Genomic DNA, 111,527 nt, shown 5'->3' on the forward strand with positions numbered 1-111,527 from the left:
TCCGGAAAACAAATCGTCTGTGCAGCGATGCGCAAGCTGCTGCACATCGCCTATGGGGTACTTAAATCGGGCCAGCGTTTCGACCCTCAACTGGCCCTTGCTCGGTAATGGGGAAGACGGTATCTACGCTACCTCAGGCCTGCAGCGCCTTGTCCAGCGCACGCTCGATCTGCGCCTGAACACTGGCGCCCATGGCCGACATCAGCAGGCCGAGGTTGAGCAACACGCGCACACGGTCTTCCTCGACCTCGATGCGGCCGTCCGCGCCGCTGCGGCGCACTTCCAGTACGTCACCTTGCCACTCGCAGCGCACGCCGAAATCGCGCTCCAGCTTCGCCGCCAGCTGCTCGGCCTTCACACGAGCGGCGTCCCGGCCAAGGCTGTGGTTGCGCTCGACGATGATGCGGGCCATGGCGACTCCGGACTGCTACTAAAAAGGCGCGCACTATAACAGCTGCCCAGCTGCCAGCCTGCCTCCGGTCAGCCATAGGCTGCGCTGACTTGCCGCTCGCGGCTTGGCGCTCGACGATGCTTTTAGGTTTAGAATGCGAGCACATTCTTCCGGTGACAGTGACATGACCGATCCCCGCAAAGAGCGTGATGCAGAAGCCACCACCCACTTCGGCTACAAGAACGTACCGGAGAGCGAAAAAGCGCAAAAGGTGGCCGAGGTATTCCATTCTGTAGCCGCCAAATACGACCTGATGAACGACCTGATGTCCGGTGGCGTGCATCGCCTCTGGAAGCGCTTCACCATCGAGCTGTCCGGTGTCCGCCACGGCAATCGCGTGCTGGATATCGCCGGCGGCACCGGCGACCTGGCACGCCAGTTCTCGCGCATCGTCGGCCCGACTGGCGAAGTGGTGCTTGCCGATATCAACGCCTCGATGCTCAAGGTCGGCCGTGACCGTCTGCTGGACAAGGGCGTGGCCGACAACGTCAAGTTCGTCCAGGCCGATGCCGAGAAGCTGCCGTTCCCGGACAACCATTTCGATGTGGTCACCATCGCCTTCGGCCTGCGCAACGTGACGCACAAGGAAGACGCCATCGCCTCCATGCTGCGCGTGCTGAAGCCCGGCGGTCGCCTGCTGGTTCTGGAGTTTTCCAAACCGACCAACCAGCTGTTTTCCAAAGCCTACGACGCCTACTCGTTCAGCCTTCTGCCGATGATGGGCAAGCTGATTACCAACGACTCCGAGAGCTATCGCTACCTGGCCGAGTCGATCCGCATGCATCCGGATCAGGAAACCCTTAAAGCCATGATGGCCGACGCCGGATTCGAGCGCGTCACTTACCACAACATGACCGGCGGCATCGTCGCTCTGCACCGCGGCATCAAGCCCTGATGTTGCGCGCTGCCCTGCTGGCCGGCGCCGAGCGCGGCCTCAATGGCGTGTTGCGTCTGGACCCGACCGCCTTGCCGCGGCTGGCCAAGCTCAGCGGTCAGATCATAGAAATCGACTGCACGGCACCGGCGTGGAAGGTCTTCGTCCTGGCCGATGCCGATGGGCTGCGGTTGGCAACGCAATGGGGCAGCGAACCGGATTGCCGCCTGCGCGCTTCCGCCACGGATCTGCTGCGCCTGGCGACAAGCCGCAACAAGACAGCGATCCTGCATGGTCCGGATGTCGAAATTGACGGCGACAGCGGTGTGCTGATGAGCCTCGCCGAAGTGCTGCAGGATCTCGAGCTGGACTGGGAGTACGAGGTGTCGCGCTGGCTGGGTCCGGTCGGTGCGCATCTGCTCGGCTCCAGCGTTCGGCGTCAATCCGAATGGTTGCGACAAAGCGCTGACAGCCTGCAGCAGAACTTGGCTGAATACCTCGGCGAAGAATCACGCGCGCTGGTCGGCACAGCCGAAGCTGAAACGCGCTTCGCTGAACTCGACCGCCTCAAGCTCGACCTCGACCGCCTCGACGCCCGCATCGAGCGGCTCACCCACTTCCAGAAACCAGACCGATCCGAATGAAGCTGTTCGCCGCGGCTCGCCGCCTGTTTCGCATCCTGCTGGTGGTGATCCGCTACCGCCTGGACGACATCATTCTTGACCTGCCGATGCCGTGGTGGCTGCGCGCGACCAGTTACCTGCTGCCATGGCGCTGGCTGCCACGCCGGCGCACCGAGCTCTCTCGAGGCGCTCGCCTGCGCCTGGCACTGGAGGGTCTGGGGCCAATCTTCATCAAGTTCGGCCAGATTCTTTCGACCCGACGCGATCTCCTGCCGCTCGACATCGCCGAAGAGCTGGCCATGCTTCAGGATCGGGTACCGCCATTCGACTCGGCAGTCGCCACAGCGCTCATCGAGCGGGAGCTGGGCGCTCCGGTGGGCGAGGTGTTCGCCCGGTTCGACAGCAAGCCATTGGCGTCCGCCTCCGTCGCCCAAGTGCATGCGGCCAAACTGCGCAGCGGCGAAGAGGTGGTGGTAAAAGTGGTGCGGCCGAACCTTCGCCCAATCATCAGCCAGGACATTGCCTGGCTGTTCCTGCTCGCGAAAACCGCCGAGCGTGCATCGAACGAGGCGCGCCGCCTGCACCTGGTTGAAGTGGTCGACGACTACGCCAAGACCATCTACGACGAACTCGATCTGTTGCGCGAGGCGGCCAACGCCAGCCAGCTCAAGCGCAACTTCCAGGGTTCGCCGCTGCTCTACGTCCCTCAGGTTTATTGGGATTACTGCCGCCCGCAGGTTCTGGTAATGGAGCGTATCTACGGCGTGCCGGTGACCGACATGAAGCGCCTGGCCGAGCAGCGCACCGACATGAAACAGCTGGCCGAGCGCGGCGTGGAGATCTTCTTCACCCAGGTCTTCCGCGACAGCTTCTTCCATGCCGACATGCACCCCGGCAACATCTTCGTCAGCACGCATCAGCCATGGAACCCGCAGTACATCGCGGTGGACTTCGGCATCGTCGGCAGCCTTACTCCAGAAGATCAGGACTACCTGGCGCGCAACCTGATGGCGTTCTTCCGGCGCGACTACCGCAAGGTGGCGCAGCTACACATCGATTCGGGCTGGGTCCCGGCGGAGACCAAGGTCAACGAATTCGAGGCGGCGATCCGTACGGTCTGCGAGCCGATCTTCGAAAAACCCTTGAAGGACATTTCGTTCGGCCAGTTGCTGGTGCGCCTGTTCCAGGTCGCCCGCCGCTTCAACATGGAGGTCCAGCCGCAGCTGGTGCTGCTACAGAAGACGCTGCTGAACATCGAAGGCCTGGGTCGCGAGCTCTATCCGGAACTGGATCTGTGGGCCACGGGCCAGCCATACCTTGAGCGCTGGATGCGCGAACGGATGAGCCCCAAGCAGTTGCTGAAGAACGCCCAGGCGCAGATCGAACAGCTGCCGCACCTGGCCGGCATGACCCGCGAACTGCTCGAGCGCATGTCGGGGCCCCATGCGAATAACCTGCCGCCGCCCTGGCGCGAGCACCATCACCACTGGCCACTGCGTCTGGTTGGCGCGGCACTGCTAGCCGGAGGCGCCACGCTGGCTGCAGCCGCTGAAAGCCTTTCCGCGCTGGCGACTTGGCCTGCCTGGTTGATGCTGGCGGCCGGCATCTACATCGTGGTGCGCCGATAGCCAGCGGTCGGGCAGGCTGGCACACTGCGCGTACAGAGGGGAGAATCCGATGAACTGGCTGGACCAAATCAACTGGAACGAAGACGGGCTGGTACCGGCGATTGCCCAGGACCATCAGACCGGTCGCATCCTGATGATGGCCTGGATGAACCGCGAAGCGCTGGAGCTGACGGCCGTGGAGAACCGCGCCATCTATTGGTCACGTTCGCGTGGCAAGCTGTGGCGCAAGGGCGAGGAATCCGGTCATGTGCAGAAGCTTCACGAGCTGCGTCTGGACTGCGACGCCGATGTCATCGTGCTGATGGTCGAGCAGGTCGGCGGCATCGCCTGTCATACCGGACGCGAGAGCTGCTTCTACCGCGTCTTCGAGAATGGCGATTGGAAAACCGTCGAACCGGTCCTTAAAGACCCGCAGGCGATATACGCGGAGCTCACACATGAGTGATACCTTTTCCCGTCTGGCTGAGGTGCTGGAAGCCCGCAAAGGCGCCGCGGCAGACAGCTCCTATGTGGCCAGCCTCTACCATAAGGGACTCAACAAGATTCTCGAAAAGGTCGGCGAAGAGTCGGTGGAAACCATACTGGCGGCAAAGGATGCTGCAGCCAGCGGTGACGCCAGCGACCTGATCTACGAAACCGCCGACCTCTGGTTTCACAGCCTGGTGATGCTGGCTGCGCTGGATCAGCACCCACAGGCGGTTCTCGACGAACTCGACCGGCGGTTCGGTCTCTCTGGGCACGCGGAAAAAGCCGCTCGCCCGCAATCCTGAAAACAACTTTCGGAGTACTGCAGCATGGGTTTTGGTGGAATCAGCGTCTGGCAACTCCTGATCGTTTTGCTCATCGTGGTCATGCTTTTTGGCACCAAGCGCCTCAAGGGCATGGGCTCGGATCTGGGCGATGCGATCAAGGGGTTCCGCAAGTCCATGGGCACCGATGAGGAAAAACCCGGTGTTGATGAGAAACAAAACCACACCATCGATGCCGAGGCCCGCAAGGTCGAAGAACCGACGAAGAAGAACTGAGGCGCCATGTTCGATATCGGTTTCACCGAACTGCTGCTGATCGGCCTGGTTGCGCTATTCGTACTTGGCCCGGAGCGGCTTCCCGGTGCCGTGCGTACCGCTGGCCTGTGGATCGGCCGGGCCAAGCGCAGCTTTGCCAACATCAAGTCGGAGGTCGAGCGCGAGATTGGCGCCGACGAGATTCGTCGCCAGCTGCATAACGAACGCATCCTCGACCTCGAGCGCGAAATGAAGCATAGCATCATGCCCAGTTCGCCCAGCACCAACAGCACGCCGTCCCCGCAATCAGCCACACCGCCACCGGATGCCAGCCATCTCGAAGACGCAGCGCCCGCTGAAGCCAAACCCGCCGATACGGCGCCCGTACCTCGCCCGGACAAATCGCCTGAGCCATGAGCAATACTTCCACTGATGACCAGGAAATGCCGCTGGTTGCCCACCTGACAGAATTGCGCAAGCGCCTGCTGCGCTGTGTGGTGGCCATCCTGTTGCTGTTTGGCGGGTTGTTCTACTTCTCGCAGCAGATTTATGCGTTGGTGGCCGCGCCTCTGCGCGCCTACCTGCCGGAAGGCGCAACGATGATCGCCACTGGCGTGGCCTCGCCGTTCCTGACGCCGTTCAAGCTGACCATGATGGTCGCTCTGTTCCTGTCGATGCCGGTCATCCTGCATCAGATCTGGAGCTTCATTGCCCCCGGTCTGTACAAGCATGAAAAACGCGTAGCGGTGCCCTTGCTGATCTCCAGCATCTTTCTGTTCTACGGCGGTATGGCCTTCGCCTACTTCGTGGTGTTCCCCATCATGTTTGGCTTCTTTGCCAGCGTGACACCTGAAGGTGTGGCGATGATGACCGACATTGGTCAGTACTTGGATTTCGTCCTGACGTTGTTCTTCGCCTTTGGTGTGGCCTTCGAGATTCCGGTGGCGACCTTTCTGCTGATCTGGGTAGGAATCGTCGATGTCGCGACCTTGCGCAAGAGCCGTCCCTACGTTGTGGTCGGCTGCTTTGTCGTCGGCATGGTGTTGACGCCACCTGACGTGTTCTCACAGGCATTGCTCGCCGTGCCCATGTGGATACTGTTCGAGGCCGGTCTGATCTGCGGCAGCATGGTGAAGAAGCGCGAAGAGGAATTTCGCGGCGACGCCGATAGCAGCGAGCCTCACCCCGGCGACCAGCCGCCCGCTTCACGTCCGTGAACCTGTTGCTGCTAGAGGCTGCCGACTTCGTCGCCGCCGATCGGGTAATCCTGCGTGACCGGCGCCTGAAGCACCTCCAGGAAGTTCACCGCGCGGAGGCGGGCGAATCCCTGCGGGTCGGGCTGTTAGGCGGGCAGATGGGCCGGGGGCACCTGCTACGTCTGGATGCCCAGGAAGCGGAACTTGAGGTCCAGCTGCAGCAGGCACCACCCGCCAAGTTGCCCGTAACGCTGCTGTTGGCCTTGCCTCGACCAAAGATGCTGCGCCGAGTGCTACAGACAGTCGCCAGCATGGGCGTGCCCCGGCTTGTACTGCTCAATAGCTATCGCGTGGAAAAGAGCTTTTGGCAGACCCCGTTTCTTGAGCCCCAGGCCATCCGCGAACAGCTGCTGCTGGGTTTGGAGCAAGCCCGCGATACCCTGTTGCCTGAGGTCATCATCGAGAAGCGCTTCAAACCTTTCGTCGAGGACCGTCTGCCACAGCTGGTCGCCGGCACTCGGGGCCTGGTCGGTCACCCAGGTGAATACCCTCCCTGCCCGCGCGCGCTGAGCGAACCGGTGACACTCGCCATCGGTCCCGAAGGCGGCTGGATACCCTATGAAATTGAGAAGCTGACCGAAGCAGGGCTTCAGCCCGTGCAGCTTGGCGATCGCATTCTTCGCGTTGAGACCGCTGTCAGCGCCTTGCTGGCGCGCCTGTTCTGAAGATTCGCTAGCCGAGATGCGAAGCAGTACCGATGAACGTAGCGCACGCAAGCGGTGCACACAGGTCAGAACCTGTGAACCCCTCAATCATAGTTGTAGCCATGCGACCTTTGACCATAGATCTTCACCGCTTGGAGTACGCGCTGGAAAACCGTGATGCCAGTGAGCATTACCTGGACTTGGAGTCCGGCCAGATTCAGGCGGTTTTCCCGGGAGAAACCGTCCCGGGGGCCGACGAAAAATATGATGTGCAGGAGGATCGCTACCTGCATATCGAGCCACTCGGGCTGCCCCAGTCTATTGCGATGCGTGAGGCGTTCCTGTTCACCCAGCATGACCCCAACGCCCACACCGTCCTCGCTCATGCTCTGCAAGGGCGCAAGCCGCTGCGAACCTTCGATTTCAAGCTGGAAGACTTCCCGGATGTTCGCCAGGCCTGGCTGGACTACCAGACCGTCCAGCTACGCGAGTACGCAATAACCTGGTTGCACGATAACGGCCTCGAACCCTCAAGCCGCTGACCGCACCTGACCCTGGCGTCGTAACCTCAGGCCTCAAGCAGGAAGGTCACCGGCCCGTCGTTCTGCAGATACACCTGCATATCGGCACCGAAGCGGCCGCAGGCGACTTTCGCGTGCTGCAGGCGCGCCTGAACGACAAGATAATCGTAGAGTTCTTCGCCAAGTGCCGGAGGGGCGGCGGTTGAGAAGCTCGGCCTCAGACCACTGCCTGTGTCTGCCGCCAAGGTGAATTGAGACACCAGCAACAAACCACCACTGACGTCTGACAGCGAGCGGTTCATCTTGCCGTTTTCATCGCTGAAGACCCGGTATCGCAGGAGTTTGTGCAAGAGCTTATCGGCATGCGCCCGATCATCTTCTCGCTCTACACCGACCAACACCAGCAGCCCCTGGTCAATCGAGCCGACCACCTCGTCCGCCACCTCGACCCGCGCCTGTCGCACGCGCTGGATCAATGCCTTCATCAGGCTTCCTCAGGAGGAAGGTCGAGCAGTCGTTGCGCTATATCGGCAGCAGTACGGACCAGCGCATCGCAGATGCCGGACTCGGAAGCCGAGTGCCCCGCTTCACGGATGATCTGCAGCTCGCTGTTGGTCCACGCCTCGTGGAGCGCCCAGGCGTTGTCCAGCGGGCAGATGACGTCGTAGCGGCCATGAACAATGATGCCTGGCAGGTGCGCGATCTTGTGCATGTCGCGCAAGAGCTGATCGGGCTCCAGAAAGGCCTGGTTCACGAAGTAATGACATTCGATACGTGCCATTGCGAGCGCGCGATGGGTATCGGAGAAGCGGTCGACAACCTGGGTGTTTGGCCGCAAGGTGGCGGTACGCCCCTCCCAGCATGACCAGGCTTTGGCCGCATGCATCTGGGCGATCTGGTCGGTCCCAGTCAGGCGCTTGTGGTACGCCTGCATCAGGTCACCGCGCTCCTCCGGTGGAATCGGCGCAATGAAATCCTGCCAATAGTCCGGGAACAGTCGGCTGGCACCATCCTGATAAAACCACTCGAAGTCCTTCGGCCGGCAGAGAAAGATGCCCCGAAGGATCAGCGCATGCACGTGTTCTGGAAAAGCCTGGGCGTAAGCAAGTGAAAGGGTTGAGCCCCAGGAGCCGCCGAACAGCACCCACTTATCAACACCCAGGAATTCGCGGATGCGCTCCATGTCGGCGATCAGGTGCGCCGTGGTGTTATTTTCCAGGCTGGCGTGGGGGGTCGAGCGACCGCAACCACGCTGATCGAAGGTAATGATGCGGTAAAGGTTGGGGTCGAAGAAACGACGACTCAACGCATCACAACCACCGCCTGGCCCACCGTGGACGAAGACCACAGGCAGGCCCTCCGGCGACCCACTCTCGTCGACGTAAAGCACATGCGGCGCTTCGACCGCCAGCTCATGTCGGGCGTAGGGTTTGATCTCCGGATACAAGGTTTGCATGGCACACTCCATGATCGGTGCGCGGGTCGCGAACCCGCCTGACGTTTCCGGCATCATAACGAGGTTCGAGAGGTTAGGCATGCCCGTATGGAAATTAGCTGCCGCGTTCGTGGCAGTAATGATAATGCTGGTCGGATGTGGTCGCGATGATCCAGAAGCTGCGCTGCTGGCGGCGGTTGAATCGCTGCAGGAAAGCATCGAAAACAAGGACACCTCAGAACTGATGGACCTCATCCACGACGAGTTCAGCGCCGACCGAGAGTTGGACCGGGACTGGGCACGACGCACGGCTGCCTTGATGTTCTTGCGTCACCGCAACGTGGCCGTCATCGCGCTTAATAGCCGAAGTTGGCTAGATCCAACCTACCCGGACAAAGGCTACAGCGAGGCACAGGTCGCACTGACCGGCGCTGAGGGCTGGCTACCGCAGCGCCTCGGGCACTACGACGTGCGCCTCGAGTGGTGGCTTACGGACGGACAATGGCAGCTAGCGCGGTTGAATTGGGAATAGTAGGACCGCAGACTCGGGCGCGCAGTGAAGCCAACACATGCGCGACAATCTCAGCCCGCCTCGCCGCGCCAGATCAGCTCGCGGGTGTCATAGCCCCGCTTACGCGCTTCGTTGAGCAGCTTGTCGCGCGTAGCCGCGTCGATTTCTTTGTCTCGCGACAGTAGCCAGAGGTTGTCTCGGTCCGGGCTGCCGACCAGTGCGACGCTGTAGTCGTCGGCCAGATATAGGATCCAATAGTGACCCTTGGTCAGGCCTGGAAAAATATTGCTGAACCAATTGTCGAAGCGAACCCAGAGCTTATCTGTCTGGCCTTGCTGCTGCGGCACGGCCTCACCGCGCGCATCTTGCTGCTCACCGTCTTCGGTTTCGCAACGATTGGTCACCGCCACACTGCCGTCGTCCTGCAGGCGGTAATTCGCCTGCGAACGCACACAATTGCGCTGAAAGAACATCGGCAGGCGCGCCTGCTCGTACCAAGTGCCTTGATAGCGTTCCAGATTGACCTTGCCAGCGGTTTCCGGCCCGTCCGCACTGCTACCGGCACCGGCGCATCCGGTGATCAGCAGTGCAGAAAAAAGCGCAACGCCCAGACGCATAGGGACTCCTTATTTCAGGCCTTGGCCCGAAAACATCATGACTTTGTCACCAGCGAACTGGATGCTGATAAAACGGTTTTTCTGCCCCCAGGTACAGCTCGACATGCCTAGCGCGCCAGCACACTCGCCCGGTTTGCCTAGCAATTTTTCGACCTCGGCACGGGACATTCCCGCCTGCAGTTTGGCGAAGTTTTCCTGGGTGACCGGGCTGCACGCAGCCAATAGCACAACAGCAACGATCAGCGATAAATAACGCAACGACATGGCAGATTCCTTTATTCCGAGTCAGCGGCGGGCCTTGCTTGGCCTTGCCTTGCGGTAACAGATAGAAAACAAGCCGCCCAGGAAGGTTCCTCGGCAAAGCTAGAAGCGGGAGCCAGGCTCAGTGAGAAAAGCCCGTTCAGCCTCGCTAGAGCTGCGCCCAAGAATCGCATTGCGATGGGGGAAACGGCCGAAACGCGCAATGACTTGCCGGTGGCGCTCAGCGAAGTCGAGAAAGCCGGCAAAAAGGTTTTGCTCATCGGCATCGGCTATGCCCAGAAGCTGCTCGAACTGCTGCACGGCCTGATCCTGCACGCTGAGGTTTTCAGCGTGTTCTAGCACCAGATAGATGAATACTCGCTGGAGCGGCGCCAGCAGAACATCGCTCCATGAGCCATGCCCTCCCGCACGAGCTGCAGCGCTCGTTCGTCCCCGGCATAGGCCCTCGGTGTGCCGCGATAGATCATGCGTGGGAGTTGATCAAGCAGAAGGACGAGCGCGAGCCAGCCATGCGGCGACTCGGCCCACTCGCTCAACTCGCCAGCGAGCGCGCGCTCAGTCAGATCACCGAAACGCTCGCGGGCTTCGGCATCCTGTTCGGGCTTGTAACCGAACCAGAGGCTGTTTTTTGCGTCAGCTATATCACGAGCGGTGGCGCCCTCACCGAACCACCAGTCCAGCAGGTCCTGCGAGGGCAAGCTCACCTGTCAAGCCTTGTGGTAGGCAGTGACACGCTCGACTTCTTCCCTCGAACCCAGGAACACCGGCACACGCTGGTGCAGCGACTCGGGCTGGACGTCGAGGATACGCTGAGTGCCGGTGGTTGCTGCGCCACCGGCCTGTTCGATGATGAAGGACATCGGGTTGGCTTCATACATCAGGCGCAGCTTGCCAGCCTTGCCCGGCTCGCGAGAGTCCTTCGGATACATGAACATGCCGCCGCGGGTCAGGATGCGATGCACGTCGGCCACCATCGAGGCGATCCAGCGCATGTTGTAGTTTTTGTTCAACGGGCCTTCGTTGCCGGCCAACAATTCACCCACGTAGCGCTGAACCGGTGCTTCCCAGTGGCGCTGGTTGGACATATTGATAGCGAATTCAGCGGTGCTTTCCGGAACGCGTATGTTCTCGTGGGTCAGCACGAAGCTGCCCAGTTCGCGGTCGAGGGTAAAGCCCATGACGCCGTTGCCCAACGTCAGCATCAGCATGGTTTGCGGCCCGTAGATCGCATAACCCGCAGCGACCTGCTTGGTGCCCGGCTGCAGGAATGCTTCCTCACCGAGCGCATCGTTCTGCGTGAAGCATTCACCGGGGCAGCGCAGTACGGAGAAGATGGTGCCGACCGACACGTTGACGTCGATATTGCTGGAGCCGTCCAGCGGATCGAAGACCAGCAGGTAGGCGCCCTTCGGGTACTTGCCAGGAATCTGGTAAGCATTGTCCATCTCTTCGGACGCCATGCCGGCCAGGTGGCCGCCCCATTCGTTAGCTTCGAGCAGGATCTCGTTAGAGAGGACGTCGAGTTTCTTTTGGACTTCGCCCTGGATGTTCTCGGTTTCGGTCGCGCCGAGAACACCGCCCAACGCGCCCTTGGAAACGGCGTAGCTGATCTCCTTGCACGCTCGAGCCACTACTTCGATAAGGAAGCGCAGATCTGCAGGGGTGTTGTTGCTGCGGGTCTGCTCAATCAAGTAGCGACTCAGGGTTACGCGTGACATGGAATGGCTCCGGAGGATGGATAAGCCCGCGCAGTTTAGCAGGCCGGGGGGAAACTAACCCTCCCTCAGACCGTCCGACAGGCCCCAGAGTTCAGCGAAGCGGCAAAGTGCCTGCAGGCACCCTTTCACCAATCTGGAGTCACTCCCCCTTACACGGAGGCGGCATCGGTCCAAGCAGCCATGCCGACAAGCCGCCCCACATCGCCCGTCATAGCACCTTCCAGATCTCCTGAGCGTACTCACGGATAGTACGGTCCGACGAGAACCAGCCAGTACGCGCCGTATTGAGCACTGCCGAGCGCCACCAGCTGTCGGCGTCGCGCCAGCGCGCTTCAACCTCCAGCTGCGCCGCCCAGTAGGCTTCGAAGTCGGCACACACCATGAAGGTGTCGTGCCATTTCAAGCCGTCAATCAAGGCGGTATAACGACCCGGGTCTTCAGCCGAGAAGGCGCCGTTGCGGATCGCCATCAGGACTTCGTTAAGCCGCGGCGAACCGATAATGGTGGCTTCGGCGTTGTACTCGTTGGCCTGTTTGCGCGCCTCGACCTCCTGCGCGGTCATGCCAAAGATGAACATGTGGTCGGCACCAATCTGCTCGCACATCTCGACGTTGGCGCCATCCAGCGTACCGATGGTGAGTGCGCCGTTGAGGGCGAACTTCATGTTACTGGTCCCCGACGCCTCGAGTCCGGCGGTGGAGATCTGCTCGGACAGATCCGCGGCGGGGATGATGCGCTCGGCCAGACTGACGTTGTAGTTCGGCAGGAACACGACCTTCAGCAGACCACGCACGGTCGGATCATCGTTGATGGTCCGTGCGATATCGTTGGTCAATTTGATGATCAGCTTGGCTGTGTGATAACTGGCCGCCGCCTTGCCGGCGAAGATCTTCACGCGCGGCACCCAATGGCCGCCCGGATCGGAGCGAATCGCCTGATACAACGCGACGGTATGCAGCAGGTTCAGCAGCTGACGCTTGTACTCGTGGATGCGTTTGACGTGCACATCGAACAGCGCATTTGGGTCAACGGTGATCCCCAGCCGCTCCTGAATCATGCGCGCCAGCAGCTTCTTGTTGCCCAGGCGCTGGGCGGCGAAGCGGGCGCGGAAATCCGGTTGGTCGGCGTAGGGCTCCAGCTGGCGCAGCAATGTCTCCGGCGAGTCGAGCAGTTCCTCGCCGATATGATCGACCAGCAGACGGGTCAGCTGTGGGTTGGCCTGATACAGCCAGCGGCGGAAGGTGATGCCGTTGGTCTTGTTGCTGATCCGCTTGGGGTACAGCGAATGCAGATCGGTGAACACCGTTTCGCGCATCAAGCCGGTGTGCAGCGCTGATACACCATTGACGCAATGCGAACCGAGAAACGCCAGGTTGCCCATGCGCACGCGACGGCCGTGGCCTTCTTCGATCAGCGAGACCGAGCGCAGGAGGTTGACGTCATGGATGCCGCGCTCACGCAAGGCATCGAGATGCTGGGCGTTGATCAGATAGATGATCTGCATGTGCCGCGGCAGCAGGCGCTCCATCAGCCCGACGGGCCAGGTTTCTAGTGCCTCGGGCAGCAGCGTGTGATTGGTGTAGGACAAGGTGCCGACCGTCAGCTCCCAGGCCTTGCGCCACGGGATGTCGTGCACATCCACCAGCAGGCGCATCAACTCGGCAACGGCAATGGCCGGGTGCGTGTCGTTGAGCTGAATCGAAGCGAATTCGGGCAGGTTCATCAGTGTGCCGCGCTGGTCCAGATGCCGGCGCAACAGGTCCTGCAAGGATGCCGCAACGAAGAAATACTCCTGCCGCAGGCGCAACTCCTGCCCTGCTTCGGTGCTGTCGGCGGGGTACAGCACACGGGAAATACTCTCGGCGCGTGCTTCCTCGGCGACCGCACCGATGTGATCGCCAGCGTTGAAGCGCTCCAGATGGAAGTCCGCCTCCGCCCGCGCACGCCAGAGGCGCAGCGTGTTGACGCTAGCACCGCGCCACCCCACCACGGGCGTGTCATAGGCAATCGCGCGAACCCCTTCGGCCCAATGCCAGAAATGCTTGGGTTGATCGCTGCTGCCATCGGAGGGCATCGCCGCCACGCTGCCGCCAAAGCCGATCAGGTAGCTGACTTCCGGGCGCTCGAATTCCCATGGATTGCCGAAGTTCAGCCAGGTTTCGGTCTGCTCGTGTTGCCAGCCGTCGACGATGGCCTGGCGGAACAGGCCATGGTCGTAGCGGATGCCGTACCCATGCGCGGCCACACCAAGGGTCGCCATGCTTTCCATGAAGCAAGCCGCAAGCCGACCCAGCCCACCATTGCCCAGTGCAGCATCAGGTTCCAATGTACGGATGCGCTCGAAGTCGATGTCTACGCCGGCCAGCGCCTCGCGCGCCACATCGAGCAGGCCCAGATTGCTGAGGCTGTCAGTGAGCAGGCGGCCGATGAGAAATTCCAGCGAGAGGTAATAGACCCGCTTCTTCCCTTCACGGTAACCCTGCCGAGTACGGTCCATCCACTGGTCGATCATGCGGTCACGCGTGGCCAGCGCCACCGCCTCGAACCAGTCATGGTCGGAGGCATGCTCGGGGTCCTTGCCAATTGAATAGGTCAGCTTGCTGATCACGTTTTCCCGAAAAGCGGCGACCTCGTCAGCGTTGGGAGCAGTCGTTTCTTGCGTCATGGACAGACCTCATGCAGCGGGTGAAGGGATATGAAGGATTCATGGCAGCGCCAAGCCACCTCGGAAAAACCGCACTACAGACAGGTTTGCAGGTTTCTGCAGCATCCGGGCGACCGTCTGTCCGGCGTTCGACTCGTCGGTTTCACTGGAAATTCCACCCCGTGTCGCTATGATCGCGCGCCGCCATTACCGATACCCTCGCCGTGAAGACACGTTTGATCGCCTCTGCCGACCCCGAACGCCTGGAAACCTGGGCGCGCTACAGCAACGGCCTGTGCCGAGATTGCCACGCCACTTGTTGCACCTTGCCGGTCGAAGTACGAATTGACGACCTGATCCGTCTCGAGGTGGTCGATGCCTTCGAGCGTGATGAGCCGCTAAAGAGTGTTGCCAAACGCCTGAGCAAGGAAGGCCTCATCGAACACTTCAATCAGAAGCACGGCATTTTCACCCTCACGCGACTGGCCAACGGCGACTGTCTCTACCTCGATCGCAAGACTCGCTTGTGCACGGTCTATGCCAAGCGCCCGGACACTTGCCGCAACCACCCGCATGTCGGTCCACGGCCCGGCTACTGTGCCTATCAGCAGAAAACCGCAGCGCGCTGATGGCAGCTTGCGGGTCATCCGGAACGGCACCTCGTGGTCGCCAAAAAGCGTTGCGGAAACTGGCAATATCGTGACTCAGCAGTCATGCTTGACGTCTGCCTGTATCCGCACACGTTAGGAATCCACCCGGCATGAGCCGCGATAGCCGCTACCTGGAAGCCATTCTGCACCACGACATCCCACTGACCCGGGCGATGGGCCTGCGCGTCGAGCATTGGGAAAACCATGAGCTGCGTGTGAAGGTGCCGCTGCAAGCGAACATCAACCACAAAAGCAGCATGTTCGGCGGCAGTCTTTACTGCGTATCGGTGCTGGCTGGCTGGGGCTGGCTGCACCTGCGCCTGCGCGAGGCCGGGATCGACGATGGTCATATCGTCATCCAGGAAGGTCAGATCGACTATCCGCTGCCAGTGGTGGATGACGCCACTGCTATCTGCTCGGCGCCGGACGAGGGCGCTTGGGAGCGATTCGAGACGATTTACCGTCGCCGTGGCCGCTCACGCCTGACCCTGCACAGCCGCATTCTCGCTGCGGATGGCCGCGACGCAGTGCGCTTCACCGGTCAGTTCGTGCTGCATAAGTAACCGCACAGCCGCTCCATCTGCACTGCCGGGGTGCGCGCAGCTTGTTGAGCGCGCGGACGCCCCGGCGTCGCTGAATCCTCAGGCGCCACCGCAACCGCTTCAATGGACGCGTGATTACCGCTGGCTGCGCTGCGATCTGTTGATTTACCCCGCCTCGCCTGCGCTCACCCTCCAAGGGCTGGCATGCAAGCCCGCAACAGACTACGCTCCAACCGCCAACAATAAAAAAAACAGCGTCAAGGAGCCGATGCCATGGGCCTGCCCCGTATAGCCATCCTATTGCTCAGTATTCTGCTCGCCATCAGCGGTGAGGCGCATGCCGAGTTACCTAAGAACTATCAGATCATCCTGCAGACCGACAACTTCCCACCCTTCAACATGGGGCCCAGCCACAAGAACTTCGCCCGTGGTGATGAGATTCAAGGCATCGCCACCGACACCGTTCGGGAAATCTTCAAACGCGCCGGCATCGGCTATAGCCTGACGCTGCGCTCTCCATGGGACCGCATCTACACACAGACATTCACGGACAGCGGTCATGGGCTGTTTTCCGTCGCCCGTACGCCGCAGAACGAAGGGCAGTTCAAGTGGGTAGGCCCCTTGGCCCGCTATGAAAGCGTACTGCTCGCGGCCGCAGACAAGCGCATCGACCTGAGCACCCTGACGCAGGCCAAGGGGTTGCAAATCGGCGCACAGAAAAGCAGCGGTGTCAGCCAGTATCTGGAGAGCCAGGGCTTACGGCCGACCGACAGTCTCAGCGAAGAGGAAAACCTGCGCAAACTGCTCAGTGGCCGCCTCGATCTATGGGCCACGGCCGATCCAGTCTGGCGTTATCACGCCAAGGAGCAGGGAGCAGAAGGCCTCACGCCGGTGCTGAGTTTTCGCGCTGAAGACCTGTACCTGGCGCTGCATAAGGACACGCCCGACGAAGCCGTCGAGCGTTTGCAGGGCGCGCTCAATGAGGTGATCGGTGAGGGGTATGCCGGCTGCAGCAAGACCCCTGACCTCTGCTACCTGATACGTGACCGCAAGGTGCCGTGACCGCAACGGGTCACGACAAGCTCACACGTAGCGCGACTTGGGCGTAGCCATGGGCAACGGGCCGTCGCCGATCAGACGGAACTCGCCCTTGGACGCATCGTAGGCGCGAATTTCGCTGGTGCCAATGTTGTAGACCCAACCGTGAATGAACAGCTGCCCACTGGCCAACCGCGCCGCGACCGAAGGGTGTGTGCGCAGGTGATCAAGCTGCGCAAGGACGTTTTCCTCGGTCAGCACGCCCAGTGTGTTGTGGTCGGCGCAGCCGCAATTTTCTTCGACAACGGTGCGGGCCACTTCAGCGTGACGCAGCCAGCTGCGTACGGTCGGCATGCCGTCGAGGCTCGAAGGGTTCAGCACCGCTTTCATCGCGCCGCAATCGGAATGCCCACAGACAATGATGTGATGCACACCGAGCGCCATCACCGCGAACTCGATGGCGGTCGACACGCCGCCGTTCATGATTCCGTAGGGCGGCACGATATTGCCGACATTGCGGGTCACGAACAGGTCGCCCGGCGAGCTCTGGGTGATCAACTCGGGCAGGATGCGCGAGTCTGCACAGGTAATGAACATCGCCCGCGGCGTCTGCTCGTGGGCAAGCTTGTTGAACAGCTCGCGCTGCTCCGGATAGATGTCTTCGCGGAACTGAATAACCCCTGCGATCAGGTTGTCGAGCGCCTCCTGCGCTGTTTCGGTCGTCTTCTCATCGAGACTCATAACACGATCTCTCTTATGGTTTGGTTAGGTACGACGTTGCACGTTCAAGGCCGGACACTGCACAGATGTGACAGACCGTAACGAACGCCGGAGCATGGCCCGGCGTGATGAATTAGAAGATAGACCAGCCAATGCTCTGCGAGAGCTTCTCCAGTGCCGCCATGCCAATCAGCGAATTACCTGCCTGGTTCAGCTCCGGCGACCAGACGCAGACCGTGAAGCGCCCCGGCACGACCGCAACGATGCCACCGCCTACGCCGCTCTTGCCGGGCAACCCGACGCGGTAAGCGAAGTTGCCAGCCTCGTCATAAAGGCCGCTGGTGGCCATGATCGCATTGACCTGTTTCGCTTGGCGCCGCGTCAGCACCGGCTCGCCGCCCGCCAGGCACGCGCCGTCGCGGGCCAGAAAGCCAAACGCGCGGGCCAGGTCGACGCAGCTCATGCGCAGCGCGCAATGGTGGAAGTAGCTGCGCAACACCGCCTCGACATCATTATGGAAATTGCCAAATGCCTGCATCAGGTACGCCATCGCAGCGTTACGCGCACGGTGCTGGTACTCCGAATCAGCCACTACCGAGTCGGAGACAATCAGTGGGTTGCCCGACAGATGCCGAACAAAATCACGCATGGACAGGGCCGGCACGGCGAAGCGCGACTGGTTGATGTCGCAGATCACCAGCGCCCCGGCATTGATAAAAGGGTTACGTGGCTTGCCGCGTTCGAACTCCAGCTGCACCAGCGAATTGAACGGTTGCCCTGACGGCTCGTGCCCCAGCCGCTCCCACAACGACTCACCACCATGCTGAATCGCCTGCACCAGGCTGAAGACCTTCGAAATACTCTGGATCGAAAACGGCGTTTTCGCATCGCCAGCGTGATAGAGCTCACCGTCGGCGCTGTACACCGCGATCCCCAGCTGATCAGCCGGCACGTGTGCCAGCGCTGGAATATAGTCAGCCACCTTGCCTTGACCAAGCAGCGGTCGAACTTCGTCGAGGATTTCTCGCAATAGGCTTTGCATGCGGGTCTCATCTGGATAAAACGCGAAAGTGCCTGCCAGGCCAACTACAGCGGAGCTGCTGGGTCGGGTTGAGCTCGCAGTCACCCATCGGCTAACAGACGCCAGCCGAACCGTGGTCATCACAGCTAACGCCAGGCATGGCGTAATTTTTCCAGCGCCTGGGCTATCTCATGTTCATCGACCCCGGCAAAGCCCAACACCAGGCCGGCAAGCGGGCCCTGCCCCGGCTCGGCCAGGCAATATTCGCTCAGGGCACTGAGTTCGACGCCAACCGCAGCCGCCTTGTTCAAGAGCTCTCGTTCTCGCGCCAGGCTCGCCAAGGGAACACAGACGTGCAGGCCAGCTTCAATCTGAGGCAGCGCTACCCCTGCTTCGACCGTGGGCCAGTCACGCATCAAGACATCACGCCGCGAACGTGCAGCACGGCGCATTCGTCGGATATGGCGCTGGAAGTGCCCTGCAGCAATAAATTCGGCAAGCACCGCCTGGGTACCAATCTCCGAATGGCGCATACCCAGGGTTCGCAGCTGCGTCAGCGGCTCGACCAGCGCGGGCGGTACTACGAGGTAGCCGAGCCTCAACGCCGGAAACAATACCTTGGAAAAGGTACCGACATAGAGCACACGACCCTGCCGATCCAGCGACGCCAAAGTCGCCAATGGCGTACCGCTGTAGCGGTACTCGCCGTCGTAGTCGTCCTCGATGATCCAGGCCTGCGTGCGCTCTGCCCACTCAAGCAGCTCCAGGCGCCGGGCCAACGAGAGGGTCACGCCGCTGGGGTACTGGTGCGAAGGTGTGACATAGGCCAATCGGCAATCATGCAACGCCGCGAGCTGTCGCGTATCCAGGCCATCTCTATCGACAGCAACACCACGCAGCCGCGCCCCAGCGACCGCAAAGGTCTGGGCAGCCGCGCGATAGCACGGGTTCTCCAGCGCCACGCTGTCGCCTGGCTGCAATAACAATTGAGTGCAAAGGCTGATGGCCTGCTGCGCACCACTGGTGACCACGATCTGCTCGGGTGTGCAGCGCAGGCCACGACCGTTACGCAGATAGGCCGCGATCATCTCTCGCAAACGACGATCACCTGCAGCCTCGCCGTAACCGAGCTGCTCCAGCGGCGGGGCGCGCCAGAACTGCGCCTGCAAACGAGACCAGACATCGAAGGGAAACAAGTCGAGCGCCGGCAGGCCCAGGCGAAACGCGCGGGGCGGCCCCTCGCGTGGCGCACCGGGACCGTAGGCTTGTAGCCGAGCCTGCAAGGCGTGGGGAATCTGAACCTCTAGCGCGGACGGCATCGCTGCAGGCATCCCGCCGCCCAGTTCAGCTACATAAGTACCGTCGCCTGTACGGCCTTCGATGTAACCCTCGGCGTAAAGCTGGTCGTAGGCACGCACCACGGTATTACGCGACACGCCGAGCGTTTCGGCCAGCTCACGACTGGCCGGCAGTCGCATCCGGCAGGCCATGCGGCCGTCGAGGATGCGCTCACGTAGGGCCTGGTACAGCTGGCGGGCCAACCCCTGGTGTGGGTCGAGCTTGAATCCAGCGGGATCGAGGGGCAACGACGGCTTGGTGGTCACTTTGATGGCCTGAACAGCAGCGATGTAACAGCCTAAATTGGCCCCTTCAAAAAGGCTATAAATGGATCTTACACAGGACCATTTCGCGGCATAGCATCGCGGTATTCATCCAGAGAATCTCGCCATGTATAGCCCTGCCACCTTCCGTATCGATGACCTAGCCGAGCTGCATGGATTTATCGAAGAGTCGCCACTGGCTGTTGTAGTGACTGCTGGCGAACAGGGGCTGCTTGCCAGTCACTTGCCGCTGTTGCTGGAGCAGCACCGTGGGAACCGTGGCACGCTGCATGGTCATTTCGCCAGAGCCAACCCGCAATGGCGCGAGCTGGCTAATGGCGCCGAGGTGCTGGTCGTGTTCACAGGCCCCTCTGCATACGTCAGCCCTGGCTATTACCCGAGCAAGGCGCGCGACCCTAAAGTCGTACCAACCTGGAACTACACGGCCGTGCATGTCCGCGGTCGCGCCGAGGTCTTCGACGACCCGGCGCGCCTGATCGAGCTGGTCCGCGCCCAGAGCGAGCATCACGAACGCAACCAGCCAAAACCCTGGTCGCTGGACGACGCACCCGCCGACTATCTGAGCGGCATGCTTCGAGCAGTTGTCGGCTTTTCCCTGCCGATCGAACGCATCGAAGGCAAATGGAAGCTGAGCCAGAACCAGACCGCGGAAAACCGCAGCGGCGTGAGGGATGCTCTGGCATCCAACCCGGCCGTCAGCGACCACGAAGTGGCGCGCCTGATGAACACCCTGTCCTGAAACTTATCGTCGGATTTGCACCAATGCCGAATCTGGAACTGCGCCCCGTCACCCAGGCCGACTACAGCGCCTGGCTGTCACTCTGGCAGAGCTACCAACGCTTCTATGAAACCGAAATCGCAGCGCAGATCAGCCAGGTCACCTGGCAACGCTTTCTAGATCCTGACGAGCCCATGCACGCCGCCCTGGCGTGGCGCGGCGCGCAGGCCGTTGGGCTCGTGCATTTTATCTATCACCGCTCATGCTGGACGACGGCTGATTATTGCTACCTGCAGGACCTGTTCGTCGATGATGCACTTCGTCGTACAGGCGTCGGTCGCGCACTGATCGAACACGTCTATACCGCGGCGCATGTAGCTGGCGCCTCGCGGGTGCACTGGCTGACCCAGGAACACAACGCGACGGCCATGCAGCTTTACGAGCGGGTCGCTGAGCGGTCGGGCTTCGTTCAGTACCGCCGCATGCTCTAGCCGACATTGCCAGACGTCTTCCTGGCACAGGCGTCAGACATCATTACGATCGGTAATCGGACGACGGCTATTCGCCCCCTTGCGATGGGCTCAGGTATATTGCCGCCCGCTTCACGGGGCACGGCCTGTGCCTCGGGCATCACGACAAGGAAAGAAAAAGAATGAAACTCAAACGTGCAGCGGGCCTGCTGGCGCTCTCGATCGCAGTGAGCGGCTGCTCTACCGCGACGTACTTCAAGCTGCCCGAGAACAGCAAAGTCTCGGTCTATGAGCGGCCGCAGCAATATTCGCAAGGGCTGGTCAAGACACGCCCGTTCTTCTGGACAGCAGCCGGCGGTATCCCCTACAAGCTGAGCAGCGACGACGGCGAACTGTTGCAGCAGGGTAAGTTGCGTGCGCGCTTCCGTGTCGCGTCTATCTTCTGGCCGCCGGGCGGCATCATCTATTGGCCGATGGGCTTCGGTCAGCGCTGCTATGACCTGACCGGCGCCGCGCCGCTCAGCTGCACTCAGGGCGACCTGAAGGATCTTCGAAGCCAGCGCCGTCTCGACCGCTAGGCTTCGGCGACGCATCGCCCCGGCACACACCGGGGAGGTGCTCGATCCAGCCGTCGACCCGCGAACACGCGCATCAAATCGTCTAAAACTTTTCCGGCCGCAGCACTTCGACCTCAGCCAGGTAGCAGACCATGGCGAAGTTATCGTAGTAGCGAACCTGCAGGTGCTCAGCGATGCGCTCGGCGAGTTCGCGGTTGCAGATGATCTCCAACCGGATATTGCTCTCGGTGTCCCACTCGGCACTGCGCACGCCGCGACTGCCGCGGCCGCGCGCTTCGGACAGGGTCCAGCCCGGTGCGCCGAGGTGGTCGAGATCGGCCACCAGTTTCTTTTCCAGTGCTGCTTCGCAGATCACGGTAAGCAGCGTTCGGGTCGCAGTCGTCATGTCAAAGTCCCCAGGCGATCAAGGTTTCGGCCAGCGCGAGATACAGCGGAATACCAATCAGGATGTTGAACGGAAAGGTAATCCCCAACGACGCCGTCAACGACAGCGAGGGATTGGCTTCCGGCAATGCCAGGCGCATGGCGGCCGGCACGGCGATATAGGAAGCACTGGCAGCCAGCGTAGCGAGCATCGCAGTGCCGCCGAGCGACAGGCCCATCAGCCGAGCCAGCAATGCACCGATCACCGCGCCAATCAGCGGCATGCCAAGACCAAACACCGCCAGACGCAGGCCATAGCGCTTCAATGAACCCATCTGGCCGGAGGCGATAAGCCCCATCTCCAACAGAAAAAGCGCCAGCACCGGCTTGAACATGCTGGTGTAGAACGGTTCAAGCGGCTTGATGCCTTCCTTGCCCGCGATGGCGCCAATGATCAAACCGCCCAGCAGCAGCATGATGCTCTTGCCCAGGAAGATCTCGCGCCCCAGCTCCTTCCAATGGGTATCGCGGCTGATGCCCTTGGCGAGGATGATGCCGATGAGAATCGCCGGGATTTCAAGAATAGCCACGAACAGCGGCATGTAGCTCTCGAAGGCAATCTTGTTGGCCAGCAGAAAGGCGACCACCACGGCAAAGGTACCGGCACTGACCGAACCGTAGTGCGCCGCGACGCTGGCCGAGTCGACGCGAGAAAAGCCCAGCAGGCGCAGCAACGGAAACGCCAGCAGCGGCAGCATACAGCCAAGCAGCAGGACCAACGCCGACTGGCCCAGCAGTGCCGCACTGGCCTGCTCGGCCAGCTCGACGCCGCCGTGCAGACCGATGGCCAGCAGCAGCAGGATGGACAGCGTTTCGTACAACGCCGGTGGCAGTTTCAACTCACTCTTCACCAACCCGGCAAACAGGCCGAACAGGAAGAACAGCACTACTGGGTCGAGCCCCATCGATACCTCCCGGATGCGTTAAACAGGCAAAAAAAGGGAGCCTTTCGGCTCCCTGGCGACAATTGCTTAGGCCTCGATCTCGATCAAAAGATCGCCGGGCGTCACCCGATCACCCTTAGCCACATGCACCGCTTTCACCTTACCTGCAATCGGAGCCTGAATCTCGGTTTCCATCTTCATCGCTTCGCTGATCAGCACGGCCTGGCCGGCCTTGACCGTGTCGCCTTCCTTGACCAGCACATCCACGACATTGCCCGGCATGCTGGTGCTGACGTCGCCTGGACCATTGGCCTGCTTGCGCTGACCACCGCTGCCGCTACCGACAAAGTTGTTCAACGGCTCGAAGACCACCTCTTCCGGCATGCCGTCGATGGAGAGGAAGAAATGTCGCTTGCCCTCGCCTTTGACGCCTACGCCGGTGATGTCGACGCGGTAGGTCTCGCCGTGGACGTCGATGACGAATTCGGTGGGCACGCCTTCGCCGCTGGCCGCGGTCGCCGTGCTGCCGTCGGGAATTGGTAGCAGTACCTCCGGTTGCAGGGTGCCGGCCTCGCGCTCCTCGAGGAACTTGCGCCCGATGTCGGGGAACATGGCGTAGGTCAGCACGTCCTCTTCGCTATGAGCCAGCGCACCGATTTCCTGGCGCAGCTTGTCCAGTTCCGGCTTGATCAGGTCGGCCGGACGCACCTCGATGATTTCTTCGCCGCCGATGGCCTGGCGCTGCAGTTTGGTGTCGATGGCGCCCGGCGCTTTGCCGTAGCGGCCCTGCAGGTAGAGTTTCACCTCGTTAGTGATGGTCTTGTAGCGCTCGCCCGCCAGTACGTTGAAGAACGCCTGGGTACCGACGATCTGCGAGGTCGGGGTAACCAGCGGCGGATAGCCCAGATCCTTGCGCACGCGAGGGATTTCGGCGAGCACTTCGTTCATGCGGTTGAGAGCACCCTGTTCCTTGAGCTGGTTGGCTAGGTTGGAAATCATCCCGCCCGGAACCTGATTGACCTGCACGCGGGTATCGACACCGGTGAATTCGCTCTCAAACTGGTGGTATTTCTTGCGCACCGCATGGAAGTACAGGCCGATCTCCTGGATCAGTTCCAAGTCGAGACCAGTGTCATAGGGCGTGCCGCGCAGGGCGGCAACCATGGACTCGGTGCCTGGGTGGCTGGTGCCCCAAGCCATGGAAGAAATCGCCGTGTCGATGTGATCGGCGCCGTTCTCGATGGCCTTGAGCTGACACATGCTGGCCACACCAGCGGTGTCATGGGAGTGGATGAACACCGGCAGGTCGATTTCGGCTTTCAGCGCGCGCACCAGATCGCCGGTGGCAAACGGGGTGAGCAGACCCGCCATGTCCTTGATCGCGATGGAGTCGACGCCCATGTCGCGCATCGCCCGGCCTTGCTCGACGAACAGCTCGACGGTGTGAACGGGGCTCGTGGTGTAGGCGATGGTGCCCTGGGCATGCTTGCCGGTCTTCTTCACCGCCCGGATGGCGGTTTCGAGGTTACGCACATCATTCATTGCATCGAAGATACGAAACACGTCGATGCCGTTGTCTGCGGCCTTGGCACAGAAGGCCTCGACCACATCGTCGGCGTAGTGCCGGTAGCCGAGCAGATTCTGCCCGCGCAGCAGCATCTGCAGGCGCGTGTTGGGCAGCGCCGCCTTGAGCTGGCGCAAGCGCTCCCAAGGGTCTTCCTTGAGGAAGCGCACGCAGGCGTCGAACGTCGCGCCGCCCCAGACTTCCAGCGACCAGTAACCGACGCGGTCGAGCTTGTCGCAGATCGGCAACATGTCTTCGGTGCGCATGCGGGTGGCGATCAGCGACTGGTGGGCGTCACGCAGGATGGTGTCGGTAACGGTGATTTTTTTCTGAGCAGTCATGGGTTCGTTCCTCACAGGCCTGCGTGGGCGGCGATGGCGGCGGCGATGGCCAGGGCCAGTTCGCCCGGCTTGCGTTTGATCGAGTAGTTCAGCAGTTCCGGATGGTTATCGACGAAGCTGGTATTGAACTGCCCGCTGCGGAAATCCGGATTTTCGAGAATCTTCTGGTAGTAGCTGGCGGTGGTTTTCACGCCCTGCACGCGCATGTCGTCCAGCGCGCGAGAGCCACGCGCCAGCGCCTCTTCCCAGGTCAGCGCCCAGACGATCAGCTTCAGGCACATGGAGTCATAGTAGGGCGGAATGGTGTAACCGGTGTAGATCGCCGTATCGGTGCGCACGCCCGGCCCGCCGGGGGCGTAGTAACGCGTGATCTTGCCGAAGCACGGCAGGAAATTGTTGCGCGGCTCCTCGGCGTTGATCCGAAACTGCAGGGCGAAGCCGCGATACTGGATGTCTTCCTGCTTCACCGAGAGCGGCAGGCCGGAGGCGATGCGGATCTGCTCACGGACAATGTCAATGCCGGTGATTTCCTCGGTGATGGTGTGTTCCACCTGCACCCGGGTATTCATTTCCATGAAGTACACCTCGCCATCGGCGAGCAGGAACTCCACGGTACCGGCGTTCTCATAACCCACCGCTTTGGCCGCGCGCACCGCCAGGTCGCCGATGTAGGCGCGCTGTTCCGGGGTGAGCTGTGGGCTCGGGGCGATCTCGATGAGCTTCTGGTTGCGGCGCTGAATCGAGCAATCGCGCTCGAACAGGTGCACGGTGTTGCCGAACGAGTCGGCAAGAATCTGCGCCTCGATGTGCTTGGGCTCGACGATGCACTTTTCGAGGAACACATCGGCGGAACCGAAGGCCTTGGTCGCCTCGGAGATCACCCGTGGATAGGCCTGGGCCAACTCGTCCCGCGAGTTGCAGCGGCGAATGCCGCGGCCGCCACCACCGGAGGTTGCCTTGAGCATTACGGGATAGCCGATACCATCAGCCGCTGCCAGCGCCTCCTCCACATTCGCGACGTTGCCTTCGGTGCCCGGCGTGACCGGCACACCGGCCTTGATCATGCTGCGCCGCGCCTCGGTCTTGTCGCCCATGCGGCGAATCACTTCGGCGCTCGGGCCGACAAAGCGGATACCACGCTCGGCGCAGATTTCCGCCAGTTCGGCGTTCTCGGACAGAAACCCATAGCCGGGATGCAGGGCATCACAGCCCGTTTCTACCGCCAGGTTCACCAGCTTGCGCGGGTTGAGGTAACCGGCAAGTGGGTCGTCGCCAATGAAATGAGCCTCGTCAGCGCGTTTGACATGCAGGGCATGGCGGTCGGGCTCGGCGAACACCGCCACCGAGCGCACGCCCATTTCGGCACAGGCCCGCACGATGCGGACGGCAATTTCACCGCGGTTAGCGATCAGCAGCTTCTTGATCACGCTGTCATTCCCTCGGTCGATGAGCAGAAGGCCGCCGGGTGGGGCCACGTCACGCCTGCACATCGTGCAGGCCTATAAACCCTACGCCTGCCGGTACGATTACTGAAAATGAATAATAGTTTGACCTTGGATAAGTAATTACTTATACGTCCAGCCAGGGCTGGGATAGGAAGGCTTGAACGGCTCTTTCATTCAAGACAGATGCAGCAGACCACAGACAAGAGCGGCGGCAGCGATGCGAAAAAGCATGATGCGGATAACCTTGCGCCAGCTGCAGGTGTTCCGGGCGGTATGTGAAAGTCGCTCTTACAGCCGAGCAGCAGAAGAGATGGCGCTGACCCAGCCAGCGGTGAGCTTGCAGATTCGCCAACTCGAGGAGCTGATCGGTCAGCCCCTGTTCGAGTATCTGGGCAAAAAACTCTATCTGACGGCAGCAGCCGAAGCGCTCCAGCGCGCCAGCACCGACATCTTTGGACGCCTGGACAGCCTGGACATGCAGCTGTCCGACATGCAGGGCTCGCTACAGGGCCAGCTGAATCTCGCGGTCGAGTCGAGCGCGAAATACGTCACGCCGCACCTGTTTGCCGCCTTCAAACGAAAGCATCCGGAGGTCAGCCTGGAGCTGGTCGTGGTCAACCACGCGCAGGCGGTCAAACGCCTGTCGATCAGCCGTGACGACCTGCTGATCATGTCGCAGGTGCCGACCGACATGGACCTTGAATTTCTGCCGTTCCTGAACAACCCGATCGTGGCGGTCGCACCGACCGACCATCCGTTGAGCCAGGCAGACACGCTGAGTTTGCAGGACCTGACCGCCTATCCGCTGCTGATCCGAGAGCCCGGCTCAGGCACCCGCAAGGCGGGCGAAGATTACCTGCGTCAAAAGCGTGCGCATTTTGCTCAGGCCATTCAGGTGGCGTCGCTGGATGCCCTGCGCGAGGCCGTGGTGGCAGGGCTTGGCGTAGCGCTGATGCCGCGCCATGCGGTTCATCTGGAACTGGCTCATGGCCTGCTGCGAGAGCTGCCGGTTCAGGAGCTCCCGCTGTACCGCAGCTGGTGCGTGGTGCATCCGCGGGGCAAGCGGCTGAGCCCGGTGGCTCAGGCGTTCTTCTCGTTTATCCGTGAAGAACGCGCCCAGATCAGTGCCCTAGCTGCGCGCTTTGATGGCGCACAGGCAAACCCTCAAGCAGCGGGCTGACCATCAATAGATCGGGGAACTCCATCAGCTGCGCGTGCAGCTGGCGCTGCTCGTCGTAGCTTTCGATGGCGCGGCGGAAATGCATGCGGCGCTCGTCCTGTAGTTTGCGGCGGGCACGGGCATCGAGGTTGACGTAGGCTTCACGGTGCTGGGACATGCGCGGTCTCCGGAACGGGTGTCGGGAGAACCCAGCATCTGAGGCCTGGGTGACGCTATGAGGTCAAACAGATGACGGAGCGATGAACACCGCTCGAACGGTCGACGGCACCGTCAGTCCTCGTGGTGCTTTGTCGACTTGGGCGACAGACGAAGGCTGCGCAAGCTGCGCTTGACGCTCTTGAGGTGGTTGACCAGGCTCGGTCCTCGCGCCATGGCGACGCCCATGGCCAGCACATCGATCACCACCAGATGGGCGATCCGCGAGGTCAGCGGGGTGTAGATCTCAGTGTCTTCCTGAACGTCGATGGCCAGGTTGATCGTGGCCAGCTCGGCCAGCGGGGTCTGGCTCGGGCACAGGGTGATCAGCGTGGCGCCGGACTCGCGCACCACGTTGGCGGTAATCAGCAGATCCTTGGAGCGCCCCGACTGGGAGATACAGATCGCCACGTCGGTGGGTTTCAGCGTCACCGCCGACATCGCCTGCATGTGCGGATCGGAATAAGCCGCCGCGCTGAGCAGCAGGCGGAAGAACTTGTGCTGGGCATCGGTGGCCACTGCGCCGGACGCGCCAAAGCCGTAGAACTCCACTCGTTCAGCCTTCGCCATCGCCGCAACGGCGCGCTCCAGCGCATCGGAGTCAAGCTTCTCGCGCACTTCCATCAAGGTATGCAGAGTGGTGTCGAAAATCTTCAGCGCAAAATCGGTGACCGAATCGTTCTCACTGATGGCGAACTGGCCAAAGCTGGCGCCGGCAGCGAGACTCTGCGCCAGCTTCAACTTGAGATCCTGAAAGCCCAGGCAACCGATGGCGCGGCAGAACCTCACGATGGTGGGCTCGCTGACCCCGACCGTATGGGCCAGATCGGCCATTGAGCTGTGCATCACGGCAGCCGGATCGAGGAGCACATGGTCGGCCACCTTGAGCTCCGACTTGCGTAACGAACTTCTCGATTGGGCAATGTGTTGCAGCAGGTTCACGTGGGGGACTCGCTATGATCAAAACTCGGCAAGAATGGTCGAACGCTGCGGGTGTGCTCGCATCCGTCCAGCCGGCTGGGTTGTAGTGGGCTTGTAGTTATACTACAAGCTTCGCAGTATCGCCCACCTATCGAGTCTGTCCACCTTCTAGGAGTGACGCTGTGTCCATTTCCTGCGACATGCTGGTATTTGGCGGTACCGGCGACCTGGCGCTACACAAACTCATCCCTGCGCTGTATTACCTGCATCGCGAGCATCGGCTGCATGCTGATGTCCGCATCCTGGCGATCGCCCGTCAGGACATCGACCGCAATGCCTACCTGGCGCTGGCCGAGCGTCACCTCCGAGCGCAAATTGCGCGCACGGACTTCGAGGCTGAGATATGGAAAGCGTTCAGCCAACGCCTCGACTACTTCCCCATGGACGCCACTCAACGGGGTGAATACATCCGCCTCGCGCACCACCTTGGAGAAGCCGAAGGTCGCGTACGGGTGCATTACCTGGCGACCGCGCCCAACCTGTTCGAGCCGATTGCCTCGAACCTCGAAAGCGCGGGGCTTGCCGGAGAAGACGCGCGCATCGTCCTGGAGAAGCCCATCGGCCATTCCCTCGAATCAGCCCTTGAGATCAACGAGGCCATCGGCAACGTCTTCCCGGAGTCGAGGATCTATCGGATCGATCACTACCTGGGCAAGGAAACCGTGCAGAACCTAATGGCGCTGCGCTTTGCCAATGCGCTGTTCGAGCCGATCTGGCGCAGCGGCCACATCGATCATGTGCAGATCACCGTCGCCGAGACCCTTGGCGTGGAGGAGCGCGGTAGCTACTACGACCATGCCGGCGCCATGCGCGACATGCTGCAGAATCACCTGCTGCAGCTGCTCTGCCTGGTGGCGATGGAAGCCCCGGTGCGCTTCGACGCCAAGTCGATACGCGGCGAGAAGGTGAAAATTCTCGAAGCGCTCAAGCCCATCACAGGCAATGACGTGCAAGACAAGACCGTACGGGGCCAATACGCAGGTGGGCGCATCGGCGGTCATGACGTCCAGGCCTACTATTTCGAGAAAGACGTCGATAACGACAGCGACACCGAAACCTTCGTCGCTGTGAAAGCGGAGATCGACAACTGGCGCTGGGCAGGCGTGCCTTTCTACCTTCGCACCGGCAAACGCATGGCGAAGAAGCGCTCGGAGATCATCATCACTTTCAAACAGGTGCCCCACATGCTCTTCACCAAGGGCGAGGTCAACCGCCTGGTGATTCGCCTGCAGCCCGAGGAGAGCATCAGCCTGCAGCTGATGGCCAAGGCACCGGGCAAAGGGATGCAGCTGGAGCCCGTGGAGCTCGATCTGAACCTGGCGCACGCATTCAGTAGCACGCGTCGCTGGGAGGCCTACGAGCGGCTGTTGTTGGACGTGATCGAAGGCGACTCGACCCTGTTCATGCGCCGTGATGAGGTGGAAGCGGCCTGGAACTGGGTCGACCCGATCCTTTGCGGCTGGCAGAGCCATTACCGCAAACCCAGACCTTATCCGGCCGGAACCGACGGTCCTGAGCAAGCACACCTACTGATCGAGCATCAAGGACGCCAATGGTGGCGCTGAGCCAGCCGAACGACTCAGCGGTCACAGCACCGGCACGAGTTGCAGCACCCGAGCTAGAGCTGTTCTGCGCGAGTAGCTGCAACTAACGCATAGGCGTCTCACAACTACCGTATGAACTTCGCAGTCTCGGCATATTGTTGAGCTGAAAGAAAAAATTAACCAAATGCGATGAAGTCGCCATCTCCGCGAAGCGGATCGCCGATATCCAGCCCCGATATCGGCGATTGAACTTGCCACGACAGCCTCGATAATTCAGCCCTTGATCCAGGCGGAACTTCGGCGAGTTCCAACCTCGTTACCCCGCCCGTTATCCACATCGCACCCGGCCTCGCATAAACCCGCGCAAAGCCCCGTTTCATGGGAGCTAAGCCCTGTTTACTGCAGGCCTAGAGGCGCTCTTGCGACGCAACTGATTCAAGTAGGGCAACTACCCCAGCGGAGACGTTTGATTTGACGCTGATATTCGCCGATATATCCGCGCCCAGCCGGCGGGGAACATGGCGACCGGCGAGCAAGTTCAACTTTCGCGATAAACGGTGAACTTCGGAGATATCAGCGGCGAATCAATGCCCATGATCGGCGACTTGGGTTGAGATTAATTTTTCGATGTGTTTATTCTAGAAAAGGATTTCAATCAGCAACCCCAAAGGTCTTGTTTTGAGTATTCCTACCGTAACGCTCCGTCGCCCAACCGACGGCGACGGTTATCCCCTTCATGAGCTGGTAGCACGCTGCCAACCTCTGGACACCAATTCGGCGTATTGCAACCTTCTGCAATGCTCCGATTTCGCCGACACCTCCATTGCCGCCACAAACGCGGATGGCCAATTGGTAGGTTTCATTTCCGGTTACTGCCCCCCTGCTCGCCCAGACACCTTGTTCGTCTGGCAAGTCGCCGTCGACGCTTCAATGCGCGGCCAGGGTCTGGCGCTGCGCATGCTGATGGCATTGATCGCACGGGTCGCCAGAGAGCAGGGCGTCGCTAACTTGGAAACCACCATCTCGCCGGACAACGGGGCATCCCAGGCGCTGTTCAAAAAGGCCTTCGCCAAACTTGGCGTCGACTACAGCACCCGCACCCTGTTCTCCCGCGCCGAACATTTTGCCGGCAAGCACGAAGACGAAGTGCTCTACCGCGCCGGCCCGTTCGCCGCACCCAATTCAGAAGAAGAATTAGAGGAAAACGCATGAAAACTTTCGAACTGCACGAATCTGGCGTTCGCAGCTACTGCCGCTCCTTTCCAGTGGTCTTCAAGCAGGCCCGTGGCGCTGAACTCACTACTCGCGAAGGCAAGACGTACATCGACTTCCTCGCCGGTGCCGGCACGCTGAACTACGGCCACAACCATCCGGTACTCAAGCAGGCGCTGCTTGATTACATCGAGGCCGACGGCATCACACACGGCCTGGACATGTACTCCGAAGCGAAGGAGACCTTTCTCTCCACCTTCGATCGTCTGATCCTCAAGCCGCGCAACATGGACTACGTCATGCAGTTCACCGGCCCGACCGGCACCAACGCGGTAGAAGCCGCGCTGAAGCTGGCGCGCAAGGTGACCGGCCGCAACAACATCATCAGCTTCACCAACGGCTTCCATGGCTGCAGCATCGGCGCGCTCGCTGCGACCGGCAACAAGCATCACCGTGGCGCCGCCGGCGTTCCGCTGACCGACGTCAGCCGTATGCCCTACGCCAACTACTTCGGCGACAAGGTCAACACCATCGCGATGATGGACAAGTTGCTGACCGACCCATCCAGCGGTGTCGACAAGCCGGCTGCGGTGATCGTTGAAGTGGTCCAGGGCGAAGGCGGTCTGAACGCCGCCTCGGCCGAGTGGGTGCGCAAGCTTGAAAAGCTGTGCCGCAAGCACGAGATGCTGCTGATCATTGACGACATTCAGGCTGGCTGTGGCCGGACTGGCACCTTCTTCAGCTTTGAAGAGATGGGCATCAAGCCGGACATGATCACCCTGTCCAAGTCGCTGTCAGGCTATGGCCTGCCGTTCGCCATGGTGCTGCTGCGCAAGGAGCTGGACCAGTGGAAGCCGGGCGAGCACAACGGCACCTTCCGCGGTAACAATCACGCGTTCGTCACCGCTGCTGCTGCCATCGAGCACTTCTGGAAAGACGACGAGTTCGCCAACAGCGTCAAGGCGAAGGGTAAGCGCATCGCCGACGGCATGAACAAGATCGTCCGCCGCTACGGCCCTGACTCTTTGTTCGTCAAAGGCCGCGGCATGATGATCGGCATCAGCTGCCCGGACGGCGATACCGCCGCCGCCATCTGCCGTCACGCCTTCGAAAACGGCCTGGTCGTTGAAACCAGCGGCGCTCACAGCGAAGTGGTCAAGTGTCTCTGCCCGCTGATCATCAGCGAAGAACAGATCGACAAGGCCATGAGCATTCTGGACAAGGCGTTCGCCGCCGTGATGTCCGATCAAGCCGCCACTCAGGCCTCTTAAGGAGAATCAGATGATCGTACGTACCCTGGCCGAATGCGAGCAGTCCAACCGCAAGATCAAGACCGACACTTGGGACAGCACCCGGATGCTGCTCAAGGACGACAAGATGGGCTTCTCGTTTCACATCACCACCATCTACGCCAACACCGAAACGCACATCCACTACCAGAACCATCTGGAATCGGTGTATTGCATGAGCGGCAACGGTGAGATCGAAACCATCGCCGACGGCAAGATCTACAAGATCGAGGCCGGCACGCTGTACATCCTCGATAAGCACGACGAGCACCTGCTCCGTGGCGGCAGCGAGGACATGAAGATGGCCTGCGTGTTCAACCCGCCGCTCAACGGCAAAGAAGTGCATGACGAAAGCGGTGTGTATCCGCTTGAAGCCGAAACCGTAGTCTGATGCGACTCCGCAGGGCGGCTGCACCCCGCCCTGCGACACCCGATTCAAGGAGAGTTTAAAGTGAACCCCGTGCAAGCCGACCTGTACCCTTCGCGCCAGCACGACGAACCCAGCTGGCAAAAGCGTCTGGATCCGGTCGTTTACCGCAATGACCTGGCTAACGCCCCAATTCCCCCGGACCAGATCGAACGCTTCGAGCGTGACGGTTATCTGGTCATCCCCAATCTGTTCAGCGCCGAGGAAGTCGCGGTATTCCGCGAAGAACTCGACCGCATGCGCCAGGATCCGGCCGTTGCCGAATCCGGCAAGACCATCAAAGAACCCGACAGCGGCGCGATTCGCTCGGTATTTGCCATCCACGCCGATAACCCGCTGTTCGCCCGTGTCGCCTGTGACGAGCGCATTGCTGCTATCGCCAGTTTCATACTCGGCGGTGACATCTATGTGCACCAGTCGCGGATGAACTTCAAACCCGGCTTTACCGGCAAGGAGTTCTACTGGCATTCGGATTTCGAAACCTGGCATGTCGAAGACGGCCTGCCGCGCATGCGCACCCTGAGTTGCTCGATCCTGCTGACCGACAACGAAGCTCACAATGGTCCGTTGATGCTGGTGCCGGGATCGCACAAGCACTACATCCGCTGCGTCGGCGCGACGCCGGACAACCATTACGAGAAGTCGCTGCGCAAGCAGGAGTTCGGCGTACCCGACCATGACAGCTTGACCCGCTTGGCGGACCGTTACGGCATTGACACGGCCACCGGCCCGGCAGGGAGCGTGGTGTTTTTCGACTGCAACACCATGCACGGCTCCAACAGCAACATCACCCCCAGCGCGCGCAGCAATCTGTTCTATGTCTACAACCATGTAGATAATGCCGCGCAGGCCCCGTTCTGCGGCCTCTCGCCACGCCCGGCCTTTGTCGGTGAGCGCGAGAATTTCGAGCCTCTGCAGATCAAGCCACAACAGTATCTCTGACGTATCCATCAGGCCCGCATACCGGGCCTGATCTTTGTTGGCGGCCGAGAGGCGGCCCAGGGATGAAAATTCACCCCCAAGACGGGACGATGAATCGATGCATACCGTAGAAAAGATCGGCGGCACATCCATGAGCCGCTTCGAAGAACTGCTCAACAACATCTTTATTGGCCATCGCACAGGCGACGAGCTCTATCAGCGCGTCTTCGTCGTATCGGCCTACAGCGGCATGACCAATCTGCTGCTGGAACACAAGAAGACCGGAGAACCGGGCGTCTACCAGCGCTTCGCCGATGCCCGCAGTGAGGGCGCCTGGCTTGATGCACTGGAAACCGTGCGCACACGCATGCTCGACAAGAATGCCGAGCTGTTTAGCGCGTTCGAGCTGCGCGCTGCCAACCAGTTCATCAACTCGCGCATCGACGATGCCCGCGAGTGCATGAGCAGCCTGCAACGTCTCTGCGCCTATGGCCACTTCCAGCTCGACGAGCACCTGATGAAGGTGCGCGAGATGCTCGCCTCGCTCGGCGAGGCGCACTCAGCGTTCAACTCGGTGCTGGCGCTCAAGCATCGCGGCATCAACGCGAAGATGGTCGACCTCACCGGCTGGCACCGCGACGCACCGCTGCCCTTCGATGAAATGGTGCGCCACAGTTTCGAAGAGGTGGACCTGTCCCGAGAACTGGTCGTTGCCACCGGCTACACGCATTGCAGCGAAGGCCTGATGAACACCTTCGACCGCGGCTACAGCGAGATCACCTTCGCGCAGATTGCTGCTGCCACCGGCGCCCGCGAGGCGATCATCCACAAGGAATTCCACCTCTCCTCCGCCGACCCGAACCTGGTCGGCGCGGACAAGGTGGTCACTATCGGCCGCACCAACTACGATGTGGCCGACCAGCTGTCGAACCTGGGCATGGAGGCGATCCATCCGCGTGCAGCGAAGACCCTGCGACGCGCCGGCATCGAGCTGCGCATCAAGAATGCCTTCGAACCCGAGCACGCCGGCACCCTCATCAGCCAGGACTACAAGAGCGAGCGGCCCTGCGTCGAAATCATCGCCGGGCGCAAGGACGTCTTCGGCATCGAGGTGTTCGATCAGGACATGCTCGGTGATGTCGGCTACGACATCGAGATCAGCAAGCTACTCAAGCAGCTGCGCCTCTATGTGGTGAACAAGGACTCCGACGCCAACAGCATCACCTACTACGCCTCGGGCTCGCGCAAGCTGATCAACCGCGCCGCACGGTTGATCGAGGAAAAGTACCCGGCGGCGGAAGTGACCGTGCACAACGTCGCCATCGTCTCGGCGATCGGTTCTGACCTCAAGGTCAAAGGGATCCTCGCCAAGACCGTGGCGGCACTGGCCGGCGCCGGCATCAGCATCCAGGCGGTGCATCAGTCGATCCGCCAGGTCGAGATGCAGTGTGTGGTCAATGAGGAAGACTACGACGACGCTGTCGCAGCCTTGCACCGCGCGCTGATCGAGCCGGAAAACCACGGAGACGTGATCGCCGCGGCGTAACCCCTCCGTAACACCGACCGCCGGATCTGGCTCGCGCTAGCTCCGGCGGTTTGCCGTCTGCCATTCGCTGGCCGATTCGGACAGCTTGCGGCGCCGATACCAGCCGGCGAAGAACACCAGCGCCAGGATCAGCTCGGCCAGGTCGCCGCCGTAGTACATCAGCTGCGCCGCCGCTTCGATCTCGGCCAGTTCAAGACCCGCGTCTCGGGGAAATCCATAGGCATACATCAACTTGCCGAGCACCGCGTGAGCGGCGATAGCGGCGAACAGTACGAGCAACCGCAAACGCATCCCCGGCCGATGGGGCGCCGGATCCGGGCCGGCAATGGACCAGCTGAACAGATAGCCGGCAAGCACGAAGTGCAGGTGCAGCCAGATGTGCAGCGAGGGCTCACTGAAGCTCAGCTGAAACAGCGGCGTAAGGTAGAGCAGGTACAGCGCACCGATATCCAGAAACAATGCAGTGACAGGGTGGCTCAGGCAACGCACCGGCACGGTCGCCGCGAAATCGATGATGCGCCGTGCGGTGATTACCGGCACGCTGCGCAGCAACAGGGTGCCCGGCGCCCCTAGCATCAGGGCGATGGGGGCGAACATGCCGAGCAACAGGTGCTGCGCCATGTGCCCACGCAGATCCGAGTGCCCCCACTCGACCATCGGCGGCGAGAAGGCCACCACTAACAACCCGCAGCCCAGGCGGAAACTGACCAACCGCCAGCAATGCCAGACCTTGCGACGCCTGCGCTGTGCACGGACGCCCAGCACATAGGCAAACCATAGCCCTTGCGTCACCAGCACCAGCATGAAGGTCCCGGCCAGGGTCAGCAGATGAGCGTCATGACTCACAGGCTGCTCACCCCGCGCTGCTGCACGCTGGCGCCGGCTCTACGCCAGATAAAGAACCCAACCGCCAGCAGCAATACGCCGAAGCCGTTCCAGGCCAGGTCGTATGGCCGGATTGTCGACGTAGCGCACCTGGTGCAAACGCAGCACCTTGTGATCGACAACGCCGTCGAACAGCTGGAAGCCTCCGGCTCCGAACAACAGCCCCGCCCAGGCGTGCCAGCGCGACACCGTTTGATGACGACTCAGCCGAACGAACAGGTAAAACCCGGCCGCCAGCATCAGCAGCTCAGCCGAGTGCAACAGGCCATCGGACAGGAGCGAGATCGCAGGCGTTGAACGGTCGAAAAAATGGTGCCAGGCGAGGATCTGGTGAAAAACGATCTCATCGATCGCCGCCATCAGACCAATCCCGAGAAAGCTCGTCGCGGTCAGGCTGCCTCTGGCATCGACAGTGTTAGCGCTCAAGATGGCCTCCGGTGGTAACGGGTTGGCCTGCATCGGAACTCGGTGCGCTCGACTCAAGCCCTGTTTAAAAGTGACTGGGGCCCGCCGCAGGAGTTCGCCATCGACTTGACCTGACGGGGCGAAAAGCGCGGGCCAACTCAGTAGAATCCGCACACTTTTTGTCGGTATACAGAGCCACCGCACCATGACTCACCCTCGCACCGAACTGCTGTCGCCCGCCGGCACCCTGAAATCCATGCGCTACGCCTTTGCCTACGGCGCCGACGCGGTCTATGCCGGGCAGCCGCGCTACAGCCTGCGCGTGCGCAACAACGAGTTCGATCACGCCAACCTGCGTCTGGGCATTGATGAAGCGCACGCCCAGGGCAAGCAGTTCTACGTGGTGGTCAACATCGCGCCACACAACGCCAAGCTGCGCACCTTCATCAAGGACCTGGAGCCGGTGGTGGCGATGGGCCCGGATGCGCTGATCATGTCCGATCCCGGCCTGATCATGCTGGTTCGCCAGCATTTCCCCGGGATGACCATTCACCTTTCGGTCCAGGCCAACGCGGTGAACTGGGCCAGCGTCGAGTTCTGGCGCCAGCAGGGGCTGACCCGCGCGATCCTTTCCCGCGAGTTGTCGTTGGAGGAAATCGGCGAGATCCGTGAAAAGGTGCCGGGCATGGAACTGGAGGTCTTCGTCCACGGTGCGCTGTGCATGGCCTACTCAGGACGCTGTCTGCTCTCGGGCTACATCAACAAGCGCGACCCCAATCAGGGCTCCTGCACCAACGCCTGCCGCTGGGAGTACAAGGCTCACGAAGGCAAGGAAGACGAGCTGGGCAACATCGTCCAGCAGTACCAGCCGATTCCGCTCCAGCAGCTTGATCAGGGTCGGAACCAGCCCACACTCGGCGCGGGTGCGCCCACCGATCAGGTATTTCTGCTGGAAGACAGCAGCCGTCCCGGCGAGATGATGGAAGCCTTCGAGGACGAGCACGGCACCTACATCATGAACTCCAAGGACCTGCGTGCCGTGCAGCACGTCGAGCGGCTGGTGCAGATGGGCGTGCATTCATTGAAGATTGAAGGTCGGACCAAATCGCACTACTACGTGGCGCGCACCGCACAGGTCTACCGTAAGGCCATCGACGACGCCGTCGCTGGCAGACCCTTTGACAAGTCGCTGATGGACACCCTGGAGTCCCTGGCCCACCGCGGCTATACCGAGGGCTTCCTTCGTCGTCACGTGCATGACGAGTACCAGAACTACGAGCGCGGCTTCTCGCTGTCGGACCGCCAGCAGTTCGTCGGCGAACTGACCGGCGAGCGGCGCAACGGGCTGGCTGAGGTGATCGTCAAGAACCGCTTCGCCGTTGGCGACCGCCTGGAACTGATGACACCTCAGGGCAACCTGAACTTCCGTCTGGACGCGCTGGAGAACAAGCGCGGCGAACGTGCTGAAGTGGCACCCGGCGACGGGCACGTGCTTTACCTGCCAGTCCCGGAAACGGTGGATCTGCGGTATGCACTGGTGATGCGGGAGCTGGACGGCGGCACCACCCGCGGCTAGCTCAGGACCCGCTCCGCCGCCGCCGCGTGGCGGGTTCTGCCGCGACAGCCGTAGGGTGGGTTTCAACCCACCAGCAGTTGGCCTGGCGCAGAGCAAGTGGTGGGCTGAAGCCCACCCGACGGTCCGCAAAAGCCCAGCCCGCACCATCAAACCAAAAGTTTGACGAACTCCTCAGGCGGCACTGGCCGGCTGATCAGGTAACCCTGCATCTCGTCACAGCCGTGAGCCTTGAGGAAATCCGCCTGTGCCTGGGTTTCGACACCCTCGGCGACAACCTTCAGTTCCAGGCTGTGGACCATGGCGATGATGCCTCGAACGATGGCCGAATCCTCGCCGACCTGATCCAGTTCGGAAATGAAAGACCGGTCTATCTTCACGTAATCCACAGGGAAGCGCTTGAGGTAACTCAGCGAGGAATAGCCGGTACCGAAGTCGTCGATGGCCAGCTTCACGCCCAGCGCGCGCAACTGGCGGCTGATGTTGATGGCATTGTCGATGTCATCGAGCAGCTGGCTTTCGGTCAGTTCCAGCTCGAGCCGGTCGGCTGGCAGCCCGGTCTCCTCCAGCACCTGGCGCACCAAGCTGACGAAATTACCCTGGCGTAACTGCTTGACCGACAGGTTCACCGAAACCCGAATCGCGGCCAGTCCGTCGAGCTGCCATTGACGCGCCTGCCGGCAGGCCTCGCGCAGCACGAACTCGCCGAGCGGGATGATCAGCCCGGTTTCCTCGGCCAATGGAATGAAAAAGCCCGGCGCAATCAGGCCTTTCTGCGGATGCCGCCAGCGCACCAACGCTTCGGCCGCATCCAGGCTGTCTTCCTTCACGCTCAACCGAGGTTGATAGAAGACTTCCAGCTGGCCTTCCTCGACGGCGCGACGCAGCTGGTTTTCCAGCTTGAGATTTTCCAGGCTCGACACCTGCAAGCGCTCGGTGAAGAACTGCAAGGTGTTGCCGCCCAGATGTTTGGCATGCTGCATGGCCATGTTTGCCTGCAACAGCAGCGAGGTCGCCTCCCGTGAGTTGTCAGGCATGAGGCTGACACCAATGGACGCACTGATGACCAGCTCCTGATCGTCGATCTGAATGGGTTTGCTGATGCGCGACAGCAGACGGCTACCGCTGTGCGCCAGGCTGGCCAGGCTGCCGTACCCTTCGAGCACCACCACGAACTCATCACCGGACAAACGGGCAATGGTGTCGGCGTCTGACAGGGTGTGGGACAGACGGCGCGAGACCTCACGCAACAGCTGATCGGCCGCCTCGTGCCCCAGGCTTTCATTCAGCGTCTTGAAACGATCCAGATCGATATAGAGCACCGCCAGCCCACGGTTACTGCAGCGACTACGCTCACAGGCGCTGTGCAGACGTTCCTTGAGCAAGCTGCGATTGGCCAGCCCGGTCAGCTCGTCGAAGTGGGTCAAATAACGCAGACGCTCCTCGACCTGGCGCCTGACGCTGAGGTCGGAAACAAATGCGACCACGTTGCAAACGTTGCCTTGCCGGTCGTGCACCACGCGCATCTGCGCCCATTGCGGGTAGACCTCGCCATTCTTGCGGGTTTCGATCAGCTCGCCTTGCCAGCTGCCGTGCTGCGCCAGGCTTTCGCGAATCGCCGCATATTGCTGGCGACTGTCCTCGGAGCTGGCCAGCAGGGCGACGCTTCTGCCGATCAGTTCGGCTCGGCTGAAACCGGACAGGTCGCAGCAAGCCTGATTAACCGCCAGCAGATTGAACTCGGGGTCCATGATCGCCATGCCCTCACCCGCCGCCTCGAACACCGTCGCGGCCAACCGCAATTGCTCGGCCTGACGATGGCTCTCGCTGATGTCTCGCCGGGTTCCGATCATGCGCAAGGCACGGCCACTGGCATCGCGCTCGGTGACGCGACCACGGTCTTCGATCCATACGAAGCTACCGTCGCTCAGCATCGCCCGGTATTGCACGGCATAGCTGTCGGTCTTGCCCTTCAAGTGATCGATCATGTCCTGCCGGACACGCGGGCCATCTTCCGGATGCACCTCAGGACGCTGCTGGTCGACCAGCAGCAGTCGGTCACTCAGGCCTACACCAAAAACCACGTCCATTCTCGAATGGAGGACCTCGCCATTGGCCATGTCCCAATCCCACATGCCTAGCTCGCTGGCTTCCAGCGCAAGGCTCAGGCGTGCCTCGCTTTCATGCAGCGCAGCAGTGCGCTCGATCACGCGCCGCTCCAGCCCATCGAAAGCCTCCCGTAGCCGGCCCTCGACATGACGGCGTTGCTCGATTTCCCGGCCCAGTTCGCCGTTCAGCTCGATGGCTTGCCCGCGCATGTTTTCCAGCCGCCGGATCAGCAACTGATTGTGCAGACGCTGGGCCAGGCTGGCCGTAACCACTCGGTTCATTTGCCAGGCGATCATACTCAGCGTGAGCAACACGATCGCCGCCAGCACACCCCATCCCTGCAGTTGGGGCTCACCGCTGCCCAGAAGCACAACCGCTGCGGGAAGCAGCCCTGGGATGGCAAACGCACCGAACGCCCGGAGCGACACGCCGCAGGCCACGCACCCGGCAAAGAACACCGAGGCAAGCGAGCCGAGCAGTATCGTCTGCTGTAAAAAAGGCCCGTCGAGCGCCAGCTCGATGATGGCGTAGTCCAGCGTCATCGCACTGGCGACACTGGCTAGTAGAAAGGTTCGATACCAGCGAGGGTGCTGCTGCTGCTCTGCGCTGGCTTTGGCAAAGCGGCGCGTCTGCTGCAGCCGCAGCAGGGCGAGCGCAAAAGTCACACCCGACCAGATCGCCGTTTGCAGCTTCGGCCCTTCCGCCCAGAGCACGACGGGAAACACCAGGCTGGTGATGATCATCAGAAGCAGCGCGAGTCGTGAGCCCTCATAGAGCAGCCGCGTGCGCTCGGCCCGCTGGTCGCTCTCTGCAAGATTGAAAGCGGCGTGGTCCTCCATGGCCATTGACGCCGACGGATTAGCTTGTGCGGAATCGATCATCGGGCTGTTCTTGTAATGGATGTCTGGAGCATTAAGCGTGCCTTGAGGTACGCCCCGATAATGGCACGATGCTAGCGCCCGGTCATCGTCTGTCCGACCAAAGACCATATTGACGATACGCAGGTATGGATCAGCTGGATATTTACAGGCTCTGTGATCCAGGGCCGGCCCGGCCCATGGCGCTGTCTCGGCTGCAACAGACAAGCCCGCACTCTGCCGTTGACCCGCTAGCACCCCATCCGTTGCACGAGCGGGTCAGTCGGATTTCCGGCTAGAATGGCGCCCATGCATGACGATCTCTCTCTTCTCCTGAACTCCCTCAACGATGCCCAGCGCCAGGCCGTAGCCGCGCCGCTGGGTCGTCAATTGGTCCTCGCCGGTGCCGGCTCGGGCAAGACCCGCGTGCTGGTGCACCGTATCGCCTGGCTGCACCAGATCGAGCGCGCATCTTTGCACTCGATTCTTTCAGTAACCTTTACCAACAAGGCCGCCGCCGAGATGCGCCAGCGCATCGAACAGCTGATGAAGGTCAACCCGCAAGGCATGTGGGTCGGGACCTTCCACGGCCTGGCCCACCGCCTGCTGCGCGCGCACTGGCAGGAAGCGAAGCTGGCGCAGAATTTCCAGATCCTAGACTCCGACGATCAGCAACGGCTGGTCAAGCGGGTGATCCGCGAACTCGGCCTCGATGAGCAGCGCTGGCCGGCGCGCCAGGCGCAATGGTGGATCAACGGGCAGAAGGACGAAGGCCTGCGGCCCAAAAACATCCAGCCCAGCGGCGACCTATTCCTCGCGACCATGCTGAGCATCTACCAGGCCTATGAAGAAGCCTGCGCCCGCGCCGGTGTCATCGATTTTTCCGAGCTGCTGTTGCGCGCGCTGGACCTGTGGCGCGATAACCCAGGCCTGCTGGATCACTACCAGCGCCGCTTCCGGCATATTCTGGTGGACGAGTTCCAGGACACCAACGCCGTGCAGTACGCCTGGCTGCGCCTGCTGGCCAAAGGCGGCGACAGTTTGATGGTGGTGGGCGACGACGACCAGTCGATCTACGGCTGGCGCGGCGCTCGGGTGGAGAACCTCCACCAGTTCAGCGAAGACTTCCAGGACGCTGTAACAATCCGCCTCGAGCAGAACTACCGCTCCACCGCCTGCATCCTCAAGGCGGCCAACGCCCTGATCGCCAACAACCAGGGCCGTCTCGGCAAGGAACTGTGGACCGACGGCTGCGAGGGCGAGCCGATCAGCCTCTACGCCGCCTTTAATGAACACGACGAAGCGCGCTACGTCGTCGAGAGCATCGAGAAAGCAATCCGCGAAGGCATGAGCCGCAGCGAGATCGCCATCCTCTATCGCTCCAACGCCCAGTCACGGGTCCTCGAAGAAGCCCTGCTGCGCGAACGCATTCCCTACCGGATCTACGGTGGCCAGCGCTTCTTCGAACGTGCCGAGATCAAGAACGCCATGGCCTACCTGCGCCTGATCCAGGCGCGGGACAACGACGCGGCACTGGAACGGGTAATCAACGTGCCGGCACGCGGAATCGGCGAGAAAACCGTCGAAGCCCTGCGCCAGCTGGCGCGCCAGCAGGAAACTTCGATGTGGGCCGCGCTGCACCAAGCAGTCGGCACCAAGGTGGTGTCGGGCCGTGCAGCGAGTGCACTGAACGGCTTTGTCGAGTTGATCGACGGTCTCGCCCTGAAAGTCGAGGGCATGCAGCTGCACAACATGGCGCAGCTGGTCATCGAGCAGTCCGGACTGCTGGCCTACCATCGTGACGAAAAAGGCGAGAAGGCTCAGGCACGGGTGGAGAACCTCGAAGAACTGGTCTCCGCTGCGCGTGCTTTCGACAATTACAGCGAAGATCAGGAAGACGAGCAGACCCCGCTTGCCGCCTTCCTTGATCACGCCTCGCTGGAGGCCGGCGAGCAGCAGGCAGGCGATCACGAAGACAGCGTGCAGCTGATGACCTTGCACAGCGCCAAGGGCCTGGAGTTTCCGATGGTGTTCCTGGTCGGCATGGAAGAAGGCCTGTTCCCGCACAAGATGAGCCTGGAAGAACCCGGCCGCCTCGAGGAAGAACGCCGCCTGGCCTATGTCGGCATCACCCGCGCCATGCAGCAGCTGATCGTCACCTATGCCGAAACCCGTCGGCTGTATGGCAGCGAGACCTACAACAAGATCTCGCGCTTCATTCGCGAACTGCCGCCCGCGCTGATCAGCGAAGTGCGCTTGAGCAATACCGTCAGCCGCAGCTTCAATACCCGTGGCATGAGTGGCGGCTCGCTGTTCGATGGCGCCAATGTTCCAGACACCCCGTTCAACCTTGGTCAGCGCGTGCGTCATTCGCTGTTCGGCGAGGGCACCATCCTCAACTTCGAAGGCTCCGGAGCGCAGGCCCGGGTGCAGGTGAATTTCGAAGACGAAGGAAGCAAGTGGTTGATGCTCAGTTATGCCAAACTGGAACCGCTATGACGTTTACGTCAACCTGTACCGATACTAATAAAATTCGCCAAAGGAAATAGCCATTCATGAAACGCCGTCACTTGTTTGGTGTTGCCGCTGCCCTGCTTGCCTCCCTCAGCCTTGCAGGCTGCAACGACGAAAAGAAAGTCGAACCCACCGCCGAGCCCAAGGCTGCCGCCAGCGAAGCGCCCGAGACTTATAACTGGAAGATGGTCACCGCCTGGCCGAAGAACTACCCGGGTCTGGGTACTGCCGCCCAGCGTCTGGCCGATCGGGTCGAAGCCATGAGTGATGGCCGCCTGACCATCAAGGTCTACGCCGCCGGTGAGCTGGTCCCCGCCCTGGAAGTGTTCGACGCCGTTTCCCGTGGCACCGCCGAACTCGGCCATGGCGCGGCCTACTACTGGAAAGGCAAGGTGCCGACCGCGCAGTTCTTCACCTCGGTGCCGTTCGGTCTGTCGACCAGCGAGATGAACGCCTGGCTGACCCGCGGCGGCGGCCAGGAATTCTGGGACGAAGCCTATGCGCCCTACGGTGTGAAGCCGATGGTAGTCGGCAACACCGGCATGCAGATGGGCGGCTGGTTCAACAAGGAAATCAATTCACTGCAGGACTTGCAGGGCCTGAAGATCCGGACCCCCGGCCTGGGCGGCGAAGTGCTGACCCGTCTCGGCGCAACCACGGTCAACATGCCCGGCGGCGAAGTGTTTACCGCCCTGCAGACCGGGGCCATCGACGCCACCGACTGGGTCAGCCCGTACAATGACCTGGCCTTTGGTCTGCACAAGGCCGCCAAGTACTACTACTACCCCGGCTGGCAGGAGCCTCAGGCCGTGCTCGAGCTGCTGGTCAACCAGAAGGCCCTCGACAGCCTGCCGGACGACCTGCGCGCCATCCTCACCGAGGCCGCCGGCGCCGCCAGCCGCGATATGATCGACGACTACGTCTACAACAACGCCATGGCACTCGATCAGCTCAAGCAACAAGGCGCGCAACTCAAGCGCTTCCCTGACGAAGTATTGAGCGCCATGCGTGAGCAGTCTGATGTCGTTCTAGGCGAACTGGCCGCACAAAGCGAGCTGAACGGCCGTATCTGGGCGTCGATGAAGGCGTTCCAGGCGCAGGTCAAGCCGATGCAAGAGATCTCCGAGAAAGAACTGTACAACTGGCGCTGAGCCAGATGAGCCGCTGTGCTTGCCTAACCCGGTAAGCGCAGCGGAGCAAAAGCCCGAAACACTCTGCAACTGGCGCGCCCGCACTGGGGCGTGCACCATCCGCTTCGTATCTTCGTCCAATCCAGGAATACCAAATGCAACGTGTGCTCAGCATTTTCATGGCGCTGTGTATCGGCCTGACCCTCAGCCTCGACGTTCATGCCAAGCGCTTCGGCGGTGGTAAGAGCTTCGGCTCGGCGCCCAGCCATCAAACGCGCCAGGCGCCGCAACAGACCCAGGCCGCGCCAAACCAGGCAGGTCGTCAGACACCTGCCGCCGCCAGTGGCGCCTCGCGCTGGTTGGGCCCGCTGGCCGGCCTCGCCGCCGGTGGCCTACTGGCATCCATGTTCATGGGTGACGGCTTCGAAGGCATCCAGTTCATGGACATCCTGATCTTCGGCGGCATCGCCTTCCTGCTGTTCCGCTTCCTTGCCGCGCGCCGTCGCCAGCAGCAACCGGCCATGGCCGGACACGGGAATGCACCAATGCAGCGCGAAATGCCTGCACAGCAGTCGATCTTCGGCGGCAGCAGCGCCGCTCGTCCGGCTGCTGCTCCAGTGATCAACGCCCCAGCCTGGTTCAACGAGCAGAACTTCGTGACGGCCGCGCGCGAACACTTCCTCTCGCTGCAGCAGCATTGGGACGCCAACGAGATGGACAAGATCAGCGAGTTCGTCACGCCGCAACTGTTCGAGTTCCTCAAGCGTGAGCGCGCCGAGATCGGCGATGCGTACCAGTCCACCTACGTCGACGACCTGCAGATTCAGCTTGATGGCGTAGACGACCAGGCCGACAAGACCGTTGCGACGCTGACCTTCGTCGGCGTGTCGAAGAACTCACGCTTCGACCAGGGCGAACCGTTCAGCGAAAGCTGGCGCATGGAGCGCGCCCAAGGCGAGAACCAGCCTTGGCTGGTGGCCGGTATTCGCCAGAACGCCTGAGCCGCTACCTGAGACGACTCCGCTCTGTTCGGAGTCGCTCGCAAAAGCCTCGCCGCATGGCGAGGCTTTTTTGTTTCTACACCCCCGTTGTTTCCCGAGCGCAACGAACGGGCCGCGCCGTAGCGTTGAACGGGGTCGACCGCCCTGCTCGAGTGCACGAATAGCCGAATAACCCAGCCCTAAGGCAGCAACTTGCACGCCCATCCGCACCTCCGCGAACGCCCCTATCCTGCGCCCATCGTGGCAAACATCGGCTGAACCCTGCTCGCACATGGGCGTCTATGCTGTTCGGATAACAGTAATAGTCCAGAGGTCCTGCGTGTCAGGCAGCATCGAAACAAGGAATGGAGCCGCCGCTGCGCTCGTTCAGGGCGACCTGCCCACTGCACGCCAATCCACGATGACCAGCGTTCGCCTGCCTTCTATCGACAAGCTGCTGCGCGCGCCGGCCTGCACCCCGCTCCAGCAGCGTTATGGCCGCAGCGTGCTGCTCGACACACTGCGCGACCTGCTCGACGAGCTGCGAGAGCCGGCTCGCCACGGTCAGCTGGCCGCGCTGGAGCTGTCCGAAGCGGTGCTAGCCGGCCGCGCCGGTGAACGCCTCGCCAACCAACACCGCAGCCACGTGCGCCGCGTGTTCAATCTGACTGGCACGGTGCTGCACACTAATCTGGGTCGCGCCCTGTTGCCGGATGAGGCCATCGAGGCGATCACCCTGGCGGCGCGCTATCCACTGAATCTGGAGTTCGACCTGGCCACCGGCAAGCGCGGCGACCGCGATGACCTCATCGAAGGGCTGATTCGCGAGCTGACCGGCGCCGAGGCCGTCACGGTGGTCAACAACAATGCAGCGGCCGTGCTGCTGGCATTGAACAGCCTTGGCGCCCGCAAGGAAGGCATTATTTCCCGTGGTGAGCTGATCGAGATCGGCGGTGCTTTCCGCATCCCCGACATCATGGCCCGCGCCGGTGTGAAGCTGCATGAGGTGGGCACCACTAACCGCACCCACGCCAAGGATTATGAAGCCGCGATCAATCCGCGCAGCGGCCTGTTGATGCGCGTACACACCAGCAATTACAGCGTGCAGGGTTTCACTGCCAGCGTCGGCACTGCCGAGCTGGCGCAGATTGCCCATGCGCACGGCTTGCCGTTGCTCGAAGACCTCGGCAGCGGCAGCCTGGTCGACCTCTCGCGCTGGGGCCTGCCCAAGGAACCCACCGTGCAGGAGGCCCTACGCGACGGCGCCGACATCGTCACTTTCAGCGGCGACAAGCTGCTCGGCGGCCCGCAATCAGGGCTGATCGTCGGCAACCGCGAGCTGATCCAGAAGATCAAGAAGAACCCGCTCAAGCGCGCCCTGCGTGTCGACAAGCTGACCCTCGCCGCGCTGGAAGCGGTACTCAACCTCTATCGCGACCCGGATCGCCTGGCCGAACGACTCACCAGCCTGCGCCTGCTCAGCCGGCCGCAAGCGGATATCCGCATCCAGGCCAAACGCCTGGCACCCGCGCTGGCCAGCGCTCTGGGCGAGCCCTGGCAGGTCACTGTCGAGGAGGCGCTGGGCATGATTGGAAGTGGCGCACAACCGGTGGCGCGCCTGCCCAGCGCAGCCTTGTGCATTCGCCCGCAGCAGCCCCGGCGCCTGCGCGGCCGCAGCCTGCGCTTGCTGGAAGAGGCGCTGCGCGAATTGCCTATCCCGATCCTGGGCCGGGTCGCTGACGACGCACTCTGGCTCGACCTGCGTCAGCTGGACGATGAGCCGGCGTTGCTCGCCCAGCTTTCGCACCTGCAGCAGGCGCTGGTGCCATGATCATCGGCACCGCGGGGCACATCGACCACGGCAAAACCGCCCTGCTCCAGGCATTGACCGGACAGGCAGGCGACCGTCGGCAGGAAGAACGCTTGCGCGGCATCACCATTGATCTCGGCTACCTCTACGCCTCGCTGGGTGAGCCCGACCTGACCGGCTTCATCGACGTCCCCGGTCATGAACGCTTCGTGCACAACATGCTCGCCGGCGCCTGCGGTATCGACTGTGTGCTGCTGGTCGTCGCCGCAGACGACGGCGTGATGCCGCAGACCCGCGAGCACCTGGCGATCGTCGAGCTGCTGGGGATTCGCCGGGCCCTGGTGGCGCTCACGAAAATCGACCGGGTTGAGCCATCCCGTATCGCCGAAGTCCAGCGGCAGGTAGAAGCCCTGCTGGAAGCTGGGCCGCTGTCCGGTGCGCCAATTTTTCCCGTGTCCAGCGTGTCCGGCGAAGGCATCGACGCGCTTCGCGCCCGCTTGCTCGAACATGCGACCGAAGTGCAGGCGCGCCGCGAAGACGGACATTTCCGCCTGTCCATTGACCGGGCATTCAGCGTGACCGGCGCAGGCGTGGTCGTAACCGGTACCGCCATCGCTGGTCGAACCCACGTGGGGGACGAACTGAGCCTGGGGCCGTCCGGCCGCAAGGTTCGCGTCCGCGGGCTGCATGCGCAGAACCAGACAGCCCAGGCGGCTCAAGCGGGCCAGCGCGTCGCCCTCAACCTCAGCGGCGAGCGGCTTTCAGTGGCCGATATCAGTCGCGGCGATTGGCTGGTAACGCCCGAGCTGCAGGATGGCACCCAGCGCATCGATATCGAATTCACGCTCTTAGCCAGCGAAGCCCGCGAATTGCGCCACTGGACGCCGGTGCACATCCACCTCGGCGCCCAGGATGTCACCGGCCGCATCGCCCTGCTCGAAGGCGAATGCCTAGCGCCCGGTGGCCACGTGCACGCGCAGCTGCTGCTCAATGCGCCAGCCCATGCGGTGCATGGCGACCGCGTGGTCCTGCGCGACCAGTCCGCCCAGCGCACCCTCGGCGGCGGCCGCGTACTCGACCCTTTTGCGCCGCCCCGCAACCGTCATCGTCAGGCACGCCTGGCGGTGCTACGCGCGCTCGCCGGGGACACGCTGGAAGATGTGTTGCCAGGGCTGCTGCCCAGCGCCCTCAACGGCCTCGATCCGGCCTTGCTGGAACGGCAGTTCAACCGACCCCGGAAAACCTGGCGGCTTCCAGACGAGGCGCTGGAGATCACCACGCGGCTCGGCCCGAGGCTGTTCGAACGCGGCACCTGGGACTACCTCGGCAAGAGCCTGGTGGCCGCCCTGCAGCGCTTTCATGACAGCCAGCCGGACGAGCTCGGCCCGGATCGCGACCGCCTGCGCCGGTACGCTCTGCCGTTACTGGAGCGTCCTATATTCATTGCCTTATTGGAACAGGCCCTGGCCGAGGGCAAGGTTGAAGCCAGTGGCCCCTGGCTGCACCTGCCTGGCCACCGGGTACGCCTGACCGACGAGGAAGAGGCACTGAAAGCCCGACTCTGGCCGCTGCTTGCCGCCAGCTGCTTCAACCCGCCCTGGGTGCGCGACATCGCCCGTGAGCTGGACGTCGAGGAAGAGCAGGTCCGCCAGCTGTTGCGCAAGCTGGCTCGTCTTGGCGCGCTGCAACAGGTAGTGAAAGACCTCTTCTATCCCGAGCAGACCATCCGCCTGCTGGCCAGCCAGGTTCTGGAGATGGAACGCCAGAGCGGCGTCATCCGCGCCGCAGCCTTCCGCGACCAGATCCAGCTCGGCCGCAAACGCAGCATCCAACTGCTCGAACATTTCGACCGAATCGGCTTCACCCGCCGCTACGGCAACGAACGCAAGGTGCGACGAGACAGCGCCTTGGCCTCAGAGGATGAGGTCAGTTAGGCTGTCGCACGTTTTGTGACCAACAGGTCAACGTCATCTTGGAAGGCAATCGCACCCGGTGGTGCGGCCGGGCTTCAAACCCGGTTGGGGGCGGCAGCCGTCCCTGGGTGGGTTCGACTCCCACTGCCTTCCGCCATTCCTGTCTTCCGTGTTCGTATCAGTGGCGCATCGACTCGGCCGGCTACGAGATAACGCTGACGCTGAACCAGCAACGCCACATAATTTGTCGAACTTCAAAAATCTGACCGGCGGCCGACGATAGGTGAGATTGCTCTGGAAGCAGCGGTTGGCCTTTCTGGCTAACCGTTGCTGTCTTTCAAAAGTTCGTCAAAGGTGCAGATCTCGCCGCACTTATCAGGCGCATAGCCGGCCAGCTTGTCGATGTCTGCCAGAAACTCGTCCGATTTCATGGCCTGTAGCAACTGGCGCACGTTGTGCTGGCGTAGCTGCGTTTCGTGGCAGACCAGCAGGTAGTGTTCGGTCGCCAGGCTGATGAACTCCAGCCCGAACTGCGCGGCTGCCGCCTCGACACCGAAGCCGACATCGGCCATGCCCGCTGCGACGTAAGCGGCCACGGCGGTGTGGGTGAATTCTTCCTGGGCACCATTGGCGATCTGGGCTTTATCGATCTGGTGCTCTTCGAGCAGCAGGTTGAACAGGACACGGGTGCCGGAATGCTCGTCGCGATTGATGAAGCGAATCTCAGGACGGGTCAGATCAGCCAGTCCATGCACGTGCTTGCGCGTAGAGGCGCGCAAGATCAAGCCCTGCCGCCGCGTCACGAAGCGAATGACGCGAAGGTCCTGGCCGGCGAGTAGTGCTTGATAAACGGCTAAGACTCGCTTGGCCAGAGGAGGGAACGTGGGGAGATGGAAGCTGGCAAGGTCGCAGTCGCCCCGGTTCAGGGCACTGAGCGCTTCCTGCGGATTGCAATAGCGCAGGTTCAGCTCTCCAGGCAGATCAGCCAGGAGGGCGACCGCGTACCCATGACTCGCATGCAGCCGCAGCACCGGATGCGCACCCTCAAGCAACTGCTGAAGCTGGTGGTTCAACTCGGAGGCCATGCTGTCGAGCTGAGGCTCCAGCCGCGCGCGCAGGCGTTGTTCCGACCACAGTAACTGTTCTCCCAGCGGCGATAACCGCGTGCCGTGCCCCTTGCGCATCAACACCATGGGCATGCCGAAAAATTGCTCGCCACGGGTAAGCAGATTCCAGGCATGACGGTACGAGATATCCGCCTTTTGAGCCGCCTGGGTCAGCTTGCCGGTGTCATGGATACCTTCGAGCAAGGCAAAGATGATCGGATCCAGCAATTCGCCGTTGCCATTTCTGAACAACCAGGTGGGCGTGATATGCAGCCTTGAGTTAAGCATTTTCGTTCATATTTTTCGGGTCAAATGGGTATGTTAGTTTGCTGTTCACCTGATTAAAGCTTAACCCAATTAAGAATAATTATTCATATCTGATCGAACACAAGCTGTCGGTTGCCTGACACTGACCGGCACGTTCGACTACCTGATGAGGCAACCAGGTCATGTCCACTACCATCTCGTCAGCTACCGGTGCCTGGACGCCGGCCCTGATCCAGCAAGTGATCGACGACCATAAGTCGATGCCCGGCGCCATGCTTCCTACTCTTCATGCCATCCAGGATCGCTTCGGCCACATTCCGGACAGCGCGGTTCCGCTTATTGCCGACTCCCTGAGCTGCACGCGGGCCGACGTACACGGCATCATCAGCTTCTATCATCACTTTCGTACCCAGCCTGCAGGGCGCAACGTGATCCAGATTTGCCGCGCAGAGGCCTGCCAGGCCGTGGGCAGCCGTCAGCTGGAAGCGCATGTCAAAGCCTCGTTGAAGGTGGATTATCACCAGACCACCCAGGATCGCGAAATTACGCTGGAGCCCGTGTACTGCCTGGGCAACTGCGCCTGCGGTCCCGCCGTGCAGATCAACAACGACGTCTATGGGCGCGTAACGCCAGAGCGTTTCGATGAACTGGCCGATGAGCTGAAGACTGTTGCGGTGGAGGTGAAGTGGTGACTATTACCGTTTATGTACCTTGTGATACCACGGCTCGTTCGCTGGGTGCCGACAAGGTTGCTCAGCGTATCGAGCGCGCCGCTGCAGCCCGTTCGCAAGAGCTGCGCATTGTGCGTAACGGCTCACGCGGCCTGTTCTGGCTGGAGCCACTGGTTGAAATCGATACGCCAGATGGTCGGGTCGCCTACGGGCCGGTAACCCCCGAGGCGGTAGAAAGCCTCGTCGAGGCCGGTTTGTTTGAAGGCCGGCAGGACCATGCCCTGGCGCTCGGGCTTACCGAGGAGATCGAGTACCTCAAGCGTCAGCAGCGGCTGACCTTTTCGCGCATCGGTATCACGGACCCGCTATCGATCGACGATTACACGGCACTGCGTGGATTCAATGGCCTCAAGGCAGCGCTCTCCCGTGACGGCCAATCCATCGTCGACGAAGTTAAAACGTCCGGCCTGCGTGGCCGTGGCGGCGCCGCCTTCCCGACCGGCATCAAGTGGCAGACCGTGCTCAACGAGCCCGAGGGTCAGAAGTACATCGTCTGCAACGCAGACGAAGGGGACTCGGGGACCTTCGCCGACCGCCTGGTGATGGAATGCGACCCTTACATGCTGATCGAAGGCATGGCCATCGCCGGTCTCGCGGTCGGCGCCGACCGCGGTTACATTTACCTGCGTTCGGAATATCCGCTGGCCAAGGCGACTCTTGACGAGGCCATACGCCGTGCAGTCAAAGCCGGCTACCTGGGCGATGATCTGCTGGGCTCCGGCAAGGGGTTCAACCTGGAAGTCCGCCTCGGCGCGGGCGCCTACATTTGCGGCGAAGAAACCTCGCTGCTCGAAAGCCTTGAAGGTCGCCGCGGCCTGGTGCGCGCCAAGCCACCGCTGCCGGCCATCGTCGGGCTGTTCGGTCGCCCGACAGTGGTCAACAACGTACTGTCTTTCGCCGCTGTGCCGTACATCATGGATCAGGGCGGCCAGGCCTACGCCGACTACGGCATGGGTCGCTCGCGTGGCACGCTGGCCGTGCAGCTAGCGGGCAACGTGAAGCGCGGTGGGCTGATCGAACTGGCATTCGGTATCAGCTTGAAAACGCTGATGGAAGATTTCGGCGGCGGCACGCGCAGTGGCCGTCCGCTCAAAGCCGTTCAGGTGGGCGGCCCTCTCGGCGCCTACCTGCCGGAAAGCCAATGGGACAACCCGCTCGACTACGAAGCCTTTGCCGCATTCGGTGGAGTGGTCGGGCATGGCGGCGTCGTGATGTTCGATGACACCGTCGACATGGGCGAGCAGGCCCGTTTCGCCATGGAGTTCTGCACTGTCGAATCCTGTGGTAAATGCACGCCGTGCCGGATCGGCGCCGTTCGCGGCGTTGAAGTCATCGACCGGATCCGTGCTGGTGAAAATGCCGAGATGAACCTCGAACTGCTGTCGGATCTGTGCGAGACCATGGTCGATGGTTCGCTCTGCGCCATGGGCGGCATGACGCCGTTCCCGGTGCAGAGCGTGATGAAGCATTTCCCTGATGATCTGACACCTCGACACGCCCTGGTGGCGGGAGGCATAGCATGCTGAACCATTTCGATCCCAAGCAATATCTGAAAGGCCAGGTCAACAGCTTCGACCCGGCCCTGTTCGACCGTGACCTGGGCACTCCGGCACGGACGTCCGAGACGACCATTAGCCTGGTAATCGACGGCATTCAGATCAGCGTGCCGGAAGGCACCTCGGTCATGCGCGCTGCCGCCCTGGCAGGCATCACGGTGCCCAAGCTGTGCGCGACCGACAACCTTGAAGCCTTCGGCTCCTGCCGGATCTGTGCGGTAGAAATCGAAGGGCGCCGCGGCTATCCCGCTTCGTGCACCACGCCGGTCAGCGAAGGCATGTCGGTCACCACGCAGAACAGCAAGCTAGCCAAGCTGCGTCGCAACATCATGGAGCTGTACATCTCCGACCACCCGCTGGACTGTCTGACCTGCCCAGCCAACGGTGATTGCGAGCTGCAGGACATGGCAGGCGCCGTCGGCCTGCGGGAAGTGCGCTACGGGTTCGAGGGTGCCAACCATCTGCATGCCGAGATCGACAACTCCAACCCCTATTTCAGCTTCGATCCGAGCAAGTGCATCGTCTGCTCGCGTTGTGTGCGTGCCTGCGCTGAAGTTCAGGGCACGTTTGCCCTGACCATCGACGGCAGGGGCTTCGACTCGACCGTATCGGCCAGCCAGAATCAGCCGTTCATGGAGTCGGAGTGCGTATCCTGCGGGGCGTGCGTGCAGGCGTGCCCGACCGCGACCCTGATGGAAAAGAGCGTCATCGAAGAAGGCGTGCCCGAGCACAGCGTAGTCACCACTTGTGCCTACTGTGGCGTGGGCTGCTCGTTCGAAGCGCAGATGAAAGGCGACAAGCTGATCCGCATGGTGCCTTACAAGGGTGGCGACGCGAACCACGGCCATTCCTGCGTCAAGGGGCGCTTCGCCTTTGGTTACGCGACCCACAAGGACCGCATCCGCGAGCCGATGATTCGTGATTCGATCGATCAGCCGTGGCGTGCCGTTTCCTGGGACGAGGCGCTGACTTTCGCTGCGCGGCGTCTGCGTGAAACCCAGGCGACCTACGGCCGGGACAGCGTCGGCGGCATCACCTCCTCGCGTTGCACCAACGAAGAAACCTATCTGGTTCAGAAGCTGATTCGCGCCGCCTTCGGCAACAACAACACCGACACCTGCGCCCGCGTCTGCCACTCGCCGACAGGCTATGGCCTCAAAGCTACCCTGGGCGAGTCCGCCGGTACCCAGACATTCGACTCGGTGATGAAGTCCGACGTCATTCTGGTGATTGGCGCGAACCCAACGGACGCGCACCCGGTCTTTGCCTCACAAATGAAGCGCCGCCTACGCCAGGGCGCCACCCTGATCGTCGCCGATCCACGGCGTATCGACCTGCTCAAAACGCCGCACGCGGAAAAGGGTCTGCACCTGTCGCTCAAGCCGGGCACCAACGTCGCGCTGGTCAACGCACTGGCACATGTAGTCGTCACCGAAGGGCTAGAAGACAAGGCATTCATCGAAAACCGTTGTGAAACCAACGCCTACCAGAAATGGCGCGACTTCATCAGTGAGGCCCGCCATGCGCCGGAAGTCTCCGAAGCGGAAACCGGCGTGCCGGCCGGACTGGTCCGCCAGGCAGCCCGCACCTACGCGATGGCCGGCAATGGAGCCATTTACTATGGCCTGGGCGTGACCGAGCACAGCCAAGGCTCCACCACCGTCATGAGCATCGCCAACCTGGCGATGGCGACCGGCAACATCGGCCGTGAAGGCGTGGGTGTGAACCCCTTGCGCGGTCAGAACAACGTGCAGGGTTCCTGCGACATGGGCTCTTTCCCTCATGAGCTGCCGGGCTACCAGCACGTTGCCGATCCGGAAGTGCGCCAACGCTTCGAGAGCGCCTGGAACACCACGCTCGATGACGAGCCGGGCCTGCGTATTCCCAACATGTTCGATGCCGCCGTGGCAGGTACCTTCAAGGCGCTCTATGTGCAGGGCGAGGACATCGCTCAGTCGGACCCGAACACCCAGCACGTCGAGGCGGCGCTGTCGGCGCTGGATTGCCTGATCGTTCAGGACATTTTCCTCAACGAGACCGCCAAGTACGCCCACGTGCTGCTGCCCGGTGCGACCTTCCTCGAGAAGAACGGGACCTTCACCAACGCGGAACGACGCATCAACCGGGTACGTCGCGTCATGCCGCCGGTTGCCGGCATGGAGGACTGGGAAGTCACCCAGGCGCTTTCCAATGCGTTGGGATACCCCATGAACTACAGCCATCCGTCCGAGATCATGGACGAGATCGCGCAGCTGGCACCGACCTTTACCGGCGTCAACTACAGCAAACTCGAAGTGCTGGGCAGCATCCAGTGGCCGTGCAACGACGACTACCCGATGGGCACGCCGACCATGCATGGTGTGGACTTCCCGATCGGCAAGGGCAACTTCGCCATTACCGAGTACGTGGCCACCGAAGAGCGCGTCAACCGTCGTTACCCGCTGTTGCTCACCACCGGACGCATCCTGAGTCAGTACAACGTTGGCGCTCAGACCCGTCGGACCGCCAACAGCGCCTGGCACGATGAAGATGTGCTGGAAATCCACCCGAACGACGCCGAGGACCGCGGCCTGAAAGATGGCGACTGGCTGGGTATTCGCAGCCGGGTCGGGCATACGGTGCTGCGTTGCCTGGTCAGCGATCGCATGGCTCCGGGCGTGGTGTACACCACCTTCCACCACCCAGGCAGCGGCGCGAACGTCATCACCACCGATAACTCGGACTGGGCGACCAACTGCCCCGAGTACAAGGTGACGGCCGTTCAGGTCGAGAAGGTAACGCAGCCCTCAGACTGGCAGCAGCGCTTCCAGGACTTCGATCAGAAGCAGCTGCGTTACCTGGAAAATGCCGAGACTGCGGAAGTGGCACTCAAATGAGTGCCCGCTTCATGGGCGATGGCACCGGACAGGAGGATGCCTCGAATGAATGAAATGGATACGCTGATCAAGATGTTGAATCAGATCACCGTGAATAACCGGCATCATCAGGACGATGCGGCGGCGGCCGAACAGATCGCGCTGCACCTGAAGAAATTCTGGGCGCGTCGGATGAAGGAACAGATCATCGACTACGCCGAGAACGACGGCAGCGCCTTGGAGCCGATTGCTCTCCTGGCCGTGCTGCGACTCAAACGGATGTCGGACGAGGTCCGAGACTGGGCTGAGACGTCCGATGCGGGATAGCAGGTTGTAGATCAGTTTTTTTGGCCACCTACAGGTGGCCTTTTTTTGTATGGACGTCCAGCGTCAAGCATGTGGAAGAGTAGAGGCAACGCGGAGCAAGGCGCCTGAGCGTCTGTTCGTGCCGGAACGACAGATCCAACACCCATCACCTGAAGCCCATACCTGGGCTGCAACCCGGCACATGTGGGCTGTGGGCGAGCGCCCGCTTCAGCGCGTCAGCATTGCAATGGCTGTCAGGAGAAAGCGGCCTGCTCCGGCCCCTTAAACGCCAACTGCTTTGGCCAGTCTCGGTGGTTGAACACCTGACCCTCTGCGCGTATCCGAGCAAGCTCACGCAGGTCGAGGGTCGCAAACACCCAGTTCGCCTCATCATCCGCGCCTTCGACCAGGATGCCGTTATCCGGAAAACCATAATCCACCGGCGTATAAACGCTAGCGCGGCCCGTATTGATATCAACCGCTTCGGACCAGAGCGCAAGGCCGGTGGTAGGCGACTGGACCACATAACACTGGTTTTCCAGCGCCCGCGCCTGGCAACCGATACGCACCCGATGAAAACCGGCCTGCGTATCGGTGCAACTTGGAACCAGCAGCAGCTCGGCACCGGCCGTAATCTGCTGACGGGCAATCATCGGGAATTCCGAGTCATAGCAGATCAGGATGCCGATACGGCCGAGTTCGGTATCAATGACGCCAATGCGTTCACCAGCACGAATGCACCATTGCTCGTTCTCGAAACGAGTCATGATGAGCTTGTCCTGATGACCCAGGATCCCTTCTGGCCCGAACAGCGTCGCCCGGTTCACGACATGGCCGGCCTGCAATTCTGTTGGAAAGGAACTGGCCAAGATCAGGACATCGTGGCGACGGGCCAGCGCCTGATGCAGGTCGCGCCACTTCGGCAGCAAGGTCTGCATCGCCTGGAGCTGCTGCTGCAAATCGCTGTACACCGCTTGGCCGAAGAGCGAAGCCAGTTCCATACTGCCGTATTCGGGAAATACCAGCAGCTTGGCGTCTTGCTCTACGGCACTGGCGACCCAGCGTTCTAGCTTGGCCGCGAAGTCATCCCAATGAGAAAAAAAGCCGATGTCGTATTGGGCTGTCGCCAGGGTAAACGCACTCATGGCAAGGGCTTCATCCAGAAGGTCATGGGTTTGAGCGACTCGTGTGAATCGCCAAGGTCTTTCCAGCTGAACTGCGTGGCCAGCTCCGGGTGCCTTTCGTACCCACGGTGCTGCCAGAACTCATCCAGTGGCTGATAACCGGCAGGCCGAGCTGGGTGCGTAACAGGCCGCTCCACCGCACAGAAGCATGAATGCTTCATGCCGCCAGTCTCGCGCGCATGGTCTTCACGGTGTTCGAAGAACGCCACACCGGCACCCTGCCCTCGGTAGTCGGGCAGCAATACGGATTCGCCACAATAGAAGATCGTCTCAACGGCATAATCCGCCTCGCGGAAGGGCTGCTGGACCTCCTCCGTTTCATGAATCAGCGGCAGCCCCGAAGAAGCGCCCACCACCCGGTCGCCATCGAACGCCAGCACGATCACGCTGTGCGGCGCCTCGACATAGGTTTGCAGATAGCGCGCCTCGTATGCCGGATCGCCGTCGTACAGGTACGGAAAGTCTCGGAATACACGCATGCGCAACCGGGCCAGTTCAGGAATGTACCGATGAAGCGTGGCGCCGGATAAGCGCTGGAAGGTCAGCCGGGCCATCACGCGGACACTTGAGCAACCCAGTCTTCAAGGTTGTAGTAGTTGGTCACTCGCGCCACCTGCCCATCCCGAATGGCGAAGAATGCCCCCGCCGGGAGCCGGTAAGTCTGGCCGTTCGCTTCCGGTAACCCTTCATCGGTCGCCAGGTATTCGCCCAGTACGGTGAACTCGACGGCCGCCCGGTCACCCGCTTCGTTGGTGGTGATCGAAAGGTCCACAATCTTCTCCCGGTAGTTGCGGTTCATGCGCTGCATGAACTGTTCAAAGGCCGGCTTACCCACTTCTCGCCCGCTCTGATTGATGTCATGGATCACGTCATCGGTGAGAAGCGACAGGAAGGTGACCATGTCACCCGCATTGAAGGCGTCGTAGTAGCGTTGCAACAGCTGAGCGGTGGCCTGGTGCATCGAAAAATCTCCTGAAGGGGCTGAAATTTCGATAGTAGACAGTCTCGCCAAGCTGACGAAAGCGCGACACAAGGTGACTGGCAGAATCAAGCATGAGGCGGTCGTACCTGGAGATATCGACGGTCGTGACCAGCCTTGCCGTCCGATTCGGCGCTGTGGATCGGTAGCGCGTCGAGTCAAGGCTGATGCCGTCTTAGCCACTCTCCCGCAACCTGGCCCATGGTTTTGGATGTTCCATCTTTCACCCAGGCCATGAAGTCCTGATCAAATCTGAAGCCGGGCCCGCACGCCTCGATCATGAATCTTCGTACGTTCTGCGTGTTTCGATAGGTGTCGGTTACCGGTGTTTCATCAGTTATCCGGTCCTTATGCCAATCAAATTTCATCGCGGTCACCTTCGTATGCCAGACGGGTGCGAGGAGGTGAGCGGCAAGAGCGACGCAGAGCTTTCGCTCCAGGCACAACCCCAAGGGGTATGCCTGCAAAGATCCCGCGTCGCGATTCTGATGGATAGCCTTTCTCCCATGGTTACATAGCAAAAAACAATCTAACGGACGGCTGCAGGTCTCGCTCCTTCGTCTACCTTATTCGGAATGCTTGGAAGAGGAGGATGCGCATGTTGACCACATTGCTGCCAGCCCTTCGAGACTTGGAATTGCCTTTGCGCCTCAGGCTATGGGACGGCAAGGAAATCGACATGGGGCCCGCGCCCAGTGTGACGCTGGAGATTCGCGACCCAGGGCTGATACCTCGCCTGGCTCATCCCAGCCTGGCGCTGTTAGGCGGCGCTTATGTCGAGGGAAAGCTCGATCTGCACGGGCCGCTTGAAGAGGTGATCCGTATCGGTGACGAGATCAGTCGGGCATTGGGAGACGCACATCCGCAGCTGCCGGTGCGTGAAGCCCATGACAAGGCCACTGACGCCGAAGCGATTTCCTATCACTACGACCTGTCCAACGCCTTCTATCAGCTCTGGCTCGACCGCGACATGGTCTACTCCTGCGGCTATTTCGAGACGGGCTGCGAAGACCTCGATCAGGCGCAGCAGGTCAAGCTCCGGCACCTGTGTCGCAAGTTGCGCCTGCAGCCCGGCGATCGGCTGCTGGATGTAGGCTGTGGCTGGGGTGGTCTGGCGCGGTTTGCGGCCCGCGAATACGGAGCGCAGGTGTTTGGCATTACGCTCAGCGCCGAACAGCTAAGGCTCGGGCGCGAGCGCGTGGCGGCCGAGGGGCTGGAGGGCCGCGTCCAGCTTGAGCTGTTGGATTACCGCGATCTGCCCACGGACGGACAGTTCGACAAGGTGGTCAGCGTCGGCATGTTCGAACATGTCGGCCACGCCAACCTGCCGTTGTATTGCCGCCAGCTGGCCGCGGTGGTGCGCCCGGGCGGTCTGGTCCTCAACCATGGCATCACTTCGCGGCATACCGATGGCCGGCCGGTCGCCCATGGCGCGGGCGAATTCATCGACCGCTACGTCTTTCCTCACGGCGAGTTGCCGCATCTGGTAGAGATAGGTGCCTGCATCAGCGAATCGGGGCTGGAGATCGTCGATGTGGAAAGCCTGCGTCTGCACTATGCGCGCACCCTGCAGCTGTGGAGCGAGCGCCTGGAGTCGCGGCTGGAGGAAGCGCAGCAGCTGATCCCCGAGCGGGCGTTGCGCATCTGGCGGGTGTACCTGGCGGGCTGTGCCTATGGCTTCCGCCGCAACTGGATCAACCTGCACCAGATTCTCGCCAGCAAGCCGCTACCCGACGGTTCCCACGAGCTGCCCTGGACACGCGCGGATCTCTATCAGTAGCACGGCAGCCTGGCACCGATGCGCCAGGCTGACACCGACTCAGCGCAACAGCAGGAGCGGCGTGGTGGTCGAGCGAATCATGCTGGTGGTGGTGCTGCCAACGAGGAACTGACGAATCCGTGAGTGCCCGTAAGCGCCCATCACCAGCAGGCCAATACCGTGCTCGGCCTGGTAGGCATGCAGGGTGGGTTCGACTTCGCCGCCCCGGATCGCGATCTGTACCTCGAAGCCTGCCGCCGACAGGGCATCGCGGGCCGCATAGAGCAGCGCGCGGTTGTCACCGGTGTCCTCGCCGACCATCACCAGATGGATCGGTATGCCTTTGAACAGCGGACTGGAGGCCAGCATTTCCACACCTTTGCGGGAAGTGGCGCTGCCATCAAACGCGAGCATGACGCTTGTCGGCACGGTGAAGCTGGCCGGGGTGACCAGGATCGGCCGGTGCAGGGTGCGAATCACGCTTTCCAACTGGCTGCCAATCAGCTGCAGGTCGGTGCCGCTGTCCTCGCCCTGCTTGCCGATCACCAGCAGCCGGGTGTCGGATTCCAACTCGCGCAGGCTTTCCACCAGATCGCCGTGCCGTTGCCGCACCTCCGGCTGCACCACCCCGGCAGTCAGGACGCGCTGCTTCGCTGAGTCGAGCATCATCCGGCCTTCTTCGAGCGCCAGCTTGCTGCGCTTTTCGTCCAGTGCGGCGAGTTCTTCGAGCAGGTATTCGCGGCTACCCAGGCCGATGATGCCGCTGAGGTTGCCGGCTGCCGGGTACTGCTGCTGGTCGAGGACATGCAACAGAGTCAGCGGTGCATCCAGCTGCAGACTGGCCCAGGCGGCGCAATCGCAAACGGCCGCAGCCTGAGGGGAACCGTCGATGCAGGCCAATACGTTGTTCATTGTTGTGCTCCTGGTCAGTGGCTCATCAGATCGTCGATGGCTTCGGGTTTGTCGTGCACACCGAAACGGTCGACGATGGTTGCGCTGGCTTGGTTCAACCCCAGCACTTCGACCTCGGTGCCTTCACGGCGAAGCTTGACGACGACCTTGTCGAGCGCCGCAACGGCAGTGATGTCCCAGAAATGCGCATGGGTCAGGTCGATGATGACGCTCGAGAGCGCTTCCTTGAAGTCGAAAGCGGACGTGAATTTGTCGGACGAGCTGAAGAACACCTGGCCGACCACACGGTAGGTGCGGCGGTTGCCTTCGGCGTCCAGCTCCGAACCGATATGCAGGTAATGGCCGACCTTGTTGGCAAAGAACAGCGCCGCCAGCAGCACACCGGCCAGCACGCCGAACGCCAGGTTGTGGGTAAAGACCACCACCACTACGGTGACCACCATGACGATGTTGGTCGACAGCGGATAGCGCTTGAGGTTACGCAGCGAATCCCAGCTGAAGGTGCCGATGGAAACCATGATCATCACCGCGACCAGCGCTGCCATGGGGATCTGGCCGACCCAGTCACTGAGAAACACCACCATCAGCAAGAGCACGACACCGGCAATCAGCGTCGACAACCGCGTGCGGCCGCCGGATTTCACGTTGATCACCGATTGGCCGATCATCGCGCAACCCGCCATGCCGCCGAACATGCCGGACACGATGTTGGCGACACCCTGGCCCTTGCACTCGCGGTTCTTGTCGCTGCCGGTATCGGTCAGGTCATCGACGATGGTCGCCGTCATCAGCGACTCCAGCAGACCGACCACAGCCAGGGCCGCGGAGTAAGGAAAGATGATCGCCAGCGTCTCGAAATTCAGCGGCACTTGCGGCCAGAGGAAGATCGGCAGGGTGTCAGGCAGCTCGCCCATGTCGGCGACAGTGCGGATATCCAGCCCCAGGTACATGGCGACGGCGGTCAGAGACAGGATGCAGACCAGCGGCGACGGGATGACCCGGCCAATCTTCGGCACATAGGGGAACAGATAGATGATGCCCAGGCCCGCCGCGGTCATCGCATAGACGTGCCAGGTGACACCTGTCAGTTCCGGAAGCTGGGCCATGAAGATCAGGATCGCCAGGGCGTTGACGAAGCCGGTGACCACCGAGCGCGAAACGAAGCGCATCAGCGAACCGAGGCGCAGGTAGCCGGCGCCGATCTGCAACAGACCGCAGAGCAGCGTCGCCGCCAGCAGGTATTGCAGGCCGTGCTCGCGCACCAGCGTCACCATCAGCAGCGCCATGGCACCGGTGGCGGCGGAAATCATCCCCGGTCGGCCACCTACGAAGGCGATCACCACGGCAATGCAGAAGGAGGCGTAGAGGCCGACGCGCGGGTCGACCCCGGCGATGATCGAGAAGGCAATCGCCTCTGGAATCAGCGCCAGGGCAACGACGAGGCCGGCGAGCACGTCGCCGCGGATGTTGCAGAACCAGTTTTGTTTGAGCGAATGAAGCATGGTGAATTCCGGAGCAAAGGCATCACCGGCAGACCGTAGGCGGCACGCGGTTGATACAAGGCTAGTTTCTGGATTTGAACAGGGTGCAATTGCGTGCATGAAATGCGACGCGCAGGCTACCGACCGCCTGCATGACGAGGTGGTCGCGCTGGGTGACGACAGGCGCTAAGGCGGAGTGGGCAGCCGGATCATGCGAAGAGACAGACTCGATTTAGGGCTCAGATCGCTCGAAGCCGCTTGAAACAGGCCGCGGATGATAGCGCAGCAAGCCCCCTGGCGCGACCCAAAGGGGCAGCCCAGGCGCCGCCGGCTGTCATGCCAGAGGCGGCCGAGACGCCGGTTTGTGCTCGCCCAGACAGGCGTCAGGCCTACCGCCAGAAGTCGTCCAGATTGTTGAAGCCCCATTGCGCCGGATCTTCGCGCCCGACGATGCGGTCATTCGAGCCCCGGCGCGAAAGGTCCAGGTCCAGCTGCTGGATCGGCGTCTTGGCTTTGGCTGAAAAGAACACCCGCACCAGCGGTTCGGTGAGCTTTTCCGGGTGCTGATCGATCACCACGCCGAGCCGGCCAGACTCCAGGCGCACCAGGGAACCGAGCGGATAGATACCCACCGAGCGCACAAAGGCATGAAAAATTTGGGTATCGAAATGGCCGGTCCACTGCGCCATGCGGGCCAGCGATTCGGCCGGGTTCCAGGCTTTCTTGTAGGGGCGGTTGGAGGTGATGGCGTCATACACATCGCACACCGCGCCCATTCGCGCGAACAGGCTGATGTTCTCGCCGGCCAGCCGGAACGGGTAGCCGCTGCCATCGAACTTCTCGTGATGATGCAGGCAGACGTCCAGCGCCGAGACCGGCAGCGACCCAGCCGCGAGCAGCAGCGCATGCCCCCGCTCGGGATGGCTGCGCATGACGGCGAACTCGGCATCGGTCAGTGCGCCTGGCTTGTTGAGCACCTCTATCGGCATGACCATCTTGCCGACATCGTGCAGCAGCCCGGCCAGCCCGGCCTCGCTCACGGCGTCCTCGTCGAGGCCCAGCTGCCGGGCCAGGGACACCATCAAGGCGCAAACGGCGACCGAGTGCAGGTAGGTGTACTCGTCCTTGTGCTTGAGCCGCGCCAGGCCGATCAATGCCGAGCTGTTGCGCGCCAACGAGTCGCTGATATCCGCGACCAGCGGCAGACAACTCTCGACACTGATGGCATTGCCCAGTCGCGCTTCGTTGAACAGCTCCGTGATCGCCTTCTTTGAGCGGCTGAGCACGCGAGCGGCGCGCTGCAGTTCATCGCGCGCACTGCACCGCGCAACGGCTGGAGCGCGCGGGTCTTCAGGCGGAGGAATAGAAGCCGGCGTTGACAGCACAACCGCCTGGTCGGCCACGTCGACGCCCTTGCTGATGTTGATCCAGACGCCCGTCAGCCCGCTCTGGCGCAGGCGCTGAAGGTCTTCAGGGTCATCGATGATGAACTTGTTTTTCCAGAACGGATGCGCCAGCCAGCTGCCTTCGATGGCATGGAGATACATGCCTAAACGCACCGCATCAGTAGGAATTTTCTTCAGCATGGGCGCCTCGAGACGACAAGGGTTGGTCGAGCTGATCTCGTTGTAACCTGGCGTCCCTGCTGGCCGGCCCATTGTTTCGGGCGGCAATGGCGCTAAAGTGCCACCATCCGGCCGTACTTGTACATTAGTCGAAAGATGTACACGTCTTGGAATCCGACGCGCGGCCTGCTTTACCATGCGATTCCGCTATCGCGAGCCGATCATGATTGCCCTCTCCAGCCGCTACCGCGTCGCCCTCATCATCTCGCTGATTCTGGCCGGCCTGCTGCTGAGCATGTACTGGGCTGGGCGCATCGCCGAGCAACGCGCCTGGACCGAGCGCAGCCAGGAGGCCGCCGGCCAGCTCGAACTCTACGCACAGGCGATTCATATCCAGGTGCAGCGCTTCCGTTCCGTCCCGGCGTTGCTGGCGCTCGACAGCGATATCCAGACATTGCTGAACAACCCCGGCGATCAGGCCCTGCGCAAGCAACTCAACCACCGCTTGGAAGAGCAGAACCAGGCTGCCGGCTCCTCGGTGCTCTACCTGCTCGACCGCCATGGCGAAACCCTGGCGGCCAGCAACTGGCGCGACTGGAGCAGTTTCGTCGGCAACAACTACGCTTTCCGGCCCTATTTCATCGATGCGGTAGCGAACGACTCGGGTCGTTACTTCGCGGTCGGCGTGACCACCGGCATCCCCGGCTATTTCCTCTCCAGCTCGGTCAAGAATGCCGAGGGCGAGGTAATCGGCGTGCTGGTGGTCAAGCTCGAACTCGAAGACATGCAGCGTGAATGGGTCGGGCAGTCTGGCATCCTGCTGATCTCCGACTCACTGGACATCGTCATCCTGACCAACCGCCCAGCCTGGCGCTTCCGCTACCTGCGCCCGCTGAGCGAGGCGGTGCGCGACCGCCTCGTCGCGGTCCGCCGCTACGCCGAACAGAATCTGCAGCCGTTGACGAGCCAGAACCTGCAGCAGATCGACGAGAACAGCGAGCGGCGCCTGGTCGACGGGCCCGATGGCCGCCGCGACTACCTCTGGCAACGTCTGGAACTGCCCGAGGAAGACTGGACCCTGCACCTGCTGCAGGAGCCGCAGCTGGTAGCCGCCAACGTCCGCAGCTACCGCCTGGCCGCGGCCGGCGTCTGGATGACGCTCGCGTTCCTGCTGCTGTACCTAGCCCAACGGCGCAAGACCCGCCGCGTGGAACGCCGCAGCCGCAACGAGCTGGAGCGTCTGGTAGAAGAGCGCACCCGCGAGCTGAACACCGCGCAGGATGAACTGGTGCATGCCGCGCGCATGGCCGCGCTGGGGCAGATGTCCGCCGCCCTCGCCCACGAGATCAACCAGCCCCTGACCGCCCTGCGCATGCAGCTCGCTAGTCAGCGGTTGTTGCTCGACAGCGGCCGCACCGACGCCGTGCGCGAAGGCATCGGCCAGGTTGAAGGCCTCCTCGAGCGCATGGCGGCGCTGACCAGTCACCTGAAAACCTTCGCCCGCAAGAGCCCCGCCGGGCTGCGCCAGCGTTTGAGCCTGGCCGAGGTCTTGGACCAGGCGCTGCAGCTGCTCGCCCCGCGCATTCGCAGCGAAGGGATTGCGGTGGTGTGTCAGGTGCCGCCCCAGGCCTGGGTCAGTGGCGATGCGATTCGCCTGGAGCAGGTGCTGATCAACCTGCTGACCAACGCTCTGGACGCCATGTGGAACGCCGAGAGCAAAGCGCTGCGCATCCTCTGCCAGCCAGAAGGCGACGGCTGGACGCTGAGCGTTGCCGACAGCGGTGGCGGCATCGCCGAGGAACATCTGGATCAGGTGTTCGAGCCCTTTTTCACCACCAAGCCGGTTGGCCAGGGGCTCGGCCTCGGGCTTGCCGTTTCCTACGGCATCGTGCGCGACCTTGGCGGCAGCCTCAGCGTGCACAACGATGCGCAGGGCGCGGTGTTCGAACTGCATATGCCAGCGGCCGAATCGCCCGGCGCCGAGTAGACTGGCCACTCGCAGGAGGAGTGACAGATGAGCGGTCAGGTGATTTTCATCGATGACGAAGCGGCAATCCGCCAGGCGGTGCAGCAGTGGCTGGAGCTGTCCGGCTTCAGCGTGGAAACCTGCGCCCGTGCCCACGAAGCGCTGGCTATCGTCGACCGGGGCTTTCCCGGCGTGCTGATCAGCGACGTGCGGATGCCGGACCTTGACGGCCTCGGCCTGCTGGAAAAGCTGGTGGCGCTGGACCCGGAGCTGCCAGTGATCATGGTGACCGGCCATGGCGATGTACCAATGGCGGTGCAGGCGCTACGCCAGGGCGCCTACGATTTCATCGAGAAACCCTTCACCCCGGAACGCCTGCTCGACAGCGTGCGCCGCGCCCAGGACAAGCGCCGGCTGGTCTGCGAGAACCGTCAGCTGCGCGAGCAGTTCACCCGCAAAGGCCGCATCGAATCGATGCTGCTGGGCGTCTCGCGGGCAATGGAGAACCTTCGCCGTCAGGTACTGGAACTGGCCGGCACCGACGTCAACGTCTTGATTCGCGGCGACACCGGCAGCGGCAAGGAGCAGGTCGCGCGCTGCCTGCATGATTTCAGCCCGCGGGCACGCAACCCTTTCGTTGCACTCAACTGCGCGGCGATTCCGGAAACCATCTTCGAAAGCGAGCTGTTCGGCCATGAGAGCGGGGCGTTCACCGGCGCCCAGGGCAAACGCATCGGCCGCATCGAACATGCCCACGGCGGCACCCTGTTTCTCGACGAGATCGAGAGCATGCCGCTGGCTCAGCAGGTCAAACTGCTGCGCGTGTTGCAGGAAAAGACCCTGGAGCGGCTGGGCTCGAACCGCAGTATCGAGGTCGACCTGCGGGTGATCAGCGCCGCCAAACCGGATTTGCTGGAAGAGGTACGCGGCGGGCGCTTCCGTGAGGACCTGCTGTACCGCCTGAACGTCGCCGAACTGCACATCCCGCCGCTGCGAGACCGACGCGAGGATATCCCGCTGTTGTTCGATCACTTCGCCACCCAGGCCGCGCAACGCCACGGCCGAGATCCGCTGCCGGCCAGCCCGGCCGAACTGGCGCAGCTGCTCAGCCACGACTGGCCGGGAAACGTCCGCGAACTGATCAACGCCGCCGAACGCCATGCCCTGGGCCTGACCCCGCCTGCACCCGCCACGGCCCCCGCCGCCGTCGCCGGCACCTCACTGGCCGACCAGATGGAAGCCTTCGAAGCCCAGTGCCTGCACAGCGCCCTGCAACAGCACAAAGGCAACATCAGCGAAGTCATGGCGCAACTGCAGTTGCCCCGCCGCACCCTCAACGAAAAGATGCAGCGCCACGGGCTGAGTCGCAGCGATTACCTGCCGGTGGGAAGCCACGACAGCTGATCCCGCCCCCGGGACCCTGCATAGCGAATGTGTGGGAATGTCGGTACAGGGCGATTGATCGTGGCGGTAACCGCGAATGCCTCGAAATCCCTACCTGGTCAGGGAACGTCCACCTGTAGGAGCGAGCTTGCTCGCGATCCCTTTCAAGCCTTGCGCTGCTCGGCATCCAGCTCATCGAGGCGCTGCTGCAAGAAGCGCTTTTCCGGCTCCAGCTGAGCCAGGCCCAACGCGGTTCGGTAGGCCTCGCGGGCTTCGTCCAGGCGGCCCAGTCGACGGCAGAAGTCAGCGCGGGCCGAGTGCAGCAGGTGGTAATCGCGCAGTTCGCCGCGGGCCAGTAATGCGTCGATGGCAGCCAGCCCGACCTCGGCGCCATCACGCATCGCCAGGGCTACCGCGCGGTTGAGTTCGATGACCGGCGACGGGCTGATGCGCAGCAACAGGTCGTAAAGCCCGACGATTTGCGCCCAATCAGTCTGCACAGCACTGCGCGCCTCGGCATGCACCGCAACGATGGCGGCCTGCACGGTGTAAGGGCCGAAGCGCCTGGAGGCGAGCGCCCGCTCTACCAGCGCGGCGCCTTCAACAATCTGCGCCTGATTCCAGCGGCTGCGGTCCTGCTCGTCGAGGCGCACCAGCTCGCCCGCCTCATCGGTACGCGCGGCGCGGCGGGAGTCATGCAGCAGCATCAGGGCCAGCAACCCCATCAGCTCCGGATCGGGCAACAGCTCAAGCAGCAGACGCCCGAGACGGATGGCCTCGGTGCTGAGGTCGGCACGGGTCAGCTCGCTGCCGCGGGAGGCGGAATAGCCTTCGTTGAAAACCAGGTAGATCACCTGCTTCACGTTATCCAGCCGAGCCGGCAGCTCCTCGCGTGTGGGTACTCGGTAAGGAATGCCCGCGTCGCGAATCTTCTGCTTGGCGCGGACGATGCGTTGGGCAATGGTGCTGGGTGAGGCAAGAAAGGCTCGGGCGATCTCTTCCGTCTTGAGATCGCAGACTTCGCGCAGCGTCAGCGCCACCTGCGCATCGGCCGGTAACGCCGGGTGGCAGCAGGTGAAGATCAGCCGCAGGCGGTCGTCTTCGAGGTCTTCACGCTCCCATTCGAGCTCGTTGTGGCTGTCCAGCTGATCGGCCAGCAGGCTCAGGGATGCATCGAAACGTGCCCGCCGGCGCAGCCCGTCGATGGCCTTGAAGCGACCAGCCGAGACCAGCCAGGCACGAGGATTGGAAGGCAGACCGTCACGCGGCCACTGCTGCACCGCCGCGATAAAGGCGTCATGCAGGGCTTCCTCGGCCAGCTCGAAATCGCCCAACAGGCGGATTAGCGTCGCCAACACTCGCCGCGACTGCGTGCGGTACAGGGTGTCGATTTCGGCCAGCGTCGGTCCAGCACCGATGTGCTCGGTCGAGGGCGGCCTGCCCCGCTCAGGCATAGATCAACGATCAGGTAACTGGCGCAACGGGCGAACTTCAATGCTGCCCAGCTGCGCGGGTGGGATCTTCGCCGCCAGGTGCAGCGCTTCATCCAGATCCTGCGCTTCGATCAGATAGAAGCCCGCCAGTTGCTCGCGGGTTTCGGCGAACGGGCCGTCGACGACCGACACCGCGCCCTCACGAACCCGTACGGTTTTGGCAGTACGCACTGATTGCAGCGGCTCGCCGGCCAGGAACTGGCCGCTTTCCTTCAGCCTTTCACTGTTGGCAACGCATTGCTCGACCAGCGCCGCCCACTGCTCGTCAGTCATTGAATCCACGCGCTGCTCGTCGTAATAGACCAGGCACAGGTATTTCATGTCCTTCTCCGGTAGCGCCCGCCGGCTGCCGTGCGGGCAGCGACGGGACGAAGGGGTCGATCAGCTGGCAATGCCGGCCCGTGGTTCGGGTTCAATGCCGAAGTTGACCTGCCCACTGGCCATGTCGAATGGCATCGAGAAATGCTCATGAACGACCTTCCAGTCGCCGTCCTGCCGACGCCAGCAACGGCTGCCGCGCATCCATCCGGACTGCATGTCGCCTTTTTCATCGGTGCCGCCGCAATGGCTCAGAAAATGACTATAGGCCAGGTCTCCGCTGACGTTGATTTCGAGCTCACTGATTTCGAAATAGCCCTCGCCCTGGCAAAAATCAAAGCAGTTCTGCCAGTGCTGGCGGTACGCATCGGCGCCCTTGAATTGCAGCGGACCGACCGCATCGAAGGCCCGTACGTCTGCGGCGTACTGCGCCATGATGGTGTCCAGGTCCTTGCGTACAGTGGCCTTTTCGAAGGTTTCGGTGAGTTGGCGAATCCGGGTTTCGTCCTGCGTTTGGCTGGGGCTGTTCATCTCGCTGTCCTCTTGGTTGATGATTCGGCTCAATCACACTCGCGGCGTCTCAAGGCGGCGCCCGGGCCCCCAGCTCACGCACCTCGACGCTGCCCAGCCGTGCCGCCGGCAGACGCGCGGCCAGACGGATCGCATCATTGAGGTCCTGGGTCTCGAACAGATAGATCGCCGCGGGCTGCTCGGAGCCGTCGCGCACCGGCCCGTCGCGCAGGAGCAGGCGGTCGCCCTGGCGGCGCAGGGTGGTAGCGCTCAACACCGGCTGCAGCGCTTCAGCGACGATCAGCTCGCCGCTGCGCCGCAGCTGCGCGTGGTACTCACGGCACTCGGCATCGAGCGCGGCGTGAAGACCTGGCGACAGTGCCGCCACGGCGTCTTCATTCAGGTAGACCAGGCACAGATAGCGCATCGCGGCATCCCCGAGGACGATTGCTGTTTTCTCTGGTCGACCGGCGATGGGAGAAATCGACAATGTCGGGAAAACTTTTTCCGCTTCCGCGCTCCAATCCAGATCAGGGGCGCACGCCCCCTCGACATGACGGGAGCAGCCCATGCGCAGTCCATTGCGCGGCCTACTGCGGCGGCAACGCCTCGGCATTGCCGCCGCCCTCTTGGCATTCAGCACCTCGGGAGCAGCAGCACCCATGTATCAAGTATTGATCGGTAGCTACACCAGTGAAGGCAACAGCGAAGGGATTTACCGCATGCAGTTCGATGCCGAAACCGGCCTGATCGAACCGCAACCGCTGCAGGTCGTACGGACCCACAACCCGTCCTGGCTGACCCTGGACCTGAACCGCAACCGGGTCTACGCGGTAAACGAGAACGGGCCGGGACACCCTGACCCGGTGGGACGTGTGAGCGCTTTCATCCTGGCGCCGACCAGCGGCAAGTTATCGGTTCTGGAGCAGCAGATCACCCTGGGCGACGAACCCACCCACCTGAGCCAGAGCCGTGACGGACGCTACCTGTTCGTCTCCAACTACGGCTCGCGAGCAAACCCGGGCGGCAGCCTCGCGGTGGTGCCGCTGGCCAAGGATGGGACGCTTTTGCCGGTCACCCAGATCGCCACGCACAAGGCCAGCGAAGTGCACCCAGACCGCCAGCAATCGCCTCACGTTCACTCGGCGGTGATGTCGCCGAATGGCAAGACCCTGTTCGTCAGCGATCTGGGCGCCGACAAGATCTTCGTCTATCGCTACGACCCGGCCAACGCCGAGCGCCCGCTGTCCCAGGCCGATCCGGCTTTCATCAGCCTGCCGGAAGGCAGCGGCCCGCGTCATCTGGTGTTCAGCCCCGACGGCAGCCAGGCCTACGCGACGCTGGAGCTGAGCGCTCAGGTGGCGCGCTTCGACCATGTCGACGGCAGCCTAGTGCAGCGTCAGCTGGTGGATCTGGCGGCCGGCGGCGACGTCGGCCAGCATTCGCCCGGCGCCATCCATCCTTCGCCGGACGGTCGCTTTCTCTACGTCAGTGACCGCGCCGAGAAGAACCGCATCATGGTCTATGCCATCGAGGAGAACGACACCCTGCGCGAGATCCAGCAGCGCGACAGTGAAGGCCGCGAGCCGCGGGAGTTCGCCATCGACCCGAGCGGTCAGTTCTTGATCATTGCCAACCAAAAGAGTGATGCACTGGTGGTACTGGCGCGCGACCCCGACAGCGGCAAGCTGGGCGATACCGTGCAAACGCTGCCGATGGGCCGGCCTTCGGATGTGAAATTTATTGATCGCACCGGGCCCTGACAGGCCCGGCGCAGCATCGATCAGGAGAGCAGACTGACTACCGCAAAGCGGCTGATGGTCGCCTGTGCCACAACGGTCTGGGTGACCGCCGCGTAGCTGGAAGGGCTGCGCTGCATCAGGTTGAACACCGAGCGGGAGAAGTCCATCGCCCACTGCTTCTCATCGGCATGAGCCTGGCGGGCAAGGAATTCGCGGATTTCCTGCTGGCGGTTGCTCAGCTGCTCGCGCAGCGAAGTGACCTTGTCGAGCCCGGCGACGACCGAGTCGAGCAGACGGCGCAGTTCACGGAAGGAGTCGAGCTGCAGCTCTTCGGGGAAGCTCAGCAGTTGCTCGTCCTCGCTCTGCACACGAACGTATCGGCCTTTGTCGAACAGCTTGCCTTCACCCTGCACCGCCAACTGGTCCTTGAGCTTTTGCCAATCACCTTCGCGGGCGGAAAACTTCAACTCCCCGTGCGGGTCCAGCTCGGCGCGAATACCGGCCTGGCCCAGGCTGCCGTTGAAACGGCGCAGAATCTGCTCGTCGCTCATCTCGTCGTCGAGCACCACGGCCACCGGCTCGGCCAGTTGCCGACCGCCACTGAACAGCAGTGTCTCGCGGCCTGACTGGCGAATCTTTTCCAGCGACTCCAGCCCTTGCAGGCTGAAGCGGCTGCGCACCGGCTCGGTCAGCCGCAGTTTGAGATTGGCGTCCAGGGAATTGCCAGAGCGTTTGCTGCGCTCTTTAAGCAACTCGCCGACCTGTTGCACGGCCTGGCGAATGCTTTCCTCGCCGTTGGGCTGCGGCGAGCTGATCTGGCGACTGAGGTTGAGCTTGAGTTGCGACAGACGCGTCTGCAGATCGCCGAGGTAGCTGTCGGCCGACTGCATCGAGGACAGTTGCTGATTGAGCTGAAGGCTGAAGCTGGTGTTCTTGCTGGGCGTCGTCTCGGTGTGCGGCGTGTCAGCCGGCGTACCGGCCCGCAGCGGCGCAGGCGCATCCCGCAGCAGCGCCTCGCGGCGTTCCTGTGGGTTGATTGCGGAAACAGCGGGGAGCTGCTTGCCAATCTTCATTCACGCTACCTCGGTCAGAGCATGCCGAACAGCGACAGCCCGTTGATCTTCAAATAGGTTTTCTGCGTCGCCTGCAGCGACAGCTGATAGTTGTTCAGGTCGATGCTGGCCGTGGCGTAATCGAGTTGCGACAGCTCGCCGTCGATTTTCTGGTTTACCAGCGAGACGTCCTCGTTGCTGCTCGACAGCAGGGTCAGGGTGTTCTGCCGTCCGCCCAGCTCCGAGACCGCACCGAGCAGGTCGCCGTGAGTCTTGTCGAGGCTGTTGAGCGTCGCGCTGATCGAGGTCTGTACCGCTGGATCATTGGCGTCCAATGCCGGGTCGGCGAGCATTTTGACCAGCGCATTGAGGTCGTTGAGCATGCCGACGCCACCACCGAAGACCTGCGCGGCGGTGACATTCTCCTCGACCAGTACGCCATTGGCGACTGCCGCCTGGCGGTATTGATCGTTGCCGGTCAGCTGGTAGCTCTGGGTGGCCGCGTCGAAGGTGATGGCCGGGCGGTCGCTGAGGGTGCCGGAGAACAGGTAACGACCTTCCTCGTCGCGCACGTTGGCGAAGCTGAGGATGGTCTTTTCCAGATTGCCCATCTCGTTGGCGATGGCGGCCAGGTCTTCGCTGGTGTTGCTGCCGTTGGCGGCCCACAGCAGCAGATCGCGCACGTTGAGCATGGTGTCCGACGCCGCCTTGAGGTTGGCTTCCTGCTTGGACAGGTTGCCGGACACGTTGGCGATGTTGGTGCGGTACTGGGTCAGCGTCGCTTCTTCGCGCTGGATGCGCAGTACGCGTACGGCGGAGATCGGGTCGTCCGAGGGCATCAACATGCGCTCGCCGGTGGCCATCTGCTGCATCAGCTTACCGAGCTTCTCGGAGCTGGTGTTCATCGAGCCGTGCATCATGGCGGTGATCTGGGCGTTGGAGATGCGCATGGTGTCTTTCTCGTCAGTCGAACCGGCTCGCGCCGGCTCAGAACATCGCCAGTACGGCGTTGAACAGATCGTTGGAAGTGCTGATGACTTTCATGTTGGCCTGGTAGGCCTGCTCGTAAGCCATGAGGTTGACGGCCTCTTCGTCCAGGTTGACCGCACTGACGCTGTCGCGCTGGGCCTGGGCCTGCTCGGCCACGGTGGTCGCGGCGCGCAGGTCCGCCTGGTTCTGCCGGCTGGCACTGGCAACGCGGCCCACCAGGCCGGCGTAGGCGTCGTTAAGCGGCACGGTGTTGCCGGCAACCGTGACACCCGCCGACTTGAGATCAAGCATGGTGAGCAGGGTCTTGTTGTTGCCGACCTCGCCTGCGGTGCCGGAGAACGCCAGTTCCGAGGCGCCCAGGGCGTTGACCGCCAGCATGCCGCTGGTGCTGCCGGCGTTGTAGCTGAACAGGGGCTGGCCGGGATTACCGTTCAAATCGAAGCCACCGGCAAGGGCGCCATTGATCATCGTCGCCACGGCCGAGGCCATGTCGTGCAGGTCCTGCTGGGCCGGGCGCAGCGCGCCGTATTCCATGTCGTAGAGGCCGCCGAGTGAACCACCGATGCCCTGCTGGTTGAGCGGAAAGGTGGTCTTGGCGAAGACCAGCGTCATCTCCTGCTCACCGGCGAGGTTCGCGTTGATCTTCAACTGCCCCGCCGTTGCCCCGGCTACCAGTGGCTGACCGTTGGCCAGCGAGACATTCAGGGTGCCGTCAGCGGCTTCCTGCACGCGGATACCAGCATACTGGCTGAGATCCTTGACCAGATTCTCGCGGTAGTCGCGCAGGGTCGCGGTATCACGGCCCGAGGATTCCATTTCGCGGATTTGTGCGTTCAGCTCGGCGATGTTGCCGGACAGCCCGTTGATCTCGCTGGTCATCGCCACGCGCTGGCCCTGCAGGGCGTTGAGCTGGGTGCCGATGTTGCTGTTCAGCCCGTTGAAACGCTGCGCCAACTGCTTCGACTCGCCGATGATCTGCTGGCGCAGGGCGATGGATTCGGGGGTCGAACTGGCTTCGCTGAGCGCGGCGAAGAAGTTGTCCAGGCCAACGCTGACGCTCGAGCCTTCGCTGTCGATCAGGCCTTCTAGGGCGGTCAGGTACTGCTGGCTGGTATTGAAGTAGTTCTGGTCGGTGCCGGCGCGCCAGAGCTGCTGATTCTGGAAGTCGTTGGACAGGCGCCGGATGCTGCCGACCTGCACGCCGCCGCCAATGCTGACCGAAGTCTGCCCGCCGAGCGATTGCAGGTCTGGTCGCAGGCGGCTGAAGCCGGGCGTGTTGACGTTGGCGATGTTCTGCCCGGTCGCCGAGAGGGCGATCTGCGAGGCGCGAACGCCGCTGTAGCCAATTTGACCAAGAATACTCACGACACGATTTCCTTCGGCTCGATCCGGATCGGTTGCGCAAACGCCACCGAGAGGTGGGCGCCAGCAACACTGCGCCCTGTAGAAAGAGCGACCGGATCGGCGACGGAATTAAGCGGCGATGGAGCAACAGGCGGAACGGCCTGCAACTGGGCCCGTGGTTCGCTCGGCGCCGGCGAAGCGGCACTGAGATCGTTGAGGATGTTGCGGGTGTAATTTCGCGTTTCCGCAAAGGGGATCTTCTGCACCCAGGCGCCCGTGCCGATCTCGCCCTTGCGCGGGTCACCGTGGCTCTTCAGCCATTCGTCCACCCGCCCGGGACCGGCGTTGTAGGCCGCCAGCGCCAGCGCCTGATGACCGTCGTAGCGATCGAGCATCTTGTTCAGGTAAGCGCTGCCGAGACGCTTGTTGTATTCGGCGTCGGTGGTCAGCCGCGCCTCGCTGAAGGGCAGGCCGAGCTCGGCTGCCATGTCCCGTGCGGTGCCGGGCATCAGCTGCATCAGGCCACGCGCGCCCTTGGGCGAGACGGCGGCGATGTTGCCACTGGACTCATGCTTGATCACGCTGTCGACCAGCGACTTGAAGCCGGCCTTGCCGCTTTCCCAGGCGCTGTCCAAGGCATCGACGCCGCGCTGCCAGGTGCCACGCAGCGCGTGCAGGCCACCGCTTTGCAAACCACTGCCAGCGTGACCGGCCAGTGCCGTCGGCGCGGGCGCGCCGACGGCCTCACCACTGAGCTGCTGCACCAGCATATCGGCGATCCCGGTCTGGCGTTTGCCGGCCAGGGTGTCAGCAAGGACTTCGTCGTAGAAGTCGCGCATGGTGTCCAGCTCGCGGCTGCGCATCGGGTTGCCGGCACCGAGCACATCGCCGGCCTTGCGCATCTGCTTGAGGATTTGCTGCAGGAACATCGCCTCGAACTGCTCGGCGACGACTTCAAGCTGCTGGCGCCGGGCTGCGGTTGGGCCGTCCTGGCGGTTGCGCAGGGTGTTGAGGTGTTGGGGGAGGGATACGATGCTCATAGTCGTTACATCACGATCAGTTCGGCGTTCAGTGCGCCGGCGCGTTCCAGCGACTGCAGGATGCTCATCACGTCGTCGGGTGTGGCGCCGAGACTGTTGATAGTGCTGATGATGCTTTCCAGACTGGCACCCTCGGGCCACTTGAACATGGCCTTGCGGTCCTGCTCGATGGTGACGTCCGACTGCGGCGTGACCACGGTTTCGCCGCCGGCAAAGGCATTCGGCTGGCTGACCTGGGGGTTCTCGCTGATGGTGACCGTCAGGCTGCCATGCGCCACGGCTGCAGCCTTGACCCGTACACCCTCACCCACCACCACCGTTCCGGTACGGCTGTTGAAGACCACCTTCGGCCGGGTGCGCCCTTCTTCCACTTCAAGGCGTTCGAGCATGGCCATGAAGCTCATGCGCTGGGTGCTGGTGAGCGGTGCCCGGATCGACACCTTGGTGGCGTTCAGCGCAGTCGCAGTGCCTTTGCCAAAGTAGGCGTCCACCGCATCGACCACGCGGGTAACGGTCTGGAAGCTAGGCTGGCGGACGTTGAGCATTACCTCGGGGCGTTCGGTAAAGTCGCTGGGAATCATCCGTTCAACCGTTGCGCCGTTCGGGATCAGGCCGGTGTTGGAGGTGTTGATGGCGACCTTGGAGCCACTGGCGCCCTCGGCATTGACGCCACCGACGATCACCGCGCCCTGTGCAAGCGCGTAGATCTCACCGTCGACACCCTGCAGCGGCGTCATCAGCAACTGGCCGCCGCGCAGGCTCTTGGCGTCGCCCAACGAGGAAACCGTGACATCAACGGTCTGGCCGGCGCTGTAGGACGGCGGCACCGTGGCGGTGATGGTCACCGCAGCGACGTTCTTCAGCTTCGGGTCGACGTTCGGCGGCAGGTTCACGCCGAACTGCTTGATCATGTTCGTCACCGATTGGCTGGTGAACTTGACCTGGTTCTTGTCGCCGGTGCCGTCGAGGCCCACGACCAGGCCGTAGCCGATCAGCTGGTTGCCACGAATGCCCTCGACATCCACCAGGTCCATCAGCGGCACGGCCTGGGCCGGTAGTTGCCACAGCGCGACGGCGGCGAGAAACAGCTTGAGGGATCGCATCGGGCTACTCATTTTCAAGGCTTAGAGAGGGAACAGTGGCGACGCGAAGAAGCGCGTCAGCCAGCCGGCGGAATTGCTGTCGTTGAGCACACCACGACCCGCGTAAGAAATCTTCGCGTTGGCCACGCTCTGCGAGGACACCTGGTTGTAGCGGTTGATGTCATCGATGCGCACCAGCCCGGTCAGGCGAATGTATTCATCGCCCTGGTTCAGGCGCAGGGCCTTTTCGCCCTTGATCTGCAAGGTGCCGTTGGGCAACACGCGATGCACGCTGACGGCAATGGAGCCGCGCAGGGTGTTCTGCTGCGAGCTCTTAGCCGAGCCCTTGAACTCGCGTTCGCCGGAGGCTGAGGTTTCAACGTCCGGGTAGGTCTTGCCGAGAATGGTCGGCACGCCGATGCCTACGCTCGATTCCTTGCCGAAGCTGGTGCCGGCGCTCTTGCTCGATTGGGTGGACTCGTCGAGCACCACGGTCAGGATGTCGCCGACCCGAACCGCGCGCTTGTCGCTGATCAGCGAGCCGCTGTAACCGGAGCGGAACAGACCGCCACCGGTGGTCGGCGGCAGGCTGTAGTCCAGCTCCAGCGGCTCGTACTCGCTGGACGGTTCTTCCGGCAGCATTTCGTTGAAGCTGGCGCAGCCGCCAAGCAAGGCCAGCACGACGAGCAGAATGGGCGTACGCATCACTATTCTCAGACGGTCTGGTTAAGGAACTGCTGCATGCCGCTGGCGGCATCGAGCACCTTGGCATTGGCCTCGTAGGCACGCTGGATGGCGATCATCGCCACCATGGCCTCGACCACCTGCACGTTGGAGCCTTCGAGCACGCCCTGCTTGAGCTGGCCGAGGCCCTCTTCGCCCGGCACGCCTTCGACGGCTTCACCGCTGGCAACGCTTTCGCGATAGAGGTTGCCGCCCAGCGCTTCCAGACCACCCGGGTTGGTGAAGTTGACCAGCGTGATCTGACCCAGCTCCGAGGGCAGGGTGTCGCCCGGCAGTACCGCTGTGACGATGCCATCAGCGCCGACGGTGAAGCCGGTGCTGCCTTGTGGTACTTCGATGGCTGGCGTCAGCGGCAGGCCCTGTGCGTTGACCATCACGCCTTCGGCGTTGAGCTGGAACTGACCGTTCTCGGTGTAGAGAATGTCACCGTTGGGCGACTCGACCTGAAAGAAGCCACGCCCGACGATCGCCAGATCCATCGGCTGGCCGGTGGTCTGGATGCTGCCTTCGGTGAACACCTTCTGGGTGCCGGCGACGCGCACGCCGCTGCCCAGCTGAATGCCGGACGGCACGGTGTTGATCTCATCCGCCTGCGCGCCGGGCTGCTTTTCGATGCTGTAGAACAGGTCTTCGAAGACGGCGCGATCAGCCTTGAAGCCATTGGTGTTGACGTTGGCCAGGTTGTTGGCAACGGTCGCCATGGCGGTGTCTTGAGCGGCCAGGCCAGTCTTGCTGACCCAAAGTGCGGAATTCATGCGTTATCTCCCGATCAGCTGCCGCGGATCATTCGGTTGCCGGCGTCGGAGAGGTCCTCGGCGGCTTTCATCATCTTTACCTGGGTTTCGAACAGGCGGTTGAGGCTCATGGTCGAGGCCAGCTCGTCGATCGCTGAGACGTTGCTCGACTCGAGAAAACCGCTGGCCAGGCGTACATCTTCGCTGGGCGCAGCCGGTTCGCCGTTGCGCGTCACCAGCAGGCCAGCCTCGTTCTTCATCAGGTCGGCAGCCGCTACGTCGACCAGGCGGATGCGGTCAACCTCGGCCATCATCCAGTCGCCCGGCGCCATGATCGACACGGTGCCGTCGTTGCCGATTTCAACCCGTTCATGTTCGGGTAGCTCAATCGGCCCACCCTCGCCCATCACGGCGCGGCCATTGAGGGTCAGGCGACCCTCGGCATCGACCTGCATGCTGCCCTGACGGGTGTAGGCTTCACCTTCGCCGTCCTGCAGGACGATCAGACCGGTGCCCTTGACCGCGAAATCCAGCTCGCGGCCGGTGGCGACCATCGGGCCGGCGGCGAGGCTGACGCCGTTGTTGTCGACCACCGCCATGTGTCGGCTGTCGTAACCGTAGCCTTCAACGGCGACGGCCTGGGCGCGCTCGAGGTCGGCGCGAAAGCCCGGCGTGTTGACGTTGGCGAGGTTGTTCGAGCGCACCTGCAGCGACATCATCGTGCGGCTGGCAGCGGTCATCGCCGTGTATCCCAAACGATCCATGGATCAGCCTCAGAGTGCGCTAAACAGAACCTGGGTCAGTTCCTTGTTAGTGGAAATGACCTGGGTGTTGGCCTGGTAGTTACGCTGGCCTTCCATCAGGCCTACCAGCTGCTGGGTGAGGTCGACGTTGGAGCTTTCCAGCGCGCCGCTGGCCAGGCTGCCGTACTGGCCGACGCCCGGCGCACCGAGCATGGCCGCGCCGGAAGCGGCGGTTTCGGTCCAGGCGGTGCCGCTGATGTTCTTCAGGCCTTCGGCGTTGACGAAGCTGGCCAGCACCACCTGACCCTGGAGCAGACGCTCACCGTTGGAATAGCTGGCGTAGACCTTGCCGTCCTTCTCGACGCTCATGCCGGTCTGCTCGCCCGCCGAATAGCCGGTGGCGCGGTTGCTGGTGACGCTGAATTCGGATCCGTACTGGCTGGTGCCGCTGTAGTCGAGCTGAATGGCCAGCGGATCGACGCCGCCGGTCAGCGTGGCATTCAGCGGGACCTTGCCGATGGGCGCGGACAGCGTGCCGGCGCCGTCAAAGGTGAGCGCTTGCGGCCCAGCGATGGCGGTACCGTCGACGTAATAGTGAGCGTTCCAGCTGTTGTCAGCGGTCTTGGCGAAGTACTGGGTCAGGGTGTGTTCCTTGCCCTGGGAGTCGTACAGCTTGGTGGTGTAGGTGGAGTTGTAGCTGTCGGCGACCAGTGGATCGAAGGCCACTGCCGGGACTTCCTGATTGGCATCCAGGTTGGCGACAAAGCTCAGCTCGTCAGTGGCCTTGGCGGGCAGACCGCCGGCCTTGAGCTGCAGGTCGCTGACGGTGCCGGTTTGCAGGTTGCCGGTGGTATCGGCGGGGTAGCCCTGCAGACGCTGGCCGAGGCCGTTGGTCAAATAGCTGTCCTTGTCGGTGCCGAACACCCCGGCACGGGTGTAGCTCACATCGCCGTTGCTCGCACGCGTGACGAAGAAGCCGCCGCCGGAAATGGCCAGGTCCATGCCACGGTTGGTGGTGGTCAGGGCGCCGCCCTGGCTGATGCTCTGGCTGGTGCCGGTGACTTCAACACCCATGGCCTGGCTCTCGGCGTAAAGGCTGCCGAAGTTCGCGCGCGAGGACTTGAAGCCCACGGTGCCGGCGTTGGCGATGTTGTTGCCGATGGTGTTGAGTTGTTCGTTGACGGCGGACAGGCCGGTCAGGGCGATGTTGAAGCTCATGGGCTGATCTCGTACTTAAAAGGAAATGAAGACTGGCGAGCCCAGGGACTCAGCCGCCGAGCAGCCCGGCGTCAGCCTGGGCGAATTCGAGGATGTTGTAGAAAGGCACCGAACCGACGCCCTTCACTTGCAGCACCGGACCTTCGGCACTGACGCGCACGTTCGAGACCTGACCGGCGACTTCCACCCGGGGGAACTCGCCGTTTACCGACTCGATGCTGACGCTGTACTGGCCGTCGCGCAGGCCGTGCTTGGCCGGATCGATGACGAAGGGCACCTTGCCAGCGGACTGCGCGCCCAACTCGATACGGGTCTGGGTGCCATTGGAGTCGGTCAGCAGCAACGCGGTGCGCGGCGAGGCATGACTCAGGTCGAAGCCGCCGCCAACCGTCTGGCCGCTCAGCTCAAGCGACTCGACTGCCACGCTTACCTGCTGGCCGACCAGACCGGCGGCCGTCAGGGTTTGCAGGTTGTCGGTCAAGACCAGGTTGTTCTTGGCCAGGGTCGCCAGGTTCTCCATGCTCTTGACTTGGGACATGGCCGAGAACTGGTTGAGAAACTCGGTGCTGTCGACCGGTTTGGTCGGGTCCTGGTACTTGATCTGCGCAACCATCAGGCTGATGAAGTTGTTTTCCATCTGTGTGGAATCGCTGACGTTCACCGCCTGCTTGGGCAGGTCACTGGCATGGCTGCCGGGCAGACCGCTGCCCTGCAGATTATTGGTCACTGCCATCAGGATTCTCCCAGGCGCAACAGGCTCTGCTGCATGCTTTTCACACGGTTCAACACCTCGACACCGGTCTCGAAGCTGCGCGTGGCCGACATCATGTCGGTCATTTCTTCGATTTCGTTGATGTCCGGGTAATAGACGTAGCCATCGCCATCGGCCAGCGGATTGCCCGGCTCATAGCGACGCTTGGGCTCGGCGCCGGAGGTGACCACGTCGAGCACCTGTACATGAGCACCACCGAGGCCGACGCCGCGGGTCAGCGAGTTGTTTTCATACACGGCGGCAAACATCGGCTTGCGCGCCTGGTAGACATCGGCCGCGTTGTTGGCCGCCGAGTCGGTGTTGGCCAGGTTGCTCGCCACGGTGTTCAGACGCACGGTCTGGGCGTTCATCGCCGAGCCGGCAATGCGGTAGATAGAATCGAACGACATGGCTTAACGGCCCTCGATGGCTTGCTTCAAACCACGGAATTTCATCGTGACGAAGGTCAGGCTGGTCTGGAAATCCATCGAGTTACGCGAGAACTGCGCCTGCTCGGTCGACAGCTCGACGGTGTTGCCGTCCTGCGAAGCCTGGCTCGGCACGCGGAACAGCAGACGCGGATCGGTACCGACCATGCTGGCGCGCGACGAAGTACTGCTGTCGAGCCGCTGCATTTCCTTGCTGAAATCAATGTCCCGCGCCTGAAAGCCCGGGGTGTCTTCGTTGGCCAGGTTTGCCGCGAGAATTTCGCTGCGCTGCATGCGCAGACCGAGGGCACGCTCGTGAACGCCCAGCGCATCATCAATCCGTATACTCATTTGCCGATACCCTTTGCAGCCTGTGCAGGCTGAACCCAGCCCACCGCTTTGCAGACGTTTTGCAGAAAGCGTGCCGAACCTACAGATATGGGTAGTCCATTGATTTTTCAGGGAAAAAAAGAGAACAGAGCCGAACGCAGCGAGCGCCTTTTTCCGCTTGGCGAGAAGCGGCCATGCGGAAGCGGAAAAGCGCCTTCCGCATGGTGGCTCGTCACCTTTCTACTGATGGGTGTCATGCACCAGGCGCAGGCGGACGCCACGACGCAGGTTCAGCAGGCCGTGGAAAATCACTTGCGGCTGATGCTCGAACAGCAGGCCTCGCGTCAGGGCTGGCAAGGCATGCAACTGCGCTACGACATCAGCGTGCCGGCCAGCGCGGCCAATCTGCCGCGCTGCTCCGAAGTGCTCCAGGTCCGGGCGACGGGCGAGGCGCCGTCGGCCATGGAGCGGCAGAACCTGCAGCTTCGCTGCGTCGACACACCCGGCTGGTCAACGAACGCCACAGGCCAAGCCCACGTCTTCCTTCCGGCCGTCCACGCCGAAGGCATCATCGACCGCGGCCAGACCCTGACCGCCAACGACCTCAAGCTGCAACGCATCAACGTCGCCAAGGCCCGGCGCGGCTACTACAACCGCATCGAAGAGGTGGTCGGCCTGGCGGCCAAACGCCGCATCCGCGCCGGCCAGACCATCACCCCGGCGCTGCTCGAACAAGCCATGGCGGTCAAACGCGGCCAGCCGGTGAAGATCGTCGCCAACAAAGAAGGCATCGAAGCCTCTACCTCCGGCGAAGCCCTGGCCGACGGCCAGCCAGGCGACGTCATCCGCGTACGCAACGTCGGTAGCGGCAAGGTGATCGATGCGAAGGTGCTGGAAGCAGGTGTGGTGACCAGTACGTTCTAGTACGGAATGCTGGAGACGGGTCGCTCATGGAGCACGCCCGGATTAACGCCAATAAGCCGGAGCCATCTCGACGCTTCGGCGCGCGCCCTGTAGGAGCGAGCTCGCTCGCGAACAGCGTCCGTGCAGTCCTTTTCGCCAGCAAGCTGGCTCCTACAAAAGCTCGCTCCTGTCCGGCGCTTCGGCAAGGATAAACAAGCCCGACCGTATGTCTCGGGACTTTCGGGGCCATACAAAAAATTTTGACGTCAGGATTTAATCCTTCGCTTGGTGCTGTCGCCTTACCTTTTCAGCAGGCAGTCAAGCCAGCTCCTAACAGCCCAACGCAAAAAGGATCATCTTCATGGCACTGTCCATTCATACCAACTACTCCGCGCTGACCACCAACACCGCGCTGAACAAGTCGAACAGCTCCCTGGCCACCAACCAGCAGCGCCTGGGTACCGGTCTGCGCATCAACAGCGCTGCCGACGACGCCGCCGGCCTGCAGATCGCCACCCGCCTGAATGCCCAGAGCCGCGGCATGGGCGTTGCAATGCGCAACACCGGCGACGCTACTTCAATGCTACAAACTGCAGAAGGTGCGTTCAGCGAAATGACTGACATCGTTCAGAGAATGAAGGATCTCGCTACTCAAGCAGCAAACGGCACAAACGGAGCTAAGGATCTTGCTGCGCTGGATGCCGAATATAAAGAGCTCGGTAAAGAAATAAATAATATTTTAGACAACACGAAGTATGCGGGCGAAACCCTGTTAAAGGGCGGCAAGCTTGATGATGCAGTAACTTTTCAAATCGGTGCCAGCAGCGAAGAGACACTTAGCCTAGACGTCAGCGCAGCCCTACAGAAGCTCACTACTACAGGGGATCTGGTCGATGGCCTTGCTATTGACCTAACCGTTGCCTCAACCGCAACGGCAGGCCCGCAAGGCGGTATCGCTAAGTTGGAAGGTGCCCTTAATGATATCGGCTCACTTCGCGCATCGCTTGGCGCGAACATAAACCGCCTGAGCCATACCAGCAACAACCTGGCTAACATGAAGGACAACACCGACATGGCCAAGGGCCGGATCATGGACGCCGACTTCGCAGTCGAAAGCGCCAATATGAGTAAAAACTCCATGCTCATGCAGTCCGGCATTTCCATGCTCAAGCAAGCCGGTCAAATGCCAGGCATGGTCATGGGCCTGCTGGGCTAATCCATCGCTTAGGGCTGCGGCGAGACGGCCAGATCGGTCCTCGCCGCACCGCACGCCCTTAGGGGCTCATAACGCTCGCTAAATTTGAGGATTCCAACCATGGCCTTGTCCATTCATACCAACTATTCGGCGCTGACCACTAACACCGCGCTGAATAAGTCGAACAATGCGCTAGCCACCAACCAGCAGCGCCTAGGTACTGGCTTGCGTATCAATTCCGCTGCCGACGATGCCGCTGGTCTGCAGATCGCCACTCGCCTGAACGCCCAATCCCGGGGAATGGGCGTAGCTATGCGGAACGTTGGCGACGCCACCTCTATGCTGCAAACCGCTGAAGGCGCCTTCAGCGAGATGACTGACATCGCGCAGCGTATGAAAGACCTTGCCACCCAGGCTGCAAACGGAACCAATGGCGTTTCCGATCTCAAGTCCATCCAGGCTGAGTACGATGAGCTAGGTAAAGAGCTGAGCAACATCTTTAAAAATACAAAATATGCTGGCGAAAACTTGTTTAGCGACGGTACAGCGGCAACCGGTCTCGATGGCGATACCGGAAAATTTGGGGCCGCTGCGGTTAGTTTTCAGATTGGCGCCAGCGCCAGCGAAACAATGAGCTTCGATCTGCAGACTTCTCTGGGCACCGTCGCCACCGCGCTTAAGGCTGCCTCAGATATGTTCTCCGATGACGGTACTGACGCCACGGCAGTCGGTACCGACATCGTCACAATTGCGGCGGGCCCACCAGAGACCGCAACAAGCAACGCAAACGCAACGATCACGACGGTGGATACCCTGCTGAACGAAATCGGTTCCGTACGCGCTCAATTCGGCGCCAACATCAACCGCCTGAACCACACCAGCAACAACCTGGCGAACATGAAGGACAACACCGACATGGCCAAAGGCCGGATCATGGATGCCGACTTCGCCATCGAAAGCGCCAACATGAGCAAGAACTCCATGCTCATGCAGTCGGGCATCTCCATGCTCAAGCAGGCCGGTCAGATGCCAGGCATGGTCATGGGCCTGCTGGGCTAAGCGGTACGCGATATCGCCGGTTGCAATGACCGGCTACGAAAAGCCCCGACTCGCTCGGGGCTTTTGCGTTTCTAAAAGAGCCGAAATGCGCCCTCCGACAAACGGCTGTGATTGTTGAGCGATAGGGTTCATCACAAGATATGCCGAATTAATCCAACAACAGCGCTTTTGGTACCTATATCTGCCCTGTTGCGCTCAAACGACCGCGCTCCGGCTTTCACAGCCGTTCAGCACCTTTTTGGTGCCACCGCCTTGCGGGATCAAAAAAACGACGCCAATATGCCGCCGTCTTGTTTTGCCAAGGTGATCACACCGGTAAAACCATTTGCTCGCAAAATCCGAACCCAGGCGCTAATGACCTCATCTCTGACCCCCTCGGCCACCGATGCCTTCGTCTGCCCCCTGTTGAAAACCGGCCAAGACGGTTGCGCGGCTCGTTTCGAGCGCGCGCAGTACCAGCTCGTACTTATCCGTGAAGACAATGAAGAGACGCTAGACCTCGGTTTTTCCGGGAGCCGCGTGCTGGAGCGCCTGCTGCTGGTCCCCGGCGAGGTGGTTTCCCGAGAGGAGCTGATGACTTACGCCTGGGAAGGTCGGGTAGTCGGTCAGGGCAGTCTCAATCAGCAGATCTACACCCTGCGCCAGGCACTGTTCGACGGCGGTAGCCAGATCATCCAGACGTTGCCGCGCCGTGGCTACTTGTTCAATCCGCAGTATCTGATCGGCGATCAAGCGCAGCCATCAATCGAAGCCGCACCGGTGATGGTCGTTGCCGAAGCTGCCGACACGGGCGTGATTGAGCTGCCGCTGCCAAGCCCCGTACCAATGGCCGAGCAGCCGAAACCTGGCCGCCGTCACCGCTCGTGGCAGACCCTCGCGCTCGCCGGCTCAGGGTTGCTGATACTGCTGGGCCTGGCGACCCTTGGCTTTCGCCTGGCCAGCCACTCGACGCCCTCGTTCACCCAGACGGTGGAGGTGGGCGCCCTCGAGGTGCTCTACGTGGAGAAGAATCAGCGCCTGCTCGATTCGCTGGTTAAGGAAACGCGACCTCTGGTCGATACCTTGGCCAACATGAGTGCCGAACAGACCCGACTGATCGTCAACATGTCCCCGGGTTTCTATGAGATCCGTTGCCTGCAAGGCGACGGCCGGGTCAATTGGTTGAAGGTTCACAAGAGCCAGATCCAGACGATTCCCAACGACAAGCTACAAGGGTGCCTGCAATGAACAGCCAGAACGAAACCGGCGCGGTCGGCAAACGCATACTGCTCGTGATGGCACCCGCCGCGCTTTTGCTGTGGGCGTTCGTGGCGATGGGCACCACCGGCAACGCCTCAGCCAGTCTCGATGGCCACTACAGTTCCAGCGGGCATGTATTGCTGAGCGACGGCACGACCCTCAAGGTCAGTCAGAGTCTGGTCTTCAACAAGGGCCGTTTCTATTCCATGACGCGCAACGCGCCGGCCATCGTCGAGGCGTCCGGTCGCCTGGAAACCGATCTGCTCGGACGGGCATCGCTGGTCGTGGAAGAAGGCCAGGTGCACGGCCTGGGATCAAAGGACGAAATGGACGATGACCTGGTGTTCAACCTGTTTTACGGCTCGCACAAAGGGGCGCGCATCACACTCGAGCAGGTCGGCTCGTGCCTATACGGCGTAGAAACCCGACAGGTTTATTGCGCTGACGATCACCCCAACCGCGGATGAAGCAGGGCTGCCAGCAATTGCGATAACGCGTGGTAGTAATGGGCTGTCGGCACGTCATGATCAGTCCGACGCTAGACGCGTTGCCGGTAGCTGGCTCGTACGGGTGGGATCTTCGCTAGATAAAATGCCGAAGCCGATACTTGCATCGCGCACTTGTAGGCGCGAGCCTGCTCGCGAATGAGGGTGCGGCGTGCGTCGAGGGTTGCGGCATCCTCGACGCCGATTCGCCAGCAAGCTGGCTCCTACAAACGGCAAATTCCTGGGTTCGAATCAAGGAGCCTCGTCCCGACGCTGCGGCCTACATTGTCCAACCTGTTTGGATTGAGCTTGCTCGCAATCAATGGCTGAGGCGCTCGCTCCGTAGACCTGCAACCCGCCACGAGCGGGCACCCAATGACCTATCAGTTTGTAGCCGCTCCGCTATAGCTCGCTCCGCTCTCGGAGAAACGCACCTTGCCGTAGCTGTCACCGAACAATTCCTTGTACAGCGCCTCGGCTGAAGCAGTGAGCAACAGGATTTCCACGCGGCGGTTAGCACCGTTCTGCGGATCTTCGGGCTGCAGCGGCATGACGTCGGCCTGAGCGGTCACCTGCAGCACCGCGCGTTCACCGAGACCGGCATCGACCAGCGCATTGCGGGCGCGCAGGGCACGATCCCCGGACAGATTCCAGTTGTTGTATCCGTTCTTCTGCCGATAGGGCGTGGCATCGGTATGGCCGCTGATGATCAGTTTGTTATCCACCTTTGCCAGTACGCCGGCGAGTACGCCCAGCAGCTTCTGAAAATGCGGATTGAGGGTCGCGCTACCGCGCTGAAACATGAAGCGCTGCTGGTCGTCCTTGATCAGGATGCGCAGCCCCTGCGGAACCACGTCCACTTCCAGATTCGCTAACGCATCGACTTCACTGGCCACTTCGCGCATCAGCTCGGCGAGCTTCTTCAGCTCTTCGGTCGAGCCGTAGTTATGGCTGCCGTCCTGGTCGCTTTTCCCGTCGATGCGGTCGGTTTCTTCGGTCTGTGGTGGGCGGACCGGTACGCCGTCGAGTTCCAGCGGTGAGGTGCTGGTGCCGTCGAAGATACCCGCCCCGCCATCGACCAGCGGATTGCTCTCCATCTCGCCATAGGACGGGTTGGTCTGATTCATCTGCGGTTGGATGATCCACAGCACCATGAACAGCGCCATCATCGCCAGGGTGAAGTCGGCGAAGGCCACCTTCCAGGCACCGCCATGCTCGTCGCCGTGACCCTTCTTGCCGCGGCGCTTGATGATGATCTCGTGCTCGCCGCCGCCCTTGTTCTTGTCCCGGCTCCTCATGCGGCGTCCCTTTCTTCCTCGTACTGGGTCACCCATTTTTCCAGCTGGCGGAAAGCGGGCTTGACGTCCTGCTCGATCAACTTGCGACCGGCGTCGACCGCCAGCAATGTAGGCTTGCCGGCGACATGGGCAACCAGCGTGGTGCGCACGCATTCGAGCGCCGAGAGTTCGGTCTTGATCCGCTGGCTCATGGCGTTGGAAAGCGGGTCCATCAGGCAGTAACAGAAGAAGATGCCGAGGAAGGTTCCGACCAGCGCTGCCGCTACGTGCGCACCGATTTCCGCGACGCTGCCGCCGATGCTGCCCATAGTGATGATGATGCCCATGATCGCTGCGAGGATGCCGAAGCCAGGCATGGCTTCGCCGATCTTGTGCAATGAGCGCGCCGGCTGTAGCAGGGCGTGCTCCATGGCTTCGAGCTCCTGCTCAAGAAACCCTTCCAGCTCGTGAGCGCTGATCTTGCCCATCGCCATCAGCCGGAAGTTGTCGGCGATAAAAGCCATCAGGTTCTTTTCCTGAAGGATCAGCGGGTAGCGAACGAACAGATCGCTTTGCTCCGGCTCCTCGATATGCGAATCGAGCACTTTGAGGCCGCCGACGTCGACCATTTCCAGCAGCTCATAGAGCAGCATCAGCAATTGGCGCTGAAACTCCTCGCCACGACGCTGGTAGGAGAAGACACCCTTGATCTGATGCAGCATCTCGATCAGGACTTCCTTGGGGTTGCCGACCACCAGACTGCCGAGCGCGGCACCGAGAATGATGACCACCTCGGCCGGTTGCCAGAGCATGCGCATGTCGCCGTGCGCCATGGCGTAGCCGCCCAGCACGCAGCCGATGATGATGAAGGCGCCTAATACTTTCTGCATGACTACTGACTTCTCTCGGTTAGGAATCGGCAGGCCTTGCCGATCGCCTGTTTGCTCAGCTGACAGACCCGGGCATCGCTGACTTCCAGCACCAGGGCAATTTCTTTCAGGCTCAGTTCGTGCTGGTAATACAGCGTCAGCACCAGGCGCTCACGCTCGTCCAGCCGTGCCAGCGCCTGCGCTAAGACGCGCTCCTTGATCAGGCGCTCCTCGAACAGCTCGGTGGTGTCTGGAAAATGCTCGTGGCCGCTCTGCAGCAGCTCGTCGAGGCTCTCGATGGCCTCTGATGAATCCGCACAGAGGAACGCCTGGTATTCCTTTTCATCAAGGCCGGTGTGGGCCTTGATTTCCTCGTCGCTGGGTTCGTGGCCCAGCTGTCGTGACAGGTCGCGGATCGCATCGCGCACCTTGTGTGCCTGTTGGCGAACCTGGCGCGGACGCCAGTCCTGGCGGCGCAGCTCATCAAGAATCGCGCCACGAATACGCAGGGACGCGAACTTGCCGAAGCCTTCGTCCGGCTCGCCGTAACGACGCAAACCTTCGAGCAGCCCCATCATGCCGATCTGCTCCATGTCCTCGCGGTCGAGCACTTGGTTGGCCTGCAGTGACAGCTGGCGAACGATGCGTTTGACCAGCGGCAGGTACTGCATCAGCCAGCGCTGCTCGACCGCCGGTGCGAACACCGAAGGGCCCGCCGGCGTAGCGCCGTAGTAGTCGATGGGGCAAGTGGCACTCATGGCGGGGCCTTTACTGCACGATCAGCTTGTTGACCAGCACGTGCTCGAAGGGCACCGCTGCGTTCTTGCTGGCGAAGTCGGCGAAGAGCGCCTTCTCCAGACGCTCCTGCAGCTCGCCGATCTTCAACCCACGCAATTCATCGAAAGGCAGGGACGACAGGTAGCCCACCACCGAGTTACGCACGATGGGCTCGGCCTGCTCGAATTTCGGTGGCTCGTCAGATACCTCCGCCTGCAGCGCCAGGTCCAGCACGAAGTAGTGCTCACGTCCGTCGCCGCGCACGCTGACGATGATCTTCTGCACCGGGAAGAACACGTACTCCGAGGGCTCGACCGGTTCAGCCTCCGCGACTTCGCCCGAGCTGGAGCCTTCCAGGCCGGGCTTGAGCAGCCAGTAGCTGGCGCCAACGCCACCGGCAACGGTCAGGACGTTGAGCAACAGCATCAGCAGAACAATACGGGGCGTCGACATAACACACTCACAAATGGCTAATTAGGTTGAATCGGCTCAGACCGTCACCAGGACATCACGGGTCCGGGCACTTTCGCGTTCCGGCGCTTGCTCCTGCGGGCGGGCCGCCAGAGGTGTTTCTTCCCCTGCCAGCACCGGGCGTTGGCGCTGCTGGCCCTGCTGACCGCCGCCGTCGGCGCCGACCTGCACGTTGACCTGGACGAAATGCTGGCCCACCAGCTCCTGGCGCAGACGGTCACTGGTTTGCTGCAGCAGGCGCGCCACATCGGCGTTCGCTGCGGACAGTTGTACGTTCAGCCGGCCCGACTCGTGGTTGAGCAGGATTTCCATGCTGCCCAGTTCGGGTGGGTCGAGGCGAATGGTGGCGCTCTGGATCTTCTGCTGGATTTGCAGATCGACGTTTTCGCGCAAGGCGTGGAGCATCTGCTCGCCCCACTTGGCCTCCGGTGCCTGCAACTTCAGCGCACGGTCCGCAGACTGCAGCGGCGCGCTTTGTCCGCGCTCGACCGTCGCGGTCAGCGGGTCGCCCGCTTCCAGTGGCTCAGCGACCTCCAGAAGCGAGTCCAGCGACGCGGCCGGCATGGCATCGGCCGACGTGACTGCGGCGGCCAGGGTTTGGCCGACACCCATCTCGACGATGGGCTTGGGCATGGCCGTCGCCACCGGGTTCAGCTCGACGGTGCGGCCCTGAACAGCCATCTTCACAATGTTCAGCGAATCGCCCGGCACGGCATTGAGCGGGGCGTCAGTCATCTGGATCTGCCCCGGCAATGCGCTCAGCAGATCGTCGGGGGTCGCTGCGGTGGCTTGCGGAAGCGCCTGTGGCGCAGGCGCGGCGCCCGGTTGTGCAGCATCACGCGCCTGAATTTCGGCCAGTTGCTGATCGATCATGCCCAGCAACCATTGCTCAGGCGTCAACTCCTGGGGCGCTTCATTGCCCTGGCTGACACTGCCGCCTGCCTGCAGCACGTGGCCCTGCTCAGCCGCCAATACCGGTAGGGGGCCTTGCAGCGTGGGGGCAGCAATTTCGGAAGACAGATCGTCACCCGCGCTCGACGCCAGCAGCATGCGCTCGCCGAAACCGCGCATGGCATTGCCAGCCATGGCTTGACCAACAGTGGCCTGCCCGCCCTGGCTCGCACGCGCAGCAACCGGCACCGCGGATTCGCCACTGGCTGCCGTACGCGTTGCTGATATCGACTGGATCATCATCCCCTGTCTCCGGCTTGGAACATATCAATGCGCTGGTAGGCGGCACGCCCTTCGGCGTGCTCGAGGTGGTTCAACAGCAGCAGGCGCAGACGCTCGCACTCTTCGGCGCAGGCTTGCAGGCCTTCCCCGTGGAGCTGCTTGAGGCGGCTCTTGGCCGCGTGCGTCGGCTCGTCCAGTTCAAGCCGACCGGCCAGTGTTTCGAGACACTGACGAATCGCCGCATCAACCGTGGCCACGGCGGTCCAGTCATTGCTCTGCAACGCCGCCTGCAATTCGCCGTGCAGCGCCATCAGGCGCTCGCTGTCACTTACGGGCGGCACTGACGCCCTCCCAGCCCTCGCGGAGAATGCCGAGCAGGTTGATCACTTCGTCCAGCCCTTCCAGCGACAGCGACACGCTGACGTCCGAGAGCCGGTAGATGCAGTACTCGTACAGCCGCGCCAGCCCTTGAACCACCTCGCCGCCGCCCTCTTCATCGAGCGCACCGTTGAGGCCGTTGAGGATGTTCATGCACTTTTCCAGCGATACGCCCTTCTGCTGGTACCGTTTGTGCTCGATGTGGCCGCGGGCGCGGGCCAGCTCGTCCAGCAGGCCGTCCATCAGCACCAGCACCAGTTCGTAAGGCGAAGCCGAGGCAGCACGTGCCTCGAGGTCTACCGAGCGGTAGCTGTCATAACTGTCGTTGGGGTGATAGCTGTTCATGAGAACAATCCGTTAGCTTGCGATGTGGTGGGCATCGAGAACATTCCGCTGGTCTGCTCCATGCTCTGCATGGTCTGCATCATGCTGGTGAACTGCCGCAGGTAGCGGCTGTAATGGGTGTCGTACTGCTGCTGGAGCGTCTCGAACTGCTCGTCGATGCGGCGCAGGCTCATGTCCAGCGTGTCCATGCGGTTCTTCAGCAGGCCGTTGGTGCTGCTGGTGTAGCTGGCGACAGTCTTGTCCATGCTCTCCAGCAGCTTGTCGGTGCCGGTGAACAGCTCCTCGAAGCCCGCAGGATCGTTGGCGACGGCCGCCTCGAAACGCTTGGCATCGATCGTCAGCTTGCCGTTGCGGTCGGCGCTGATGCCGAATTCGATCAGGCTCTTGCCGCCGAAGTCGGCACGCAACAGGCTGTTGAGGCGGCTTTCGATGGAACGCACGCTGGAATCGCCGGCCAGTGCGCCGCGTTTGGCGCTATCGCTGCCGCTGGCGGTCAGCGAATCGAAACTGGTCATCAGGGCGTTGAAGGCGTCGATGAATGTCTGCGCCTTGGCCTGTGTGCCGGCTTTGTCTTGGCCCACCGTGACGGTCAGCGGGGTGTCGGTCGCCGCATGCGTCTTGCTCACGGTCAGGCTTACGCCGTCGATGACGTCGGTAAAGGTGTTGCTGGCGCTGGTCAGCTCGATGCCGCCCACGCCATAGCTGCCACCCATACGAACCATCGCGTCCTGGGCAGTCGATAGCGTGGTCGTGGTCGCGGCAGCGTTGCCTGTCATTGTGAGGCTGAATGCATTGGGAGCGCCGGTTTGCTCACTGCTGACGACCAGACTGACCGCGCCGTTGCTGCGCACCAGGGTCGCTTGCACACCGAGACCGGCGTCGTTGATGGCCGTGGCGGCATCGCCAAGCGTGGCGTACTGGCTGAGGTCGAACGATTGGGCATTCAGCGTCAGGGTGCCGCTCAGGCTGCCATCGACCAAGCCCTGTACCGCGACCTGCTGCTTGCTGGCCAGGCGCTCGACGAAAAAGTCATAGGTACCGGCCGTTGCGGTAGTGCCCACGCTAGCCGTGGCATAACCCTCCTGACTGAAGGTTGCACTGTTGGTCAACATGCTCGATGTGCTGCTGTTGAGCTTGGTGATGGCGGACTTGAAGGTCGTCATCGACGTGCGCAGCGAATTCAGCGCTTCACGCTGGGCCTTGTAGCGGGACTCGTTGCGGTTAAGCCGATCCAGCGACGACTGAACTTCGTAAGTCGCCAACTGCGTCGACATCTGCTGTACGTAATCGGAATTTATAGCCATCACCATCCCCTCTTGTTGTTTCTAGAGCAGATTGCATGCCAGGTCTGAAACGCCCGCGATATGGGCCTTCCAGCAAACGGCATGCAGAAAAAAGGCTTCCGCAACGTGACAGGACCAGGAAACGGGGAAGTGCCGTTTCCGCCTCGACGCGGGCGGAGCATCTGTCTGTAAAGGCGACGTCAGCAGTGAGGCAGTTAAAGGCCAAACCGAAAAGGATTAATTCCTTGATGGTGACGATAGGCCTGTCGCGGCAAGGCGCCTCTTACACGCTGTCGTGGTGTGGATCGCTGTGGGCGTACGGCTGAAGGGAGCTGTGGCTGAAGCCGCTAACGGGAGCTGAGCATCCGCAGAAGCGCGGACGAATGTCTTTGCGCCTCAATAGGCCTGCGGCGAATACAGCCGCGCATCCTGCCCACCGGCGAGCAGCTGCTGAAGAATGTCGTGATGCATGGCGAGCAGCTTGCCGTTGTGCTCGTTGAATTGCTGACACTGCACAGCGAGATCACCGACTTGCCGCCAATGCTGCTGAAGGGAGTCACCGCGCTCACCCGTGCAGCTGGACAGCAGGCGGCGCATGCCAACACCTGAGGTTTCCAGACCGAAAGCCGCGAGCACCTTGCTGCGTCGCTGGGCGCGCGCGGCGATGGCTTCGACACGCAAGGTGATCTGCAGGTTGATGCGGTCGATCTCCGGCACGTCGCGCTCGAGCAGACGTCCGTAGAGCGCCTGCATCAGCTCGCGCAAGGCGAGGTAATCGCCGCAATCCTGCTGGAGATCGTCATCGACGACTGCCAGCAGCTTATCGCGCTGGCTCACGCATCGTTTCCGCGGTGGTAGCTGAGCATGCTGCTGGCCAGATCACCCACGTCGGTAGAGATCTCGCCGCGCTGCAGCGCTTGCTTGATGGCCGCCACCCGGTCCAGATCGACCTCGGGCATGGCGCGCAGGGCGTCGTGCATCTGCTCCAGCGGCAGGCTTGTGGCCGGACGCGCAGCAGGCTGGGCCGTGGGGCGCGCACTGGCCGGACGCGCCGAAGCGGTCTCGGTGGGCATTGCAATGGCGGGCTTGAACTGCCGGCTGATTTCCATGATTTCGTTCCAACTCAGTGGTTACTGCCAAACAAGCGACCGCTAAGGCGCAAACCTTAAATGTTTTTTTGCTAGGGCTGACAGGCGGGCCGCCTTACGCCGTTTCCAAGCGCCGTGTTCAGGCACTCCTACTCAGGCGATCTGATTGCGCCACCAGGTCTGCGCGGCCAGACCGTCCTGAATCTTCTGTTCCTGCGCCGTGAGCAGCTGCTGCCACTGCTGCATCTTGGCGTCGATCACATGCTCAACCACCTTCTCGCTGCGCATGGCCTGCAGCAGCTCCTGCTGGATACGCACCAGCGCCTGCTCGGCCACGGCCAGTTCGCGCCGCTGCAGCTCGACCATCTTGTACAGCGTGGCCTTGTAGCGCTGCTGATTGTCGCGTTGCAGCGGCGTGCTCATCGGCACGGAGAACCCGCACAGGCGGCTGAGACCGGTGATGTTGTTGCGATAGCGCTGGCAGAGGTTTTGCTGATACTGAACCTGCCCGAGCATCTGCTTGACCCGGTTGCCGCGCAGGCTGGCCAGGCGCGTGAGCGTTTCGATCTGCTGCTTCATGGCTTCCTGATGATGCTTTGCAGGATGGTGAGACTGGTTTCCAGCTCCGCCGCCTCGCCCACTTCTTGGCGCAGAAAGCGTTCGATGGTGGGTGCGAGCTGCACGGCGCGGTCGGTCTTGATGTCTGCGCCAGGGCTGTAGCCACCCAGCGGGATCAGCTCCTTGATCTTCTCGTAGGTGCTGTAGAACTCCTTGAGCTGCCGCGCGGCGCCCAGGTGCGGCGGCTGGCCGACCTGGCTCATGCAGCGGCTGACCGAAGCGCAGATGTCGATAGCCGGGTAATGCCCGGCGTCCGCCAATCGACGCGACAACACGATGTGGCCATCGAGAATTGCACGCGCGCAATCGACAATCGGGTCCTGCTGGTCGTCGCCCTCGGCGAGAACCGTGTACAGCGCACTGAGGCTGCCGTTGTCGTTGGCACCATTGCCGGCGCTTTCGACCAACTCCGGCAGCATGCCGAACACAGACGGCGGATAGCCCTTGGTGGCTGGCGGCTCGCCGAGGGCCAGGGCAATTTCTCGCTGGGCCATGGCGTAGCGGGTCAGCGAATCGACCAGCAACAACACATCGTTGCCCTGGTCGCGGAAATAAGCGGCGATGCTGTGGCAAAGCTCGGTGGCCTTGAGACGCATCAGCGGCGATTCGTTGGCCGGCGCCACCACCACCACGGCCTTCTTCAGGCCCTCTTCGCCCAGCGAATGCAGCAGGAACTCCTGCACCTCGCGTCCGCGCTCACCAATTAGCCCGACCACCACGACGTCAGCCTTGGTCTGTCGCGTGATCATGCCCAGCAGCACGCTTTTGCCCACGCCGGAACCGGCGAACAGGCCGACGCGCTGGCCCTTGCCGAGGGTGAGCATGGAATTGATCGCCCGCACGCCGACGTCCAGCGGTTCACTGACCGGCTTGCGCTTGAGCGGATTGACCGAAGGCAGCTCGGTGGGCAGCGGATCGCGCCCGCTGAGCTTGCCCATCTCGTCCAAGGGCTCGCCGAGGCCGTTGACCACACGCCCCAGCCAGGATTCGTCGATATGCAGCTTGGCATCATCCGGCGCCGGAAATACGCGCGATCCGGAGGTCAGCCCCACCGGTTTCTTGAAGGGCATCAGGTAGGTGATGTCGCGGTTGAAGCCCACCACCTGCGCTTCGAGCATGCTGCCGTCGCCCTGTTCGACGAAACAGCGCTGGCCGGTCATGCGCTGGCAGCCGAGGCTTTCCAAGAGCATGCCGGAGACGCGCACCAGCCGGCCGCTGACCTTCGCCAGCTGCACCGTGTCCAGCGAGCGCAACGCCTCGTCGAGCCGGAAGCTCTCGCGCAGGGACATCTCAGGCTTCCGCCCTGATGTGCTCGCCCAGCGTGTCCATGCATGAATCAAGGCGCTGCTGGCAGCCGATATCGGCTTCGGCCTGCGCCGTGATCACACGGCACTCGCCGAGCGCCAGCTTTTCATCCGGGATCAGACGCCAGGCCGCCGCACGCTCGGGTGCCAACTCCTTGATCCGGGTGCATTCCTCGGGGTTGAGCAAGATGCGCACGTCTTCCTGATCACCCGGCATGGCCGCCAGGGCTTCCTCAGCCAGGGTCAGCAACTGCGTCGGATGCAGGGTCAGTTCACAGCGGATCACCTGCTTGGAAACCTTCTGCACCAGCTCCAGCAGTTGCTCGCGACGCGCCTGTTCAAATTCCTGCCGGAAGTGCTCAAAGCGCTCGACCAGTTCATCCAGCGGCCGGGCCGCTTCGTCGAATGCGCGACGTCCCATGACCCGCCCTTCTTCACGACCGATCGCCTTGCCGTCCTCGACACCGCGCTCAAAACCTTCGCGGTGACCGGCCTCACGACCCTGCTCCAGGCCCTGTTCGTAGCCCTTGTCGATGCCTTCCTGAAAGCCATCGGCAACGGCGCGCTGCAGCGCCGCCGGGTCACCGGCCACGCTGTCGGCCAGTTCAGAGGCGGTGCGCACGCGAGGCGGGAAGCGGAACGGCCGCCAGGAGCGGCCTTCACCCTTGATGATCTTGATGCTCATCGGCGCTTACTCGACGGTCTGTTCGCGAAACAGCTGAACCTGCAGGTCGCCTTCGTTGGACATGTCCCGAACCACGGCCATGATGTCCTTGCGCACCTGCTCCACCCGCGACAGCGGCACTGGGCCCTGGCGACGGTTGATCGACTCCATCTGCTGAGCCTGGCGCTTGGGCAGCGCACCCTGGATGGCATTGACCAGCGCCGGCTCGGCGCCCTTGAGCGCAACCACCCACTCTTCCAGCGGGATCACTTCGAGCAGGGTCTGCAGCACGTCCTGGTTCTGCCGCGAGAGGATGAAGAAGTCGTACATTTCATCTTCGATCTTGCCGACCAGTTCTTCGTTGTGCGCGCGCAGCAGTTCGAACATCTGGTCTCGATTGCCCTTGAACCGGTTCATGATGTCTGCGGCCTGCTTCACGCCCCGCACCTGCGAACCCTGGTTCGTGAGCACTTGCAGACTGCGATCGATGAGCTGCTCCAGCTCGGCGATCACGTCGCTGTTGACCTCGCTCAGGTTGGCGATGCGGTACAACAGCTCGTCCTGACGCTCGGCCGGCATGCACTCGAGCACGTCGGTGGCCATCCCAGGCGGCAGGAAAGCGAGGAACACCGCCTGCATCTGCGCGTGCTCCTTGGCAATCAGCGCGGCGAACTGCTTGGGGTCCAGCCACTCCATCTTCGCCATCTTGGCGCGAATTTCTTCGCCATAGATGGAGTCGAGCAGCGAACGGGTGATGTCGCCACCCAACGCCTTGCCGAGCATGCCGGACAGGTAGGTGCGCGACGCACCCTTGATGCTGCTCTGCTCCTTGTAGTCATCGAAGAACCGGCTGATCACATCGGAGACCATCGGTTGCTTGACGTTGGACAGACGCGCCATCGCCTGGCTGATGCTGATGATTTCCTCGCGGGAGAAGTTGCGCAGGATGCCGGCCGAAATGTCATCGCCCATGCTCAGCATGAGGATGGCCGCCTGGTCCAGCGAACTCACCGAGCGCAACTGCACCGGGCGCGCCTTGATTTCCTTGCTCGAGCCGGTCGCCGACTCAGCTGGCTGGGTTGAGTTCTCTTTCATTGCGGCCTATCCAATGCTTGATGACTTCCGAAACGCGCTCCGGGTCGTTCTTGGCAAGCATCTGCAGATGCTCGATCTGTAGCTCCAGCCCCGAACCGGGCGCTGGCAGGCGAATTTCCGAGAGCGGATTGAGTTCGCCGAATACGTGTATGCCGTCGCCACTGGGTCGCGGGCTGGCCAGTGCTGCGCGCGTTTCCGCCTCGATCGGCAGCGGACCCGGCATCCCCGTCAGGGTGCCTTCCAGGGCCACCGGATCGGTCTCAACTGGCGCGCTGCGCTGGGTCAGGCTGCGCACTGCCGGGCGCACCACAATCAGCAACAGCAGCAGCGCGATCAGGCCGGCAACGCCCAGCTTGGCCAAAGCATGCACCTGGCTGTTTTCCCACCAGGGCACCTCATCAAGCGTGGTTTCCACACTGGCGAAGGGCAGCACGCTCAAGGTCAGCAGGTCGCCACGCGCCTGCTTGAAGCCAACCGCGCTGCGCACCATCGCCTCGAGTTCGGCGCGGGCCTCGTCGCCCCAGCCACCTTCTGGCGCGGCGGCGGCGTTGAGCACCACCGCGACGCTCTGCTGGCGCAGGGTGAAACCGGCATGCTTCACATGGATCACGCTCTGGTCGTAGTCCAGTTGACGGGTGGATTCCTCGCGCAGGGAGGTCGCACCCTTGGTTTCGCCCTTGACCGGCTTGGGCTCCTCGCCTTCCTTTGGCGGCGCGACAGGCCGGTTGGCCAGCGAGCCGGGCACACCGAGCGCCAGCTGATCGAGCGCGCTTTCGTTACTCAGCACCTCGCGACGCAGCCGCGGGGTTTCGCCATAGGACTGCAGCGTCTCTTCCTTCTGGCTGAAATCGATATCGGCCGCGACGCTGATGCGGTAGTTGCCACTGCCCAGTACCGGCGCCAGCACTTCTTCGATATTGGCCACCGCCTTCTGCTGATAGTCCTCCACGGCGCCCCAGTTCTGTGCCGGGCCACCGCCGACATTCAAGCCGCGCGACAGCAGGGCGCCGTATTGATCGACCACGCCAACATCTTCGGGCTTGAGGTTGGGCACGCTGCCGGCCACCAGATTGATGATCGCACTGACCTGATCGGCGCCCAGCTTGTAGCCGGGCTCCAGCTGCAGCATCACCGACGCCGTGCTCGGCGCACGCTTGCTGACCACGAAGGAGCTGTTCTCCTCCTGCGCCAGGTGCACACGGGCATGCTGAATGCCTTTGAGCGACATCACCGTGCGCGCCAGCTCGCCTTCGAGGCTGCGCTTGAGCCGCACGTCCTGGACGAACTGGCTGGTGCCCAACGGCTCTTCCTTGTCGAACAGCTCGTAGCCGGCCGGCAGGGCAACTTTCACGCCCTTGGCGGCAAGCAGCATGCGCGCCCGGGACAGCTGATCCTCGCGCACCAGAATCTGGCCACTCTGGGGATGGATGCGGTATTGCACAGCCTCGGCATCGAGCACCTGCATCACCTCGGCGACCGGAAAGGCCTCTCCGGCGCCATGCAGCGGACGGAACGAACCGTTATCGCGCCACAGGTAGAAGGCCACGGCGACTGCCAGCGCGGCGGCAATTACTGCCATGCCGGCGAGCGTTACCCGCGGGTCGAGTTGGAGGCCGCCGGCGGGCAGTTTGCTTTTGATTTTCTGCAGCACGTCTTAGCTCTCACGCCGGGTCAAAGCGGCGTTCTCATGACGTCGTCAAACGCCGTGGTCAGTTTGTTGCGCACCTGCAGCAACGCGGAAAACGACACGCTGGCCTTCTGGCTGTCGATCATGGCGCCCACCAGATCGTCGCTCTTGCCGCTGTCCACCGCGGCCATGGCAGCGCCAGCCTGATGTTGCTGCGCATCGACCGAACGCATCGCCGCCATGAACATCCCGCCCGCATCGGGCGCCGCCTGGTCAGCCGGTTTGATGGTCGTGCCACTGGCGACATCCTGAAGCTGCTGCATCCGGCCCAGCAGATCCTGCTGCACCTGAGTGATTGAACTCATCGCTGGCTCTCCCTTGTAAAACTCAGAAATTCAGCTCGATGCCCTGCTCGCGCATGGCATTGAGGCGGTAGCGCAAGGCGCGTGAGGTCATGCCGAGGCTGGCCGCCGCCTTGGTCTTGTGCCCATCGAACTTGCGGATGGTGTCGATCACGTGCTGGTACTCGGCCCACTTGCCGCTGGCGCGCAGGGCGGCTTTGCCGGACTCGACCGCGGGCAGCGGCAGCCGCTCGCTGCGCACTTCGGCTTGAGGCGGTGCGGCCAGCCCGAGATCCTGCGGCTGGATGAACAGGCCATTGCGCAACACCAGAGCGCGTTGCACGGTGTTTTCCAGCTCGCGGGCATTGCCCGGCCAGTCGTGCTGCAGCAAGGCGCGGCAGGCATCGCTGGTGAACAGTTCTTCGTCGGCTTCCTGCGGCGCGTACTTGGCCACGAAGCGGCGAGCCAGCGGCAGCACGTCTTCCTTGCGCTCACGCAGCGGGCAGATGTGCAGCGGCAGCACGTCGAGACGGAACATCAGGTCGGCGCGGAAACGCCCTTGCGCCACTTCCGCCTGCAGATCGCGGTTGGTCGCGGCGATGATGCGTACGTTGAGTTCGATTTCCTTGCGCCCGCCGAGGCGCTCCACGCGCTGCTCCTGCAGAACGCGAAGCAGCTTCGCTTGCAGCCCCAGCGGTAACTCACCGATTTCATCGAGCAACAAGGTGCCGCCGTTGGCCAGCTCGAATTTGCCTGGCTGGGCCGTCACTGCACCGGTAAAGGCGCCCTTTTCATGGCCGAACAGAATCGATTCGAGCATCTGTTCAGGGATAGCGGCGCAGTTCACCGCGATGAAAGGCGCATCGGCGCTGGCCGAGAAACGATGGATGTAACGCGCCATTAGCTCCTTGCCAGTGCCGGTTTCACCGGTGATCAGGATCGGCGCTCGGGTCAGCGATACACGCTGCGCCATGGCGAGTAGGCGGCGGCCAGCCTGGGAACAGGAGACGAAACTTTCCTGCGCGGCGTCAGCGAATTCCTGGCGGCGCAACAACGCGCTTAATTGACTTTCGCTGAACGGCGACAACAAGTAGTCGACACAACCCAGCTCAAGTAAAGCGGCCGCCTTTTCCTGATCGGCATACTGCACGACCGGAATAACACTGACCGAGCGCCCACGGCGAATAAGTGAATCGATCTGCGTATATAAGGCCGGCTGCTGAATCCCGCTGATCACAACGAAAACCAGTGACGTTCCTTTCAAGGCTGCACTATCCAGATCATTTAGATCGGCATGTAGAAAGACCGCGCAACCTTCCTTCCGCAAACCTGCTTCAAGGAACTCGCAACCCGCTTGGGCGGGGTTACCGACAATAAGGATTTTCTTGCGCGCCGGCGCTGGAGCGAATAGCTCTTCGCGGGAGTAGTTCATTGCATGACTGACACTGTTCAATGTGACCACCTTGGCGCCGTCAGGCTTTTGCTTGAACACAACGCCGGATTCGCTGAAAAAATTATTTAAGTCTTTTGGAACTTTTGTCGCCCTGTCTGTCCAACTCGCCGTACGAGATGGATCCGACACCGACTGTCCTCGAAACAATTGCGCGCACGCTAACAAGCCCGCCCGGAACCGCCCAATCAGTTCCGCTAAAATTAAATCAATTGCTCATAGCTGATCTCAAAAAAGATCAATTGATACCTATTGATTTAATCCTTCCTCGCGCCCAAGCCTAGACTGGCGGCACGCTAGAGCCATGCCCGTGACCTCAGGCATCGCAACCCCGCCCTGGCCAAACACTCTTCTGCTTATTCCCGCGCGACAGGCCCGTGCTCGCCGTGCAAGAACCAGGAAATACCGTTCACAACATGTCTGGCAATTCAAAAGTCCACCATGGCGTGCCCGCCCAAAGCCTGACTGTTTTGAAACCGCAGAAGCTTGGCCGGCATCATCACAAGATTCCTCAGTTCATCAAGGAAACCACCAACAAGAACCCACGCTTGATGGGCGATTACTTCTTGCGCAATTACCGGATCAGCCTCGAGCTGAGCAAGGTGGATGTGCAAGAGCCGGCAAACAAAGCGCCGGAGTGCATTTATCGATCGCCGATGGGAAAAGTTGGTTTCTCAATTGATCGGGCACTGCTTACCGAGGCACTCGAGTGCTATTACGGCGGCACCATAGTGCCCAGTCAGGAAGCACCGCCGATCAGCACCTCCGAACAACGGATGCGTGATCGACTGGGACTTGATCTGACTTATATCTTTGCGCGTTCAATATTATCCGGCGATACGTTTGGCGAACTTGAGCGCTACGAAAACGATTACGAAGAAACAACTTGGGAATATGTTGCTGAGTTCGAATACATCAGCCATTTGACCAATAGCCGTTCATCGATCTTCATTCATCTGGACACCGATCTGGTCGATGAACTGACCAGTCGCCTGGCCGGCCCGTTACCTGCTCGGCTGACAGGCAACCCGGTTGATCACATCAAACACCTGCCGGTACGGCTGGATTGCGTGGTCGCCTCGGTACAGATGCCACTGTCGCAAGTGCTTGCCCTGCAGCTCAACGACATTCTCATGGTGCGCCCGCTGGATCGTTACGAGGTGCGCATCAACCAGCAGAAGCTCTTCCGGGGGACTGTCTTCGAAGAAGACGGCGCCTTGTTCCTCACTTCACTTGAAAGCGTGAAATCCCAATGACCGGTCAACTGTCCGACAACGAATTCGAGAACCTCATCAACGAGGGCGACCTGAGCCTCGACGGCACCGATGAGCCGGCCGCTGCACCAGCCCCACAGCCCCAGGCACCGCGTCAGGACCTGAGCTTCTTCGGCAAGATTCCGGTCAACGTCACGCTGGAAGTGGCGTCGGCTGAAATTTCGCTGAAAGAACTGATGGAGTGCGACACCAGCAGCGTCATCGTCCTCGACAAGGTGGCCGGCGAGCCGCTGGACGTGAAGGTCAACGGCACCCTGTTCGCCAAGGCCGAGGTGGTGGTGATGAATGGCAGCTACGGCTTGCGCATCGTCGAACTGTCTGGCGTCGGTCTGGATGCGCTGACGCAATGAATCTGCGTCGCGGGCTGTCGCTGCTGTGCCTGTTGCTGATCGGCCTGTTCCCGCTGGCGGCACAGGCGGCCGGCGGCGAAATCACTCTGTTCAACCTGAACGATACGGAGAACGGCCAGGAATTCAGCATCAAGCTGCAGATCCTGATCATCATGACGCTGCTGGGCTTCCTGCCGGCGATGCTGATGATGATGACCTGCTTCACCCGCTTCATCATCGTGCTGGCCATCCTGCGCCAGGCCATCGGCCTGCAACAGAGCCCACCGAACCAGGTGCTGATCGGTATCGCGCTGATCGTCACCCTGCTGGTGATGCGCCCGGTCTGGCAGGAGATTCATAGCGCCGCCTTCGAGCCCTTCCAGAACGACGAGATCAGCCTGGAGCACGCGCTCGACGTTTCCAAGACCAGCCTGTCGGGTTTCATGCTGGCGCAGACCAACAAGACCTCGCTGGAGACCATGGTGTCGCTGGCCGGCGAGGAAGTGCCTGAGAACCTCGACGACCTGGACTTTTCCCTGCTGCTGCCGGCGTTCGTGCTGAGCGAGCTGAAGACGGCGTTTCAGCTGGGCTTCATGATCTTCGTGCCGTTTCTGGTGATAGACCTGGTGGTCGCCAGCGTGCTGATGGCGATGGGCATGATGATGCTCTCGCCGATGATGATTTCGTTGCCGTTCAAGCTGATGGTGTTTGTGTTGGTCGATGGGTGGGCGTTGTTGATGGGGACCCTGACCACCAGTATTCAGCCGTTTTAGGGGACGCTGAGATGAGTCATCGCTCCTCCTATGCCTCAGCGGCCGAACGATCTATCGCTTCTCGTAGCAGCGTGATGGGACGCCCAGTCTTTTCTTGCGATCAGGCGCTGGCGCAGACCTTCATGCACGACGCCGCGCTTTCCTCGGCTGGGACTACAGGTTGCGCCTTGCACGGCGCGTCACTTTTTCTTGTGTGGCCAAGAAAAAGTAACCAAAAAGAAGGCCACCCCTGCATCCGGGTTTTGCTGCGCAAAACTTCCCTCGCTCCGGCGCTGCTCCGGGGGTCGTCGCGAAGGGCCATCCCTGGCCCATCGCTCCTCGCTCGGCATCCATGCCTCGCGACCCCCTACGCAACGCCTACGCTCGGCCTCCTGAAGGGGACCCGGGAACGAGCCGTCTGGAAGTTCTTGAATGGCAACAGCAACAAAGCGCTTCAATCTTCGGCGGGCTTCGTAGGGTGGAAAACTGCGAAGCATTTTCCACCGCAATTGATACGTCGCTCGGTATCAAACTTCGCCTCCAAAAAGCGGTGGGTAAGCTTCGCGTTACCCACCCTACGATCGGCCGAAACTCGCACAACCGCTTCGCTGCACGGCCCATCAAACACCACCGAATCGCCCCTTTCAGGAGGCCGAATGGAATCGCTGCGTAGAGGGGCGAGCGGCATGGATGCCGCGAGAGCCGTGAAGGGCCATGGATGGCCCTTGCGCGGCGACCCTCGGAGCAGCGATGGAATGAGGGAAGTCGAGCGCAGCGAGACCCGGATGCAGGGGCAAGACCTTTTGGTTCCTTTTGGGGCGACTGCCAAAAGGGACTCGCCCAGCAGGGCGAAACCACTGCCTCAGCCCACATCGGCAATAGGTATCGCTCGAAGCCAAAGCCAAAGCCAAAGCCAAAAAGCTTCGCGAGCAAGCTCGCTCCTACAAAGATGCAGCACTGCAGCTCTGAGCTGCAAACCAGCCCTCACCTCCCAGGTGCTCCCATGCTGACCCCCGATACCGCCGTCAACATCGTCTCCAACGCCATCCACGTTATCGTGCTGGTGGTCTGCGTATTGGTGGTGCCGAGCCTGCTCGGCGGCCTGCTGATCAGCATTTTCCAGGCAGCCACCCAAATCAACGAACAGATGTTGAGCTTCCTCCCCCGCCTGCTGATCACCCTCGGCATGTTGGTGTTCGCCGGGCACTGGATTCTGCGCACTTTCAGCGATCTGTTCATCGAAACATTCACCCAAGCCGGGCGGCTGGTCGGTTAGCCGTGGGCAACGAACCCATCATGCAGGCCGGTCAGTACCTGCAGTCGCTGCTGGGGTACTGGTGGCCGTTCTGCCGGATCATGGCCGTGTTCAGCCTGGCGCCGATGTTTAGCCACAAATCGCTGAGCATCCGCGCGCGCGTACTGCTGGCCATAGCCCTGACGGTCGTGCTCACCGCCGCCCTGCCGCCGACCGCGCCCATCGACCCGCTGTCGATGAAGGGCATCCTCACGGCACTGGAGCAGATCGCTATGGGGCTGCTGCTGGGCGTAGCGCTAATGCTGGTATTCACGGTGTTCACCCTGATCGGTGATATCGTCTCCACCCAGCTCGGCCTGTCGATGGCGGTGTTCAACGACCCCATGAACGGTGTGTCGTCGGCCTCGATTGTCTATCAGCTGTATTTCATCCTGCTGGCGCTGCTGTTCTTCGCCACTGACGGCCACCTGGTAATCGTCACCATCATCTATCAGAGCTTCATCTTCTGGCCGATCGGCAGCGGCATCCATTTCGACGGCCTGCAGACCATCGCGATGTCGCTGAGCTGGGTCATTTCCGCCGCCCTGCTGATCGCGCTACCCATCGTCTTCTGCATGACGCTGGTGCAGTTCTGCTTCGGTCTGCTCAACCGCATCTCGCCAGCGATGAACCTGTTCTCCCTGGGTTTCCCCATGGCGATCATCGCCGGGCTGACGCTGATCTACCTGACCCTGCCCAACCTCTCGGAAGCCTACTTGCACCTGACCCGCGAGTTGCTGGGCAACATCGGCGAGATCTTGCGGAGCGGCCGCAATGTCTGAGAACAGCACCCAGGACAAAACAGAAGAGGCCTCCGAGCAGAAACTCAAGAAGAGTCGCGACGATGGCCAGGTCACCCGCTCCAAGGACGTCGCCACCACTGTCTCGTTGCTGGCGACGCTGCTGGTGCTCAAATTCAGCTTTGGTTTCTTTTTCGATGGCCTGCAACAGGCGTTCAGCTACTCGTACATCAACTTTCATCACAGCGAGATGACGCTTGATGACCTGCAGCTGATCCTCACCCACAACCTGCTGGTATTCATCAGCGTGCTGCTGCCGTTGCTGGTGACACCGATTTTGGTGATCGCCTTCGCCTTGGTCCCGGGCGGCTGGGTATTCGCTTCGAAGAACTTCGCCCCCAAGTTCAGCAAGCTCAACCCGATTACCGGTTTAGGACGGATGGTCGGCGCGCAGAATTGGACCGAGCTGCTCAAGTCACTGCTGAAGATCACCACCCTGCTCGGCGTCGCCATCGGCCAGCTCTATTACGCCGCGCCCAAGCTGATCGCGCTGCAACGCAGCGACATCAGCAACGCCATCGGCAGTGCCTTTTCGCTGACGTTCGACCTGGCGATCGCGTTGCTGATGGTTTTCCTGCTGTTCTCGCTGATCGATATCCCGCTGCAGCGCTTCTTCTTCCTGAAAAAAATGCGCATGACCAAGCAGGAGCGCAAGGAAGAGCACAAGAACCAGGAAGGCCGCCCCGAAGTAAAGGCGCGGATCAAGCAGCTGCAGCGCCAGCTGGCCCAACGGCAGATCAGCCGAGTGATCAAGGACGCGGACGTGGTGATCGTCAACCCGACGCATTACGCCGTGGCGCTCAAGTACGACCCGAAAAAAGCCGAGACGCCCTTCGTCATCGCGCGTGGTGTCGATGAAACCGCGCTGTACATCCGCAAGCTGGCTCAGGCCAACAATCTGGAAGTGGTCGAGCTGCCACCGCTGGCGCGCGCGATCTACTTCAGCACCCAGGTCAACCAGCAGATTCCGGCGCCGCTCTATACCGCGGTCGCCCACGTACTGACTTACATCCTCCAGCTCAAGGCCTGGAAACAGGGTCGCCGGGCCAAGCCCAGGCTGGCCAGCGACATTCATATTCCCGAAGAACTGTTCAACCGAGCACGATCATGAGTCTGATTCAGAAACTGACCCCGACCTTCAGCAGCGGTCGGATTGGGATCCCGCTGATCATCCTGTCGATTCTGGCGATGATCATCCTGCCGCTGCCGCCGCAGCTGCTGGACGTCTTGTTCACCTTCAACATCGCCATGTCGATCTTGGTGCTGCTGGTCAGCGTGTCATCGAAAAGTCCGCTGGATTTCTCGCTGTTCCCGACGGTGATCCTGATCACCACGCTGATGCGCCTGACGCTCAACGTCGCGTCCACGCGGGTGGTGTTGCTCGAAGGCCATACCGGCACGGGCGCGGCGGGTAAGGTGATTGAAGCCTTCGGTGAGGTGGTCATCGGCGGCAACTTCATCGTCGGCTTGGTGGTGTTCATCATCCTGATGATCATCAACTTCATCGTGATCACCAAGGGTGGCGAGCGGATCTCCGAAGTGACCGCACGCTTCACCCTGGACGCCCTCCCGGGCAAGCAGATGGCCATCGACGCCGACCTCAACGCCGGCCTGCTGACCAACGACGAAGCCAAGGCGCGCCGCCAGGAAGTCGCCAAGGAAGCCGATTTCTACGGCGCAATGGACGGCGCCTCGAAGTTCGTTCGCGGCGACGCCATCGCCGGCATCCTGATCCTGCTGATCAACCTCTTCGGCGGTTTCGCCATTGGCGTATTCGTCCATGATCTGGCCGCTGGCGAAGCTTTCAAGCAATACGCGCTGTTGACCATCGGTGACGGCCTGGTGGCGCAGATCCCGGCGCTGCTCCTGTCCACTGCGGCAGCAATCATCGTTACCCGGATCAACGAATCCAGCGACATCACCAGCCAGGTCCAGCGCCAGCTGCTGGCCAACCCGGCTTCGCTGTACACCGTGGCCGGCATCCTCTTCGTACTCGGCATGGTGCCGGGCATGCCCCACCTGGCGTTTATCGGTTTTGCCGCGCTGATCGGCTTCATTGGCTGGCGGGTGTCCCTGCACGAGCCGCCTGCGGCTGGTGCGGACCTGAAGGAAATCCAGGCCATCGGTCAGGCGATGGACAAGGAAAAAGCGCAGACCCTGGCCTGGGAAGACATTCCACTGGTCGAGCGCTTATCGATTTCGCTGGGTTACAAACTGGTCGGGCTGGTCAACGAAGCCTCTGGTGCACCGCTGCCGGCGCGGGTGCGTGGCGTGCGACAGACCCTGTCTGAACACCTGGGCTTTTTGCTACCCGAAGTACAGATCCGCGACAGCTTGCGGCTCAAGGCTTCGCAATACGACATCTACATCAATGGCGAGAAGATCGACGGCGCCGAACTGCACGCCGACCGCCTGATGGCGATTCCGTCGCCCGAACTCTATGGCGAGATCGACGGCATTCTCGGCACCGACCCGGCTTATCGCATGCAGGTCGTGTGGATTCAGCCGTCGGACAAGTCGCGCGCACTGAACCTCGGCTATCAGGTCATCGACTGCGCCAGCGTGGTCGCCACGCACCTGAATAAGGTAGTGCGCGAGCACTTGCCTGATCTGTTCAAGCACGATGACGTCGAGCACCTGATGCAGCGCCTCACCCTGCAGGCGCCAAAGCTGGCCGAAAGCCTGAAGAACGCCCTGAGCTACACCCAACAGATGCGTGTGTACCGTCAGCTGCTGTTGGAAGAAGTGCCGCTGCGCGACATCGAAACCATCGCCAGCACCCTGCTCGAATGCAGCGAAACCACCAAGGACCCGGTGCTGCTGGCGGCTGATGTACGTTATGCCCTACGCCGCAGCATCGTTTCGATGATTGCCGGTGATCGTCGCGAACTGGCGGTCTTCGTGCTGGAAAATGCGCTGGAAAATACGTTGCTCAATGCACTGGCCATTGCCCAGCAAGCCGGCCAGGTAAGCCTGGACAACATTCCGGTGGAGCCGAGCCTGCTCAACCAACTGCAGAACAGCATGCCGGTGGTGAAGGAAAAGCTGCGCAAGGACGGCCACCCACCGATCCTCACCGTGATGCCGCAGCTGCGTCCGCTGCTGTCACGCTACGCACGGGTATTCAGCCCAGGCCTGCACGTGCTATCGCAGAACGAGATTCCGGATCGGGTCGGGGTGAACATACTTGGGACGCTGGGTTGACCAGTCGCAGCCCTTGGCCCGTCGTGAGACGGCCAAAGGCGCCCAGTTTCGTGCTGACCGTCAGCGGCCTGCCCGAACGACCAAGGTTCGCCAGCAAGCTGGCTCCTACAAGTGCGGAACGGCGATCCCGCTCACTGTCCGTGCGGGCTGCTTATGTAGGAGCGAGCTTGCTCGCGATCAAGGGCCCTTCGTGGCTTCAGGGAGGACACAAGCCGCTTCGACTGCTTAAAGATTCTCCGCCAGGAACACCAGGCTCCGCCCATGGGCCAGTGCCGCGGCGTTCTGGTTGTAGGCTGGCCGCGCCCAGCAGTTGAAGCCATGGTCGACGCCTGGGTAGGTCTCGATCTCGGCCTGCCCGACCTGCGTCATCTTTTCCTGTACGGCGGCGACGGCGTCGCTGTCGATGTGGTCGTCTTCTTCGGCGAAGTGGAACAGCGTCGGGCAAGTAATCCGTTCGGCCTGATCCAGGCGCTTCTCGATGCTGCCGGGGTAGTAGCAGACCGCAGCATCGACGCCGGAGTTGGCCGCCAGCAGATAAGACAGCACGCCGCCCATGCAGTAGCCCAGTGAGGCTACACGTCCATTGCAGTCGTCGCGCCCACGAAGCAGCTCGGCGCTGCGGCGCAGATCATCGATGGCGAGGTCGAAGTCCAGCGCCTTCATCAGGGCAAAGGCACGCTCCCAGTCGTCGCCGTCATAACCGAGCTTGACGCCCGGCTCGCTACGCCAGAACAGGTCGGCGGCCAACACCACGTAACCATCGGAGGCGTACTGATCGGCCACCGACTGGATGTGCTCGTTTACACCGAAGATTTCCTGAATCAGCACGATGCCGGGGCCGTGACCGGCCGGTGGCAGCGCCAGGTAGCCTTTGAAGGTCTTGCCGTCTTGCGCGGGAATGTCGATCCACTGTGAAGTCATGCCTGTCTCCGTTGGGTGGCGAGTTGCCGTACACGTTTCAGGGGCGCCGAAGAGCACCGGTCGAACAGGTGCGACAGGAACAGAGGGACTCGAGTTCGCGCCGCTTAGCCTTTTGCGGCACAAGATCCAACCGAGAACTCGACAAAAGCGATGAGGAACATACTGCCGTGTGTCTTGGGTCAGAGTTCTGACTCGGCTGCCCGCCTCCACTAACATGCAAGGCCGGCTTGAGCACAACAGACACGGAGACGACCGATGCACCAGGCGCCCGCGCCCGACTCCCATGCCGCCCACGGCGAGCCGAACGACCCGCGTCTCTATCGCAAGATTGCCTGGCGGCTGATCCCGTTCCTCTGCTTCTGCTACCTGGCGGCGTACCTGGACCGCATCAATGTCGGCTTCGCCAAGTTGCAGATGGCCGAGCAACTGCAGCTCAGCGAAGCGGCATTCGGCCTCGGGGCGGGCCTGTTCTTCGTCGGCTACATCCTCTTCGAAGTGCCCAGCAATCTGATCCTCAAGCGCGTCGGCGCGCGGGTCTGGATCGCGCGGATCATGATCACCTGGGGCGTGCTGTCGGCCTGCACCATGACGGTCACCACGCCTAACCAGTTTTATGTGGTGCGTTTTCTCTTGGGTATCGCCGAGGCGGGCTTTCTGCCGGGTGTGCTCTATTACCTGACGCTATGGTTTCCCACCTACCGCCGTGGGCGGATCATCGCGCTGTTCATGATCGGCCTGCCGCTGTCGAGCGTGATCGGCGCGCCCTTGTCCGGCTGGATTCTCGGTGCCTTTGATCAGGTTCAGGGCCTGCGCGGCTGGCAGTGGCTGTTCCTGCTCGAGGGAATTCCCAGCGTGCTGCTCGGACTGCTGGCGCTGCGCCTGCTGCCCGACGGCCCAAAGCGCGCCGGCTGGCTGGACATCACTGAGCAGGGCCAGGTATTGCGCGACCTGGCCGTCGACGAGGCGCAGAGCCCGGCCAGCGGCGAAACTTTTCGTCAGGGCTTCTTCAACCTCAAGGTGTGGATGCTCGGTGGCATCGATTTCGCGATCCTGCTGAGCGCCTATGCGC

The 111,527-nt window shown here is 62.0% G+C and carries 112 protein-coding genes, 1 tRNA gene and 2 pseudogenes (1 of these 115 running past the window's edge); 53 read left to right on the top strand and 62 right to left on the bottom strand.

The annotated features are described in order from the left end of the window. Nucleotides 1–108: pseudogene (locus CXK96_RS21000) on the top strand (IS110 family transposase); the annotation flags it as partial. Nucleotides 109–133: 25 nt separating this feature from the next. Here the strand turns inward: CXK96_RS21000 and CXK96_RS14040 are convergent. Beyond that, on the bottom strand, nt 134–412 hold the full coding sequence (locus CXK96_RS14040; protein WP_102837069.1) for a polyhydroxyalkanoic acid system family protein: 279 nt from the start codon (nt 410–412) through the stop codon (nt 134–136). 163 nt (nt 413–575) lie between these two features. On the opposite strand from CXK96_RS14040, the gene ubiE reads away from it, so the two are divergent. The 10 genes from ubiE to CXK96_RS14090 all read left to right on the top strand — a co-directional run bounded on the left by ubiE (nt 576) and on the right by CXK96_RS14090 (nt 7,022). Further along, nucleotides 576–1,346: a bifunctional demethylmenaquinone methyltransferase/2-methoxy-6-polyprenyl-1,4-benzoquinol methylase UbiE gene (ubiE, locus tag CXK96_RS14045; RefSeq protein WP_102837070.1), complete on the top strand. Its 771-nt coding sequence runs from the start codon at nt 576–578 to the stop codon at nt 1,344–1,346. Further along, entirely contained in the window at nt 1,346–1,969 is a 624-nt protein-coding gene (locus CXK96_RS14050) for a ubiquinone biosynthesis accessory factor UbiJ (RefSeq protein ID WP_102837071.1), read from the top strand. The genes ubiE and CXK96_RS14050 overlap by 1 nt, the downstream gene beginning before the upstream one ends. Continuing rightward, a complete protein-coding gene (gene ubiB / locus CXK96_RS14055) occupies nt 1,966–3,576 on the top strand; it encodes a ubiquinone biosynthesis regulatory protein kinase UbiB (RefSeq protein WP_102837072.1) in 1,611 nt (536 codons plus the stop codon). Before CXK96_RS14050 ends, ubiB begins: the two co-directional genes overlap by 4 nt. Before the next feature lie 49 nt (nt 3,577–3,625). Then, nucleotides 3,626–4,021, top strand: a complete 396-nt coding sequence (hisI, locus tag CXK96_RS14060; RefSeq protein WP_102837073.1) for a phosphoribosyl-AMP cyclohydrolase — start codon at nt 3,626–3,628, stop codon at nt 4,019–4,021. Further along, complete coding sequence (locus CXK96_RS14065; RefSeq protein ID WP_019340500.1) at nt 4,014–4,346, top strand: phosphoribosyl-ATP diphosphatase; 333 nt, start codon at nt 4,014–4,016, stop codon at nt 4,344–4,346. The genes hisI and CXK96_RS14065 overlap by 8 nt, the downstream gene beginning before the upstream one ends. Nucleotides 4,347–4,370: 24 nt before the next feature. Further along, nucleotides 4,371–4,601 (top strand): twin-arginine translocase TatA/TatE family subunit, encoded by a 231-nt coding sequence (gene tatA / locus CXK96_RS14070; RefSeq protein ID WP_102837074.1) that lies wholly within the window; start codon nt 4,371–4,373, stop codon nt 4,599–4,601. A gap of 6 nt (nt 4,602–4,607) precedes the next feature. Beyond that, nucleotides 4,608–4,997, top strand: coding sequence for a Sec-independent protein translocase protein TatB (gene tatB / locus CXK96_RS14075; RefSeq protein WP_102837075.1), 390 nt, complete (start codon nt 4,608–4,610; stop codon nt 4,995–4,997). Then, nucleotides 4,994–5,797 carry a twin-arginine translocase subunit TatC gene (gene tatC / locus CXK96_RS14080; protein WP_102837076.1) on the top strand — a complete coding sequence of 268 codons (804 nt, stop codon included), beginning with the start codon at nt 4,994–4,996 and terminating at the stop codon, nt 5,795–5,797. Before tatB ends, tatC begins: the two co-directional genes overlap by 4 nt. Further along, on the top strand, nt 5,794–6,501 hold the full coding sequence (locus CXK96_RS14085; RefSeq protein ID WP_102837077.1) for a 16S rRNA (uracil(1498)-N(3))-methyltransferase: 708 nt from the start codon (nt 5,794–5,796) through the stop codon (nt 6,499–6,501). Before tatC ends, CXK96_RS14085 begins: the two co-directional genes overlap by 4 nt. Before the next feature lie 101 nt (nt 6,502–6,602). Next, entirely contained in the window at nt 6,603–7,022 is a 420-nt protein-coding gene (locus CXK96_RS14090; protein ID WP_102837078.1) for a UPF0158 family protein, read from the top strand. Between the two features lie 26 nt (nt 7,023–7,048). On the opposite strand, the gene dtd is transcribed toward CXK96_RS14090, so the two are convergent. Both dtd and pip read right to left on the bottom strand, forming a co-directional pair. Continuing rightward, nucleotides 7,049–7,486 carry a D-aminoacyl-tRNA deacylase gene (dtd, locus tag CXK96_RS14095; protein ID WP_102837079.1) on the bottom strand — a complete coding sequence of 146 codons (438 nt, stop codon included), beginning with the start codon at nt 7,484–7,486 and terminating at the stop codon, nt 7,049–7,051. Next, nucleotides 7,486–8,457 (bottom strand): prolyl aminopeptidase, encoded by a 972-nt coding sequence (pip, locus tag CXK96_RS14100; RefSeq protein ID WP_102837080.1) that lies wholly within the window; start codon nt 8,455–8,457, stop codon nt 7,486–7,488. Before pip ends, dtd begins: the two co-directional genes overlap by 1 nt. 79 nt (nt 8,458–8,536) lie before the next feature. Here pip and CXK96_RS14105 point away from each other — a divergent pair, with 79 nt between their 5' ends. Further along, on the top strand, nt 8,537–8,968 hold the full coding sequence (locus tag CXK96_RS14105) for a hypothetical protein (RefSeq protein ID WP_102837081.1): 432 nt from the start codon (nt 8,537–8,539) through the stop codon (nt 8,966–8,968). A gap of 50 nt (nt 8,969–9,018) precedes the next feature. Here the strand turns inward: CXK96_RS14105 and CXK96_RS14110 are convergent, their stop codons facing one another. The 5 genes and pseudogenes from CXK96_RS14110 to CXK96_RS14130 form a co-directional block, all read right to left on the bottom strand. Further along, entirely contained in the window at nt 9,019–9,564 is a 546-nt protein-coding gene (locus tag CXK96_RS14110) for a lipocalin family protein (protein WP_102837082.1), read from the bottom strand. A gap of 9 nt (nt 9,565–9,573) precedes the next feature. Further along, nucleotides 9,574–9,828 (bottom strand): outer membrane protein assembly factor BamE domain-containing protein, encoded by a 255-nt coding sequence (bamE, locus tag CXK96_RS14115; protein ID WP_102837083.1) that lies wholly within the window; start codon nt 9,826–9,828, stop codon nt 9,574–9,576. A gap of 99 nt (nt 9,829–9,927) precedes the next feature. Next, nucleotides 9,928–10,529: pseudogene (locus tag CXK96_RS14120) on the bottom strand (DUF924 family protein). A 3-nt stretch (nt 10,530–10,532) separates the two neighbouring features. Next, nucleotides 10,533–11,543 carry a class 1 fructose-bisphosphatase gene (locus tag CXK96_RS14125; RefSeq protein ID WP_102837084.1) on the bottom strand — a complete coding sequence of 337 codons (1,011 nt, stop codon included), beginning with the start codon at nt 11,541–11,543 and terminating at the stop codon, nt 10,533–10,535. Between the two features lie 208 nt (nt 11,544–11,751). Continuing rightward, the gene (locus CXK96_RS14130; protein ID WP_102837085.1) at nt 11,752–14,208 is read right to left on the bottom strand and encodes a glycogen/starch/alpha-glucan phosphorylase; all 2,457 of its coding nucleotides are present in this window, start codon (nt 14,206–14,208) and stop codon (nt 11,752–11,754) included. Nucleotides 14,209–14,411: 203 nt separating this feature from the next. Between CXK96_RS14130 and CXK96_RS14135 the strand changes: the two genes are divergently transcribed. The 3 genes from CXK96_RS14135 (at nt 14,412) to CXK96_RS14145 (ending at nt 16,441) form a co-directional block, all read left to right on the top strand. Next, on the top strand, nt 14,412–14,816 hold the full coding sequence (locus CXK96_RS14135) for a YkgJ family cysteine cluster protein (protein ID WP_102837086.1): 405 nt from the start codon (nt 14,412–14,414) through the stop codon (nt 14,814–14,816). A gap of 131 nt (nt 14,817–14,947) precedes the next feature. Next, a complete protein-coding gene (locus CXK96_RS14140; protein ID WP_102837087.1) occupies nt 14,948–15,400 on the top strand; it encodes a thioesterase domain-containing protein in 453 nt (150 codons plus the stop codon). A gap of 252 nt (nt 15,401–15,652) precedes the next feature. Then, complete coding sequence (locus CXK96_RS14145) at nt 15,653–16,441, top strand: substrate-binding periplasmic protein (RefSeq protein ID WP_102837088.1); 789 nt, start codon at nt 15,653–15,655, stop codon at nt 16,439–16,441. A gap of 21 nt (nt 16,442–16,462) precedes the next feature. Here CXK96_RS14145 and CXK96_RS14150 read toward each other — a convergent pair whose 3' ends face one another. The 3 genes from CXK96_RS14150 to CXK96_RS14160 all read right to left on the bottom strand — a co-directional run bounded on the left by CXK96_RS14150 (nt 16,463) and on the right by CXK96_RS14160 (nt 19,762). Beyond that, nucleotides 16,463–17,158, bottom strand: a complete 696-nt coding sequence (locus CXK96_RS14150; RefSeq protein WP_102837089.1) for a carbonic anhydrase — start codon at nt 17,156–17,158, stop codon at nt 16,463–16,465. A 112-nt stretch (nt 17,159–17,270) separates the two neighbouring features. Beyond that, the gene (gene glsB / locus CXK96_RS14155; RefSeq protein ID WP_102837090.1) at nt 17,271–18,179 is read right to left on the bottom strand and encodes a glutaminase B; all 909 of its coding nucleotides are present in this window, start codon (nt 18,177–18,179) and stop codon (nt 17,271–17,273) included. A 125-nt stretch (nt 18,180–18,304) separates the two neighbouring features. Next, nucleotides 18,305–19,762 carry a PLP-dependent aminotransferase family protein gene (locus CXK96_RS14160; RefSeq protein WP_102837091.1) on the bottom strand — a complete coding sequence of 486 codons (1,458 nt, stop codon included), beginning with the start codon at nt 19,760–19,762 and terminating at the stop codon, nt 18,305–18,307. A gap of 124 nt (nt 19,763–19,886) precedes the next feature. On the opposite strand from CXK96_RS14160, the gene CXK96_RS14165 reads away from it, so the two are divergent. From CXK96_RS14165 to CXK96_RS14175, 3 genes are all read left to right on the top strand, one after another. Continuing rightward, a complete protein-coding gene (locus CXK96_RS14165) occupies nt 19,887–20,519 on the top strand; it encodes an FMN-binding negative transcriptional regulator (RefSeq protein WP_102837092.1) in 633 nt (210 codons plus the stop codon). A gap of 23 nt (nt 20,520–20,542) precedes the next feature. After that, complete coding sequence (locus CXK96_RS14170) at nt 20,543–20,989, top strand: GNAT family N-acetyltransferase (RefSeq protein WP_102837093.1); 447 nt, start codon at nt 20,543–20,545, stop codon at nt 20,987–20,989. Nucleotides 20,990–21,150: 161 nt separating this feature from the next. Next, the gene (locus tag CXK96_RS14175) at nt 21,151–21,546 is read left to right on the top strand and encodes a hypothetical protein (RefSeq protein WP_102837094.1); all 396 of its coding nucleotides are present in this window, start codon (nt 21,151–21,153) and stop codon (nt 21,544–21,546) included. A gap of 82 nt (nt 21,547–21,628) precedes the next feature. Here CXK96_RS14175 and CXK96_RS14180 read toward each other — a convergent pair whose 3' ends face one another. The 4 genes from CXK96_RS14180 to CXK96_RS14195 all read right to left on the bottom strand — a co-directional run bounded on the left by CXK96_RS14180 (nt 21,629) and on the right by CXK96_RS14195 (nt 26,185). After that, entirely contained in the window at nt 21,629–21,931 is a 303-nt protein-coding gene (locus tag CXK96_RS14180; RefSeq protein ID WP_102837095.1) for a P-II family nitrogen regulator, read from the bottom strand. A gap of 1 nt (nt 21,932) precedes the next feature. Next, the gene (locus CXK96_RS14185) at nt 21,933–22,874 is read right to left on the bottom strand and encodes a sodium-dependent bicarbonate transport family permease (RefSeq protein WP_102837096.1); all 942 of its coding nucleotides are present in this window, start codon (nt 22,872–22,874) and stop codon (nt 21,933–21,935) included. Nucleotides 22,875–22,940: 66 nt separating this feature from the next. After that, a complete protein-coding gene (gene oadA, locus CXK96_RS14190; RefSeq protein ID WP_102837097.1) occupies nt 22,941–24,758 on the bottom strand; it encodes a sodium-extruding oxaloacetate decarboxylase subunit alpha in 1,818 nt (605 codons plus the stop codon). 11 nt (nt 24,759–24,769) lie between these two features. Continuing rightward, nucleotides 24,770–26,185, bottom strand: coding sequence for an acetyl-CoA carboxylase biotin carboxylase subunit (locus CXK96_RS14195; RefSeq protein WP_102837249.1), 1,416 nt, complete (start codon nt 26,183–26,185; stop codon nt 24,770–24,772). A 235-nt stretch (nt 26,186–26,420) separates the two neighbouring features. On the opposite strand from CXK96_RS14195, the gene CXK96_RS14200 reads away from it, so the two are divergent. After that, nucleotides 26,421–27,383 carry a LysR family transcriptional regulator gene (locus CXK96_RS14200; protein WP_102837098.1) on the top strand — a complete coding sequence of 321 codons (963 nt, stop codon included), beginning with the start codon at nt 26,421–26,423 and terminating at the stop codon, nt 27,381–27,383. Here CXK96_RS14200 and CXK96_RS14205 read toward each other — a convergent pair. Together CXK96_RS14205 and hexR are read right to left on the bottom strand one after the other, a co-directional pair. Beyond that, on the bottom strand, nt 27,325–27,540 hold the full coding sequence (locus CXK96_RS14205; protein WP_102837099.1) for a PA3496 family putative envelope integrity protein: 216 nt from the start codon (nt 27,538–27,540) through the stop codon (nt 27,325–27,327). The two genes, CXK96_RS14200 and CXK96_RS14205, sit on opposite strands and share 59 nt — an antisense overlap. A gap of 113 nt (nt 27,541–27,653) precedes the next feature. Next, nucleotides 27,654–28,520, bottom strand: coding sequence for a transcriptional regulator HexR (hexR, locus tag CXK96_RS14210; protein WP_102837100.1), 867 nt, complete (start codon nt 28,518–28,520; stop codon nt 27,654–27,656). 161 nt (nt 28,521–28,681) lie between these two features. Here hexR and zwf point away from each other — a divergent pair, with 161 nt between their 5' ends. The 6 genes from zwf (at nt 28,682) to CXK96_RS14240 (ending at nt 35,498) form a co-directional block, all read left to right on the top strand. Beyond that, entirely contained in the window at nt 28,682–30,124 is a 1,443-nt protein-coding gene (gene zwf, locus CXK96_RS14215; RefSeq protein ID WP_102837101.1) for a glucose-6-phosphate dehydrogenase, read from the top strand. Between the two features lie 657 nt (nt 30,125–30,781). Then, nucleotides 30,782–31,315 (top strand): diaminobutyrate acetyltransferase, encoded by a 534-nt coding sequence (gene ectA / locus CXK96_RS14220; RefSeq protein ID WP_102837102.1) that lies wholly within the window; start codon nt 30,782–30,784, stop codon nt 31,313–31,315. Continuing rightward, the gene (gene ectB / locus CXK96_RS14225; RefSeq protein WP_102837103.1) at nt 31,312–32,586 is read left to right on the top strand and encodes a diaminobutyrate--2-oxoglutarate transaminase; all 1,275 of its coding nucleotides are present in this window, start codon (nt 31,312–31,314) and stop codon (nt 32,584–32,586) included. Before ectA ends, ectB begins: the two co-directional genes overlap by 4 nt. Before the next feature lie 10 nt (nt 32,587–32,596). Further along, nucleotides 32,597–32,995, top strand: a complete 399-nt coding sequence (locus CXK96_RS14230) for an ectoine synthase (protein WP_102837104.1) — start codon at nt 32,597–32,599, stop codon at nt 32,993–32,995. A gap of 69 nt (nt 32,996–33,064) precedes the next feature. Further along, nucleotides 33,065–33,973 (top strand): ectoine hydroxylase, encoded by a 909-nt coding sequence (gene thpD, locus CXK96_RS14235; RefSeq protein ID WP_102837250.1) that lies wholly within the window; start codon nt 33,065–33,067, stop codon nt 33,971–33,973. Between the two features lie 97 nt (nt 33,974–34,070). Further along, entirely contained in the window at nt 34,071–35,498 is a 1,428-nt protein-coding gene (locus CXK96_RS14240) for an aspartate kinase (protein WP_102837105.1), read from the top strand. Between the two features lie 36 nt (nt 35,499–35,534). Here CXK96_RS14240 and CXK96_RS14245 read toward each other — a convergent pair whose 3' ends face one another. Together CXK96_RS14245 and CXK96_RS14250 are read right to left on the bottom strand one after the other, a co-directional pair. Continuing rightward, nucleotides 35,535–36,344, bottom strand: coding sequence for a cytochrome c oxidase assembly protein (locus CXK96_RS14245; RefSeq protein ID WP_102837106.1), 810 nt, complete (start codon nt 36,342–36,344; stop codon nt 35,535–35,537). Between the two features lie 39 nt (nt 36,345–36,383). Then, complete coding sequence (locus tag CXK96_RS14250) at nt 36,384–36,809, bottom strand: DUF2243 domain-containing protein (RefSeq protein WP_256061645.1); 426 nt, start codon at nt 36,807–36,809, stop codon at nt 36,384–36,386. Between the two features lie 184 nt (nt 36,810–36,993). Here CXK96_RS14250 and yegQ point away from each other — a divergent pair, with 184 nt between their 5' ends. After that, nucleotides 36,994–38,364, top strand: coding sequence for a tRNA 5-hydroxyuridine modification protein YegQ (yegQ, locus tag CXK96_RS14255; protein ID WP_102837107.1), 1,371 nt, complete (start codon nt 36,994–36,996; stop codon nt 38,362–38,364). 146 nt (nt 38,365–38,510) lie between these two features. Here the strand turns inward: yegQ and CXK96_RS14260 are convergent, their stop codons facing one another. After that, entirely contained in the window at nt 38,511–41,351 is a 2,841-nt protein-coding gene (locus CXK96_RS14260; protein WP_102837108.1) for a putative bifunctional diguanylate cyclase/phosphodiesterase, read from the bottom strand. A gap of 285 nt (nt 41,352–41,636) precedes the next feature. On the opposite strand from CXK96_RS14260, the gene uvrD reads away from it, so the two are divergent. The 6 genes from uvrD to CXK96_RS14290 all read left to right on the top strand — a co-directional run bounded on the left by uvrD (nt 41,637) and on the right by CXK96_RS14290 (nt 49,831). After that, on the top strand, nt 41,637–43,826 hold the full coding sequence (uvrD, locus tag CXK96_RS14265; protein ID WP_102837109.1) for a DNA helicase II: 2,190 nt from the start codon (nt 41,637–41,639) through the stop codon (nt 43,824–43,826). 56 nt (nt 43,827–43,882) lie between these two features. Continuing rightward, a complete protein-coding gene (locus CXK96_RS14270; RefSeq protein ID WP_102837110.1) occupies nt 43,883–44,992 on the top strand; it encodes a TRAP transporter substrate-binding protein in 1,110 nt (369 codons plus the stop codon). 134 nt (nt 44,993–45,126) lie between these two features. Continuing rightward, nucleotides 45,127–45,972, top strand: coding sequence for a Tim44 domain-containing protein (locus CXK96_RS14275; RefSeq protein WP_102837111.1), 846 nt, complete (start codon nt 45,127–45,129; stop codon nt 45,970–45,972). Between the two features lie 400 nt (nt 45,973–46,372). Then, the gene (selA, locus tag CXK96_RS14280; RefSeq protein ID WP_102837251.1) at nt 46,373–47,782 is read left to right on the top strand and encodes an L-seryl-tRNA(Sec) selenium transferase; all 1,410 of its coding nucleotides are present in this window, start codon (nt 46,373–46,375) and stop codon (nt 47,780–47,782) included. Next, nucleotides 47,779–49,695, top strand: a complete 1,917-nt coding sequence (selB, locus tag CXK96_RS14285) for a selenocysteine-specific translation elongation factor (RefSeq protein WP_102837112.1) — start codon at nt 47,779–47,781, stop codon at nt 49,693–49,695. The genes selA and selB overlap by 4 nt, the downstream gene beginning before the upstream one ends. 40 nt (nt 49,696–49,735) lie before the next feature. After that, nucleotides 49,736–49,831, top strand: a tRNA-Sec gene (locus CXK96_RS14290). A 163-nt stretch (nt 49,832–49,994) separates the two neighbouring features. Here the strand turns inward: CXK96_RS14290 and CXK96_RS14295 are convergent. Then, nucleotides 49,995–51,068, bottom strand: a complete 1,074-nt coding sequence (locus CXK96_RS14295) for a substrate-binding domain-containing protein (protein WP_102837113.1) — start codon at nt 51,066–51,068, stop codon at nt 49,995–49,997. Nucleotides 51,069–51,229: 161 nt separating this feature from the next. On the opposite strand from CXK96_RS14295, the gene CXK96_RS14300 reads away from it, so the two are divergent. The 4 genes from CXK96_RS14300 to CXK96_RS14315 are packed head-to-tail and all read left to right on the top strand — an operon-like array spanning nt 51,230 to nt 56,516. Beyond that, complete coding sequence (locus tag CXK96_RS14300; RefSeq protein WP_102837114.1) at nt 51,230–51,739, top strand: formate dehydrogenase subunit gamma; 510 nt, start codon at nt 51,230–51,232, stop codon at nt 51,737–51,739. Beyond that, the gene (locus CXK96_RS14305; RefSeq protein ID WP_102837252.1) at nt 51,736–53,304 is read left to right on the top strand and encodes a formate dehydrogenase beta subunit; all 1,569 of its coding nucleotides are present in this window, start codon (nt 51,736–51,738) and stop codon (nt 53,302–53,304) included. The genes CXK96_RS14300 and CXK96_RS14305 overlap by 4 nt, the downstream gene beginning before the upstream one ends. Beyond that, nucleotides 53,298–56,210 carry a formate dehydrogenase subunit alpha gene (gene fdhF, locus CXK96_RS14310; protein ID WP_102837115.1) on the top strand — a complete coding sequence of 971 codons (2,913 nt, stop codon included), beginning with the start codon at nt 53,298–53,300 and terminating at the stop codon, nt 56,208–56,210. Before CXK96_RS14305 ends, fdhF begins: the two co-directional genes overlap by 7 nt. 54 nt (nt 56,211–56,264) lie before the next feature. Then, nucleotides 56,265–56,516 (top strand): formate dehydrogenase subunit delta, encoded by a 252-nt coding sequence (locus CXK96_RS14315; protein WP_219807536.1) that lies wholly within the window; start codon nt 56,265–56,267, stop codon nt 56,514–56,516. A 233-nt stretch (nt 56,517–56,749) separates the two neighbouring features. On the opposite strand, the gene CXK96_RS14320 is transcribed toward CXK96_RS14315, so the two are convergent. The 4 genes from CXK96_RS14320 to CXK96_RS20820 all read right to left on the bottom strand — a co-directional run bounded on the left by CXK96_RS14320 (nt 56,750) and on the right by CXK96_RS20820 (nt 59,026). Beyond that, nucleotides 56,750–57,640 carry a carbon-nitrogen hydrolase family protein gene (locus tag CXK96_RS14320; RefSeq protein WP_102837117.1) on the bottom strand — a complete coding sequence of 297 codons (891 nt, stop codon included), beginning with the start codon at nt 57,638–57,640 and terminating at the stop codon, nt 56,750–56,752. Beyond that, nucleotides 57,637–58,233, bottom strand: coding sequence for a GNAT family N-acetyltransferase (locus CXK96_RS14325; RefSeq protein ID WP_102837118.1), 597 nt, complete (start codon nt 58,231–58,233; stop codon nt 57,637–57,639). Before CXK96_RS14325 ends, CXK96_RS14320 begins: the two co-directional genes overlap by 4 nt. Next, complete coding sequence (locus tag CXK96_RS14330; protein ID WP_102837119.1) at nt 58,233–58,640, bottom strand: ketosteroid isomerase-related protein; 408 nt, start codon at nt 58,638–58,640, stop codon at nt 58,233–58,235. Before CXK96_RS14330 ends, CXK96_RS14325 begins: the two co-directional genes overlap by 1 nt. Before the next feature lie 176 nt (nt 58,641–58,816). Next, complete coding sequence (locus tag CXK96_RS20820) at nt 58,817–59,026, bottom strand: DUF6434 domain-containing protein (protein ID WP_102837253.1); 210 nt, start codon at nt 59,024–59,026, stop codon at nt 58,817–58,819. 230 nt (nt 59,027–59,256) lie between these two features. Between CXK96_RS20820 and cfaB the strand changes: the two genes are divergently transcribed. Beyond that, nucleotides 59,257–60,438 carry a C17 cyclopropane fatty acid synthase CfaB gene (gene cfaB / locus CXK96_RS14340; protein ID WP_102837120.1) on the top strand — a complete coding sequence of 394 codons (1,182 nt, stop codon included), beginning with the start codon at nt 59,257–59,259 and terminating at the stop codon, nt 60,436–60,438. A gap of 39 nt (nt 60,439–60,477) precedes the next feature. Here cfaB and CXK96_RS14345 read toward each other — a convergent pair whose 3' ends face one another. The 3 genes from CXK96_RS14345 to CXK96_RS14355 form a co-directional block, all read right to left on the bottom strand. Next, complete coding sequence (locus CXK96_RS14345) at nt 60,478–61,329, bottom strand: universal stress protein (protein ID WP_102837121.1); 852 nt, start codon at nt 61,327–61,329, stop codon at nt 60,478–60,480. A gap of 14 nt (nt 61,330–61,343) precedes the next feature. After that, nucleotides 61,344–62,831 carry a SulP family inorganic anion transporter gene (locus tag CXK96_RS14350; protein ID WP_102837122.1) on the bottom strand — a complete coding sequence of 496 codons (1,488 nt, stop codon included), beginning with the start codon at nt 62,829–62,831 and terminating at the stop codon, nt 61,344–61,346. 368 nt (nt 62,832–63,199) lie between these two features. Then, nucleotides 63,200–64,396: an HD-GYP domain-containing protein gene (locus CXK96_RS14355; protein ID WP_102837123.1), complete on the bottom strand. Its 1,197-nt coding sequence runs from the start codon at nt 64,394–64,396 to the stop codon at nt 63,200–63,202. A 202-nt stretch (nt 64,397–64,598) separates the two neighbouring features. Between CXK96_RS14355 and CXK96_RS14360 the strand changes: the two genes are divergently transcribed. Then, nucleotides 64,599–66,362, top strand: a complete 1,764-nt coding sequence (locus CXK96_RS14360; RefSeq protein WP_102837254.1) for a sensor histidine kinase — start codon at nt 64,599–64,601, stop codon at nt 66,360–66,362. A 27-nt stretch (nt 66,363–66,389) separates the two neighbouring features. Next, nucleotides 66,390–67,745 carry a sigma-54-dependent transcriptional regulator gene (locus CXK96_RS14365; protein ID WP_102837124.1) on the top strand — a complete coding sequence of 452 codons (1,356 nt, stop codon included), beginning with the start codon at nt 66,390–66,392 and terminating at the stop codon, nt 67,743–67,745. A gap of 143 nt (nt 67,746–67,888) precedes the next feature. Here CXK96_RS14365 and CXK96_RS14370 read toward each other — a convergent pair whose 3' ends face one another. Genes CXK96_RS14370 through CXK96_RS14385 form a run of 4 tightly spaced genes read right to left on the bottom strand, consistent with a single transcriptional unit; the run spans nt 67,889 to nt 70,616 of the window. Continuing rightward, complete coding sequence (locus tag CXK96_RS14370; RefSeq protein WP_256061644.1) at nt 67,889–69,178, bottom strand: RNA polymerase sigma factor; 1,290 nt, start codon at nt 69,176–69,178, stop codon at nt 67,889–67,891. Between the two features lie 3 nt (nt 69,179–69,181). Then, on the bottom strand, nt 69,182–69,538 hold the full coding sequence (locus tag CXK96_RS14375) for a YciI family protein (RefSeq protein ID WP_102837125.1): 357 nt from the start codon (nt 69,536–69,538) through the stop codon (nt 69,182–69,184). A 60-nt stretch (nt 69,539–69,598) separates the two neighbouring features. Continuing rightward, nucleotides 69,599–70,066, bottom strand: coding sequence for a YybH family protein (locus CXK96_RS14380; RefSeq protein ID WP_102837126.1), 468 nt, complete (start codon nt 70,064–70,066; stop codon nt 69,599–69,601). A gap of 49 nt (nt 70,067–70,115) precedes the next feature. Next, the gene (locus tag CXK96_RS14385) at nt 70,116–70,616 is read right to left on the bottom strand and encodes a YciI family protein (RefSeq protein WP_256061643.1); all 501 of its coding nucleotides are present in this window, start codon (nt 70,614–70,616) and stop codon (nt 70,116–70,118) included. On the opposite strand from CXK96_RS14385, the gene CXK96_RS14390 reads away from it, so the two are divergent. Beyond that, nucleotides 70,615–71,808, top strand: a complete 1,194-nt coding sequence (locus CXK96_RS14390) for a lactonase family protein (protein WP_102837128.1) — start codon at nt 70,615–70,617, stop codon at nt 71,806–71,808. The genes CXK96_RS14385 and CXK96_RS14390 overlap by 2 nt on opposite strands. Nucleotides 71,809–71,828: 20 nt before the next feature. Here the strand turns inward: CXK96_RS14390 and CXK96_RS14395 are convergent, their stop codons facing one another. From CXK96_RS14395 to flgB, 12 genes are read right to left on the bottom strand one after another with little or no spacing between them, the layout of a single operon-like run. Continuing rightward, entirely contained in the window at nt 71,829–72,860 is a 1,032-nt protein-coding gene (locus CXK96_RS14395; RefSeq protein ID WP_102837129.1) for a hypothetical protein, read from the bottom strand. Nucleotides 72,861–72,874: 14 nt separating this feature from the next. Further along, the gene (gene flgL / locus CXK96_RS14400) at nt 72,875–73,789 is read right to left on the bottom strand and encodes a flagellar hook-associated protein FlgL (protein WP_102837130.1); all 915 of its coding nucleotides are present in this window, start codon (nt 73,787–73,789) and stop codon (nt 72,875–72,877) included. A 37-nt stretch (nt 73,790–73,826) separates the two neighbouring features. Next, the gene (flgK, locus tag CXK96_RS14405; protein ID WP_102837131.1) at nt 73,827–75,194 is read right to left on the bottom strand and encodes a flagellar hook-associated protein FlgK; all 1,368 of its coding nucleotides are present in this window, start codon (nt 75,192–75,194) and stop codon (nt 73,827–73,829) included. Further along, complete coding sequence (locus CXK96_RS14410) at nt 75,191–76,213, bottom strand: transglycosylase SLT domain-containing protein (RefSeq protein WP_102837132.1); 1,023 nt, start codon at nt 76,211–76,213, stop codon at nt 75,191–75,193. The genes flgK and CXK96_RS14410 overlap by 4 nt, the downstream gene beginning before the upstream one ends. Before the next feature lie 5 nt (nt 76,214–76,218). After that, a complete protein-coding gene (locus CXK96_RS14415) occupies nt 76,219–77,316 on the bottom strand; it encodes a flagellar basal body P-ring protein FlgI (RefSeq protein ID WP_102837133.1) in 1,098 nt (365 codons plus the stop codon). A gap of 21 nt (nt 77,317–77,337) precedes the next feature. Next, nucleotides 77,338–78,000, bottom strand: a complete 663-nt coding sequence (gene flgH / locus CXK96_RS14420; RefSeq protein ID WP_102837134.1) for a flagellar basal body L-ring protein FlgH — start codon at nt 77,998–78,000, stop codon at nt 77,338–77,340. A gap of 8 nt (nt 78,001–78,008) precedes the next feature. Further along, nucleotides 78,009–78,794, bottom strand: a complete 786-nt coding sequence (gene flgG, locus CXK96_RS14425; protein ID WP_019340569.1) for a flagellar basal-body rod protein FlgG — start codon at nt 78,792–78,794, stop codon at nt 78,009–78,011. Between the two features lie 14 nt (nt 78,795–78,808). Next, nucleotides 78,809–79,537, bottom strand: a complete 729-nt coding sequence (gene flgF, locus CXK96_RS14430) for a flagellar basal-body rod protein FlgF (RefSeq protein ID WP_102837135.1) — start codon at nt 79,535–79,537, stop codon at nt 78,809–78,811. 9 nt (nt 79,538–79,546) lie between these two features. Further along, nucleotides 79,547–80,734, bottom strand: a complete 1,188-nt coding sequence (flgE, locus tag CXK96_RS14435; protein WP_102837136.1) for a flagellar hook protein FlgE — start codon at nt 80,732–80,734, stop codon at nt 79,547–79,549. 49 nt (nt 80,735–80,783) lie between these two features. Continuing rightward, nucleotides 80,784–81,467: a flagellar hook capping FlgD N-terminal domain-containing protein gene (locus tag CXK96_RS14440; protein ID WP_256061642.1), complete on the bottom strand. Its 684-nt coding sequence runs from the start codon at nt 81,465–81,467 to the stop codon at nt 80,784–80,786. Beyond that, complete coding sequence (gene flgC, locus CXK96_RS14445) at nt 81,467–81,895, bottom strand: flagellar basal body rod protein FlgC (protein WP_021209033.1); 429 nt, start codon at nt 81,893–81,895, stop codon at nt 81,467–81,469. Before flgC ends, CXK96_RS14440 begins: the two co-directional genes overlap by 1 nt. Nucleotides 81,896–81,898: 3 nt before the next feature. Further along, complete coding sequence (gene flgB, locus CXK96_RS14450) at nt 81,899–82,264, bottom strand: flagellar basal body rod protein FlgB (RefSeq protein WP_102837137.1); 366 nt, start codon at nt 82,262–82,264, stop codon at nt 81,899–81,901. Between the two features lie 234 nt (nt 82,265–82,498). Here flgB and flgA point away from each other — a divergent pair, with 234 nt between their 5' ends. From flgA to CXK96_RS14475, 5 genes are all read left to right on the top strand, one after another. Continuing rightward, on the top strand, nt 82,499–83,167 hold the full coding sequence (flgA, locus tag CXK96_RS14455; RefSeq protein WP_256061641.1) for a flagellar basal body P-ring formation chaperone FlgA: 669 nt from the start codon (nt 82,499–82,501) through the stop codon (nt 83,165–83,167). 340 nt (nt 83,168–83,507) lie between these two features. Next, nucleotides 83,508–84,362 carry a lateral flagellin LafA gene (gene lafA, locus CXK96_RS14460; protein ID WP_102837138.1) on the top strand — a complete coding sequence of 285 codons (855 nt, stop codon included), beginning with the start codon at nt 83,508–83,510 and terminating at the stop codon, nt 84,360–84,362. 99 nt (nt 84,363–84,461) lie between these two features. Further along, nucleotides 84,462–85,400, top strand: a complete 939-nt coding sequence (lafA, locus tag CXK96_RS14465; RefSeq protein WP_102837139.1) for a lateral flagellin LafA — start codon at nt 84,462–84,464, stop codon at nt 85,398–85,400. 354 nt (nt 85,401–85,754) lie between these two features. Continuing rightward, a complete protein-coding gene (locus CXK96_RS14470; RefSeq protein ID WP_102837140.1) occupies nt 85,755–86,627 on the top strand; it encodes a winged helix-turn-helix domain-containing protein in 873 nt (290 codons plus the stop codon). Next, nucleotides 86,624–87,106, top strand: coding sequence for a hypothetical protein (locus CXK96_RS14475; RefSeq protein WP_102837141.1), 483 nt, complete (start codon nt 86,624–86,626; stop codon nt 87,104–87,106). Before CXK96_RS14470 ends, CXK96_RS14475 begins: the two co-directional genes overlap by 4 nt. A 401-nt stretch (nt 87,107–87,507) precedes the next feature. Here CXK96_RS14475 and CXK96_RS14480 read toward each other — a convergent pair whose 3' ends face one another. The 17 genes from CXK96_RS14480 to CXK96_RS14560 all read right to left on the bottom strand — a co-directional run bounded on the left by CXK96_RS14480 (nt 87,508) and on the right by CXK96_RS14560 (nt 101,866). After that, nucleotides 87,508–88,422 (bottom strand): OmpA family protein, encoded by a 915-nt coding sequence (locus CXK96_RS14480; RefSeq protein WP_102837142.1) that lies wholly within the window; start codon nt 88,420–88,422, stop codon nt 87,508–87,510. Continuing rightward, nucleotides 88,419–89,291 (bottom strand): flagellar motor stator protein MotA, encoded by an 873-nt coding sequence (motA, locus tag CXK96_RS14485; RefSeq protein WP_045422662.1) that lies wholly within the window; start codon nt 89,289–89,291, stop codon nt 88,419–88,421. The genes CXK96_RS14480 and motA overlap by 4 nt, the downstream gene beginning before the upstream one ends. Nucleotides 89,292–89,293: 2 nt before the next feature. Next, the gene (locus CXK96_RS14490; RefSeq protein ID WP_102837143.1) at nt 89,294–90,028 is read right to left on the bottom strand and encodes a FliA/WhiG family RNA polymerase sigma factor; all 735 of its coding nucleotides are present in this window, start codon (nt 90,026–90,028) and stop codon (nt 89,294–89,296) included. 10 nt (nt 90,029–90,038) lie between these two features. After that, nucleotides 90,039–90,500 (bottom strand): flagellar basal body-associated FliL family protein, encoded by a 462-nt coding sequence (locus CXK96_RS14495; protein ID WP_102837144.1) that lies wholly within the window; start codon nt 90,498–90,500, stop codon nt 90,039–90,041. A gap of 36 nt (nt 90,501–90,536) precedes the next feature. Continuing rightward, the gene (locus tag CXK96_RS14500) at nt 90,537–91,712 is read right to left on the bottom strand and encodes a flagellar hook-length control protein FliK (RefSeq protein WP_102837145.1); all 1,176 of its coding nucleotides are present in this window, start codon (nt 91,710–91,712) and stop codon (nt 90,537–90,539) included. Beyond that, a complete protein-coding gene (locus CXK96_RS14505) occupies nt 91,709–92,032 on the bottom strand; it encodes a hypothetical protein (protein WP_102837146.1) in 324 nt (107 codons plus the stop codon). Before CXK96_RS14505 ends, CXK96_RS14500 begins: the two co-directional genes overlap by 4 nt. After that, nucleotides 92,016–92,414, bottom strand: a complete 399-nt coding sequence (gene fliS / locus CXK96_RS14510) for a flagellar export chaperone FliS (RefSeq protein ID WP_102837147.1) — start codon at nt 92,412–92,414, stop codon at nt 92,016–92,018. The genes CXK96_RS14505 and fliS overlap by 17 nt, the downstream gene beginning before the upstream one ends. After that, nucleotides 92,411–93,718 (bottom strand): flagellar filament capping protein FliD, encoded by a 1,308-nt coding sequence (gene fliD / locus CXK96_RS14515; RefSeq protein WP_102837148.1) that lies wholly within the window; start codon nt 93,716–93,718, stop codon nt 92,411–92,413. The genes fliS and fliD overlap by 4 nt, the downstream gene beginning before the upstream one ends. Before the next feature lie 375 nt (nt 93,719–94,093). After that, nucleotides 94,094–94,534, bottom strand: coding sequence for a flagellar protein FlgN (flgN, locus tag CXK96_RS14520; protein WP_102837149.1), 441 nt, complete (start codon nt 94,532–94,534; stop codon nt 94,094–94,096). Beyond that, nucleotides 94,531–94,806, bottom strand: coding sequence for a flagellar biosynthesis anti-sigma factor FlgM (flgM, locus tag CXK96_RS14525; protein ID WP_102837150.1), 276 nt, complete (start codon nt 94,804–94,806; stop codon nt 94,531–94,533). The genes flgN and flgM overlap by 4 nt, the downstream gene beginning before the upstream one ends. A 132-nt stretch (nt 94,807–94,938) precedes the next feature. Further along, nucleotides 94,939–95,364, bottom strand: a complete 426-nt coding sequence (locus tag CXK96_RS14530) for a flagellar FliJ family protein (RefSeq protein WP_102837151.1) — start codon at nt 95,362–95,364, stop codon at nt 94,939–94,941. After that, nucleotides 95,361–96,692 carry a flagellar protein export ATPase FliI gene (fliI, locus tag CXK96_RS14535; RefSeq protein WP_102837152.1) on the bottom strand — a complete coding sequence of 444 codons (1,332 nt, stop codon included), beginning with the start codon at nt 96,690–96,692 and terminating at the stop codon, nt 95,361–95,363. Before fliI ends, CXK96_RS14530 begins: the two co-directional genes overlap by 4 nt. Before the next feature lies 1 nt (nt 96,693). Then, a complete protein-coding gene (gene fliH, locus CXK96_RS14540; RefSeq protein WP_102837153.1) occupies nt 96,694–97,392 on the bottom strand; it encodes a flagellar assembly protein FliH in 699 nt (232 codons plus the stop codon). A 6-nt stretch (nt 97,393–97,398) separates the two neighbouring features. Next, nucleotides 97,399–98,466 carry a FliG C-terminal domain-containing protein gene (locus CXK96_RS14545; RefSeq protein WP_102837154.1) on the bottom strand — a complete coding sequence of 356 codons (1,068 nt, stop codon included), beginning with the start codon at nt 98,464–98,466 and terminating at the stop codon, nt 97,399–97,401. Further along, on the bottom strand, nt 98,438–100,117 hold the full coding sequence (fliF, locus tag CXK96_RS14550) for a flagellar basal-body MS-ring/collar protein FliF (protein WP_102837155.1): 1,680 nt from the start codon (nt 100,115–100,117) through the stop codon (nt 98,438–98,440). The genes CXK96_RS14545 and fliF overlap by 29 nt, the downstream gene beginning before the upstream one ends. Nucleotides 100,118–100,137: 20 nt before the next feature. Then, nucleotides 100,138–100,458, bottom strand: coding sequence for a flagellar hook-basal body complex protein FliE (locus tag CXK96_RS14555; RefSeq protein WP_102837156.1), 321 nt, complete (start codon nt 100,456–100,458; stop codon nt 100,138–100,140). A gap of 22 nt (nt 100,459–100,480) precedes the next feature. Then, nucleotides 100,481–101,866: a sigma-54-dependent transcriptional regulator gene (locus tag CXK96_RS14560; RefSeq protein ID WP_102837258.1), complete on the bottom strand. Its 1,386-nt coding sequence runs from the start codon at nt 101,864–101,866 to the stop codon at nt 100,481–100,483. A gap of 434 nt (nt 101,867–102,300) precedes the next feature. On the opposite strand from CXK96_RS14560, the gene CXK96_RS14565 reads away from it, so the two are divergent. The 7 genes from CXK96_RS14565 to flhA all read left to right on the top strand — a co-directional run bounded on the left by CXK96_RS14565 (nt 102,301) and on the right by flhA (nt 109,537). Further along, nucleotides 102,301–103,140 carry a FliM/FliN family flagellar motor C-terminal domain-containing protein gene (locus CXK96_RS14565; protein WP_102837157.1) on the top strand — a complete coding sequence of 280 codons (840 nt, stop codon included), beginning with the start codon at nt 102,301–102,303 and terminating at the stop codon, nt 103,138–103,140. Then, complete coding sequence (gene fliN, locus CXK96_RS14570) at nt 103,137–103,508, top strand: flagellar motor switch protein FliN (protein ID WP_046163473.1); 372 nt, start codon at nt 103,137–103,139, stop codon at nt 103,506–103,508. The genes CXK96_RS14565 and fliN overlap by 4 nt, the downstream gene beginning before the upstream one ends. Next, entirely contained in the window at nt 103,505–104,260 is a 756-nt protein-coding gene (gene fliP, locus CXK96_RS14575) for a flagellar type III secretion system pore protein FliP (protein ID WP_102837158.1), read from the top strand. The genes fliN and fliP overlap by 4 nt, the downstream gene beginning before the upstream one ends. 982 nt (nt 104,261–105,242) lie before the next feature. Then, nucleotides 105,243–105,515 carry a flagellar biosynthetic protein FliQ gene (locus CXK96_RS14585; RefSeq protein WP_019342009.1) on the top strand — a complete coding sequence of 91 codons (273 nt, stop codon included), beginning with the start codon at nt 105,243–105,245 and terminating at the stop codon, nt 105,513–105,515. Between the two features lie 20 nt (nt 105,516–105,535). After that, nucleotides 105,536–106,315 carry a flagellar biosynthetic protein FliR gene (fliR, locus tag CXK96_RS14590; protein WP_102837160.1) on the top strand — a complete coding sequence of 260 codons (780 nt, stop codon included), beginning with the start codon at nt 105,536–105,538 and terminating at the stop codon, nt 106,313–106,315. Continuing rightward, nucleotides 106,308–107,444 (top strand): flagellar biosynthesis protein FlhB, encoded by a 1,137-nt coding sequence (gene flhB / locus CXK96_RS14595; RefSeq protein ID WP_102837161.1) that lies wholly within the window; start codon nt 106,308–106,310, stop codon nt 107,442–107,444. Before fliR ends, flhB begins: the two co-directional genes overlap by 8 nt. After that, on the top strand, nt 107,441–109,537 hold the full coding sequence (gene flhA / locus CXK96_RS14600; RefSeq protein WP_102837162.1) for a flagellar biosynthesis protein FlhA: 2,097 nt from the start codon (nt 107,441–107,443) through the stop codon (nt 109,535–109,537). The genes flhB and flhA overlap by 4 nt, the downstream gene beginning before the upstream one ends. 225 nt (nt 109,538–109,762) lie before the next feature. On the opposite strand, the gene CXK96_RS14605 is transcribed toward flhA, so the two are convergent. Then, the gene (locus CXK96_RS14605; RefSeq protein ID WP_102837163.1) at nt 109,763–110,458 is read right to left on the bottom strand and encodes a dienelactone hydrolase family protein; all 696 of its coding nucleotides are present in this window, start codon (nt 110,456–110,458) and stop codon (nt 109,763–109,765) included. A gap of 255 nt (nt 110,459–110,713) precedes the next feature. Here CXK96_RS14605 and CXK96_RS14610 point away from each other — a divergent pair, with 255 nt between their 5' ends. Further along, a protein-coding gene (locus CXK96_RS14610) for an MFS transporter (RefSeq protein WP_102837164.1) crosses the window boundary here: on the top strand, nt 110,714–111,527 show its 5' portion. 503 nt of this gene lie beyond the right edge of the window; 814 of the gene's 1,317 nt are visible here — the first part of the coding sequence; the start codon lies at nt 110,714–110,716; its stop codon lies beyond the right edge, outside the window.

This window comes from Stutzerimonas stutzeri, from assembly GCF_002890895.1.
GTDB classification, from domain to species: Bacteria; Pseudomonadota; Gammaproteobacteria; order Pseudomonadales; family Pseudomonadaceae; genus Stutzerimonas; species Stutzerimonas stutzeri_AB.

What these genes read in the sequence shown, in the direction of transcription:
- CXK96_RS14040 (WP_102837069.1), bottom strand. Translation starts at nt 412, where the DNA reads ATGGCCCGCATCATCGTCGAGCGCAACCACAGCCTTGGCCGGGACGCC.
- ubiE (WP_102837070.1), top strand. Translation starts at nt 576, where the DNA reads ATGACCGATCCCCGCAAAGAGCGTGATGCAGAAGCCACCACCCACTTC.
- CXK96_RS14050 (WP_102837071.1), top strand. Translation starts at nt 1,346, where the DNA reads ATGTTGCGCGCTGCCCTGCTGGCCGGCGCCGAGCGCGGCCTCAATGGC.
- ubiB (WP_102837072.1), top strand. Translation starts at nt 1,966, where the DNA reads ATGAAGCTGTTCGCCGCGGCTCGCCGCCTGTTTCGCATCCTGCTGGTG.
- hisI (WP_102837073.1), top strand. Translation starts at nt 3,626, where the DNA reads ATGAACTGGCTGGACCAAATCAACTGGAACGAAGACGGGCTGGTACCG.
- CXK96_RS14065 (WP_019340500.1), top strand. Translation starts at nt 4,014, where the DNA reads ATGAGTGATACCTTTTCCCGTCTGGCTGAGGTGCTGGAAGCCCGCAAA.
- tatA (WP_102837074.1), top strand. Translation starts at nt 4,371, where the DNA reads ATGGGTTTTGGTGGAATCAGCGTCTGGCAACTCCTGATCGTTTTGCTC.
- tatB (WP_102837075.1), top strand. Translation starts at nt 4,608, where the DNA reads ATGTTCGATATCGGTTTCACCGAACTGCTGCTGATCGGCCTGGTTGCG.
- tatC (WP_102837076.1), top strand. Translation starts at nt 4,994, where the DNA reads ATGAGCAATACTTCCACTGATGACCAGGAAATGCCGCTGGTTGCCCAC.
- CXK96_RS14090 (WP_102837078.1), top strand. Translation starts at nt 6,603, where the DNA reads ATGCGACCTTTGACCATAGATCTTCACCGCTTGGAGTACGCGCTGGAA.
- dtd (WP_102837079.1), bottom strand. Translation starts at nt 7,486, where the DNA reads ATGAAGGCATTGATCCAGCGCGTGCGACAGGCGCGGGTCGAGGTGGCG.
- pip (WP_102837080.1), bottom strand. Translation starts at nt 8,457, where the DNA reads ATGCAAACCTTGTATCCGGAGATCAAACCCTACGCCCGACATGAGCTG.
- CXK96_RS14105 (WP_102837081.1), top strand. Translation starts at nt 8,537, where the DNA reads ATGCCCGTATGGAAATTAGCTGCCGCGTTCGTGGCAGTAATGATAATG.
- CXK96_RS14110 (WP_102837082.1), bottom strand. Translation starts at nt 9,564, where the DNA reads ATGCGTCTGGGCGTTGCGCTTTTTTCTGCACTGCTGATCACCGGATGC.
- bamE (WP_102837083.1), bottom strand. Translation starts at nt 9,828, where the DNA reads ATGTCGTTGCGTTATTTATCGCTGATCGTTGCTGTTGTGCTATTGGCT.
- CXK96_RS14125 (WP_102837084.1), bottom strand. Translation starts at nt 11,543, where the DNA reads ATGTCACGCGTAACCCTGAGTCGCTACTTGATTGAGCAGACCCGCAGC.
- CXK96_RS14130 (WP_102837085.1), bottom strand. Translation starts at nt 14,208, where the DNA reads ATGACGCAAGAAACGACTGCTCCCAACGCTGACGAGGTCGCCGCTTTT.
- CXK96_RS14140 (WP_102837087.1), top strand. Translation starts at nt 14,948, where the DNA reads ATGAGCCGCGATAGCCGCTACCTGGAAGCCATTCTGCACCACGACATC.
- CXK96_RS14145 (WP_102837088.1), top strand. Translation starts at nt 15,653, where the DNA reads ATGGGCCTGCCCCGTATAGCCATCCTATTGCTCAGTATTCTGCTCGCC.
- CXK96_RS14150 (WP_102837089.1), bottom strand. Translation starts at nt 17,158, where the DNA reads ATGAGTCTCGATGAGAAGACGACCGAAACAGCGCAGGAGGCGCTCGAC.
- glsB (WP_102837090.1), bottom strand. Translation starts at nt 18,179, where the DNA reads ATGCAAAGCCTATTGCGAGAAATCCTCGACGAAGTTCGACCGCTGCTT.
- CXK96_RS14165 (WP_102837092.1), top strand. Translation starts at nt 19,887, where the DNA reads ATGTATAGCCCTGCCACCTTCCGTATCGATGACCTAGCCGAGCTGCAT.
- CXK96_RS14170 (WP_102837093.1), top strand. Translation starts at nt 20,543, where the DNA reads ATGCCGAATCTGGAACTGCGCCCCGTCACCCAGGCCGACTACAGCGCC.
- CXK96_RS14175 (WP_102837094.1), top strand. Translation starts at nt 21,151, where the DNA reads ATGAAACTCAAACGTGCAGCGGGCCTGCTGGCGCTCTCGATCGCAGTG.
- CXK96_RS14180 (WP_102837095.1), bottom strand. Translation starts at nt 21,931, where the DNA reads ATGACGACTGCGACCCGAACGCTGCTTACCGTGATCTGCGAAGCAGCA.
- CXK96_RS14185 (WP_102837096.1), bottom strand. Translation starts at nt 22,874, where the DNA reads ATGGGGCTCGACCCAGTAGTGCTGTTCTTCCTGTTCGGCCTGTTTGCC.
- oadA (WP_102837097.1), bottom strand. Translation starts at nt 24,758, where the DNA reads ATGACTGCTCAGAAAAAAATCACCGTTACCGACACCATCCTGCGTGAC.
- CXK96_RS14200 (WP_102837098.1), top strand. Translation starts at nt 26,421, where the DNA reads ATGCGAAAAAGCATGATGCGGATAACCTTGCGCCAGCTGCAGGTGTTC.
- CXK96_RS14205 (WP_102837099.1), bottom strand. Translation starts at nt 27,540, where the DNA reads ATGTCCCAGCACCGTGAAGCCTACGTCAACCTCGATGCCCGTGCCCGC.
- ectB (WP_102837103.1), top strand. Translation starts at nt 31,312, where the DNA reads ATGAAAACTTTCGAACTGCACGAATCTGGCGTTCGCAGCTACTGCCGC.
- CXK96_RS14230 (WP_102837104.1), top strand. Translation starts at nt 32,597, where the DNA reads ATGATCGTACGTACCCTGGCCGAATGCGAGCAGTCCAACCGCAAGATC.
- CXK96_RS14240 (WP_102837105.1), top strand. Translation starts at nt 34,071, where the DNA reads ATGCATACCGTAGAAAAGATCGGCGGCACATCCATGAGCCGCTTCGAA.
- yegQ (WP_102837107.1), top strand. Translation starts at nt 36,994, where the DNA reads ATGACTCACCCTCGCACCGAACTGCTGTCGCCCGCCGGCACCCTGAAA.
- CXK96_RS14260 (WP_102837108.1), bottom strand. Translation starts at nt 41,351, where the DNA reads ATGATCGATTCCGCACAAGCTAATCCGTCGGCGTCAATGGCCATGGAG.
- uvrD (WP_102837109.1), top strand. Translation starts at nt 41,637, where the DNA reads ATGCATGACGATCTCTCTCTTCTCCTGAACTCCCTCAACGATGCCCAG.
- CXK96_RS14270 (WP_102837110.1), top strand. Translation starts at nt 43,883, where the DNA reads ATGAAACGCCGTCACTTGTTTGGTGTTGCCGCTGCCCTGCTTGCCTCC.
- CXK96_RS14275 (WP_102837111.1), top strand. Translation starts at nt 45,127, where the DNA reads ATGCAACGTGTGCTCAGCATTTTCATGGCGCTGTGTATCGGCCTGACC.
- selA (WP_102837251.1), top strand. Translation starts at nt 46,373, where the DNA reads ATGACCAGCGTTCGCCTGCCTTCTATCGACAAGCTGCTGCGCGCGCCG.
- selB (WP_102837112.1), top strand. Translation starts at nt 47,779, where the DNA reads ATGATCATCGGCACCGCGGGGCACATCGACCACGGCAAAACCGCCCTG.
- CXK96_RS14295 (WP_102837113.1), bottom strand. Translation starts at nt 51,068, where the DNA reads ATGCTTAACTCAAGGCTGCATATCACGCCCACCTGGTTGTTCAGAAAT.
- CXK96_RS14300 (WP_102837114.1), top strand. Translation starts at nt 51,230, where the DNA reads ATGTCCACTACCATCTCGTCAGCTACCGGTGCCTGGACGCCGGCCCTG.
- fdhF (WP_102837115.1), top strand. Translation starts at nt 53,298, where the DNA reads ATGCTGAACCATTTCGATCCCAAGCAATATCTGAAAGGCCAGGTCAAC.
- CXK96_RS14315 (WP_219807536.1), top strand. Translation starts at nt 56,265, where the DNA reads ATGGATACGCTGATCAAGATGTTGAATCAGATCACCGTGAATAACCGG.
- CXK96_RS14320 (WP_102837117.1), bottom strand. Translation starts at nt 57,640, where the DNA reads ATGAGTGCGTTTACCCTGGCGACAGCCCAATACGACATCGGCTTTTTT.
- CXK96_RS14325 (WP_102837118.1), bottom strand. Translation starts at nt 58,233, where the DNA reads ATGGCCCGGCTGACCTTCCAGCGCTTATCCGGCGCCACGCTTCATCGG.
- CXK96_RS14330 (WP_102837119.1), bottom strand. Translation starts at nt 58,640, where the DNA reads ATGCACCAGGCCACCGCTCAGCTGTTGCAACGCTACTACGACGCCTTC.
- CXK96_RS20820 (WP_102837253.1), bottom strand. Translation starts at nt 59,026, where the DNA reads ATGAAATTTGATTGGCATAAGGACCGGATAACTGATGAAACACCGGTA.
- cfaB (WP_102837120.1), top strand. Translation starts at nt 59,257, where the DNA reads ATGTTGACCACATTGCTGCCAGCCCTTCGAGACTTGGAATTGCCTTTG.
- CXK96_RS14345 (WP_102837121.1), bottom strand. Translation starts at nt 61,329, where the DNA reads ATGAACAACGTATTGGCCTGCATCGACGGTTCCCCTCAGGCTGCGGCC.
- CXK96_RS14350 (WP_102837122.1), bottom strand. Translation starts at nt 62,831, where the DNA reads ATGCTTCATTCGCTCAAACAAAACTGGTTCTGCAACATCCGCGGCGAC.
- CXK96_RS14355 (WP_102837123.1), bottom strand. Translation starts at nt 64,396, where the DNA reads ATGCTGAAGAAAATTCCTACTGATGCGGTGCGTTTAGGCATGTATCTC.
- CXK96_RS14360 (WP_102837254.1), top strand. Translation starts at nt 64,599, where the DNA reads ATGATTGCCCTCTCCAGCCGCTACCGCGTCGCCCTCATCATCTCGCTG.
- CXK96_RS14365 (WP_102837124.1), top strand. Translation starts at nt 66,390, where the DNA reads ATGAGCGGTCAGGTGATTTTCATCGATGACGAAGCGGCAATCCGCCAG.
- CXK96_RS14370 (WP_256061644.1), bottom strand. Translation starts at nt 69,178, where the DNA reads ATGCCTGAGCGGGGCAGGCCGCCCTCGACCGAGCACATCGGTGCTGGA.
- CXK96_RS14375 (WP_102837125.1), bottom strand. Translation starts at nt 69,538, where the DNA reads ATGAAATACCTGTGCCTGGTCTATTACGACGAGCAGCGCGTGGATTCA.
- CXK96_RS14380 (WP_102837126.1), bottom strand. Translation starts at nt 70,066, where the DNA reads ATGAACAGCCCCAGCCAAACGCAGGACGAAACCCGGATTCGCCAACTC.
- CXK96_RS14390 (WP_102837128.1), top strand. Translation starts at nt 70,615, where the DNA reads ATGCGCAGTCCATTGCGCGGCCTACTGCGGCGGCAACGCCTCGGCATT.
- CXK96_RS14385 (WP_256061643.1), bottom strand. Translation starts at nt 70,616, where the DNA reads ATGGGCTGCTCCCGTCATGTCGAGGGGGCGTGCGCCCCTGATCTGGAT.
- CXK96_RS14395 (WP_102837129.1), bottom strand. Translation starts at nt 72,860, where the DNA reads ATGAAGATTGGCAAGCAGCTCCCCGCTGTTTCCGCAATCAACCCACAG.
- flgL (WP_102837130.1), bottom strand. Translation starts at nt 73,789, where the DNA reads ATGCGCATCTCCAACGCCCAGATCACCGCCATGATGCACGGCTCGATG.
- CXK96_RS14410 (WP_102837132.1), bottom strand. Translation starts at nt 76,213, where the DNA reads ATGAGCATCGTATCCCTCCCCCAACACCTCAACACCCTGCGCAACCGC.
- CXK96_RS14415 (WP_102837133.1), bottom strand. Translation starts at nt 77,316, where the DNA reads ATGCGATCCCTCAAGCTGTTTCTCGCCGCCGTCGCGCTGTGGCAACTA.
- flgH (WP_102837134.1), bottom strand. Translation starts at nt 78,000, where the DNA reads ATGCGTACGCCCATTCTGCTCGTCGTGCTGGCCTTGCTTGGCGGCTGC.
- flgG (WP_019340569.1), bottom strand. Translation starts at nt 78,794, where the DNA reads ATGAATTCCGCACTTTGGGTCAGCAAGACTGGCCTGGCCGCTCAAGAC.
- flgF (WP_102837135.1), bottom strand. Translation starts at nt 79,537, where the DNA reads ATGGATCGTTTGGGATACACGGCGATGACCGCTGCCAGCCGCACGATG.
- flgE (WP_102837136.1), bottom strand. Translation starts at nt 80,734, where the DNA reads ATGAGCTTCAACATCGCCCTGACCGGCCTGTCCGCCGTCAACGAACAA.
- CXK96_RS14440 (WP_256061642.1), bottom strand. Translation starts at nt 81,467, where the DNA reads ATGGCAGTGACCAATAATCTGCAGGGCAGCGGTCTGCCCGGCAGCCAT.
- flgC (WP_021209033.1), bottom strand. Translation starts at nt 81,895, where the DNA reads ATGTCGTTCGATTCTATCTACCGCATTGCCGGCTCGGCGATGAACGCC.
- flgB (WP_102837137.1), bottom strand. Translation starts at nt 82,264, where the DNA reads ATGAGTATACGGATTGATGATGCGCTGGGCGTTCACGAGCGTGCCCTC.
- flgA (WP_256061641.1), top strand. Translation starts at nt 82,499, where the DNA reads ATGCACCAGGCGCAGGCGGACGCCACGACGCAGGTTCAGCAGGCCGTG.
- lafA (WP_102837138.1), top strand. Translation starts at nt 83,508, where the DNA reads ATGGCACTGTCCATTCATACCAACTACTCCGCGCTGACCACCAACACC.
- lafA (WP_102837139.1), top strand. Translation starts at nt 84,462, where the DNA reads ATGGCCTTGTCCATTCATACCAACTATTCGGCGCTGACCACTAACACC.
- CXK96_RS14470 (WP_102837140.1), top strand. Translation starts at nt 85,755, where the DNA reads ATGACCTCATCTCTGACCCCCTCGGCCACCGATGCCTTCGTCTGCCCC.
- CXK96_RS14475 (WP_102837141.1), top strand. Translation starts at nt 86,624, where the DNA reads ATGAACAGCCAGAACGAAACCGGCGCGGTCGGCAAACGCATACTGCTC.
- CXK96_RS14480 (WP_102837142.1), bottom strand. Translation starts at nt 88,422, where the DNA reads ATGAGGAGCCGGGACAAGAACAAGGGCGGCGGCGAGCACGAGATCATC.
- motA (WP_045422662.1), bottom strand. Translation starts at nt 89,291, where the DNA reads ATGCAGAAAGTATTAGGCGCCTTCATCATCATCGGCTGCGTGCTGGGC.
- CXK96_RS14490 (WP_102837143.1), bottom strand. Translation starts at nt 90,028, where the DNA reads ATGAGTGCCACTTGCCCCATCGACTACTACGGCGCTACGCCGGCGGGC.
- CXK96_RS14495 (WP_102837144.1), bottom strand. Translation starts at nt 90,500, where the DNA reads ATGTCGACGCCCCGTATTGTTCTGCTGATGCTGTTGCTCAACGTCCTG.
- CXK96_RS14500 (WP_102837145.1), bottom strand. Translation starts at nt 91,712, where the DNA reads ATGATGATCCAGTCGATATCAGCAACGCGTACGGCAGCCAGTGGCGAA.
- fliS (WP_102837147.1), bottom strand. Translation starts at nt 92,414, where the DNA reads ATGAACAGCTATCACCCCAACGACAGTTATGACAGCTACCGCTCGGTA.
- fliD (WP_102837148.1), bottom strand. Translation starts at nt 93,718, where the DNA reads ATGGCTATAAATTCCGATTACGTACAGCAGATGTCGACGCAGTTGGCG.
- flgM (WP_102837150.1), bottom strand. Translation starts at nt 94,806, where the DNA reads ATGGAAATCAGCCGGCAGTTCAAGCCCGCCATTGCAATGCCCACCGAG.
- CXK96_RS14530 (WP_102837151.1), bottom strand. Translation starts at nt 95,364, where the DNA reads ATGAAGCAGCAGATCGAAACGCTCACGCGCCTGGCCAGCCTGCGCGGC.
- fliI (WP_102837152.1), bottom strand. Translation starts at nt 96,692, where the DNA reads ATGTCCCTGCGCGAGAGCTTCCGGCTCGACGAGGCGTTGCGCTCGCTG.
- fliH (WP_102837153.1), bottom strand. Translation starts at nt 97,392, where the DNA reads ATGAGCATCAAGATCATCAAGGGTGAAGGCCGCTCCTGGCGGCCGTTC.
- CXK96_RS14545 (WP_102837154.1), bottom strand. Translation starts at nt 98,466, where the DNA reads ATGAAAGAGAACTCAACCCAGCCAGCTGAGTCGGCGACCGGCTCGAGC.
- CXK96_RS14555 (WP_102837156.1), bottom strand. Translation starts at nt 100,458, where the DNA reads ATGAGTTCAATCACTCAGGTGCAGCAGGATCTGCTGGGCCGGATGCAG.
- CXK96_RS14560 (WP_102837258.1), bottom strand. Translation starts at nt 101,866, where the DNA reads ATGAACTACTCCCGCGAAGAGCTATTCGCTCCAGCGCCGGCGCGCAAG.
- CXK96_RS14565 (WP_102837157.1), top strand. Translation starts at nt 102,301, where the DNA reads ATGTCTGGCAATTCAAAAGTCCACCATGGCGTGCCCGCCCAAAGCCTG.
- fliN (WP_046163473.1), top strand. Translation starts at nt 103,137, where the DNA reads ATGACCGGTCAACTGTCCGACAACGAATTCGAGAACCTCATCAACGAG.
- fliP (WP_102837158.1), top strand. Translation starts at nt 103,505, where the DNA reads ATGAATCTGCGTCGCGGGCTGTCGCTGCTGTGCCTGTTGCTGATCGGC.
- CXK96_RS14585 (WP_019342009.1), top strand. Translation starts at nt 105,243, where the DNA reads ATGCTGACCCCCGATACCGCCGTCAACATCGTCTCCAACGCCATCCAC.
- fliR (WP_102837160.1), top strand. Translation starts at nt 105,536, where the DNA reads ATGCAGGCCGGTCAGTACCTGCAGTCGCTGCTGGGGTACTGGTGGCCG.
- flhB (WP_102837161.1), top strand. Translation starts at nt 106,308, where the DNA reads ATGTCTGAGAACAGCACCCAGGACAAAACAGAAGAGGCCTCCGAGCAG.
- flhA (WP_102837162.1), top strand. Translation starts at nt 107,441, where the DNA reads ATGAGTCTGATTCAGAAACTGACCCCGACCTTCAGCAGCGGTCGGATT.
- CXK96_RS14605 (WP_102837163.1), bottom strand. Translation starts at nt 110,458, where the DNA reads ATGACTTCACAGTGGATCGACATTCCCGCGCAAGACGGCAAGACCTTC.